We start from the raw sequence: 115343 nt of genomic DNA on the forward strand, positions 1-115343 counted from the left end.
TCGTTCGTTTACCTTTAGTGAAGCCGCGCCCCATCTTTTGGTGTCGGTCTCAGTTTTGCTATTATTCATTTTTTCCGCAGTTACCTTCGAAGCTACCCTCTGGATACAGTCGGTAGCAGGTGTGGTGGCTTTTCCGGTGCTCTTTCTATTGGCGTTCAGCCGTCAATCAAGATTGAGATTCCAAGTTGGTCGATCTCTTAAGATGCTTAGGTATGGAATAGTATTTGCGTTCAATCTCTTCGCAATCATGCTGTCATATCGTATCTCGATGTTTGTAATCGAGTACTTCGACGGATCCGATGCTGCAGGGCAGTACTTTGCAGCTATCCGTGTAAGTGAAATATTTCTTGAGATCGCCTCCGCGTTGGGAATGGTGCTTTTCTCAAATTCCGCACGAAATGGTTTGAACCAGAAGACTACAATAGTGGAGACTGCGCACGTAGCTGCTACTCTTTTTTGGTTGTTCGTGCTGGCGTCGATATCGCTCGCGCTATTTGCCCCGTTTTTGCTTCGGGTGGTAGTGGGCAGTCAATATTCAGAAGCGGTTCTGTTGCTACAGGTATTAGCCATCTCAATGCCAGCAACTGCGGCATGTAAGGTTATTTACCCCAGCCTAGCCGGAATGGGACGCGCGTCGTTCGGATCTGCACTTGTGGTCGCAGGTCTGATAGTTAACTGCATAGTGGCAGTCGTTTTGGTTCCGATTGTTGGTCCGGTAGGAGGCTGTGTCGGGCTGATCGTAGGTCAGTATTTACTCTTAGCGATGTACATTGCCAAGTGTCGGAAGGTCTACAAAACCTCGGTTCGTGACTTCTTGTGGCCATTTTCCATTGTTAAATGATTAGAATTTTAATTCGCTTCTAAGTGAATCCGAAGGATTGTATGTATTCGAAATCCGGTGATGATCCTAAGTTCTCATTTTTGGTTGATTCGCGGTAAGCATGCGCGTCGCAGATGAATTGTTTGGTTGTTTTGCGAATCTGCGTCGCAGGCCAAAGTACATGATGAATAGGATGACAGTTGCAAAGTGGTTGTACTCGAATACGACAAAAATGGCAAATCCTGCTACTGCAATTGATGAGGCTAATGTGAATGTCGCGCAGCCGGCACCTGAAGTGTCTTGTAATGCCCATTTGTAACTGAAGTAAAGAATGTACGACAGCATTACCACTAACAAAATAAGTCCGACTAGCCCCAGGTCGACCATGGTTTGAATGTACGATTGGTGGAAGTGCGGGACGTTGTAGTTTTGGAACGCGCTGATGTGCCGCAGGTATTGTGCGTAGTCTGAACTAAAGTATCCGTTAAAACCCCACCCTAGAATAGGGTGCTTCTGCCACTCATCTAAGCCGTATTGCCAAAGTGACGTTCGACCAGTTAAGGTGCTGTCGCGGCCCAATAAATCAAGAATCGAAGATTGATTTAAGTATACGGTGATGGACGTGACGCATGCCGCGGTGCCAAATAGCAGCGCGAACATACCGCTTCGAATTTTTCGCCGCACTGCGAAATTAACCACGAAATATATTAGCGTGGCGGTGCATCCCAGTATTAGTGCAGATGCGGACCCGGAAAGTACTACGAATAATGCATAGAGGGAAACTGCCGCTAGACGCAGGGGGCCTCGATAGAGCTTCAATGCGAGTATTGCGCCCATTACGGCGTAGAGTCCGCCTGTGATTTTGTGCGGGAATAGTCCACGGAGAGGCTGGATTCCGAGTAGATTTGCCCGTGATTGGTGGTCGAAGTAGAAGGTAAAGGATAGTCTTGCCGCGTATGCGGCCAGCCCGAGTACTGTCAGCACTAAAATGATTCGCGATATGTAGCGGATTATCTGGTCAATGCTGTATTCGGTGGTGATAGAATATGCAACAAGTATGTTTCCTGCGAACAGTGCGCCATAGGTCAAAGTTGACGACGGATTGACTGACCAGATTGCCGATGATGTTACGTAGGCGCACACCATGAATGCGAAGAAAAAGTTCGGGCCGAAGTGCTGGCGGATTGTTAGCAGTGTGACGACGGTAAGGCCGAGAAGGAAAACCCAGCTTGCTTGGAATATGGCGCCTCCCCCTGCGACCGCTCCGGATTGTGACCTCGGTATCAACAACACCGTGCTTAATCCGAGTGTGCAAGCAATGTAGACGTGGTAGAAGCACAGCCGGACGAACTTTAGGCCGTCGTGGGGTTCTGTATCGGCCTGTCGCTGTTGCGTTACAGCCATGCTTTGATTCTCGACTCTCGATCGCGGTGAGGCTGCACGTGCAGGGGTCATAAAGCGTCGGCAGCAATCTGTTTCCAAGTATGACGAAGTTGGCCTTGTTTCGCACCTGCGCCTTAGTGCCTGGCTGGGTGGCGCGGCCGGTGCCAGCACGAGCCAGGTCGTTATAAGGGGCCCAAGACTGTGTAGCATGGGTTTCTCTGTCATTGAAACTTGCAAGGTTGATGAAATCGGGTTCGGTGCGGGTTACTTCTAACAGACGGAACTGACTGAGGTTTTTTTTGGGGGGGTATGCAGCGGTCTGGTGGTCGAGTGTGGCCCTGATCAGGCGGATCGTCGAATGTGCGGGATGGGGTGACGTATTTACATCGCATTTAGTAGTCGAGGCAAGGTCCAGTAGAGGCGGATAAGTATACCCGTGCGGTTTGTTTCGGTCCGGTGCTTCGAGGGGTATAGCAGGACGCGTTTTGATTTTGACCAGTTCGCACCGACTGAGATCCTATTGGCTTATTTTGGATGTCACTGGTCCCTAAGAGGTTTCTCTCCGAGCACCAACACGCGTACTGGGTTCCATGCACCGAAGATTTTCTGGAAGATCACGGGTAGGCCAACGCCTGCGCCGAGGCACACGACGAAGATGATCACATCCTGTTGAACGCCTGCCTGTCCGAGCGCGATACGCGTGGCGGCAGCTCCGAAGACGTGCAGGAGGTAGATCCCAAACGAGAATGCGCCGAGCCACGCCAACGGTCGCTGTTCGATCACACGACGTGCTGAATAGATCAATGTGACGCCGAGGACCCCCACGGCGAGACTGGCCACACGTTGAACCAATTCGGGCAGCTCCCAACTACCAAGAATTGTCGTCAAACGCAGGGCGTATACGGCGGCGAACAGCCCGACGGCGGCCACAGCCTTCCAGCGGGTAACTGTGAACAGTCCAAATCGCTGCATGCCGTAGCCGATCAGGAAAAATGGTAGCAGGCGGATGTATCCATTGATCGAGAAGAAGTCGAGAGAGTCGGGCAGCCGGACGACAACGAAAGCTAGTAGTGCACAGGCGGTGCAAGCGGCCCAACCGTAGCGTGTGGATAGGACGGCGAAGTAGTCCAGTGCGGCGACAGTCAGAAAGATCAGGAACACCGCTTCGAGAAACCACAGGTGCTCTTCGCCGTACACCCAGACCTTCCAGGCCTCCGACGGGGCACGTTCGGAGTTTGCTGCGGGGACAGCCATCTGCAGCACAACGAGCAGGGCGCCAACTGTGAGGAGAGGAACAATGAGGCGACGGATCTTTCCTCGTACTAGCCCGCTGTAGTCGCCTCGCCGAGTAATCGGGCGCAGACCGTAAACGAGTCCTGACAGTACGGTGAACAATGGCATGCGTATGTCGGCTAATCCCAGGTAGAAGAGGCGCCAGACTGAGTCGTCGGCGACTTGCATTCCTCTGTTCGCGCCGGAACCGATGACATGGCCGGCAACCATGAGCACCACGGCAAGGCCACGAAGTGACTCGATTGCAGTGTCTTTAGGTGCGCTGCGCCGGGCCTGAGTTCGCGGAAAGTCGGTCATAGGTCGAATTCGCCGGTCATGACGAGGACTGCGAGGAGAATGGATGCGAGCGCACCCGCGAAGAGAGCAAACTTCAGGTCGGCCTGATTCATAGCAGAGAGTTTGCCGTACAGACCGGTGTTTTGCCGACTTGCTACGTCGCTCGGATGACCGTCACCGTGCATAAGACAATCTACATGCTGCTGCACTCTAGGCGCCAGACAACTTGTACGCGCAACACGCTCAGGCAGAACCCATGCGCGTGGTCCCCGTGCATATTCGGGCTTCTCTAGAGTGAGCGACCAGTCTGTGGGTGCATATTGGTAGGACTATGTTTTCGTTAGCCTACCTACAGTAACAGCAAGCCATGCATACACATTCGCGTTTTTCTGCTCGCCGTAGTTGGTTCATCAAAACCAGTCTTGCGAGCTGCTTCATCAGCCACATGGCGATTAGAGTGGTCGGAAAAATCGGATTAATCAAGATCGGAGTCGCTTTCCGGGTCCGAACGAGATCCGAATCACCCGATGAGCTCAGCCCACGACGGCGACTACCTGCTCTGCGATCTTGTGGTGGCCCGAGTCGTTGGGGTGCAAGCCGTCGGCCACCATGAAGTCCGGGTGACCGGACAGCGGTTCACCGATGTTCAGGTATTTCACCGACGCACCCTCGGCTGCTCGCCGGATGCTGTCGATGATTTCGGTGAACTCCACTGGAATGTCCGTCGCCTCCCAGATCGGGCTGACCACTACAAGCTCGGCATCTGGGAGTGCCGAGCGCAATTGCCCGTACAGCGCTGCGGCTGCCGTGCCGATCTCGGGCGGGCTGCTGGTGAGGTAATCGTTCCTACCCCCAGAGACCACGATGATGTCGGGTTGTGCCGCGCGGACCGACTCGACCTTGGTCGCGTAATCCGTCGGTTGTCCTAGATAAGAGGTCGTGTAACCGGTGCCACCGACGGCAAGGTTCATTTCCGACCATCCCAGGGCCGCCGACGCCAACGTCGTCCATCGCGTGCCGGCCGAGGATGCACCGATTCCCTGACTGTATGAATCGCCGATGAACGCCACCACGGGCACGGACGTGGGGACGTCCGGTACCCCGGCAGACGTGCCACGGTCCTGAGCCGGAGGTTCGGACATCGAACCGATCGACCAGCCGGCGATGCCGCTGACGACCAAGACGAGCACCGACGCCACCACGAGGGCGACGACGCTGGGTCGTCGCATGGTCCGGCGCTTCGGAAGATCTCCGCTGCTGTTCATATCCCCCCGGTTCGCGCGACGCTATTGGCTTGGCACCGTGATGTCGGAAGTCAGGCTGTCGGCGACCACCGATGCCCAGATGCGCTGGCCTTCCGTGTTCGCATAGCGGTCCACGCCGTCGTACAAGTCGGGTGCTTCGCTCAGGGCCGTCGCCACGTCGATGGTCTGAAACTCGTTCTTCCGGCTCGATATCTCCAGGTCCCGGGTGTTGGCGCGTTGCTGATCGCTCTGAGCTTCGGGCTGACCTGGTGCGGGCTGCAGGATCGAGACGACAGATGCCCCCGGATTCTGGTCTCGGAGGACACGCATCAGAGGTATCGACTCCTGGGCGAGCATGGCCGGTCCGATGTCGAGTCCGTTGTTCACCAGCACCAGGTCGATCTCGGCAGGTGGTCGCATCTGGGGCAGCACGTCGTTGATGAAGTCGATGTTGCGGGAGACCGAGGCGTTCCACAACGTGATGGGCTGCCCGGCGCCGTCGGCCACATGAATAGCGGGTTCGATGTATCCCTCGCCCGCCAGTACGTCCCATTCGCGGATATCGGCGGGACGCCCCGACGTCTGCGCGAGGGACTGAATCGTCAGGTAGACCCAGCCGCCCAGCGACGCGCCCGTACCGTCTCCCACGAGATAGATATCGAGCGGGGCGTCGGTTGCGGCGAGACGCGAGGCGAAGGTTTGCGTCGGTTCAGCGGTAGAAGTCGCTGCCGTCGTCGACTGATAATCGTCGGACGCAGTGCTGCATCCCGGTATCGCGGCGGCAGCAAGGAGGGCGACGCATGCTGCCGCCCAACGAACATTCCGGGTCACTGTGGAGACCTCCTTGCAAGGGAGCACGTGTTCACGACGGGACCAGCCTGTGCCGGCGACGGTGAGCACCGCGAGCAGATCGCTTCGGCTTTCGCAGAGGCACAGTTGTCCCCACGAGAGATGCATTGACGACGAGCGCTATGAGAGTCCAGGGAAATGCGAACCAGATGATGTTGGTGACCGACGTGCAGACGGCAAGTGCGACGAAGAGAGGAACTGCCCGCCACCTGTTCTTCACTGCCAGGAACAGGCTGGTGGCGAGGGTCAGGAAGAAGATGGTGCCAACGATTCCGACGTCGTAGAGAACGGCCAGCCACATCGAGCTCAGGTACGCCGCAGCGACAAAGGTGGGATCTACCGGATTGAACTGGGGGAACGAGTTCAATCCGGTTCCGAACAGCACGCCCCAATCTCGTGTCGCAATCTGAGTGAGCGCGTCGTTCCACAGCTGCACCCGGTAAGCGCCGGTTCCTGTCTGAATGTCCACGACATGGACCACTCGCCACAGGAACGTGTCCTGGTCGCCGACCGAGTAGTAGATTTCCTGCAGGTAGAAGGCAGCAAGCGCAGCCGCGAGCAATGAACTGATTACTGTGACAGGCTGTTTCGTCACGTTGCGCGCAGCCCAGAAAAGCAGGATGAATCCCAGGGCAACCCAGGCAGCACGGGTCGAGGTGAGGATCAGCGCGATCACGATCGGGACGGACATCGCAAAGACTTGCCGTGTGACCACCTTGGCGTCGTCTGCAAAGTAGTACAGCACTCCGATCCAGCCGACACACAGACTGCCCATGATGTTGTATTCGAAAGCCAGTCCGCTGACCCGGCGTGAGGGATCGACGAGGAAGTACAGGATGCTCGCGACGGAGATCGTGCAGAGAATGACGGAGCCCCACAAGATCGTCGTCCTGATATCGATGTTCACCGATGCCAGTGGAATCATGGCCAGTAGCGCAACGATCAACTGCACGCCCATCCGCAAGCTCGCGCCGGCCTCGGGGGCAACCAGCAGACTCGACAAGAGACCTGTTGCCACCAGGCCCGCCGCGCCTATGTACACGCCCCCGTGCACCGGACGGCGAGCCGCCGAGGTGCCGTCGCGTCGCGAGTGGGCGTACAGAGCGACAACGAAAATCGGTGCTGCGAAGTACTCTGGCCGCACTGTCAGGCCCGAAACCGTGGTTTGAACGCCGCTGGAGCAGATCGCCAAGAAGTACAGGGCCCATGCCCATCGGATATCGGACAGCGACACCGCGACGGCGACGCAGACCACGATGATGGATGCGACGGCAGTGACCAGCATCGTCTCGGCCAAAGTCGCGTAGGTGACGACGAAGGCGATCGCTACGAACGCAAACAGTTCCCGCAATGACCCTTCGACGGGCAAGGATCTCCAGCGCAGAGCCATGGGGCGGCGGGTCAACGAAGAGGCTTGCGCGCGGCGGCGGTCGGGACGGGCGCATCCTTGGGCGGCTGTGCCGGTTGCGGCGCGTCGTATCCGTACCGCGAGCCCGGACGGCTCGACGTCGGTATCACCGTCATCACGACCCCGAGCAACGCTGCGCCGACGGTCTCCAGAGTCGCGGCGGCACGGGAGACTTCATCCTTGGTCGTGTGCCCGTAGCGCGTCACGAGTATCGCGCCATCACACTGCGTTGCAAGCACGGTGGCATCGGTGACCGGTAGCACCGGCGGGGAATCCACGACGACATAGTCGAATGCCCGCTGCAGGTCTTTCAGCAGTGACTGCGCAGCTGAACTACCCAACAATTCACTGGGATTCGGCGGCGGTGGCCCTGCTGCGACGGCCCACACGTTCTCGTATCCCGACGCCTGAACGACCTCGTCGACCTTGGCGTCGTGGGAGATGACCGAGCTGACGCCGACCGCGGGCACGATGCCGAGATAATCGGCAATCCGTGGACGCCGAAGATCGGCGTCGACTATGACGACGCGATTGCCCATCTCGGCAAGCGACAATGCCAGATTCACCGCCGTGGTCGATTTCCCCTCTCCCGGAATAGCACTGGTGATGAGAAGCATCCGCGGGGGGTTGTCGACGGCGAGGAACTTGAGATTGATCCTCAGTTCCCGGTAGGCCTCTGCGACGGGCGCAGTGGACGTGCCGAAGTCGATCGGAGCATTGTCCTTGACCTGCTTGTCGTACGGAACGTTGCCGACCAGGACGCTGTCTGTCAGCTCCTGCAGAACGGCGGCGTCCTTGACGGTGTTGTCGAAACGGTCGCGGATCAGCGCGCCGATGACGCCGAGGAGAAAACCGACAGTGATCCCGAGCGCGACGTTGCGCACCTTCTTCGGTGAGATCGGCTGCGTCGGCAGCTCGGCCTGTTCGGCGACCGCGACCGTCGCGCTGGCAGTGCCTCCGTCCGATGGAGTTTCGAGTTCGCTCACCAGCGTAGGGAACTGTGCGCCGATGGAATTTGCGATGTCACGGGCGCGCTCGGGTGACGTGTCGTTGACAGCGGCATCCAGCAGCACCGAGTTCGGCTTGGACGTCGCCAGTATCTGCGCCGACAGTTCGTTCGGACTGACCCCGAGGCCGAGCTGTTCGATCACGCGCTCCGAAAGGGCGCGTCCGGACAGCAGATCGGTATAGGAGACAACACGCTGTTGTGATGCGAGGTTGCTCTGATAGACATCGCTTGCCGATATCGCAGCTGTGGATACGAAGAAGCGAGTCGAGGCCTGGTACACGGGCGTGGCCAGCAGCGAATACAGAAGGGCCGCGATAGCGCCGACGAGCGTGGTCGCCACGATCGTCAACCACCGGGATCGTAGGGCCAGCGCATACTCACGAACGCCCACTGGCTGTCTCCTCATCTTCTGCGATCACGCTCGACGGTGACCGAAACGAAAGAGCTGACGGCCCGCGTAATGTACACGCCGCCGCCGTACGTGTCCGAGACTGCTTGATCAATGTACTGGCGGCACAACGGAAACTTCTACACAAGCGAATATCGTCCTCTGCAGAACAATGGTTTGTGACGACAATTTCACGGGTGTTCAATACATTCGACGAATTGCGTCGATGCAAACCGGATAAGCGATCGGTTTCGGTCATTGTGCCACTCCGAAATCGCTCAGCGCGTCGACTCGGCTCGGTGACCGAGCGAGAAACGGGCGCGCGGCAATGCACGCGCCGATGGTCGACAGAACGGTCGCGACGAAGATGGCAGCGATGTTGGCGGCGTACCACTCCTCGAGTTGTGTCAGCACTTCAGGCTTGAGGGCGAAGGACACACGAGTCGGAAGAACCACGAACACGGCCGGTGCAGCGAGCCCGCAGGCAATCAGCAGCGTGCGACGGGTGCATTTTGACAGCACCACGGCAGTGATCGGGAGTGTGGCGGGCAGAGCGAACACCAGCAGTCGAGAAGTATCCGTCGCCAACGGCAACGAGGCGAGCGTGATCGCGACAACCGTCGCGAAGTACTGAGCTGTCCCACTCGAGCGTAGTTCCTTGACTGCTTTCGCATTGTGCGACGACCGAGCAATGTACAGGCCGAGAGAGCTGATACCTGCCAGGATCAGCACCCATCCGGCGCCGAAGCCGAACCAACCTTTGACGACGATGCCGAACCCTAGTTCGGGGAACAGGGCCGACCCGGACGGTGAACTGTGGATCCCGTACGCGAGGAGTGCGCACGACGCCACGGCGCCGATCGAGAACAAGGCCCACTGACGCCGAAAGAGGAGAAGCACTAGAAAGCCGATCACTACCTCCTTCACCGTGACGCCGATGAGGATCAGGGCAAGCATGGGCAGGTCTCGGTGCCGGAGGTAGCAGAAACCGATCAGCGCAATGACGAGCAATCCAGCCGAGTCCAAGAGATACGGGTTCTGAAAAAGCAGGGTGTAGGCGGCGCCGGTCGCAGTGAACAACCACGCTGCAGCCACCGCGCGGTACGAGCCGGACAGCTTGGCTGCGCTGTAGGTGATCAGAGTCGTTGCTGCGAAAGCGAACACGTAGTTGAGCACCCTGAGTGCCGTCGTCGCCGAATCTCCGAACAGGGAGGCAATCCACGGTATCGACCATCGCCCACCCCACGGGTACTCGACCTCGCCACCGTTCGCCATCGTGATGTACCGCAGCGCATCCGAGCTGTCCACTCCGAACCACGGATCCAACGCGCCGGCATGGCGAGCCGGGATCAACAGGAACGCAGCCACCAGTACGGCCGTCGCGACCACGGTTGCCGGCAGCGCGCGGGTGATCATGACGGGAGCAGTACTTCGGTCATGCGCGGGATCAAGTACCGCCCGTAGTTGGACGTGATATGGCCTGTGTCCCAACGTACGACGATGCCGGACACGAAAATCGGACACGACGATCGGAAGCAGAACCACGGCCTCGTGTCGACGAAAGTTGCTCCGGTGGCCTTGGCTGCGGCTTCGTCGGCGTTTCGTTTGGTCGTCCAGTTGGGTGAAATCGGGCTGACGCAGTCCGACGGCGATGACACTCGCGTCGCACATTCGGTGACGGCCTTGCCAAACGGATCCGGGGCAAGGATCACGATGCGGGCGCCGCTTTCCGCCACCTGATCGATCAGACCTGTCCGTGCCTTCATCCAAGCCTGGGGTGATCCTGGTTCGTCGACCAGTCGCTCGATGCCGTACTCCATGTCCGAGATGATCAACAGAGTTGGCCTGGCAGTGTTTATCTGCTCTACGACGGTGTCGCGGCTGTCGTTGCACCTCTGCGAGTACTCGGGATCTTCCTCGATGAGAATGTCCGCAGCGACGAACGGGCAGTTCGCCATTGCAAAACCGTGCACGCGGTAGCCGTTGGGTTCCAACGCACCGCGAATCGCGGGCATCCACGACATCGAGACCGAGTCTCCCACCACGAACGCGGACCGAGGCGCAGCAGGATCTCCGAAGTTGCACAGGTCCAAGCTGATGTCCGGTGAGTCGATACACTTCATGTCCGGATTCATCTCCTCGGGAATGCCGCTCTCGATGTCGTCCAACGGCGGACTCAACGATGGGAACTCCGTTGCGGACAGGGCATCTTTGATTGCCACCTGAAGCGGGTCCTCGGCCCGAGCGTCGGACGCGGCGACGGGTGCTAGGACCGGGGGTGCTGCGTCGCTCGATAGCACTCGAGTGGGCTGGTTGAAGACGGCAATGGACAACAAGACGAGGACAACCCCCAGGGCACCGACAACCACCACATGTGCATCGTGGTTCGAGCGAGAGCCTGCGCTCCGCCTACGGCCCCTGCCGTGCCGGACAGGCGCGAGGAAGGACGAACCCAGTATCGGCTTCTCCACGAGGTGGTAGGAGGCGACCGTCAGCACGGTCATCAAGGAAATGGCCGTTACGTAGTACACGAGTCCCGGCGCCAGAACCGACTCGAGAAGGACGATCACGGGCCAGTGCCAGAGGTACAGCGAATAAGAGATTGCCCCGACGTACACGAAGGGTCGGAGCGTCAAGATCCAATTCGAGCGGACCGAACTGACGCCGATGCCCGCGGCCAAGACCAGACACGTCGATACGATCGGCAGCGCACCCGTCGGTGCAGGAAACGTAGACGCGGGATCGATAGCGAAGGCGGATGCGACAATTCCGACAATTCCGAGTGCGCCCATGGCATTTCGAATGATGCCGGGGAGTCGGGTGAGAAGCGATGCTCCGGCAGCGACGAGAGCGCCTGCGCCGAGTTCCCATGCCCTGGTGAATGTGGAGAAGTATGCGACAGTCGGTGCGCTGATGCTCTGGCGGTACGCCAACGCGAACGAACACGCAACGATGGCCGCAGCGAATGCGCACGTCAGGACTGCCAGTGACACCCTCGGGACAATACGTTTGGTCGCCATCAACAATGCGCCGATCAGGAGCGGCCAGACAAGGTAGAACTGCTCCTCCACCGCCAGCGACCAATAATGTTGCAGTGGCGACGGGGGCAGAGCGGACTGGAAGTAATCGGTTCCGACCGCTTCGAAATGCCAGTTGACCATAAAGAAGAGCGACCACCAGGCGTCCCCGACGACGTCTTCGAAACGGCTGGTCAGGAGCAGCACGTACGAGGCGGTGACCGTGGTGCCGAGTACGAGCAACGACACGGGAAGAATGCGGCGGGCTCGACGACGATAGAAGTTGGAGATCGATACCCGACCGCTGCGGTTTCCCTCGCGAAGCAGGAGGCCGGTGATGAGGAAACCCGAAATGACGAAGAACACGTCGACACCGATGAAACCCCCATGGGGCCAGCCGAAAAGGTGATCGAGGACCACCAGGACAACGGCAATCATGCGCAGTCCCTGAATATCGGCACGGTATCCGAAAGGGCTCCCGGTGTGAACGTCTGGACTTCGAGTCGTCCCTGCTTCCGGACCCCCGCGCCCTGCAAGCAGTGTCATTCGGTTCCTCGTGGGTAATCGGGCGGTCTCTGACCTGACCGGACGGTATTCGCTGAACTCTAACCCCAATGCGCCTGCAATTCCTGCCAGTCGTGAGACTTGTTAGCAGCTCGAAATTCCATGCGCGCGGCTGCTTCTGGAATAAATCGACTGTTCATCGGGAGAAGGCAACAAATAACGGTCGGAAGGATGGAAACGTGAGCGTCGAACCTCCTAATCGTCGCTTCCATTGACACGCAGGAGATTTCCGATCCCACGCGAACTCCTATCGAGGTGACGTTTGTGCCCTTCGCAGTTACGGTATGGATCGGCGGCAATTGTTGTTCGTCTTCCGGATCGACGAGGGGGGACTGGTGGCGGGTCGCAACGCGGTGGTCGTGTCCGCCTTCGTCGTGCACCCGACGATGCCGAGCGAACCAGGCATCGGATGGCAATTCCTACTGGCAACGCTCGAACACGCGCAAGCCGTCGACGCGGTCGTCGTCCTGCTCACCAACCGTCGGTCCGAGATCGCCTGCCGCGGCCAGGTTCCGGCCCGATTCGCCAGCCGACTCGAGGTCGTCGCCATCGACATTCCCCGAGCGCCGTCGTTCTTCCGCTGGCACGAACCCCGCTTCACCCGCATCGAACACGAGATCTGGGTGAACCTCGCCGGCCGCCGCATGCCGTCACTGGCACGGCGCTACAACGTTGTCTATACGCACCACGTCGTCTTCGCTACCGAACTGTTGTCCACACCGATAACCCGACTACCCGCAGACGTGTTCAAGGTCTGGGGTCCGATCGGTGCTGGAGGAGTGGCCGCAGTGTTCCGCATCCGTCCACGGACCGCGACGTCGCTGCGGCAATTCTGTATGCAGGCGCTTCGGGACCTTCTGATCGCATTGCCGGCACGGCGCACAGCGAGTGGGTGTGACCTGGTGTTGGCTCAGAACGAGGCGGTCGTCGACGTGCTCGGATCGATAGGAACTCCGACGCGCATCTTCCCGAATGTCGTGGTTCCGCGCTCTGCCGAATCGAGCCGGAGCGTCGACCATCGAGCGGGCCTGGACATTCTGTGCGTGGGACACCTCATTGCGCGTAAGCGGATCGACATAGCAATCGACGCCCTTCTCGCGCCGGCGCTTGCATCAGCGACCCTGCACATCGTCGGACAGACGAGCACCCCACATGCTGCTGCCCTGCGTGCCCAGTGCGAGCGGACGGGCGTACTGGACCGCGTGGTATTCCACGGCGGTATCGAACACTCGGAGGTGCTGGCAATGATGGCAGGAATGAGCGTGCTCCTGCACCCCTCCGGACGAGAAGGTGCCAGCGGGGTCGTGGGCGAAGCAACGTCGCAAGGACTCCCCGTCGTGTGCTTCGCCGGCACCGGAGCGGCATCCGTCTTGCAGTACGCAGGAACCTCCGGGATCGCTCTGCCGGCTCGGGCGGGTACGAACCGCGAAGAAATCGCAGCGGCCGTCGTGGACGCTGCCGCGATGCCGCGGTGCGAGTCGGCGGTCTGGAGCACATCGCGTTTCGTCGACCTCGCCGCACAGCTGTGGGGCGAAGGAATCGAGCATCGGTCCACCCGTCGGGTCGGAGTGTCATGAGCAATCCGAGTGGAGGAGTGCCCGCACCGCCCTGGTACCGCAGGATCACCGTCCCGAGAGTTCCGATGCCGCGGACCAGACTGATGGCTCCGCGCGACGTGTCCTTCGTCAAATTGCAATCGCTGCGGATCTACGGCCCCTTCGACCTACCCGACCCGCAGACGGCCGATGCAAGGCTGGAGGCATTTCTTACTTCGCGGAACGGCCGTATGCTTCTGCGTCGAATCGACAGGAGCACAGCGAGTTTCCGGGCCCTCCGAGGAGACCGGACGGCGAACGCCCGTCTGGTGTATTCACGGAGCGACGCCAAGAGCATGGGTGACCTCTGCTACGAACTGCACGCTCGGCCAGCATGCGAGTTCCCGATGGATATCACGCTCACCGACAGCTACGTCGCCTTCCGGCCGCAGCATGTGTGGTTCGACGGGATATCAGGCAGCGCGTACATCGGCGACATCATTGCCGCCATCACCGGTACCGACGCCGTGCGCGAGACAGACAGACGCGCAGCGTTCCTCCCCTTGATCACGGCCGTGTTCAGGACCGGCCTGTACAGGCCGTCCATGCTGCGCCACGCGCTGACCTCACTCAAGGAACATCAGCCGAACCTCCCCCGTCCGGCCCCACTTCCCGAGGTTCCCTGGCGTGTGACCAGGTGCGAGGTGATCGATGCGCGCGAGGCTCGCCAGTTCGCGGACCGACTGGGTGAAGGCGGACGTCGCATCTCCATCAACGAGGGCATCACGGTCGCGATCATCCGTGCGGTTGCCGCGGAGGTCGACCCGTCTATCGATCTTGCCGTCAACATGTCCGTCGACAGCAGGCGTTATATCGGAACCGAGCGCTTCGTCAGCGGGAACTTCGCGCCCGCGTTGAGCATCGGTAGGCTTCGTGAAGAAGGCTGGTCCGGCCAACTCGTGAGTGATCGACTACGAGGCCTACTGGATTCCGCGGCGCCTCTCGGTTCGATCGTGCGCGGAGCGGTTCGTGATTTTCGGCCACCACCGTTCGTTCCGGACCGATCGAACAAGGGCCCCTTCACCCCTGGCCGTCAGGTCACGATCTCCCACGTCAAAGGAACGCCGGTCTTCGAACATCTGCCGTGGTCCAGCACACGAGTCCGGCACCTGTACTGTTCCGGTGTCTTCGACGACGGCCTCGGTCTCAACATCTATTCCGAGCGCTCGGAGAATGTCATCTGCCTTGCGGTGGTGGATGATTCGAATCTGGTGAACGTCGATTCGTTCTTCGAGCGAGTGTTCGCGGAAATGGGTGCCACTCTCACCGAAGACTGGTGGGCACATGACCCGCGCTGACGTGATGGCGACGAAGAGTGTCTTCGTGCTGCGCATGATCGACCAGGGCATGTGGTCGCTCGGATTCTTCGCACTCAATCTTGCAGCAGGCATCGCACTCCCCGTCGATCAATTCGCGTCCCTGTCCGTCGCTGCCGCAATCGGATTCATCGCCGTCGGCGCATCACGGGCATGGGGTGTGAACTCCGCGATGGTCGCGGCGGCGCGATTCGGTGTTTCACCGGAGACGTCGATCGACCGGTGGTCGGCGTGGCGAGGAGCATGCTTGTTCGCCACCGTCGCCGGGCTGATCGTGTTCGGCTGGGTCGGCCGCAGCGGTGACATCGGCCAAGCCGCAGTGCTGGGCGCGCTGGCCGCTCTGCTGGTGGTGTCCGACCTGCCGAGGCAGGTGCTCATCATTCGGGGCGGGTACGTCAGAGCCGCGATGTTGAGCGGAATCTACGTCGTGTTCGGCGTAGTCGGGTCGCTCGCGTTCGTGTTCGATCAAGGCTTTGCCTACCTGCTCACGACGTGGTGTGTGGGGTTGGTTCTGATCCTGACCGTGGGCATAGCGTTCTGCGGTGACGAAACCACTGACATCGGCTTCGAATCCCGCATCGCGTTCGCGTGGCGCATGACCGCGGAAGCCTTGTATCTGGGTGTGGGAAGTCAGATTGCAACGCTTCTGCTGTATCTCGCTCAGGACGACGAGGCCACCGCAGGAATCAGATTCGCGTACGCACTCGTCTTCGCGCCAGCCTTTGTCGTCATCCAAGGTCTTCAGCCCTTGATCTTCAAGCACGTGGCGCGGATCAGTGCGGTAGGTCCGCGAGCCGCCGCCGCCGCGTGCATGAAGTGGAACGTCGTCGTCGCAGTCGGCCTCGCGGTGTGCGGCGTAGTCGGCGGCGTAATCCTGTCGACGGTGTTCGCCGAACTCGGGCCGAACGCCGCAGTGCCCTACATCGTGCCTGTCGGCATTGCCATTCTGTCCGCCCAGATGTTCGACGCAGCATTGCTCGGGTGCCGATTCTTCATGACGCCCGTGGTGATCCACCGGGCTCGCCTCGTATCCGTTCTCGCCGACGTCGGCTTCCAGGGACTCGGTGTGGCGCTCGGAGGGGCGGGAGGGCTCATCGTGGCCTTGGTCGTGACGAGTGGAGTGAGGGTCATCATCTCCACCGGGATGCTGCTCGTCCTTCCTCGCGTCGGGCGAACCGTGGAACCATCCGCATTGCAGGAAGGCCAGGCATGAGAATCCTGTTCGACGCCTATCACTGGTTCGAAGGCCCGCCTGCCGGCATCACGATCATTCACGACCTGGTGGAGGCATGGGGCTCCGAGTTCCAGGACGACGAGTTGGTTATTGCGCTCGCGCGTGATCCGTCACCGGACGAGGTAGCCGAGTTGACCGCTGCAGGTCTGGGCTGGATCCGCACGCGACTGCCGACGCATCCTCTCAAGAACGGAGTCGAGCTCTCGCTCAGACGCGGTTTCGACTGTGTCGTGACCCAGAACTTCACCCCTCTGTTAGGTACGTCGGCCGTCTTCCTTCACGATGTTCTGTTCCAGTCCAATCCCGAATGGTTCTCGAGGCTCGAGCTGGCTTACCTGTCCATCTACCCCCGTAACGCACGCCTGGCGAACGTGCTGTTCACGTCATCGAGAACCGAAGCCGCCCGGATCGAGCACCACAACCCTGCGCTCAAAGGGGTCGTGCCCACCGGACTGGGTCTGTCGCAGGCGCTGGTGCGGGCAGACCCGTCGGCACCCGTCGATCTGAAGCTGCGGGAACAGGGCTTCCTGCTGTCCGTGGGCCGACTGAACGTGCGCAAGAACCTCGCGATGGCTCTTCGCAGCGCCCTCGCTGAGGGCATCGTGACCCCGGACTTCCCGTACGTCGTGGTCGGTGAGCGAAACGGAGCCGGTGACGTAGCCGACCCAGTCATATCCGCCGCTGTCTCGGACGGATCCATCGTCTACACAGGCTTCGTGGACGAGTCGCAGTTGTCCTGGCTCTACACCAACACAGCCTTGTTCGTGTATCTCTCGCTCGGAGAGGGGTACGGTCTGCCACCCCTGGAGGCACTGCACTTCGGCGCACCTGTCCTCGTCAGCGACATTCCGGTTTTTCGTGAGGTGCTCGCGGGGCACGTCGACTACGCGGATCCGTCGGATCAAAGTGCCATCGGTGCCCGCATGCGACGCATACTCGACGAACCACGACCCGAGGTGGCTCCGCACTTCGAGCCCGACAGTTGGGCCTCCGTCGTCACCACAATGCGGACCGCTGTCCAGACAACGAGGAGAAAATCCATGCTGCACAGCGTCATCGACAGGATCTATTGGCGTCTGCGACAACGACACTTACCCGAAGACCTTGCAGCCGGAACGTTGCTCGGCTTCGTCTGGAGCCGAGTGGTCCAGGCAGTCCGCGGGCAGGTATTCGGCATGCCCTACCTGAAAGGGCCCGCCGTGCACTTTCGAGGCCGCGGGGTTCGGGTGAAGAACGCGGCCAAACTTCAGGTGGGCAGCGGTGTCGTCTTCGGCGACGGCGTCTCCATCGACGCGCACTCCGCACACGGCATCATCTTCGGCGACTCTGTCACCGTCGGTCGGGGGTCGTCCATCAACGGGTCGGGAGTCATCTCGGAACCCGGTGTGGGAGTGAGCATCGGAAAGGGCACCGCGGTAGGGATGTACAACGTCATCTGGGGTCAAGGCGGGGTGACGATCGGCGAGAACGTGTTGATAGGGCCGCACGTCTCCATTTTCAGCGAGGATCATGGATCGGCGGATACGACCGTCGCGATGAACAGGCAGGGCTACCTGCGAGCCCCTACCGTGATCGGTGCCGACACCTGGCTCGGCGCGGGTTGCGTCGTGACGCGCGGAGTGACGATAGGTGAGGGCGCCATCATCGGCGCCGGCTCGGTGGTGACCAAGGACGTCGGGGCATACGAGATACACGGGGGTGTTCCCGCCAAGTTCATCAAGAGTAGGAAACCCGGATGACACAGCCTGACGTGTCGGCGGTGATCGTCACCTACAACAGCGCCCACGTCATCGAGGCATGTCTCGGTGCACTCGTGGTCGACAGTGGCACAGCGATCGAAACTGGCGCAGCGATCGACATCGAGGTGATCGTCTACGACAACGCGTCGAGCGACGAAACCGTAGCTGTTGTGTTGGAATGCTTTCCGACAGTACGCGTCATCCGAGGCGCGGAGAATCTGGGGTTCGCCAAGGCGGTCAACAAGGCGGCGTCAGCAGCCCGCGGTCACCACATCATGCTCCTCAACCCTGACGCGGTGATCGACTCCGTGTCCGTAGGGGTACTCCGAGACGCCGTACCGAGTACCCGCGGCGGGGTGGTGGCGCCGATGATCGAGCATTCCTCCGGACTGGTCAGGGTGGTGTCCGCCGGAAGGATGCCGACGTCGTGGCGCATGTTCACCCATTACTTCGGTCTGTCGAGGCTTGCCGAGGGACGTGAATGGCTGGGAGGGCACTACTACCTACCGTCCGAAGATCTCGAATCATCACCCTTCGAGGCTGATTGGGTGACTGGTGCCTGCTTGATGGTCGACTCAGAAACATGGCGTCGGATGGACGGCCTCTCCGAGAGGTGGTTCATGTACGCCGAGGACATCGAGTTCTGTTGGCGTGTAGGCAAGGCCGGAGGTAAAGTCCTGGTCCAACCTGCGGCGACCGCACAACATCTCGTGGGTAGCAGCAACAGTGAACAAGCGACACACACCAACTCGGCCTGGGTAATCAACCTCTACGATTTCTATGCAGCTGACCTTGCACGCAATCGAGCTCAGCGGGTGTGGTGGGGCATCGTCGTGTCCAGTGGCCTGTGCCTGCGCGCCTGCGTCTTTCTGATCCAATCTAGAGTGGATCGACGAAATACATTGACGCACAGAGCGTCCGCGAGGCAGTTTCTCGACCACTCCCGCGCGGTTGCTGAGCGAGCACTGAAGAACGTCAGAATCGCAGCGTGAATTATTCCTGAGAGTCTGCCATTCTTTCGGCCTCGAGGTGAGAACGAAGGGCGTCGTCGTAATCGCGGCACACGCGGTCCCAGGTATACAAGTCTTTCGCCCGCTCCACGGCGCTGGCGCTCAGTGATTGCTGCAGGTCCACGTCGCTGATCATCCTGTCGATGCAGTCAGCGATGCTTCTACCGTCCGGCCGGACGAACAGGGCGGTCTCACCGAGGACCTCGCGGTTGTACACGGTGTCGCGAGCGATGATCGGTGCGCCGCACGCCATCGCTTGTACCAGAGCAGGATTGGTGCCACCTACGCTGTGGCCGTGGAAGTAGGCACCCGCGTTCTCCCACAGCGAGAACAGCTTGGCGTCGTCGCTGAGGTGACCGTACCAGCGTACGTTTCGATTCCGCTCGACGATGTTCGCAACACGTCGTTCAATCTCACCGCCATACCCGGATGATCCGACTATCACTACATCCCAACGGGATCCGATGAGTTCGACCGCCTCCAAGAACTGGCCGATGCTGTTCTCCGGTACCAACCGTGCAACCATGAGCACGTACTTCCGCTTCGGCAAATCGTCTGGTGGATCATCCCCGCTGCGGGGATCGCCGCCATAAGGAATGAACACCCCCTCGCGACCGGACAGCTCCTGCCAGCGAACACCCAACTCGCGCGAATCGTAGATCAAGGTCGTCGCGAACTTGGCGGTGAGTCGACCCCCGACGAAGAAAATTGCTTTGGCCAGGCGCCCCCACTTCTCCCGTTCCCACTCCACGCCGTCGACGTTGACGAGGGTAGGAATTCCTCTGAATCTCAGCAACGGTAACCAGAACCCGTTTGCTACGTTCATCACCAAGGTGACATCCGGCTTCGTGGCCGAGGAATGAAGCACCGATGTGAAACCGTAGGTCAGCGTGCTCGCTGATTTGCTGTCGACCCCTGGAGTCACCACCGAGCGCACCCGAGGATCGTTGTGAGCCGGGTTGTGGTCGAGTGACCTTTCGCGTCCGTAGACAACGACATTCCAACCATGATCAACAAGGTAGGGTGCGAGATGGCGCACGAGTGTCTCGAATCCACCGTAGAAGCTCGGATAACCGCGGGTACCGATGATCGCTACCGTCGGACTCAAAGATGCCCCCACTCTTCGAATGAGCCTTGGTTGTTATCAGACAGACGTGGCCCGGTGGGCTTGTACGGCCGATGGTACGCAACAGCGATTGGATTTGCTGGACGTAAGCTACGAATCTTCCCGCAGGTTAGGGCATTTCGTGTGCAGTACGGGACTCGTGAGGGACAATGTCCGAATAAACAGGGAACGTGTCGTATTCGGTCGAATGCTTTGTACTGCGTGACCGATCCGGTGCGTTCAAGCGCATCTCCTCGAAGGTTCCGTGCCCTGGGCGTCGAATGGATCCGTCAGCTCGAGCCTTTACCGTCCGCCTTCGTCCAGCGATTCAACAGTACGCAGTCGACTCGGACAGTGAGGTCTGCAAGCAGGCGAAAGTGACACTGCCCGAGTGAGGCATTCAGTGGCGGACGTCCTCGTAGGCAGCTGGCCTGCCTCGGTCTACCGTCCCCCGCCGATGCTGGGGTTCTGGCCGGTGATGGACCGGGGAGTCAAGCGCTTCTGATCGGAACCGTCGAGGTTCATCGATGCCAGTTCGGCGCGATTGGACAGGCCGATATCGGTGACGAGTTCACCGGACTGCGTTGTCGCCCTGGTGTAGAAGATGCGGGAACCATCCGGGCTGAACTCGGGATGGACTGCGTACGTCGTGGTGAGCTGAGTGATCTCGCCGCCGCCGACGGGCATCGAATAGATCTCGGAACCGTTGTTTCCACCCCGATTGCTCGAGAAGACGAGGGTGGATCCGTCGGGCGAGTAGACCGCGTCCGCATTCCAGAACTGGTCTCGCAGGATCACCGTCGATTCGCCACCGGACGCCGGCACTTCCAGAATGTAGCCCGCGATGTCGAAGAGAATGCGGGAGCCGTCGGGCGAGAAGGAAGACCCGAATGCGGAGTCCTCCTGGGCGACCACCCGTACGTCGGACCCGTCGGCGTTCATGACGCTGATGCTGCCACCGCTGGTGAAGGCGATCATCGACCCGTCCGGAGAAAACGCAGGCTGGTACCCGCCCTCGTGCAGGGTTCTGGATTCGCCCGACGCGAGATCGACAGCCTCGAGCGTCCGTCCCGCGCGGGTGTAGACCAACTGTGTGCCGTCGGGGGACAGCGCCGTGTAATTGGCATACATGCCGTCGGACATGTCCTCTGCAACAGTCGGTGTGACCTGTCGCAGACCAGTCCCGTCGGCATTCATCACGAACACCTGGCCCCAGCCGTCGTCGAAGGAGACGACCACAGGCGCCGGTGGGGCCGGCGGATCCTCCGAACAGCCCACGAGCAACGCTGACGCAGCGAACAGGACCGCCATCGATCGGATGAGCCGCATCGGGTCATCCCTTGCAGACCGAGCGGTACGGGGCGCGATTACGGAGTGGCCGCGGGTTTCTACGACCGTCAGGAGTTCACACCGATATGGGCGAGGTCTCCGAACGTTTACCTCTGTCCGAGACACCCCAGACAGTTGTCCGCCAGAGTGCTTCGAGGATGACTGCGCGGCTCATCTTGCTCGTGCCGAGTTCTCGTTCACGGAAGGTGATGGGCACCTCGGTGATACCCAGCCCAGCCTGATGCACGAGCAACGCCATCTCCACCTGGAAGCTATAACCCTTCGACGTCACCGAATCCAGGTCCATCGACGTCAGGGCGTCGGCGGTGAAGACCCGGTAGCCCGCGGTCGCGTCGCGAACTCGCAGAGGCGTCAGCAGACGGACATAGCCGTTCCCGGCCCGAGAGAGGACCTTCCGGGTCCACGGCCAGCCCTCGGTACGCCCGCCGGCGACGTACCGAGAGCCGATGACCAAGCCGACACCCGCCTCGGCCGATGCCTGGACCATCGCCGGCAGATGCTCGGGCGCATGGCTGCCGTCGGCGTCCATCTCCACCAGACGAGTGAACCCCCGTTCGAGTCCGATGCGGAACGCATCGAGATACGCCGTCGCGAGGCCCGATTTCGCGGGCCTGTGCAGCACCGAGATGCACGGGTGTTCCGCGGCCAACGCGTCGGCGATATCTCCTGTTCCGTCCGGGCTCGAATCGTCGATCACCAGAATCGACGCACCGGGCACCGCACTCAGCGTCCGGTGGACCAGCGACTCGATGTTGCTGGACTCGTTGTAGGTGGGCACGCACACGAGCACGCCGGCGAAATCGTGCGTCACCGCTCCAACACCTTCGGGGTCCAGACGAGGTAGTAACCGGCGAACTCGTCGTATCGGGTGAAGGGGACTCGATTGGACAGACGGTATGGAGTCTCCGTCGTCGTGAGATATTCGTTGATCTGCTTGCCGTTCTCTGTATTGAGGTTAAGGTAGATCGTGCCGAAGTGGGACTGGTCGATCGCCTCGCGATACGCGGGCATCCCGGTCTTGTTGCCGTACCCGAGCGCAAAGGTGTCCGTCCACAGAATCGGCTCCACCTCACCGCGCAGGGCGTAACGCTGAGCCGAAGGTTCCTCACCCAGAATCGCTTTCCCCGGAGACGCGGCGATCTCGTCGCGCAGTGCCGCGACCATGGCGGTGTCGTCGACCCACGTCGTCAAGAACTGCTGAGACTGGGTGAACCCGAGTGCCGACTGCATCACCAGAACTGCACCGGCCACCGGTATGCCGACCCACTTGGCTCGAATGATCAACCACGCCAACAGGGCACCCGCCAGAGGCGCGGCGAAGACCAGACCGAAGGCGACGTGTTTGGACAGCGACGTCTCCTCACCGATACGAATCTGCTGGGCCGGCCCGATGACCGAGAAGGCCAGCATGACGAGCCCGATCGGCCACCGCCGGTACTGCGTCGCAGCGCCCACCAGCGCCAGGACGAGGATCGCGCCGACCCACGTCGCGACGTTCGTCGACAGCAGTGATGCCGACGCGGGGGAGATGGGCGTCCGGTTGGTCGTCGTCGACATGATTCCCGGAATGAGATCCTGAGCCCAGAAGATCAAGATGAAAAACGCCGTCGCCGTGCCCGACGCGAGCACGAGCAGCGCCTGGCGCGCCGCACCCCAGCGGATGCTCGGCCACGCCAGAATCATGCCGATCACCGCGACGCCGGGCGCATAGACCGCCGTCGCATACTTCGTCAGGAACGCGAGAGCGAGGACAGCGCCGATGACCGGGGCCCACAGCAGCGAATTCTGTTGCGCACTGCGAACAGTGAGCCACAGTGCGACGGCGACGAGGCTCATGGCCATCGCGTCGAACGTCGCCATGTGGGACAGGAAGATCACCGATCCCGACAAGGTGAATGCAGCCGCACCCAGCAATCCCGCCAGCTTGCCGAACAAGCGATTACCGATTCCGTAGACGGCGACGATGGCAACCCAGGTGAAGAACAAGCTCACCATCCGCGCTGCTTCCAGGCCGCCGACCGTATCGGCGAGCGCACCCAACACCGGGAACAACCCCGGCGCGCCCGACAGATAGCCGCCGGGGTACTCGGTGACGGTTGCACCGTCGGTGACGTGCTCGAGCATGCGATGACCGATGAATAAGTACAGTCCCTCGTCCTGGAACGCGGTGCTGTTGGAACCGGGCCGCAACGACAGAACCGCCGAGACAACCCCCATGACGAGCAGCCACGGCCAGGCAGCAGAGGCCTTCCACTCGATGCGGATCCTGCGTCGGCGCTCCGGCAACCTCTCCGACGAGGGTGGCTGGGTGAAAGTCATGACCTCCGAGCGAAAGAGCCTGCGGCGAAGGGTCATCGGATCCAGCAGAGCCGGGAACTGGGTCCGCCAGAACATCAAGGGATACACGACGATCAGGTTGAAGACAGCGAAGCCGATCATCGGGGCATAGTTGGACCAGCCGTATTCCGGCGCTCTCCAGAAGATTCCCGCCCACATCAGAACCTGTACCAGGACCAACCAGGTCGTCATGACGCGTTTGACGCGCCTCGCGGTGGTCGAGCGGGTCTTGATTCCGGTGGCCTGCCAGGCATCGGTGCGTCCGCGCATGACGTCGACGACCGCCAGGGAGTGGATGTACGAGTAGAAAGCCTGAACGCGATCGAGTCCGAGGGTGCTCTCGCGGCCCATGGTGATGACCGGTACCAGCGCGAAGCGCACCACCATGGCCAGAAACACGAACAGGTAGTTGTTGATCGACACATCGTCGGGCGCGAGGAACGCCATCAGAATCGGCGGCAGCGCAATGACATACACGTTCACCGCAGTGTCGATGTAGTAGAGGAACCCGGACCAGAAGCACAGACGCTGACGAAGCGTGAACGGCATCTTGTGGAAAGCGCGTGACTTCAGCAGGCTCATGGATCCGTTGGCCCAGCGGTACTGCTGGTTCGCGAACTGATCCAGAGTCTCCGGGCACAAGCCCTTGGACACCACGACCGGGACGTACCGCGTCCGGTAACCGACGCGCATGAGGTCGACGCCCGTGTAGACATCCTCGCTGTGCTCGATGGCCGAGAACCCACCGCCCAGCTCCAGGGCACTCCGACGGTAGATGGCGCAGGTGCCGACGCAGATGGACGCGTCGCTCTTGTCCCGTGCAGCCTGGATCCAGCGGTAGAACAGGACCTGCGTCGCGCCCGCGGCGTACTCCATCCAGTTCATGCGGTGTGTGGTGTCGAAGAACTGCGGACTTTGCACGATCGCCACGTCGTCCTCGGTGGTGTACGGCATGAGCTCGTGCAGGTAGTCCGGCCGGGGCACGAAATCCGCATCGAAGATGGTGATGAACTCTCCGTGGGACTCGTCGAAACCGAACCGGAGATTGCCTGCCTTCTTGAGAAATCCGCGGTCGGGGCGCACGCGATACTCGTAGCCGAAGGTCTCCGCCAGCTCGCGGACACTACTCCGATCCGAGTCGTCCAGCACGTACACGGTGATCTCGCCATACCAATCCAACCGGCTGACATGCCAGAACGTGTTGTGCAGCACAGCAATATCTTCGCCTGCACTGGGGAGGAACACGTCGACACTCGGATAGTGAATCGGCTGGTAGGAACGCACCCGAGCGATGTGGCCGGCCAGGGTGTCTCGACGCGGTTGCACGGACGTGAGGAGAGAGACAACCATCGCCGTCGTCGTGATGGCGAGGGGTATCAGCAGGGGAATAGCCCACATCTGGCCCTGGACGAGATACAGCAAGCTGACCGTCGTGAGAAAACCGCCGAAGGTGGAAGCCAAAGGAATCCAACGATTTTCGCTCTGAAGGTAGGAGTCGCGTTCGACGTCCGTCGGCGGCGAGGGCAAGCTGGGATCGGTAGGAGGGGCAACGAGCGCTGGGTCGACGGACCGGGATGCAAGCGCAATCCGGTCCTCGTATGTAGATGTCATGAAGGCCAATCGACTGTTGTAGTTTCGATCGCAGAGGGAAGAAAGATGGTCGACGCTGACCGAAGTGACACCCGACTAACTGAAACCTACCTCGAGTTTGGTTTGTCCGCCTTTTGAAACCTGTCCGCCGTTTGACCGACACATTGGATTCTTATGACCCGCTTCACACTCCTGTTCCTGGCTGTGGCCACGACAGTGGTGCTCGCGTCGGCCGGATGCGCGGCCACTGCGGAGGTTCCAGCGAGAACGTTCGGCCTGTCCTCGCAAGGTGAGAACTCAGGTGTCGATACGGCCTTTGCGACCGGCGACGATTTGAACCGGGCCCCCGAGGTGATCAACTACTTCGAGGCATGGGCCTGGGAGCGTCCGCTCGCGCTCGACACCCTGTACGACATTCACGATCGAGGTGCCATCCCCGCCGTCACGTGGGAGCCGTGGCATCCCGACGAAGGTGAGTACCAGGACAGATTTCGACCCGCACGGATCGCTGCCGGAGACTTCGACGAGTACATCACCGGGTGGGCGAGAAGCGCGGCCGAGTTCGACCAACCGATGCAGCTGAGGTTCGGGCACGAAATGAACGGCAACTGGTACCCGTGGTCGGTGGACGGCTCACGCTCGACCCCCGAGGACTACGTCGCCGCCTACCGCCGGGTGCACGACATATTTCTGCAGGCAGGGGCCAGCAAAGTGCAATGGGTGTGGTCCTACGACGCCAGCAGCGACCGCCCGGGTGGACTGGACATCGCCGCGCAGTCCTACCCCGGTGACCTCTACGTCGACCTCGTGGGAATCGACGGATACAACGGCGGGGGCGAAGGCACGTACTGGCAGACCCCGGACGACCTTTTCGCCGACGCCATCGCGACCGCGAACTCTGTGGCACCCTCCAAGCCCGTGTGGATCTACGAAACCGGCAGCGGAGATGCCCTGGGAGACAAAGCGCAATGGATCACCGACCTCTTCGCCTACCTCGCCACTACCCGCGTCTCCGGGTTGCTGTGGTTCGACTTCGATAAAGCAGGCGAAGCCAACTGGTTGCTCGAAAGTCCGCAATCCGCCCTGGAATCCGCGCGAGCAGCGCTGAGGGAATGGTGATGCGGGTCAGTCGCAGCAGTCGCAGTGATCGGCTCCGGCCGATGCCGGCGCAGACATCGGCGTCGCGCAGCAGGTGTCGCCCTTCCACGCGTTCAGACCTTCCTTGACGGCCAGGCCGGCGATCACCAGTGCCGCGATCGGATCTGCCCAGGACCACCCGAGGAGGCTGTTGAGCAGTAGGCCGACCAGCAGGACTGCCGACAGGTACGTGCACAACAATGTTTGTTTGGAGTCCGCGACCGCGCTCGCCGAACCCAGCTCACGACCTGCGCGGCGCTGAGCCCAGGACAATGCGGGCATGATGGCCAAACTCACTGCCGCAAGCGCAATTCCGATCGACGAGTGTTCAGCATCGGCCGCCCCGAAGAGAGTTCGCACGGCATCCACCGTGACGTACACGGCAAGGCCGAAGAACGAAAACGCGATGATGCGGAGCGCGACCTTCTCCCTCGACTCCGGATCCGCGGCCGAGAACTGCCACGCAACCGCGGCCGCGGACGAGACCTCGATGATCGAGTCCAAACCGAACCCGATCAATGCCGTCGAGGACACCCGTGCGCCCTCGGAAATGGCGATGATCGCCTCGACGACGTTGTACGCAATCGTCGCCGCCACGAACCACCGAATTCGTCTGGACAGCACCGCCCGTCGTCGCGCATTCGGAGCTGGAAGTCCGATGTCGGTGGCCATCAGCAGCAGTCCTCGGTGGTCGACGCCGGGCAACACGTGGGATCCACGGCGAGAACAACCTGCAGCAGATCGTCCAGAGCCCGCCCGATGTTGGCGTCGGCGAGCTCGTACCGCGTTCTCCGGCCATCCGGCACCGCGACGACCAGGCCGCAGCCACGCAAGCACGCGAGGTGATTCGACATCTTCTGACGGGTCACACCCAGCTCGGCCGCGAGCTCGGCGGGGTAGGCCGGCGCTTCCTTCAGTGCCAGCAGTACCCGAGTGCGGGTCTCATCCGACAGGGCATGGCCGAAGCGCGACAGCACGGATACACGGGTCAGGACGTCCATTCCGGTGACTGTACATCAGAATCTGTATTCAGGAAATACTGAACTATCGGTGGGCGTCGACCAAGTCCGCCGCTTCTTTCAGGCCGAGGCCGGGGTGGCGTTCACGCAGCAGTTTGACGGCCTTCACGCGTGACGGAGCGTCGGAGATCGCATCCGTCACGTCGTCGACCGGGATGGTGGCCGGGTCGACCCGCTGAGTGCTGGGATGGTGGGTTCGTCGACGAATCAGCTCCGTCACCTGGACGACGACGAGCAGCGCCCACACCAGCACGAGGAAGATCTTCCACGGCGACCGCTCGTCGAGCGCGCTGTCGATCACGCCGGGGCCGATCACAGCCAGCAGCACCAACATCAGAACTGGGCCCCACGTGTCGGCGAATGTGTTGTCGAACCATCTTCGCGTTCCCATGGGACCCAGCTTCACACGAGTGGCGCCGTCGATGCACGCGCCGAACCGCTGATCAAGCGAAGGGGCAGTTCACGGTGTACTCCCAGATGGTGTCCGCCGGCCCCGTCACCTTCACCAGAACGGACGTGTCGCCACCGGGCGGAAGAGCGACGACGGCGGAACCGGTGCCCTCGTTGATGTTGTCACCCACAGGACCGATGCTCTGAACCAGACCACCCTGGTAGAACACCTCGATGACGTCGGGAACGCTCTCCGTCTCGTAGTTGATGACGAACGACGCCGGGCCGGGCCGTCCCAGATCGTGATTGGTCTGGGTCACGCCGGGACCGCCGGACACCGTGCCCTGGTTGCACGGCTGGCGCGGAGCGAACGAGCCGGTCCCTGGAAGGCTGTTGAGGATCGAACTGCCGCCGTTGACGATGCCGGTGACTCCGTCGACGACGTTCCCGTTCAGAACGCTGCTACCACTGTCCAGAATTGCGCTACCGCCGCTGATGGCTCCGTCGGCGCTCCCGACCGACGGCTGCGCGGACACAGCGCCAGGCGCGAGGAGAAGAGCGGCACCGAGTGTCGCCGACACAGCGATGGAACTTCGGATCAGTCTATGGCTCAACATGTTTGCTCCGCACGACGTAGTTACGAACGACAGTGAATGTCATCGGTCGAAGCAATGCTTACAGGGGGCGGGCAGAACGGGTATCCGGCAATCGGATTACATGTGATCGAACGACACGGAAACCATGGGGGCAGTCAGGTTCGGTATCTGTTTGCTCGGGCAAGCAACGGTATCAATTGGTGAGCGCCAGTAGCTCTTCACGAGAACGTGATTCGGCCTCCATGGCTCGGCGTAGTACTTGCCACGCTCGCTCCAGTTCGAGGCGATCGGCCTCGGCCCGGCGGCGCGCTTCGGCCAGACGGAACAGATGCTGCCCGGCCAGATGCCGTGCTGTGTCCCACTGCTGAAGCATCAGAAAGAGTTCGGGTGGAAGAGGATTCATGGGTGAGTCCCTCGCTGGGGTGGGTTCATGGTCGATGGTTCATGGTCGATAGGGAAATCCGTGGGCGAACACCATGACGTGCTCGGTGTCGGCAGGGCTGGGTACGGCGTCGGTGCGTTCGTCGGAGTGCACACGCCACCTGTTGAACACGCTCTGCACCTCCTTCATCATGGCTTCGGTTTCTGCTGCCGTCAGCTTCATGACGAAGTCGCAGCTCAGAGCCGCGTGATTCCAGACGTCACCCCAGCTCTTGGCTGAGGCGTCGTATTCGCGTTGCCGGAAGAACTGATTGTCGACGAGCACCTGCTTGGCGGCCCGGCTGGCCGCCGCACCCTCCGGGGTATCGGCGAAGTCCGTTGGCGTCCAACTGAACCCTTCGGGTGGAACTGTCCACCAACGCTCCCGGCCGTCCGATCCTGCTCCGGCCGCTTCGACGACGAACCCACCGTCCGACAGCTTTCGGAGGTGGTAGCTCACGGACGCCGGCGACTCGTCGACCAGTTGCCCCAACCGACTCGCCGTCGCCTTCCCCTCGGCACGCAACGCGTACAGAATGCGCACCCGTAGAGGGTGCGTCAGTGCCTTCAGCTGAGACACCTCGGAGACCGGACGCGGTTCGTTCATGAACCGAGCGTAACTCCGAAAGGAATATTGCGCAATATTCGTTTCAGAGTTTTGCGCTGGGTGTTCAGGACCCCAAGGGGAGAAGGGGGGCGGGGTCAGCAGGTGGGGACGTCGACGGTGATGCTGGGGTCGTCGACGAGAGGCTGCGTGGGAACCACGGCTTCGCCCGGAACGGTGGGCTCCTCGACTTCCCATGTCACCGTGGAGGACTCACCTGGCGGAATGGTGACGTAGGCAGCCTGTACGGGGTGGCCGAGCTCGACGCCGCCCTGAACGGCGAAAGCACTGACTCCGTCGACCTTCGTGGAGAGGATCTTGGCGCCCTGGGTTGCGTACAGGTAGACGATTGACTCGTTGGTGCCGTACGGAACTCCCGGCTGGAAGGTGCTGGCGACGTACTGCGTCAGACCGTTCGGATCGACGGTGTTGGTCAATGTCGCTGTGACAGTCGACTTCCGGGTTGGACCGTTGCAGCTTTCGGCGGTGTAGGTGATGTCGCGGGCCAGGTAGTAATCCAGCTTGTTGCCGCCGGCGTTGTTGACGATGACGTTGGCGTAGGGGACAGGCTCGGTCGGTAGCGCATGGCCGATCTTGGTCGCAGCCAGAATGTCCTGCTCAGCCGGGTCCGCGCTCCACACCGAGATGCGGCCTTCGCTGCCGGCGCGGCCGACGGCGTCGAGCAGCTGGCGGGTCGGCGCCACGCCCGTCGTCATCTTGGCCACGACAGCAGCCGCGATCTCCTGCAGGTACGCCTTGCGCGCGATCTGATCGTCCCCGAAGCGCGCGTACGCGGTGGACAGCGTCACCTCGACGACGTTGTCTCCGGAAATCACCTCGCCGTCGGCCAGGGTGATAGGTCCCGTGGCGTCGAGGATGTAGCTCAGAGCAATCGGATCGGTCGCGATGGCGCCGTTCAACTGCTCACCGGTCTGCTCCGTCCACATCGACGACCAGATCTGTCCCGCGTACGGGAAGTTCGGGCTCGCATTGGAATTGCGGAAGTCGACGGTGGTGTTGCGCGGCGCCCAGAGCGCGTTGTACTCCGGCCCGAGATCGATCGGCTGCTCGGCGAAATCCAGATCGCTGTTGGCTCCCAGGGTATCGACGCGAGCGGTGCCGTTGTCCGCCCGAATGATGCCGAAACCGCCGAGAAGACCGCCGGTTCCGCGTGCCTCGGCATTGGTCTGGAACGCCATGAAGTACGAGCGCGGTCCGTCAGCGCCCATCATCGACGGAACCAAGCGGCTCGCGGTGTAGGTGTTGGTGAGCAGCCCGGCAAGATCGTGCGTCTGGTTCTCGAGCTGAACCCTGGCGTCCTGCACCACTCCGAGGAACGCCGGATCCTCGATCGCCTGAGCCTGGGCGTGCAGATCCTCCGCAGCGGCTGACGTCTCGGCCAGAATCGGCTGGGCATCCGTCAACGCCTGCAGGTTCACTCGCCCGCCGCCCTCGATGAGGCTGTTGGGCGAAATGCTCGCGCTCGCAGCGGACGCCGGTTCCAGCACGTCCACGGCGAGACCGTGCACAACGTCGGCGATATCGGACACCGTCGCGAGCGGGCTGCCCAAATAGGGGATTGCTCCCGCGATGGAGAACGGAATCGACGATGCGGCGTCCTGTGCCTTCTTCGCCGAGTCCGACGCCTCCGCCGCTGCGGCCTGCGCACCGGCGACATCACCGTCGAGCAGAGAATCCTTGGCCTTGTTGGCGGCGTCACGCGTCGTTTCGAGGTTGGACTTCGCTGTCACGGCCTCGTACGCCAGCCAGGCCACGAACGCGACGAGAAGCACGAGGACGATCACGACGGTCCACAGAATCGGGCGCTTCCTGCGTCCACGTGACGATGAGCGGGTCTCGGTACCGGTCGTCATGTCGCCAGAACTCCTGTGGGCTAGGTCGGTGAGCGTCACACCGTGAAAAATGTGACGATGCTCAGGGAAGAGTAGCGATTAATTCACGTGAATGACATTTCAAGCAATCGAAACAATGCGCGAAACCGAGGAAAGGCCAACGCGTTAGCGTGATCGTAACGTGATGGTGCTTACATACGACATTCGAGTCGAGTTTCGGCAGACGTACGAGTTGGGGTGAAAAATCGGTGCAGGGCGACCGACTGGGTCGAAGTGGCGGTGACCCGTCACATTCGAATGCGGGAGTTGTAGCGCTCGGTTCGTGGGATGCAACAACCAAGGAAGTGTTCGACAAGATCGTCGCCGCAGGCACTCTCGCGGTGCTCGCTCCGGTGTTCGTGTGCTGCTGGATCTACGCCAAGGTCACCGGTCCCTCGAAGGCCCCGGTGGCCACACTGCCCCGGCTCGGTCTCGGCGGTGAGGCGTTCGACCTGCTCAACTTCTCCGCACCGGCTGACCAGCGGAAGAACCGGCCGCTGGTCAAGTACGGTCTGATCCACTTGCCCGAGCTGTTCAACGTACTGCGCGGAGACATGAGCCTCGTCGGTCCACGTCCCCGGCTGGTACGACCTGCGCTGTCGGAGAGGCCGATCGAGGTTCGGCTACGCCCGGGCATGACCGGCCTCTGGATGCTCACTCCCCGGACCGAACTGACACCGCAAGACATTCACTCGCTCGACAGGACGTATGTGGAGTCCTGGTCGCTTTTCCGTGATATCCGCATCTTGATCCTGACGGCGAGCGCGGTTCGTTACGGCTGGAAAACGACCTGACCTCGTGTGATTTCCCGTCGAAAAACAAGCAAGTCGACCTTTTTCGAGGCCATTTCTGAGGGTTCGCCGAATCCCGAACATCGAAATGCCCCGACATTTCCCGGCAAGTAGAGCAATTGCCGCCCGTCCACTAGTTTGTAGAGGGGCCACGAGAGGTCGAGGTCGTTTTTGCGACCCTACAGAACGACCGTATGGGTAGCTGAGTTGTCTGCGAAGCCGTCCGCAGTGAGCCTGAGGAGGGGTAGCAGAAGTGTCTTCTGGAAGTGCGCCGTTGGAGGATGGCCTGTTTCCGCTTTCTGCTGCCCAGATGAACATCTACTTCGCGCAGAAGCTGGCACCGGACGTGCCGTTCACGATCGCGCAGTACGTCGAGATCCGCGGCCACATCGACCCGCCGACGCTCATCCGCGCCACCGATATCGCCTGTCGTGACCTGGAGTCACCGGGCGTTCGGCTGACCGAGATCGACGGCCGTCCCTACCAGTGGTTCGACTCGGGCGTGCCCTACGCGATGATCTACCGGGACTTCCGCGTCCAGCTCGACCCCGTCGCCTACGCCCACGAGTACATGAACGCGCAGTACCGCACACCTGTCGACCTGGTGCGGGATCAACTGATCGCGTCGGAGATCATCCAGGTCGGCGACGAGCACTACTACTGGTTCAGCCGCGCCCACCACATCGTCATGGACGGCCTCGGAGCCATCTCCGTCCAGGAACGCACCGCCGCCGTCTACACCGCTCTGCTCACCGGCACCGATGCGCCGAAGACCCGAGCCGTCGGCGTCCGCGAAATCTATGACTACGAGGCCGCCTACCCCGCGTCGTCCCGCTACGAGACCGACCGTCAGTACTGGCTCGGCCGGCTCGACGGACACAGTGACGCCCCGCGCCTCGCGCGGTCGTCCTCGGTGCCGAGCGGTATCTCGATCAGCGTCGGGGCGGAGCTCGAGCCCGAGATCGCCGACGCCATGGCCGAACTCGCGCGCCGCTACAACTCCTCCGACGTGCCCGTCGTACTCGCAGCGTTCTCGCTGTACCTCGCGAGGATGACCGACACCGAGGACGTCATGCTCAGCCTCCCCGTCTCCGGCCGCGCGACGACCAAGCTGCGCGATTCCTCCGGCATGATGTCCAACGTCGTACCCCTGCGCATCGGCGTCGAGGCCGGGGTCACCGTCGAAGAGCTTCTCCGACGCATTCAGGTCGAGCTCACCGGAGCACTCCGGCACCAGCGGTTCCGGTTGGACAGAAGATCGTTCGGCCCGTCGGTGAACATCATGATGTACAACAGCACAATTCGACTCGGCGACGTCGTCGGCGAGTATCGAGTGCTGTCGAGCGGTCCCATCGACGACATGATGGTCAACGTCTACCCGGGAGTAGCCGGGGCCACCACCCGCGTCGACTTCCTCGGAAACCCGGCCGTGTACACCACCGAGGAGCTCGGCTACCACCACGCACGGTTTCTCGACCTACTGCGGGCACTCGTGGGCGCTCCCGACGGCTTGTCGGTCTCGGAGCTCACCGTGCCCGGCGCGGAGGACAGCGCAGCGTGGGGTACCACCGAGCCGCAGCGGTTGACCTCGTTGGTACAGAAATCTGCCGTCGTTCGATACGACGGAATCGACTACACTGCTGTCGATTTCACTCGTAGCGCGGCTGGAGCGGCATCTCAGCTGCCGGCCGGTGCCGAGACGCGAATTGCCGTGGCGATCGGACGGTCGTATCACTCGCTTCTGGCGGCGTGGGCGGTATCGAAAGCCGGTGGGTCGTTCGTGCCCGTCGATCCGTTCGAGCCGGCCGATCGGCTGACGCAGATCCTCACCGACGCGTCCGTCGAGGTCGGCATCACCACCCGCGAGCTCGCGTCGTCGCTGCCCGGCTCGGTGCGGTGGCTGGCCATCGAGGATCTGCTCGACGCGCAGTCGTTCGAGATAGCTACTCCGACCACACGCGTCGACAACGAGGCCTACCTCGTACATACCTCGGGGAGTACCGGGCGTCCCAAAGCCGTCAGCGTCACTCATCGCGGGCTCGCGCAGTTGGCAACCGCTGTGGTGGAACGCTATTCGGTGACGCCGGAGTCTCGGGTGCTGCACCTCGCATCGCCGATCTTCGACGCGTCGATCCAGGAAATCCTCTCCGCGTTCGCAGCCGGCGCCACCCTGGTGATCGCACCCGCCGAGGTGTATGCGGGTAGGGCGCTGGCCGAGTTCATTGCCGCAGAACGCATCACCCACCTCGTGACCTCCCCGGCTGTCCTTTCGACACTCGAACCCGAGGACCTCGCGGGCATCGACGTGTTCGACGTCGGCGGTGAAGAATGCCCACCGGAACTGCGTGACAGATTCGCTGCAGCCTCCAATCACATGCCCGCCGGCGCGTTGTCCAGTCAGCAGATGCTCAACGCATACGGACCGACGGAAGCGACCGTCCTGGCCACGCTCTCCGAGCCCATGACGGTGGGCGAACGCGTCACGATCGGCTCCGCTCTTCCCGGCGTCCGCGCCGTTGTTCTCGACGCGCACCTGCGTCTCGCACCGCGCGGAGGCGTCGGCGAGCTGTATCTCGGGGGCGACGGCATCGCCCGCGGATACGACGGCCAACCCGGTCTCACCGCCGCGCGATTCGTCGCGGACGTCGGGGGCGCCCGGCTGTACCGCACCGGAGACGTCGTGCGGTGGGCTGTCGACGGCAGTGCGCTCGAGTACCTCGGCCGCAGCGATCGCCAGGTCCAACTGCAGGGGCGACGCGTGGAACTCGGCGAGATCGAGTCGGTTGCCGCCCGATTGCCCGGCGTCACGGCGGCAGTCGCGGCGGTGCATGATCAGCGAATCGCGCTGTACATCACTGGTTCCGCCGACAACCTGGACGCGCATCTGACCGCGCACCTGCCGCGGTGGATGGTGCCGGCCCACATCACAGTTCTCGATTCTTTCCCCATGACCGCGAGCGGCAAGATCGACCGACGTGCCCTGCCTGCGCCGGTCGTGGGCGAGGACACCGCGTACGTGGCGCCGCGGACCGAGACCGAAACGCTGGTCGCGACCGTCTTCGCCGACGTCCTCGGTGCCGGCGTTCTCGGTGCCGGGGTTCTCGCAGGACAGGCTGTCGGACGCGAACACTCGTTCTTCGACCTCGGCGGGGACTCTCTCAGCGCCACGCGCGTGCTGTCCAGGCTCGGCGGCGCGGTGACACTGCCGACGCTGTTCGACGCCCCCACCGTCGCCGGAGTCGCCGCCGCCCTCGACGCAGCCGCCGATCAGGGTTCGTCGCTGGATCTACTCGACACCCAGGCTCTGTTCGATATGCCGGTGCCGGCACGTATTCCACTGTCCTACTCGCAGCAGCGAATGTGGTTCCTCAACCAGTTCGACGCCAGCTCTCCGGCGTACAACATGCCGGTCGCGCTGCAGATCACCGATGCGACCGCGGGCGACGGATCGATCGTGGTGGCCGCACTGCGGGACGTGCTGGAACGGCACGAATCGCTACGCACGTACTTCCCCGCGGACGAGGACGGCCCACGCCAGGTGGTGAAGCCCACCGGCCAGGTGCTGGGCCACATCCCCACGTACGCGGTGAACTCCGACGATTTGGGCGCGCGCATCGCCGCACTGGCGTCGGCCGGCTTCGATGTTGCCGACAACGTACCGATCCGCGCTGCTGTTCTGCGCTCCGGTCAGAGCGTGACCGTCGTGATCGTGCTGCACCACATCGCAATCGACGGTTGGTCCATCGACCCGCTGGTCCGTGACTTCGCCGTCGCACACGCCGCTCGACTCGCCGGGCACGCACCTACGTGGTCGAGGCTCCCCGCGCAGTACAGCCAGTACGCGGTGTGGAACCGAGCTGTCGTCGACGCCGTCGCGGACAGTCAGCTCGCCTACTGGACAGCCGCGCTGGATATCGAAGGCCCGTTGGCCGAGCTACCCGCCGAGCTACCCGCCGACCGTCCACGCCCGCCGGTGCAGTCCCTGGTCACGGCCGACGTCCCGATCACCGTCGACGCGTCGGTGCACTCCGCCGTTCGCGATCTCGCGAAGGCCTCCAACGCAACGACATTCATGGTGGTGCACGCAGCACTCGCCGCCACTCTCAGCCGGTTCGGTGACGCCACCCGCACCGTCGTCGGCACACCGTCGGCCGGCCGCGGCCACGAGGCACTCGACGACATGGTGGGGATGTTCGTCGGAACCGTGCCCCTGGCGGTCGACGTCGACCCCTCGTCGACCTTCACGGAACTGCTTGCCGCCGTGCGGCACAACGACCTGGAGGCGTTCGCGCACACCGAGCTGCCGTTCGAGCGCATCGTCGACGCCCTCGCGACGGACCGATCGCTGGACCGGCACCCGATCTTCCAGGTCATGCTCGCGTTCGACAACGCGCAGCATCAACCGGTGGACGACCTCCCGATCACCGTCGTGCCGGTTCCGACGCACACCTCGGAGTTCGACCTCGGACTCGTGCTCACCGAGACCGCCGACGGCATCACCGGCCAGATCGAGTACGCCGCCGACCTGTACGAGCACCGGACGGTCCAGCACTTCGCGGACATCCTGCTCACCGTGCTCAGCACCGTCGCCCACACACCCGACGTGGTGGTGGGCGACATCGAACTGGGGCAGATCGAGCAGCCCGCCGTGGATGCACCCGTCGGCACTCTGCTGGACGTGTGGACCGACGGAGATATCGCTCTCGACGGAGCCGAGACGCTGACGTACGACGAGTTGGACCGTCGCTCCAACCGCATCGCGCGCCTGCTCATCGCCGAGGGAGTCGGGCCGGAATCACTGGTCGCACTGTCGCTGGAACGCTCGGCGGCCTACGTGCTGGCCTTGTGGGCCGTGGCGAAGGCAGGGGCCGCGTTCGTCCCCGTCGACCCGACCTACCCCGCAGTCCGACGCACAGCAATCCTCGACGGCATCCGAATCGGGTTCGGGGGCAACGAGACCGGAATCGACTGGGTCGACGAAGCCGCGGCCCTGCTGCTCAGCGACGCACCCGTCACCGACGCCGAGCGCACCTCGACGCTGCTGCCGGCGCACCCCGCCTACGTCATCCACACCTCCGGGTCCACGGGCACACCCAAACCGGTCGCCGTGACCCACGGAACCGTCCACGCCTTGGCGCAGCAGGTTGTTCCGCGCTATCGCGTCGACGCAGAATCCCGTGTACTGCACGGTTATTCGGTAAACTTCGACGCCGCGATGTTGGAGTTGATCCTGGCGTTCGGTGCGGGCGCTACACTCGTGACCGCCCCGACCGACCTGGTCGACGGCGACGCGATGGCCCAGTTCCTCACCGAACATGCCGTCACGCACTTCCTGTCCACACCCGCAGTCCTCGCCACGGTCCCGCCCGTGGACAGCGTGACGACGGTAGCCGTCGGCGGTGACGTCCTCGGAGCCGACGTCGTGACGCACTGGAGCCCGAACCGGCTGATGCTCAACGCATACGGCCCCTCCGAAGCCACCGTGGTGGCGACGCTGACCGACGGCCTGACGACCGACACTCCCGTCACCATCGGGCGCCCCCTCGCACACATCTCGGCGCACGTACTGGACACGCGGTTGCAGCCGGTGCCGCGCGGAGGCGTCGGCGAGTTGTATCTGGCGGGCGGTCTGGCCCGAGGTTACGGCTCGCGTGCAGCGTTGACGGCCGAGCGGTTCGTCGCAGGCCCGGACGGTACCCGCCTCTATCGGACCGGTGACCAGGTACGCATCGGCAAGGACGGCGAGCTCGACTTCCGCGGTCGCATCGATTCACAGGTCCAGATTCGCGGTGTGCGAGTGGAACTGGGTGATGTCGAAGCAGCGCTGCGTGCACACCCCGATGTCACTGCGGCCGTCGCCGACGTACGCGACGGCCGAATCGTGGCGTGGGTCGTCGGACTGGGAGAGCACGACGCCAAACTGTGGTTGCTGGAGAGATTACCGCTGACGCTGATGCCCACGGCGATCGTGCCCATCGATCGACTACCGCTGACCGCCAATGGAAAAGTCGATACTCGCTCGCTGGAATCGCCCGAAGCGCTCGCCGGTGACACGGTGGCGCGCACCCTCGCCGAGGACGTGATCCTCGGGATCTTCGCCGACATCCTCGGCGGTACTGCCGAGAATGTGGGCGTCGACGCCAATTTCTTCGTCCTCGGCGGCGACTCGTTGAGCGCGGCCCGAGCCGCCACCCGGATCGGTGCGGCGCTGGGAACCCATGTGCCCGTCCGCACGATCTTCGAATCGCCGACGGCAAAGCTCCTCGGCGCATCAGTGCAGAAGCTGTCCACTCGGTACATGCCGCCACCTGCGTTGATCCATCACGCCGAAGCACGCTCGTTCACGCACCTGGCCCCCGCCGAACGCCGGATCTGGCTGCAGAATCGGTACGCACCCGAGTCCGCGGCCTACAACATCGCGTTCGAACTCCCGCTGCCCGACGACGTGGACGTCGAGGTACTACGAGCAGCCATCACCGACGTCGTCGAGCGCCACCTGCCGCTGCGCACGGTGTACCCGTCGACGCCGGACGGCCCCACGACCACGCTGCTCGACGCAGACACCGTCGTCTCCTCTCTCGACGAACGGCACGCCGACGCATCGGCCGCACCCATCGAGGGCTTCGATCTGACAATCGAACCACCGGTGAGACTCTCCCTGCAGGAGCGGAGCCTGCAGGAGCGACCCGGAGACACAGTCAACGTTTTGACGGTGGTTGCGCATCATATTGCTGTGGACGGGTTGTCTCTCGGCCCGCTGGCGCGGGATGTCGAGACTGCACTGACAGCGCGCGGTGCAGGTTCGGCACCCGAGTTCGAGCCGCTGGCAGTCGATTACGCCGACTATCGGCTGTGGCAGCAGGACGTCCTCGCCAGCGTTGCCGCACCCCAGCTCGACTACTGGCGCACCGCGCTGGCAGGACTACCCGATTACCTCGATCTGCCGACCGGCACGCCCGACGTCGACGCTGCGTACGTTCCCGGCGAATTCCGAATCGACGCAGAGACTCTCGGTGACCTCCGCGGGTTGGCGCATCGCCTGGGGGCGACGGTGTTCGTCGTCGTTCACGCAGCCCTCGCGGCCGTGTTGGCCGAGGCCAGCGGCTCATCGGACATCGCCATCGGTACCCCGGTCTCCGGCCGGACGGACCCCGCGCTGGACGATTTGGTGGGCATGTTCGTCGGCACCGTCGTACTGCGGACGGACGTGCAGCCGTCGACGACGTTCGAGGAATTCGTGATCGACGTGCGCAACCGCGACCTCGATGCCTTCGCCAACTCCGACGTTCCGTTCGAGTGGGTGGTCGACGCCGTGGCGCCCACCCGCACACTCGACACGCACCCGCTGTTCCAGGTGTTGCTCGCGATGGGTGAACTCGATTCGCCGACAATCGAATTCGGATCCGCCTCCGTGATGCCCCGGCGCATCGACATCGAGAGCACACAGTTCGACCTGGAAGTGGTCGTCGAAGAGACAGTCGACGGGTTGACCGGGCGCCTCGCTTATTCGCCGTCACGCTTCGGGCCGTCGGTGCCCGCTGCGCTGGCGGACAGGTTGGCGGCAGTGCTCGCCCTCGTCGCGCGCGACCCGAGCGTCCGGTTGGGCAGTGCCGATTTCGCCGCAGCAGACCCCTCGACAGTCGTCAGCACCGACGGCTCTGCCGAGCAGTACACGCTGGCCACCGTGTTCACCGAGGCGGCGCGTCGGTGGCCGGACAACACCGCCGTCGTCGACGGTGATGCGCAGCTGACGTACCGCGAGCTCGACGAGCGCTCGAATGCCCTGGCTCAGAGCCTGGTTCGGAGCGGTGTGGAGCCGGGGTCGCTCGTTGCTGTGGCCCTGCCACGGTCGGCCGAGTCCGTCATCGCGCTCTGGGCGGTCGCCAAATCCGGAGCCGGATATCTTCCGATCGACACGACGCTGCCGGCCCACCGGATCCGTGAGATCCTGTCCGACGCCGCACCGATCACCGGTATCGCAGCCATCGATTCCGGCCTCGCCCAGCCGACATGGCTGACGGTGGGCCCGGAGTCGGGCGAGAACTTCGCTGCTCGGCCCGTTCCCGTCGACAGCACCGCGTACGTCATCTACACCTCCGGCTCCACCGGAACGCCCAAGGGTGTGCGCGTCACGCACCGAGGGATCGCGGACCTCGTCGAAAGCCAGCGTGCACTGTTCGACGTGACGCCCGGCTCACGCGTGCTCCAGTTCGCATCGCTCGGCTTCGACGCATCCGTCTTCGAACTGCTGCTCGCGTTCGGCGCCGGCGGAACTGTCGTGGTGGGCCCGCCCGACGTGTACGCCGGACGCGCACTGGAAACCCTGATCGCGCAGCACCAGGTGACCCACGTGTGCCTGACGCCGACGGTCCTGCAGATCACCGATCCGCACGCGACCCCATCGGTCGAGGTCGTCATCATGGCCGGTGAAGCTGCCAATACCGCGCTGCTGCAACGATGGTCGACGGGTCGCCGCGTGTTCAACGCCTACGGACCCACCGAAGGCACCGTCATGAGCACGTGCACGGACGCTGCGCCCTCGGCCGGCCCGGTTACCATCGGCCGACCGACCCGCGGATTCACCACCGTCGTCCTCGACGCCCGGCTGCGACCGGTGGGGGAGGGCATCGTCGGCGAGCTCTATCTGGCCGGTGACGGTCTCGCCGAGGGATACCTGCGTAAGCCGGGATGGACGTCGAGCAGCTTCGTGGCCAACCCGTTCGGAACCGGACGTCTGTATCGCACAGGTGATCTGGTGAGATGGTTCGGAGACTCACTCGACTACTCGCTCGAATACCTGGGCCGCGCCGATTCCCAGATCAAGATCCGTGGTCACCGAGTGGAACTCAGCGAAGTCGAGTCCACGCTCCTGCAGCACCCGGGAGTGGAACAGGCGTCGGCGATCGGACGCAGCGGAGCCGACGGCAGTGGCTCCAACGGCAGCGGATCGCTTGCCGCCTATATCGTCGGATCAGCGCGGCCGCGCTCGGTGCGCGAGTTCCTCGCCCGCACCCTGCCCGCCTACATGGTTCCGAGCACGGTCACCCGCGTCGACACCCTCCCGATGACGCGGTCCGGCAAAGTCGACGTGGCACGCCTGCCGGAGCCGGCGCCGGCGTCGGATCCGAAGCTCTCGCCGACGACACCGCTCGAGCGAGCAGTCCACGAGGTGTTTTCCGGCGTGCTGGATCTGCCGGCCGACACATTCGGCGTCGGCGACAATTTCTTCGATCTCGGCGGTCATTCGCTGTCGGTGGTGCAAGTGGTCGACGCTCTCGGAGATCGCCTGGGGCTGACGATCCCGGTGACGGCCATGCTGACTCACCCCACCGTGGCCGGCGTCGCCGCGCAGCTCCAGACCGGCGCCCGTGACCACGGCGGCGCGTTCGACGTGCTGCTTCCGATCCGCACCGACGGCCCCGGGGAGCCGCTGTTCTGCATCCACCCGGCCATCGGGATCGCGTGGAGTTACCTCGCGTTGCTGAGCGAGACCGACAGGCCACTCTTCGGACTGCAGGTTCCCGGCATCGCAAGCGGGGAGGATGCGCCGTCGACCATCGAGGATTTCGCCGCGCGCTACGTCGCCGAGATCCGCGCCGTCCAGCCCGAGGGCCCGTACCACCTGCTCGGATGGTCGCTCGGCGGCGTGATCGCCCACGCTGCCGCCGTCCAGCTCCAATCCATGGGCGAGGAAGTGGCGCAGTTGACGCTGATCGACGCGACCCTGACCGCGCCCACCGACAGCGCACCGTTCAGTATCGCCGACCTCGCCGAACAGCTCGGCGTGGAAGGCGAATCGTTCGACGAGATCCGAGACGGACTGGTCCACGGCCGCGGCGAACTCGCCTTCCTGACCGTCGACAACCTGCGTCGCATGTACGCACCCGTCGCCGACGCGCCGCAGTGGGTCGCCGCGTACCGGCCGCAGGTGTTCAAGGGGGACGTTCTCTACTTCGCAGCACGCGGATCGAGCGGCGCGGAGCAGTGGCACGAGTTCGTCGACGGCCTGGTCTCGGTAGTGCGGGTCGACGTCGAACACGAGAACATGCTGGGTGAAGCAGGCGCCCACGCACTCGGCCGAGAACTCGGCCTACTTCTGCCGAAGGAAGGTGTGGCGTGATGACCACCAATCTGCAGCCCTATGTGGACAACGTCCAAGCACACTACGATCTCTCGGACGAATTCTTCGCCCTGTTCCTCGATACGAGCATGACCTACAGCTGCGCGTACTTCGAACGCGAGGACATGACGCTCGAGGAAGCCCAGACCGCCAAGATCGACCTGGCACTCGGAAAGTTGGATCTGCAACCCGGAATGACGTTGCTGGACATCGGATGCGGATGGGGTGCACTCGCCAAGCGCGCCGCCGAGAAGTACGGCGTCGACGTCATCGGACTGACACTGAGCCGCAACCAATTCGACCGCGCCAGTGCCGTCGTCGCACACCTCGACGGCGTCGAGATCCGTCTGCAGGGATGGGAGGAGTTCAGCCCACCCGCCGGTCGAACCATCGACCGCATCGTCAGCGTCGGGGCGTTCGAGCACTTCCGGCGCCAGCGCTACTCCGCATTCTTCGACAAGTGCCGAGCCCTGCTGCCTCCCGATGGCCGAATGTTGTTGCACACCATTGTCATGAGGCCTATCGCGGAAGTGCTGGCCAGCGGCGTCGTGTTCACCCGCGAGGACGCACACTTCGTACGCTTCATCATGCGGGAGATATTCCCCGGCGGACAGCTCGCACAATCCGACATGGTGGTCGCCAAAGCGTCCGAAGCGGGCTTACGGCTCGAACGTGAGCACGCACTCGGGCCGCACTACGCGAGAACGCTCGACGAATGGACCGATCGCTTGGTTGCGAGACGAGACGACGCAATTGCGTTGTCTTCGAGCGAAGTTTACGAGCGATACATCCATTACCTGACCGGATGTTCGTCCAGATTCAAGGACGGCCGCATAGATGTCGTGCAGTTCACCCTGACGCCGGGCGAGTGCTGATGAACTAGCGCGCGAGAAGACCGACAAGCATGAAAACATGAACACGAGCGTTGCTGGAAAAGATGAGGGAGCCCCAAGTGGAAATCCAGGACTACCTACAGATACTGCGAACGAGATGGATGGTCATCGTGGTCACCGTGGCCGTCGCAGTGCTGGGTGCACTTGCGGTGTCACTGCTGACCACACCGACCTACCAGTCGTCGAGCCGCGTGTTCGTCTCGACATCGGGAGGATCGACCGTCAGCGAGACCTACCAGGGCAACCTGTTCTCGCAGCAGCGCGTCGCGTCGTACTCCGAGCTCGTCACCGGTGAGACACTCGCCGCACGGACGATCGACGAACTGGGCCTGAACATGACGCCGGCCCAGCTCGCCTCGAAGGTCACGGCCACGTCCACCCCGGACACCGTTCTGCTCGACATCGTCGTCGTCGACACCTCACCGGGCCTGGCACGCGACATCGCCAACTCCCTCGCAACGCAGCTCACCACCTTGGTCCGTGAACTCGAGACGCCGGAAGACGGCGGAACACCCGCTGCCGGAGTGCGACTGGTGGAGCAAGCACAGGAATCGTCGGCGCCCGTCAGCCCCAAGACCACCCGCAACCTCGCCCTCGGTGCCGCCGTCGGCCTGCTGCTCGGCATCGCACTCGCAGTACTGCGCGACCGACTCGACAACACCATCAAGACCCGTACCAAGCTCGAAGCAGCGTCCAAGACACCCCTCGTCGGAAGCCTGCCGTTCGACAAGAACCTCAAGGAGAACGCCGTCGTCGAATTCGGCGCGGCACACTCGCCGAGCGCCGAGTCCTACCGCGAACTGCGCACCAACCTGCAGTTCCTCGAAGTCGACCACCCGCCGCGCGTCATCGTCGTCACCAGTGCCGTTCCGGCCGAAGGAAAGACGACCGTCGCCGTCAACCTCGCCCTCGCCCTTGCGGAGGCCGGCCACCACGTCGCACTCGTCGAAGGTGACCTGCGGCGTCCGCGCGTCTCCAAGTACCTCGGACTGATCGGATCCGTCGGTCTGTCCACCGTCCTGGCCAACCAGGCCGACCTGTCCGACGTCATGCAGCCCACCAAGTACGAAGGCCTGGAAGTACTTGCCTCCGGACCGCTGCCGCCCAACCCGTCGGAGCTCCTCGGCTCCGAAGCATCCAGGCGCGTCATCGACGAACTCCGCGGCCGATTCGACTACATCATCGTCGACGGTGCCCCGCTGCTCCCGGTCACCGACTCCGCACTGCTGACCACCCACAGCGACGGCGCCTTGGTCGTCGCCCGCTACGGCCACACCACCGAGAACGAGGTCGCCCGTGCCGTCGGCAACCTCGAAACCATCGGTGCGCACATCCTGGGCGCCGTGTTCACGATGATGCCCGCCGGACGCAAGGGCGGCGACAACTACTCGTACTACTACGAGACGGACTCGTCGATTCCTCGTCAGACCCCCAATCCAGTGACACCGGGATCGAGCGCCACAGCATGGGACGGCAGCCAGGCTGGCTCACCGCAGGCTTCCTCACCGCAGGCTTCCTCACCGCACGCCTCCTCACCGCAGGCCGCGCCGCCTCAAGCGTCACCACCGGTTGCGCCTCCCGCAGCACAGCCCCCGGTGACCCCGCCTCCGGCCACGCCACCCGCATCCCCGTACGGAACGGGACAGCCGCCGGCTGCACCGTCGTCCTACGAGGCCGGGCCGCCTCGCACGTCGACACCGCGTCCGCCGACGGCAACGCCTCCCGGAACGCCACCGGGGACCCCACGGCCACCGGCGACCTCCGTGCGCAAGCCGGGAGCACTCGACAACGGCGTTGCACCGTCGAGGCGATACAAGGAATGAGAGCGAAGCAGCTCGGCGCAGCCGCCGTGTTCTCGTTCGTCGCGAGCGTTGCGGTGGCATCGCCGGCCCTCGCTGCCCCCGCTGTCCCCGCTGCTCTCGTCGGGCCGGGCACGGGATACATCACGACCGGAGGCATCGAAGACCTCACGGCGTGCTCGTTCGCTGCTGTCGGATACGACGCGGGCGGACGACTCGTCGGACTGACCGCCGGGCACTGTGTGCTGTCCCCGGGCCTGCCGGTCACCCTCGTCGAGAACCCCGGTGCCGGACCGGTCGGCGTCACGGTTTCGGGTCACTGGGGGCCGGATTACGGTGTCGTCGAACTGGACCCGGCCAAGGTGGTGCCCGTGTCCTCGCGCGGCGGGATCACCGTTACCGACATCGGACCCACATTCCCCGGCCAGCCTGTCTGCAAGATCGGCGCCGCCACCGCCACGACATGCGGCACGGTCCTGGACGTCCGACCGGACACCGACATCGTCACCGGAACACCCACGTTGTGGGCCGACTCGGGCGGAGCTCTGGTCAGCGGAACCACACTCGTCGGCATCGCCAGCCACGCCGACACCGTCCCCGTCCTGAGCCCGACCGTCTACGCATCCGCGGCCGAATCTCTGGCCCGGTTGAACACACGCGGCGGCACAGGAGCAGGATTTCGGCCGATCGGAAGTTGAATCGATGCCCAGGGGGGGCCAGATGGACGTTGATCCAGCAGTACTCGCGGCCGCGGCAGGTCGCACCCGCGCACTCGCCGACGACGCGAACAGCAGGCTGAAAACAACCGAAGCCGACGCATCGGGATCCGTGCGCGGGTGGTCGGTGACCTCGAAACCACAGTTCGACGCCTTCGTCGAGCAGATGTCGACTGCGCGCACCGCCGTGGTGCGGAACCTCGACGACCTCGAACAAGGTCTGAGATTCTCGGCCGACGGATACGCACACGCGGACGCGACCACGGCATCGGCCGTCTCCTCGCACCGGACGCCGCTCCTGAACCTCGACTGAGTTCGCGGCGCTGTCGTCTATCCTTGGCCACGCCTGTGGGGACAGGCAGAACCGGGGGCGGAATGAATCTGGGGGACATCGATCGGTGGGACATCGGCGCGCTCGATGCGCTGGAAGAAACGCTCACGACGCGGATCGCGGTCCTGGCAGACGTGGAGAACGAGCTCGCGGCCATCGAAAGTCTCCCGGGATGGACCGGCGACGCGTCTGCCGCGGCACGGAACGCCTCCGGGCTGACGAGAGCCGACGTCAACCACGACGCAGTCGGGATCGGTGCCGTGCGGGCACTGACCCAGCAGACGCGGGTAGCCGTCGCACACCTGCAGTCGCAACTGGGCGGCCTGCGTGAGACGGCGACGGCCAACTCGATGCTGATCACCGAAGCCGGAGGTGTTCTCGACACGGCGTTCGCCGTACCGCCCACGGACCCATCGGCGCGTGCCGTTCGAGAGAAAATTCGCGCCGACCTGCACGACTCCGCGCATGCGCTGATCATGCAGGCCGTCGACATCGACGCCGACGCCGCGCAGGTGCTGGCCAGAGCAGGCGACGGCACCCTCGTTGGCGACGGTGCCGTCGATCTCGCGTCGAGCCTGACCACGGGAGCCGGTCAGGGCGAGCTGAGCGCACCGTTCCCTCCTCGCGACGCCACCGCATCGCAGGTGGACGCCTACTGGGATGCGTTGCCCGAGGAGCAACGAGCACAGATGATCTCGGAACATCCACAGCTCATCGGCAACCTCGACGGTATTCCGGCGTCGGCGAGGAGCGAAGCCAACATCTCCCAGATCGCCGGAGACCGCGAGCGACTCGAACAGGAGGCGACCGCCCTGCGGGCGAAGCTCGACGACAACACCTTCGGCGGATTCTTCTCCGACGACGACGCCGCGCTCGGACATGTCCAGAACAAACTCGCGGACCTCGAGTCCATCGAGCGATCCCTGAAGGACAACCCAGGCGCGCTGCTGACCGTCTACGACATGACGAGCCACGAGCGTGGACTCGCCGCCATCGCCGTCGGAAACCCGGACAGCGCCGATCACGTCACGGTCACCACACCGGGGCTCGGCACGAACATCGGCGACTCGCTGGAATCAATGGTCCGAGAGGCGAAGAACATCAACGGCGAGATGATGGATCAGCTCGAACTCGCCGGACGTTCGGACGAGACCGTCGCCAACGTCGCGTGGATCGGTTACCAGCCACCGGAACTCGGCGGTGTCAGCTGGTGGGACAGCATCAGCGGAGCCGGCGACGTAGCATCGGACGAGATCGCGAAGGACGGGGGAGCATCGCTGGCGTCCTACTTCCACGGGCTCGATGCTGCGTCCACCAACCCCGACCCGAACATCAGCGCATTCGGCCACTCCTACGGTTCCCTCACCACGTCGGAAGCGCTGCAGCACGGCGGATCCGAGGTGGTGGACAACGCAGTGTTCTACGGTTCACCCGGACTCAATGCAGTCGGGACCTCGGACATGGGCATGGACTACGAGGACGTGTGGGTCATGGATGCCGAAGGCGATTACGTGACGAGCCTCGGCCGACTCGGCCCGTTCTCGCCGTTCGAAGCAGGCCCGTACAACAACAACTACCAAGAGATCTCGACGGCACCCGGAACGACACCCGACGGTATTGCACGCGACGGCGTCGACGATCACTCCGGCTACCCGAGGCTCGGAAGCAACGGTGAACTACGGACGTCGGGATACAACCTCGCCGTCATCGGGATCGGCCGACCGGACCTGGTGATGAAATGAAACGTGCCCTCGCAACAATTCTCGCGATCTTCGCACTGACCACAGGGGGATGCTCGACGGTGAACGAACCACAGCAGCAACCGGACCTCGAATCCGAACTCGCCGCGAAAGGGTCTTTTCTCGACGAAGCTGCGCGGCTCGACCCCGTCGTCGAGGAGATGGCCGACGCAGTGTCCGCGGTCGTTCCTGGCCTGACGTGGCGACGGGTGCGCGAAGGAATGACGATGCCGTGCGAAGCGGTCCCCGGCGACCCGACGAGCGCGACGGCGTACAAACTGCCCAACGTCGCGTTCGACGGCATCATCCCCGACGAGCTGTGGGTGACCGCGCTCGAGCGTGTGCAGGCGATCGCTGCCGGCGTCGGTGCGACACAGTTGGTCGTCCGCGTCGACGAGCCGGGACATCACGACGTGAAGTTGCTCGCCGAGGACAAGACAGAGTTCGGGCTCGGCACACGTGAGGCTGCAGCGCTGTTCTCGCAGACCGGATGCTTCCTGAATGCGTCGGACGAACAAACTCCCGGATCGTGACATCCCCGTCGAACAAGTAGCAGGTATGACCAAGCTCATGCATTCAACCGAAGTATTTTTTTGTTCTCGAAACCAATCCAGGAGCATGTTCCTGCACAATCGTCCTCATGCCATCACGTACGGCGCCCCCTCGCCCACCCGGTAAGAATCGTCCCCTCCACGTTGCCGCGGTCGTCGGCCTGTGGACTGCAGTGCTGATAGCTCTCGCTGCCGCGGCCATGACAGGCAAGTTGTAGCTTCATCTCGGAAATCGAGGGAACCGTTTCACTCCCTGCTGCGTCGAACAGGAATAGAAGGCGTTTGATGCGGATGGCGGCCTGAGGCACGGTCGCCGAACCGAGGGGGTACGGATGCTTCAGGTCGATCCCGACTCGTTGCGTGCGCTGTCGTCGTCACTGACGAGGACAGCCGACGCTGTGGCATCGCTCGACCCGTCGCCGCCGCTACGGGTAGGGGCCGAGGCCATGCCTCACTCGGCGTTCGGGGCTGTCGCGGGCAACTCCGCCGAAACAGTCCTCGCCGCCTACCGCACGGCCGCCGAACGTATCCGTCAGATCGCCGAGGCCGCCGGATCGAGTGCGACGAGCTACGACCGAACCGAGGCTGCCTTCCGCGAGCAACTGCACAAGTTCCTCGGTGAGCAGGCATGACCGTGACCGTCTCGCAACTGCGAGCCTGGAATCCCGCCGCTCTCACCTGCGTCGGGGCCGACATCGCACAGATCAACCGCATGTTCGACGAGTCCCTCCGCAGCGTCACCCGCGCTGCACGCGACACCCTCGAGCGCTGGGAAGGCGACGCCGCCGAAACCGCCCGGGTTCTCGTCGACCAGGTCGCCGACACCCGCATCGTCGACGCCGTCGACGCCTACACCGCGGTGTTCGACGCCGCCGCTCGCGAGATCGCCGCCGTCCGACAGTCCGTTCTCGCGGTCGTCGACACCGCGCTCGCCGGTGGATTCGACGTCCTCGACGACGGCAGCGTGCGCGTCGCCGACCCCGATCTGCAGCAGCGCGCGCAGGGGATCGAAACCCAACTGCAATCCATGCTCAGCAGTGCAGTGGACACCGATTACACCTACGCCACCAAACTGCAGCGCGCAGTCGACGTAGTCCTCGGCCTCCAACCCGTCGCCGAGCCGCAGCCGTACATCCCGGAGATCCGATCGATCCTCCCCGACGAACCCCACGACCTGGCCGAGCTGTGGAGCAGGCTCACCCCGTACGAGCGCGACGGCCTGGCAGTGTGGGACCCGACCATCGGCAACCGCGACGGACTGCCTGCCGACGACAAGTCCCGATACAACACCGTCCTCCTGCGCACCCTCGTGTCCGACGCACGAGACCATGTGGCCGAAGTCGAAGCGCGCCATACCGATTGGCTGCACGACCGCAACCTCCCCAGCGAGAACCACGACGACGCAGCAGCCCTGCGCGACTACGCCCGATGGCTCGACGACCGCGACGCCGCCGAGACAGCCCTCGCCGGATACGACACCGTCCAAGCCGAGCTCAGCCGAGCCGGCGCGCCCACCTACCTGTTGAACATCGACGAACACGGCCGGGGCGCACTGGCATTGAACAACCCCGACACCGCGCACAACGTCGCCACCTACGTGCCGGGAGCATCCACGGTGCTCGCCTCCATCGGACGAGACCTCTCACGCGCGGAGAACCTGCTCGACTCCGCCAACATGGTCAGCGGCGCACGCAACTCGGTCATCGCGTGGCTGGGATACAACGCCCCTCCCACACTGCTCGACGCCACCTCGGACAGCTTCGCCGACGCCGGCGCCCCGCGGCTGGAACGGTTCCAGGAAGGTCTGCGTGCGGCCCACCAAGGCGACGCCGCGCACCACACCGTCCTCGGTCACGGGTACGGCAGCGTCGTCGTCGAACGGGCTTCGTTGGGCGACGGAGACGTCGTCGTGGCCGCAGCCGACACGTCGCTTCCCGGATCGCTCGACGCCACCAGCCCGGTCGAGGGCACCGCGCGTTTCGACGGAAGCAACTACTTCGACCGCGGAAACCCCGCCCTCGACACCATCGGCCGAATCATCGCAGGCAAGGGTGCTGCATGACCCCGATATCCGGCACCGACGCACGAGACAGCGCACTGGACGCACTCGAGAAGTCTCGACGCGCACTGCCGTCGAACGTGCAGTTGAACCGTAGGCACCCCAGCTTCCCGGAATCACAGCTCGCCCCCGGCAAGTTCGAGCCCGCCTACGACGACAACACCACCATCGATGGGCCACATCGCTTCTCGGCCGCGTACTGGGTACTCGGATGCAACGGGCGGGATGCGCTGTCCGTCCTCGCACACGCCTGGGCCGACTGGGGATGGAGCGTCGACGACCGATCTGCCGGCGACCTCGGGTCCGTCCGTGCAACTTCACCCGACGGCTACCGACTGATCGGCAGACTCACCGACGACGAGCGTCTCAGCCTCGCAGTGTCCTCGCCGTCGTTTCCCTACGAGGGGCTGACGCAGGCGGAAACCTGACACCCCTTTTACCGACTCCGCACGCCTGTTCGCCTCAGATCAGGCGTGCGGAGTCGGCAGTAGGGGTGCTAAGTCCCGATAGCATGCTCCACCCTCGACGCTCCGCGAAGTGCACGCGTAAGCGCGAGTTGTCCACACCCCAGACGCTGTTCACCTGCGTGATTTCATGGCGGACTTGTGCCCTAGATTCGGGTCGCGGGCCAGGCGTTCGTACTCGGCTGTGCCCACTCCGTAGAGCGCGACGCGTCCCTCACCGTCGTGGTGCGTGCCCCACCCGTAGCGCTTGCCGAGCGGGGAGGCACGCAGGCACGCCTGATCCTTGGCGAAGAACGCCGCCCGTGCTGCGTCCATCTCGCTCGGCGGAACGCTGGTTCTCGCGGCGTGAACGGCGAACAGCACGTCGTCCGAGCTCATCTCGTACGGGGCCTGCGAGAGCAGTTCGTACTGCAGCCTCGCAATCGTGGGATTTCCGCGCCCGGCAGGCGGCTCCTCGCCCTCGGTGGCCGGGCAGTCCGGGGCTGCCTCGATGAAGACATTGCGATAATCGGTGCTCATGGCGACATCGTCACCCACAGGCGGCGACTGCGTATTGCACAATTGCGACATGGTTCGACACCCGGTGGATCGACCGATCGACGTGACCGAACGATCCGGCGTGCTCGCTCCGGCCAACCTGCCCTTGTTCGACGCGCAGTGGTTCACGCCTGCGCAGTCCGTGCGCGACGTCGTCGACACGTACTGGAGCGTCGAGTGGAACCTCCCGGACGGAACGGACATCGATCAGCAGGTGCTCGAATTCCCGGCCGTCACGCTGAGCATCGAATCCGGCTCGGTTCCCGCACCGTTCGTCCTGACCAACGTCCAACGCCGGGCATGGTCGAGAACGATCCGCGGAACAGGCAGGGTCTTCGGAATCCGTTTGCGCCCCGCAGGACTGGGAGTGCTGTCCGACCTCGACCCGTCGAGCGTGGAACAGGAGCAACCCGTCACCGCCGATCTGGACACCGTCCTCACCCGACATCTGACGACGATCGCAGCCGAAACGTCCCCCTCGGATCGCGCCGAACGAGCAGACCGTCTGATCGAGGATCTGCTGCAGAAGCACCCGATCTCCGAGTCCCGGCTCCTCGCGAACGCTGTGGTGACCGACCTGGCAGAGAACGTTCGATCGAGAACCGGACCCGCCCTCGCACACCGGCTCGGCGTCAGCGAACGCGCAATACAGCGTGCGCTGAAGGAGACACTGGGCATGGGCCCCAAGGCAGTGGCCCGACGCATCCGCCTGCAGGAAGTCGTACGCAGACTGTCACTTCCCGACGCCGACGTCAGCGCCATCGCCGCAGCCCTCGACTATACCGACCAGGCACATCTCATCCGCGACTTCAAAGGCGTCGCAGGAACAACACCGGGGCAGTACATCCGGGCAATGCATTCTGCCGGCGGGTCTTCCGGTTGAGCGGTCTACGGCACCGGCAGCGGGCTCAGGGCATGACTGTAGGCGGCACATGTCAAGCTCTGTGCCGCTGTGGGTCTGCTCCGGAGCTGCCCTATTCTCGGGCGGCCCCTGGGTTGTCGGGTTCTGGGTCGTTGGTTTCGGGGTCGTTGGTTTCAGTATCGGTGGAGTCGAGGGGACCGAACAGGGGGAGTTCCGGGATGGGTCGGATGTACTCGTCGGGGTGGTGATAGTGATTGAGTAGCCCACGTCGAAGTGGATCGAGCGTTGTCGGGGAATGCCATAGCGTGCGACCTGGATAGGGGTGGTCGGGGCCGGCCTTGGTCGTGGCCCAGTCGGTGTCCTTCGGGCCGACCAGGGGATGATGCCGATCGCATCCGAAAGTGAGGTCCTCGATATCGGTGTTTCCACCGGCCGCCCACTCTTCGATGTGGTGGACCTGGCTCCACGTTGCAGGACGGGTGCAGCCAGGGAAGCTGCATCCACGATCGGCTGCTATCAACACGATTCGTTGGTCCGGTGACGCCAATCGCTTGGCGCGCCGAAGTTGCAGCGGGCGTTCGTCGTTGTCGAAGATGACCAAGCACTGATAGGCGTGCGACGCCATCCGAATGGCATCCCGCATCCCCACCAGAGACCCGGTTGCGGTCACCGCATGGCCCGAAGCGGCTTCGAGATCCTTGACGCTCATCGTCAACACGGCTGTCACCGGAAGTCCCCTGTGCATCCCTAACTTCCCGGATGCGAGCATCTGCCGGAACACCATCTTCATCGCGTCGTGCTGCCGTCGCCCTTTGCCCCGATGATCTCGACGCGCCCGCGCTGCCGCCTCTTCATTGACCGGTTCGCCCTCGGCGCGCTGGCTGTCGTCCGTGACGTCTGTCGGGACGCTCGACTGATCAGGTCGATCGTCACCACTATCCGCGTCATCAGGTGGGTCGACGACCGGTGGGGGATCTGCGGGATTGGCCTGTCCGGGTTTCGCCCATTTGTCGAATACAGCCTCGATGTATGCACGCAGTTCAGAGTCGACGACCATCTTTCCGCGGGACAAGCCGTCAGCTCCCTGTTCGTCGAACTGGACGTAGCATCGATCCGCGACCCGCGCGGGGTCTTCGTCATCTCCGTCGGGGTCGATCAGGTCGTACAAGCGCGAGGCAGCTGCCTTCAGGTGGTCCGGGCTGAGCTGGCGTGCCAGTTCTGCCAGCTGTGCCTCTGCTTTCTCCCTCGTCTCGATGTCGACCTTCGATCCCAGACGCCAGAAGAACTTTCTGATGATCTGTTGATGCTCCTCGTTGATCAGCCCGTCCTCTGCGCCGCGAAGAGTGTTCGGTGACAACGGTTCCAAACGCTCACCCGTGATGGATGTGCGCTCACCGAACTCCATGGCCAAGCGGATACGTTGCCCTGCGCGCGATCCGGAGGATCGCAACAACACCGACAGTGCTTCAGGGACCGATCCGTAGATGTCGTCCAAGCCGCGCTGGTCGACGAGATCTGCGATCCAGGTGTGGCTGTACGCGAACAGTTTGTGCCGAACCACTTCCATGCGCACCAGCAGAGCGCGTCGGTCCGCATTGTCCAGCCCGGCTGTCTGCATGCGACCGACTTCCTCGACGCCTCTTTCGATCATCTCGACGACCTCGCGCAGGGACGAGGGACCGACGACAGGAACACCGTCACCGGATGCTCGCCAATGTGACTGTGTATCAGTGACAATCGTGGACTGGGCCACTGCTTCTGAATCTCCCCCTGAAAGCATGTGAGAAGACTATCCGGTGCCACCGACAAGTTTTCGAACATCAGTGCGAAAGCCGCCACGATCCTTGTGGGCGCGATGCGTTCTGCCGGTAAAGCTTCCGACTAGTCGTCGTGTGATCGGCGCTTCCTGAGCGCGTATACGACGGCACCCGCTGCGAGCACGCCTGCGCCCACTGCCACCGATGACACAGGTAACGAGAACGCCAGCACGAGGCAACCCACGAGGCCGATCACAGGAACGACGCGCGCTGGGCGGCCCTCGGCGCGAGACATGGTCAACGCCGACGCATTGGTCACCGCGTAATAAGCGAGCACTGCGAACGACGAGAAGCCGATCGCGGCACGAATGTCGACGGTGGCTGCCGTGGCGGCGACGACCACGCCGACCATCAACTCTGCTCGATGAGGTACGTCGAACCGCGGGTGCACCGCCGCCAGAACATGCGGAAGGTTCCGGTCACGGGCCATTGCGAAAGTGGTTCGTGAGACGCCGAGTACAAGCGCGAGCAACGATCCCAGCGCTGCCACTGCAGCGGTCGCACTCACCACAGGAACCAACCAGGATCGACCGGTGGCGCGGGCCGCGTCGGAAATCGGTGCGCTTGCGTGCGCGAGCCCCGACGGGCCGAGCACCCACAGCAGCGCAGTGGCGACCGAGGTGTACAGGGCCAAGGTCAGGGCGAGCGCGATCGGTATCGCTCGGGGGATGGTACGAGCCGGATCGTGGACCTCCTCACCCAACGTCGCGATGCGCGCATAGCCGGCGAAGGCGAAGAACAACAGGCCCGCACCCTGCAGCACACCTGCGGTGGTGACATCGGTCGCCGACACTCCCACCGAATGCCCGGGCGAGTACGACAGCGATACCACCACGACCACAACGAGTACCGTGACGACCACGGCGACGATGATTCGCGCCAACCACGCGGACTTCTGTATTCCGACGTAGTTGACAGCGGTCAGCCCGAGCACCGCCGCCGCAGCCACTGCATGCGCGTGTTCGGGCCATGCGTACATACCGACCGTCAATGCCATTGCGGCACAGGACGCACTCTTGCCCACGACGAATCCCCACCCGGCGATGTAACCCCAGAACTCGCCGAGACGCTCACGGCCGTATACGTACGTTCCTCCCGACGAGGGATACAACGCGGCAAGCCGTGCCGACGACGTCGCATTGCAATAGGCGACCACGGCGGCGACGGCCAATGCAACGAGCACACCCGATCCCGCAGCCCGAGCGGCGGGAGCCAGCGCCGCGAAGATTCCAGCGCCGATCATGGCGCCCAATCCGACGGTCACTGCATCGACAAGCCCGAGTCGACGACGGAGTTCACCGCCAGGAACAGTCACAATTCAACCGAAAGACTCTCGGTGCTCGGCCTGACACGGCCGGCCGAGGAACGAGCAGGTGAGGTCCAACCCGATGCCGTTCTGAGCGACATGAAAGGCACTTCCGGAGTGATCACTTGCCTGATCCTGCCTGAGGGCGGAACGAACTGCGAGAAGGAAAAATCAGTGGCGGGGCCTGCGAGGATGAACTGGTGATCGAGAACCCGTCCATTCTGCAGTTCCGCCGCCTCGCGCAGTCGTCGCCGTGGCTGTGGACGAGCGTCGAACTCACCCGTTCGCCAGATCGATTCGATACCGGTGTCCACGCGTGGATCCGTCGGCCAGGGGCAATGCGGGTGGAAGAGAACGGCGGTCGCGTCGTCGTGCACAAAGCGCGCAGACCGTTCGACGGTGCCATGGCGACGAGGAACGACGGGCGCTTACTGCCGGTGCAGGGTCGCTGGCCGTCCACAGTGGTTCCGATATATGACGCCGACGGTCTCGTCGAGAGCGTGCCGCCCGAGACTCACGGCCCGTCGGTGGAGTGGGACGACCCGATGTTCGACGACTACCTCTGGGTCGCGATGCTCAACCCCGTCGAACTGGCCAGATCCGCCCACGACACGACTTCCGGTCCGACGGTCGATCTGGCGAACGTGGCCGTGGTGACTCACCACGGCCGCGCGGCCTGGGAAGCGGTCGCCACCCCGACCGCCGCGTACGACCCACGGTGCGACTGCTGCCCGATGCTCGCGGGAGAGTTCGTCGACGACGAATGGATACCCGGATCACCGTCGACCGTGCGACTGGACGTCCGTACAGGGATTTGCGTTTACCTCGAAACCGAAGGATCTGCGCGGGACCTCGACATCCTGAACGTCGACACCGCAATGCCGGACGCACTGTTCGAGAAGTAGATCAGCGAAAAGTCCAGCCACGCCTGATCAAGAAGCTGCCCACGAACCAGCCGACGAGCGCGCACGCGGCCGGAACGCCGATCACGAACAGCATCGGCGTTTCGGTCGCACTCTCGACAAATGTTGTTCGACTGCCGGATTCGACGAACACGTAGTCGGACCGGTACGGACCGGTGGGCAACGCGGACAGTGCCACCACTACGAGCAGGCCGACGGCAGCATCGAAGAGGGCGAGCAACCGCCGCAGATCACGCATGGTTCAAGCCTAGGTCCTCGACTCGATCAGGAGCGTGGGTCGAGGGTCACCTTCACCGAGACGGAAGACCCGTCCTTGCGGGTGACGGCGTGGCCGGTGCGGGTGGCGCCGTCGAGGTCGATGGAGATGGGACCGCCGTCGGGGTAGAAGTTCCGCCACCAGTTCTTCTTGTCCGGCATCGCGACGCCGATGATCACGTCGTCGCCGCGACGGCGGTAGCCCACCAGGACGCTGAACTTCTTGCCGGACTTGCGGCCCGTGTAGGTGACCTCGGTGATTGTGCCCGAAACGAGTTTGCCGATGATCGGGGCGTTCAACAGCGGACGTACGAGCGCATTGAACCGAGCGGCGACGCGCTGGAATGTGTTCATAGCCGTGATCCTGCCTGGGAACCGACGGCCGTGCACCCACGCGGACCCGCTCGATTCCACCTCCGAGGTGGTCCAGCCTGCCACGAGAAGCCGTCGGGCATCGGTGTCGATCGGCGCGAGGCCCGCTGAGACGGACGGACACGATCGGGTCAAGAATTTCATCTGATTCGACCCAGTAACGAACAGCGGGCCCAAGAAGACATAAAGTGTCGAGGGACACGAAGGCCGCATGCGTGCGGGGGACGAACTAACACGGCTCAGGACCGGCCGGGAACTGGAATCGACTTCGAGATGAAGCTTTCTTCACTACGCGCCGCTGCACTCATCGCGGCAGGCACACTGGCAATGACCGCTCTCGGCGGCGTCGCGACGGCCGAGCCCGCGAAGGCGCCTGCAGTCTCGTCGATCGACAAGGACGGGCGGAACTGGAACCTTCAGGTCTACTCCGCCGCGATGAACAAGGACATCACCGTCGAGGTTCAGCGCCCTCTGGACGAGTCCACGCCTGCTCCCAACGCGTACCTGCTCAGCGGCCTCGATGCAGGCGAAGGATCGGCAAGCTGGCAGCAGCAGACCGACGCGCTCGAATTCTTCTCCGACAAGCACGTCAACCTCGTCCTCCCCATCGGTGGCAAGGGCAGCTACTACGCCGATTGGAAGCAGGAAGACCCGGTCCTCGGCGTCAACAAGTGGCAGACGTTCCTCACCGAGGAACTGCCTCCGCTGCTCGACGAAACTCTGGGCTCCACCGGCAAGAACTCGATCGCCGGTGTCTCCACCTCCGGTACCTCGGTTCTGCAGCTCGCCGAAGCCAAGCCCGGCCTGTACGGCGCGGTCGCGGCATACAGCGGATGCGCACAGATCGCCGATCCCATCGGCCGCCAGTTCGTGAAGTTCTCGGTCGAGACATGGAAGGGTGGCAACACCATCAACATGTACGGCCCGGACAACGACCCCGCATGGGTCGAGAACGACCCGGTCGTCAACGCCGAGAAGCTCCGCGGCACCGAGCTGTACATCTCCAGCGGTAACGGTAACCCGCAGCCCGAGGACATTCGGTACTACACCGAGGGCAACGGACCCCAGGGCGTCATCAACCTCGGTCTCGGCATCGTCATCGAAGGCGCCACCAACTTCTGCTCGCACAACCTGAAGAACAAGCTGGACTCCGTCGGCATCCCGGCGACGTACCAGTTCCCGCCGGTCGGCACGCACTACTGGCCGTACTGGGAGCAGGCACTGAAGGACTCGTGGCCGGTGCTCGCTAAGGGCATGGGAATCTGATTCCCATCCACCTCTCTACTGCCCCCGACCCGTCATGGGTCGGGGGCAATTTTGTGCTCGAATGCGGCAAGGTGAAGGTGTGAAGAAGTTCGTCACCGCAGCGGTACTGCTGATGCTCGGCGCCGCAGGGCTGTTCAACGGCATCGCCCTGGTCTCCGATCCCGACGGCGGCACCCTGGGCCTGAGCGTCGACATGCTCCCCGAATGGCACACCTGGGACTACCGCTACGCAGGCGCCTTCGTGCTCGTAGCCCTCGGAATCGCGCCCCTGGTGTGCGCGGCGGGCGTGATCGTCGACACCCCCGGCGCACGTGTCGTCGCCGGCGTGGTCGGCGTCATCGCTGTCGGGTGGACACTGTGGCAGTACCTCGTGCTCGACATCTGGGCGCCCCGTGCGTACACGGGACTGACGCTCATCGGTTTGTTGCTTGCCGTCGGAGGCATCGAGGCGCTGTTCACGGGGAGGCGTCGGATCGAACGATAAGACCTCACATAAGGGTGAGGGGTTGTGGAAACCGGAGTGCTGATGTACTTTGGCGATAGTTCTCCGCCGACCTGATCTGGTCCGCGTCGAGGACCATCCCGCGGAAAATTCTGAGCTTCCGCCTACCTTGCGCATCGGCGCAATCCTCGAAAGTAGATTCTCATGACCACAGCACACGCCACACCTGTATCGAATGCCGCGTCCGAGTCGGAACTACGTCCTGTCTCCGGCATCGTCGACATACACGGAAACGCCGCATTCCTGCGGACCACCGGCTACCTGCCGGGGCCGATCGACGTGCAGATATCGTCGAACATCCTGCGGCAGAACGGATTACGAAAGGGTGACCTCGTCACCGGCACCGCACGTCCACCGGACAAGTCACGATCTAAGCTCGACTCACTTGTCCGAGTCGACGACATCAACGGCCGAGACGCCAGGGAGAAGCGCCCGAAGTTCGACGCATTGACCCCGCTGTACCCCAATCAGCGTCTACGGCTCGAAACCACTCCCGACCGCCTGTCCACCCGCATCGTCGACCTCGTGATGCCCATCGGCAAAGGTCAACGCGCGCTTGTCCAATCGCCGCCCAAGGCCGGTAAGACCACGATGGTCAAGGACATCGCCGCCGCCATCGCAACCAACCATCCCGAATGCCATCTCATGGTGGTCCTCGTCGACGAACGCCCGGAAGAAGTGACCGACATGATGCGATCGGTGAAGGGTGAAGTGATCGCATCGACATTCGACAGGCCGCCGACGGACCACACGGCCGTGGCGGAGCTGGCGATCGAGCGCGCCAAGCGTCTCGTCGAGAACGGCGAAGACGTTGTGGTGCTTCTGGATTCCATCACCCGGCTCGGTCGGGCGTACAACAACTCGTCACCCGCGTCGGGCCGGATTCTCTCCGGAGGAATCGACTCGACAGCGCTCTATCCGCCGAAACGTTTCCTGGGTGCCGCTCGCAACATCGAGAACGGTGGATCGCTCACCATCATCGCAACAGCCCTCGTCGAAACCGGATCTCAAGGTGACACAGTCATTTTCGAGGAGTTCAAAGGCACCGGCAATGCCGACCTCAAACTCGATCGCAAGATCGCCGAACGGCGAATCTTCCCAGCCATCGACGTCAACCCGTCGGGAACGAGGAAAGACGAACTGCTGATGTCGGCCGAGGAGTACTCGGCCGTGCAGAAAGTCCGACACCTGCTCAGCGGCCTCGACTCGCAGCAAGCAATCGAACTACTCGTGACGCAACTCGCGAAAACCCGGTCCAATCACGAATTCCTCACGCGCGCAGTCACTGCTCGCTAGTTCGGGGCCGGTCGCTGCGTAGAACGGCAAAGACGAGAGTGTCGGTCCACTCGTCTTTACTCCGCCAGTCCTCGCGGAAATGCGCTTCGCGACGCATGCCCACGCGCTCGGCCAATCGCGCCGACGCGGTGTTGCGGCCGTCCATCTGAGCGGTCGCCCGGTGCACACGATCCAACGCGAACACCTCATTCAACAGGGCCTCTACCGCTTCGCTGGCGTACCCCCGGCCGGAGTAGCTGGGCGAGAATACCCACCCGAGTTCTACGGTGTGATCGGTGTCGTTGACGAACCACGCCGCTACGTTACCGATGACGTGTTCGTCCAGTTCCACGACAAGATTCAGAGCGCCATCGGCCAGGGCCTTTCGATCTTGCCGCTCTCGAACGGCCTTGGCTGCGTCATCCGCCGTCCATGGTCCGTGTAGCAGGTACCGACACACGTCGTCGTCGGAGTAGAACTCGAGCAGCTGAGCCTCATCGCCGGAACGGTATGGGCGCAGCCTCAATCTTTCGGTGCGAACGATCACTTCTGAGTCGGAGAGTTCTTCGCTTCGAGGAACATCTGCAGAAACGATGTTCCCGGCGTCGTAGTCGGCTGTTCGTCGCGCTCCTCAGGCCCGGCGTCGTCGCCCGTCATCGCGGCGACCCCTGCGGATCCAGGGTGTCGACGATCAGGTGACCGGCACCGAGGACGTCGAGGATCATGCGTACGGGCCTGGTCGGCGCGAAGATGCGAACCTCGGCGGTGGTGGCCATGACCGCGTCGACGATGACGCTGGCGGCTCCGGAGTAGATGAACGTGACAGCCGACAGGTCGACGCGTACATCCGAGTGCTCGGAGGTGAGCGCCTCGATGCTGTCCATCAAAGGCAAGCGCGCGGTCATGTCCAACTCGCCGGTGGCCCGAAGCACCGCGAAGTCGGAGGAGTAGGACTCGGTGTCGATCGTGAACCGAGGAGCGTGCTCCTGTGGGTCGGAAGCAAGGTCGACGGACAGTGGATGTGCTGCAGTGATCATGTTCTCTGCCTTCGCGTCGTGAGTTCGTCGAGGACAACTCTCGCAGTCGAAGGTCTCGCCACCATAAATCGTTGCATCACGGTGCGATAACCGAGTTATCACAGAAAGGTAACGAGCCGCCGAGCGGTCAGATGGGCCGGTATCTCAAGGCCCGAAACCACAGTGCATACAGCGGCCGACGACCTGCCCCGAGAACCGTGCGCGGCTTCGACCGGGCCGTGGCCGACCTACCGATCACCGACGGGCTCGCCGCCCACGACCAACCGCGTCCGGTCGGCGCCAACTGTACGGCCAGCTTTGCGACCACGGTATCGGCGGTCGAGTACTCCGGCAACGGGCCGGTGAACGCTCCGAACGCCGCCGACATCGACGTGCACAACTCCATCGAAGTATTCGAGGGTGGAGGCAGGATGAAATGCAGGTGTGCTCGCGAATGCGTCCGGCACAGTGCCTCGAATACCTCCCCGGCCCACCCGTCGGACTCCCCGCCGGCGGACAACAACACAGCCGTGATCGACTGCGCGCTCTCCACATCAGGGAGCGTCGACATGCCGTGGTCCGGGTTCATGGCGTCAATAGTGGACTATCGAGACGATTCGGGTGAGCTATTCGCTCGACGCGATTCTCATGCGCAGACCGGCGGCGTCGGCCACCTGATCCGCCATGATCCTGGCTGAGTCGGCCGTTGGATGGATTCCGTCGAACGTCGCGCCCGGTCGTTTCAACGTCGACGCGAAATCGACCAGTGGGATCCCCCGTTGAGCCGCAAGGGTTCTGATCGCAGTGTCGAGCCGATCGTCCGTCGCCGATCGCGACCGCGGCACCGTCGTCAGAACAACGGTCTCGATGTCCCGCGCCCTGTCCAGGATGAAACGGAGATTGTCCATTGTCTGCTCGAGCGGCACTCCGCGGGCCTGATCGTTCGTACCACCGCCCACGACCAGCACCTGGGGATTCGAGTCCAGGACTTCGTCGATACGGGCCCGGATCTGGGCGGTCGTCTGCCCTCGTCGACCTGCATTGATTCCATCGGCGCCCCGAGCGTCCGCCCCGCACACAAGATGGGAATACCACGAGGTGTCACCGTGAATTCCCCACCCGACGGCCGAATTTCCCTCCGCGATGGAATCTCCCAGTGCGGCGATGCGAGTGCCACCACCGGAGGTACTCCAGCCGAAGCATTCGGCATTCCATACATACAGCGCAGGCTTCCGGAGGGGGCCGAGGAGTAGTCCCGCGACGATCACCAGCAGAACTCCCCCGGCGAGGAGGAGGCGATATCGTCGCGTCTTCAGCACGCCCGAATTGTGCCGTACGCGCTCAGCGAGGTGACGTCGGAGTCCCGCCCGAGCTGCCCGTCGACGGCAACTGATCCGGAACGATCTGCAGGCCCGGAGGCGGACAGTACGTGTGATCGCACAGGTCGAAGCCCCGGTCGCTCAAGTTGGGGACCGCTTCGGGATTGACGAAGATCAGACCGTCGGGCGAGGTGCAGGACACCGGACCGCACGTCGTGCCCAGCGGAAATCCCCGCGAATCGATCGGGTTCGGAGGCGGCATCACAGGCTCGGGCGGATCGAACGAGGCGACCGGCGGCGGATCGTAGGTGACATCCTGCGGTCGCGTCGTCGGGTCGTACGGCGGTGGATCGTACGGTGGCTCGTCGGGCGGGGGCTCGTACGGCGGCGGCTCGGACGCCGAGGCAATGACACTCGGTGGGACCAGCAGGGGCGTCGTCGCCTCGGCAGCAGGTGCGGGCGCCGGAACCGAACTGGTGGATGTGCTGTCGGAGGCCGTGGTCGCGGTGGGTGCCGCGGAGCTCACCGGCGTCGGAGCCTCGGCGTCGGCAGTACACCCGGCCACCAGCATCGCCGCGGCCCCCACCGAGACAGCCGCGCTCACCAGGACAGCAGCGTGCCGGGGTGCTCGGCTGCGATTCGGCATGTCCCTCCTGGCTCGGAATGTGTCTGGTTCATCGGAAGTAGGCGAGATTTCATTACCGAACTTCCCGGTCCGATAACGGTACCCGAGGCATTGCCCCAGCGTGGGGCCCCTGTTGACCGCGCGTGTCCGCAAACCGTCGCGCTGCCCGCGATCCGCGCCCGATCCCGTCGGGTCGCACGATTCACTCGACGAACCCGACCGCTCGGCAGTCCGGAAACTGCGAGAGTGGGTAGTTCGGCTCGAGCTGATTTTAAGTGCGACCGGCGTTCCGCGAAGCGTCCCCGAGGTTGGAATCCCTGCAGGTGAACGGGCCACGATCCCGTTTTCGCGACGCACCGACCCCACACCCGCGGGAGAAGTAAAACCCCGCGAAGGCGGGGAAATGCCGGTAACGTCCCCGAACTGAAACCGGCAGCACTGTGTTCGGTGAAATACGCGGCTGCAAAAGGGGAGATACGCGTGGATTTGTGGAACTATCTTCAGGGACGGGGGCAGTTCCTCTCGTTTCTGACGTATCAGCATGCGTCACTGGCGTTTCAAACAGTTCTCGTCGGCAGCGCCGTCGCCATCGTCATCGCGGTTGCGGTACACCGCCTGCCGCTGTTCTCGGCACTGACTTTGACGAGCAGTCGAGTGGCGCTGACCATTCCGTCGCTCGCGTTGCTGGCCCTGCTCATCGTCCCGTTCGGGCTCGGCGTTGTCCCGTCGTTCATCATGCTCGCGTTCTTCGCCGCAATGCCCGTGATTGGAAACGCCATCGTCGGACTGCGATCGGTGCCCGACGCGACCATCGAATCCGCCCGCGGAATCGGACTGTCCCGCTGGCGAATTCTCCTGTCGGTATCGCTGCCGATCGCGTGGCCCGTGATTCTCACCGGCATCCGCGTGTCCACCCAGATGGTCGTCGGTGTCGCCGCGATCGTCGCCTACGTCCTCGGACCCGGCCTCGGATCGCTCATCTTCAACGGACTGTCCAGGCTCGGCGGAACCAACTCCGTCGAAATGGCGGTCACCGGAACCGTTCTCATCGTCGTCATCGCATTGGTGTTCGACGCCCTGCTCGTCCTCCTCGGGCGCCTCACCATCTCGAAGGGATTGTCATGACCGACACCGACCGCACCGTCTCGGGTGCATCGATTCGGCTCGACGGCGTCGTCAAGCAGTATCGAGGCCAGACCAAGCCTGCTGTCCAGAAGATCGACCTCGAGATCGAAGCCGGACACATCGTCGCCTTCGTCGGGCCCTCCGGCTGCGGTAAGACGACAACCCTCAAGATGATCAACCGGCTGATCGAGCCCACCGAGGGCAGGCTCTTCATCGGCGACCGCGACGTCACCGGCGAGGACCCCGACAAGCTTCGTCAGTCCATCGGATACGTCATCCAGGCCGGCGGGCTCTTCCCACACTGGTCGGTGCAGAAGAACATCGGCGCCATCCCCCGAGTACTGGGCTGGGACAAGAAACGCATCGCCGAGCGCACCGAATACCTGCTCGATCTCGTCGGCCTCGACGCGGACACCTTCCGAGACCGACTCCCCAAGGACATGTCCGGCGGGCAGCAACAGCGCGTCGGCGTCGCACGTGCACTCGCAGCTGACCCACCGGTCCTGCTGATGGACGAGCCCTTCAGCGCCGTCGACCCCATCACCCGAGTCCGCCTGCAGGACAGCCTCATCGCGATCCAACACGAAGTCGCCAAGACCATCGTGATCGTCACCCACGACTTCGAGGAAGCCACCAAACTCGGAGACAAGGTGCTCATCCTCTCCGAAGGCGGAAAGATCGAGCAGTACGCCACCCCCGAAGAGATCCTCGCCAAGCCCGCCAACGCATTCGTCGAAGAGTTCATCGGCTCGGGTGCAACGCTTGCCCACCTGACGCTGTCGAGGGTCAAGGACGTCGAACACGAGCCCGTCGTCACCGCACGCGTCGGCGACTCGTCGCAGGAAGTCATCGGCCGCGCACGCGCCGCAGGCGTGACCTGGATCGTCGTCGTCGACGAGCACGGCAAACCCCGGTCCTGGCCATCGCTCGACGAAGTCGCCACCAAGGACACGGTGTCCGACTACATCGACCCACGCCTACCCGTCGTCGCACCGTCGTCGACGCTCAACGACGCACTCGACGTCATGCTCGCCGCCAGCCAGGGCGGAGTCGTCGTCACCGACGGCCGTGGCGTCGTCACCGGGTCGCTGACCATCAAGACCGTCATGTCGGTCGTCCGTGGCCAGCTCGACGAAGCCCGCGAGGGCGACGGCCACGTCTCCTACACCCAGCACGCGGAGGGGTCGGCCACATGAATCGACTGCGCCGCACACCGATAGACGTGTGGTTCGAGCCGCTGCTCATCATCGTTCTGGGCGTCGGATACTTCCTGTGGTACCGATCGACGACGCTCACTCCGACCGAGGAAGCATCGCTCGGCTGGTCGACCCTGAAAACCACGATTCTCGACCACATCCAATTGACCTTGACGGCAACCGTGTTCGTCGTCGTCATCGCGATCCCGCTCGGAATCCTACTGACCCGCGAGAAGGTCAAGCCGTTCAAACCGTTCGCGATCAACTTCGCCAACATCGGCCAGGCCGCACCCGCCGTCGGACTCATCGTGTTGCTGACGATGTGGCTCGGCACCGGCTTCAGAACCGCCGTCGTCGGCCTCGTCGTCTACGCCATCCTGCCGATCCTCCAGAACACCATCGTCGGCATCGACCAGGTGGACAAGCGAACCATCGAGGCCGCCCGAGGCATCGGGTACTCCGGTATCCGTACACTCGTCCAGGTCGAACTGCCGTTGGCCGTTCCCGTCATTCTCAACGGCGTGCGGACCGCCCTGGTCATCCTGGTCGGCACCGCGACGCTGAGCACGTTCATCGGCGCCACCAGCCTCGGCACCCTCATCACGACCGGCGTGACCCTGTTCCTCCCGAAACTGCTCATCTCCGGAGCCATCCTGGTCGCGCTGCTGGCGCTGACGATCGACTGGCTGGGACGCCTCGTCGAACTGTTCGCAACCCCACGAGGAGTGGCATGATTCGGCATTCTCTACGGGTCGGAGCTCTCGCGCTCATCGCGAGCGTCGCCGCGGGCTGCGGACTCGTCAGCTCGTCCGGAACCTTTCAGTCCACCGACCTGGTCGACGGTGAAAAGCCCTTGGACGGAGCATCTCTCGTCGTCACCTCGAAGAGCTTCACCGAAGGTGTACTGCTCGGAAAGATCACCGCGACGTACCTCGCGGCAGCCGGTGCCAACGTCAGCGATCTGACAGGTGCACCGGGTTCGGCCTCGTCGCGCCAGGCCCAACTCAACGGAGACGCGGACATCCTCTGGGAGTACACGGGTACAGGGTGGGTCAACTACCACGGTGAAACCGAGACGATCGCCGATCCCGACGAGCTGTGGCAACGCGTGCACGACCTCGAGCTCAGCTCCAACAACCTGGAATGGCTGCCGCCGGCCAACTTCAACGACACCTACGCGTTCGCTGCATCCGCAGGCACCGCGGAGAGGCTCGGCGTGAAAACCCTGTCCGACGTCGCCGCGCTGCCCACGAACGAACGCACCTTCTGCGTCGACGACGAATTCTTCTCCCGCGCCGATGGATTCGGTCCGATGCTCGACACCTACGACATTCCCCTCGACGGACCGAACGGCGTACCCGGTGGGAACGTCACCAGAATGGACGCAGGCGTCGTGTACACCTCCACTGCGCAGAGCTCGCCCTGCAACTTCGGCATGGTCTACACCACCGACGGCCGCATCAAGAACCTCGACCTCGCCGTGCTCGAAGACGACCGAAAGTTCTTCCTGCCGTACAGCGGTACCGCCGTCGTCCGCGCACCCGTCCTCGAAGCACACCCGGAAATAGCCGACCTCGTCGCCGTGATCTCCGAGCGCCTCACCGACGACCTGATGCAGGAACTCAACGGCAAGGTCGACATCGAAGGCGAAGACCCCGCCGACGTCGCCTACGAATGGCTGCGGAGCGAGGGTCTCGTCACGTGAGCCGGAGCTGGGCCAAGCGTTCGGCGACTGACGGAACTTCGGAGAAGCGGGCCGCTGCTCGGCGTGCCGAGGAACGGTAGGAGGGATCGGTCAGGACATCGTGGATCGCCCGACGCAACCGCGGAGCATCCTCGACGGTCAGACCGGCGGCGGGCGAGTTGGGCGCGACGGTGATTCCCGCGCCCAGGCTCTCGACCATCGTTGCGTTGGTCGGCTGATCCGCGATTATCGGAACGGTCACCAACGGAATACCTGCGGCCAGCGCTGCCAGCGTCGTACCCGAACCGCCGTGACACACGACGGCACTCGCACGACACAGTATGTCCTGGAGCTCGATCCAGTCGACGACCTCCATGCGATCGGAGCCGCGCAGGGTCGATCCACCGCGGCCGGTACTGGCCAAGACGCGCACATCGAGGTCGGCCAGCGCGGTCACCGCAGCATCCCACGTGCCACGAATGTGCTCGAGCTGCGTGTTGACCGTGCCCATCGTCAGCCACACCAACGGCGGGTTCTGCTCCGTGCGCACATCCAGGTCTATCGTGAACCCGTACCGGCGCGTATCCGAATACCCCGTCGGATCGTCACCCGGGAAACGCGTCAGATACGGCGCGGCCTCCAGCGTCGTGGTCACACCCGGTGCGTAGTCCTCGATGACCCGGCTCGCCATCCGCAAACCGGAAATATCGGCAAGTCCAGGCGAAATGCCCACCGTGGCTACAGGTACCGCGCTCCGCACCGCGGCGATTGCACTCGCGTAATCGCAGGGCTCCCTCACAATCAAGTCGGGCTCGAAATCGGCCACCGCAGCGACGGTCTTCTCCAACGCCGCCGCCGTGTTGATGCGGCCGAACAACTCGACCTCGGCGGCACGTACCCGCACCTCCCTGTCACTCGACGCCAACGCTCGCCGCACCCTTGCCACCTCGTCGGCGGGCGGTGCATCGACGACGCGTACATCGGCACCCGTCGACCGCGCAGTGGCCACCTGCCCCGGTGGCACGACGAGAGTGACGTCGTCACCTGCCTCGGCCGCAGCATCGACGAAGGGAAGCAGCGGACCGAGATGGCCTTCACCACCACTGGCAGCAACAAGAATTCGCATCCGTCGGACGCTACCGGCTCGGCCTGCACATCGGTTGTAGGTGCCGTGGCCTGTCGGTATTGTCCAGATCACTCGATACCAGGAGGCCAGATGACGCTCGACAGTGTGGTTGCGATTCTCCCGGTGGAGGACTTCGCCGAAGCGCGTGCCTGGTACACCACCCTTTTCGGCCGCGAGCCGGATATCGAACCCATCGAAGACACCGCCGAATGGCAGATTGCCGAGAACGCCTGGGTGCAGGTCTGCGTCGACATCGCCTCGGCGGGCAGAACCTCCGTCGTCATCGGTGTGCGCGACATCGACGCCCACGCGACGGCACTGACGGCCGCGGGTATCACCGTCGGCGAAATTCAGGAATACCCCGGAGTCGTCAAAACCGTCGCAGCCCCGGACCCAGCAGGCAACACTGTCACCTTCGTACAGGAATTGACGCAGGGCTAGGCGGTCGGCACTCGTAATGGCCTATCGTTGCCCCTCGTAACGAACCTGTCGGTACGAACGACATTGCCGTCGTACTGACATCGAGTAGGCAGCGAGCATCATGAGCGAAAGATCGGCGAGAGTGCGGTGGACCGACGGCCTCGTCGTCGTCGGTATCGTCGCGGTCGGGATCCTCGTGGCCGGAGCCCTGCAGGGTCCTGTCGAGCCCGAATCGACCATGGCAGCAACGACTCCCACCGTCGAACCCGAGGCGCTCGCCCCTGAAGAATACGTGCGCGTGAGCGAGCCGGTGGATACCTCCGCGCCCATCCCCGGATGCGACACCGTCGTGGAAGCGGAGGAGGAAAGATTCAGCATGAGCTTCGTCGGGGAGCGGTCCTACGACAACCCCAGGTTCCCATGGTTCAACGGACCCAAAGCAACTGCCATGTCCGACGCCGTCGCCTCGGCGCTTCCCGACGATGTCGAACTCGCCTTCGCCGCGCCGCAACAATCGCTGCAGTTCGGCCCGATATTCGACTTCGGCGACGACGACGAACCCCCCTACAGTGGATCGACCGACGCCTGGGGCGCCGTCAGCCGCGGCGACGCGTCGGGCTCGGTCCAGGTCAGTGTGCAACAAGCGCCACAAACGGTGCCGGACTGCGTCGCGGGTTCGCTCGACGAACGTAAGACCTTGCCCGACGGCACGGTCGTGGATCTGCTCGACACATGGGCCGAGATCAACGGCATCCGCACCATCAGCCGCAGCGTGCAGGCGTACACAAGCGACGGAACCTGGATTCACGTGAGCGCCGACGACAGAGCCAACACACCGGAGCCGTCGAACAGCGGAGAAATCCCGTTGACGCTCCCCGAATTGGAGCTGATCGCAACAGAACCCGCACTACGAGTGAGCACGCCGGTTCCGCCCGGCACACCCCCGCCGAGCGGCGGATGCAGCGGCTACACCGAGAACGGGGGACCCGATCTCACACGTGAAGACCAGCAACGACTGAACTCCGCACTCGCATCGGTCGACCTGGGAGCGGTGGGTCTCGATCGAAAGCTCGACACACTCCAACCGTCGGACATGGGTTCGGACACGCTGTGCATGGCGTCCAACGTCGTCGGCGCCGACGAAACACTGCAGCTGAGCATCGCCGGGGGCCAGAACGTACCCGTCGAGGACGAGGTCCGGCCGGACCCGTACTCGGGTACGCAGAACACGTTCCGCTCCCTCGCCGACGGGACCGTCGTGCAGACGTCGGCCGGTTACTACGGCGTCACGGGCGAAGGCGGCGACGGTGACTACCAGCAGCGGTCCTCCAATACTGTCACCGTGACGCGGCCGGGCGGAACCCGCGTGCAGATCTCGGCCAGTTCAGCCGGGTCTCCATTGCTTTCGCTCGAACTCCTGGAATCGATTGCCCTGACGCCTGGTCTGGAGGTCTCCTGATGGCCGATCGAAGTAGGTGACACTCTTGTCCCCGCAGCTGGGGTGAACAGGGACGGTCATACGTAGAGCACCCCGTCGACGGCGAGGGAGGGATCCGGGTAGGCCAGGGTGTCTGCCTGTTCCATCAATTCGACGGGGGCATAACGGGTCACGTCGTCGAGTCGCTTGCCTTCCTCGTCGTAGAGGTTCAGAGTGGACACGAGGGTGATGCCCTCGTAGTTGTCATGAGTGAAGCTGACCTGCAGCTTGCCGTCAGGCCAGTCGCCGACGAAGCGGACATCGACATCGTGCATGCGCGAGGAGAACTGCCTGCCGTGAAGTCGACGAATGCAGTATGCGACGTAGGACGCGTGATCCGGTGGCCACGGTGCGACCGGACGGCAGTGCTCGGAAATGTCGAGTTCTTCAGTGCTGGTTATCGTTCGGGGTTCGGAAAGCGTAGAGATGTGTAGGAGGCTCCGCTGGGAGGTGATCAGATACAGGTCCTCCCCAGTGGCCGCGCCTTCGACCCCCCGCGTGCCGGCGAAAGTCCGGCGATGCACCACTCGGTCGCCGCGAACAGCTTGAACCATCATCGTTTTCCACGACGTGTCCTGACCCCAATGCCATCTGATTCCGTTACCGACGGCACGCTTGCGTCGGTGTGATTCGTTGTACGTGACGTCGGCGTACTCGCTGGTGTGCCAGTCTCCGTCGAGGGGGCGACGCGGGTAGTCGGCCGGATCGATGCTCGTGGCCACAGTATCGAGAGGAACATCGACCCAGGACTGCGTCCAGGTCAGTGCGTATCCGTCGGGCTCGGAGTGGGTGCGTGACCACGGTTCGTGCTCGACGCCCAGGTGAAGTGACTTCTCGTCGAAGTCGGCCGTGATCAGATGGCCGCGGAGGGTGACAGCCACCGTTCCGCCGTCCGGTTTCGCCAGCAGCAGCTGCGGGCCTGCGTAAGAACGCCGCAGCGGCGGAGTATCCGGACTCCGCGCGACGTCCCGCCGGGCCCGCCCCGGTCGAAAACACCATGCTCCGATGCTGCCCGAAGTGAGAAGTGCTGCTCCTCCGATGTATTCAGCATGACGGAGACCATCGGGAGTGACGCGGGCCAAAGCGTCGGCGCCCCGGTAGTGGAGCCAAAGACCGCCTTCGTCACTCGAAATGTCGAGGGTTCTGGAGGTCGCGGGAAGTTCCGGCCACGAGACAAGGCGATCGAGAGAGCCGGTCGCGGGATCCAGGAGGGCTGCCACGGGCTGGGTTTCATCGATGACCCATACGTACCCGGCAGCGACATGAATATGGCGGGGCCGCAACAACCTACGGCGAGGCTGCCCGTCCGAAAAAAGCGGGGCGCTCATGCGCCTTTCTGCAGTGTCATGAAAACTAAGGTACTCGTCTGTGAGTGGAAATGTAGGCCCTGGCCTACATTTCCACTCACATAGGGGTTAGCCGCCGGGCTGAGCGGGGACTTCCTCGAGCTGCGGCTGCGGCTGCTGTGGTTGTTGTTGTTGCTGCTGCTGCTGCTCTTGCATCTGCTTCGCGAACTCGCAGTTGGACTGCGCGTAGGTATCGATGCGAGCGCTGGCGTCACGCGCGGCGGTGAAGCTGTCCACGTCGATGGTCGCTTCCGTCTTCTGCTGGTACTCCTCGAACGTCGACGCCTCGGTCACCAGATTCGTCACCTGAGCGCTCGCGTCCCTGACCGTCGTCAGATCAGCCGCGATGTCCGGATCGGCGGCGGCGATGGCCGGGTCGTAGTGCTCGGACAGTCCATCCCCGTACTCCTGGAGCACTGCCTGCATACCCGGCCAGTCAGCCGGATCGATCTGCGCCGAAGTCTGCGAATTCATCTCGAACGTGGAGATGTCCTCGAGCTGAGCGCAGAGGTCGCCGCCCGACGCCTCGGCGTTGTCGTCGGTCCCCTCGTCGGAACTGCAACCGGCGAGGCCCAGGCTCAGGGCGGCTGCGAGGACTACGATCGAGCGGCACGACGGCTTCATGCGGTTACTTCTCCAAACTTCTCGACGGTTTCTGCGTCCCCCACAGTCACAGTTCCGGGCTGCGATGTCGAATCTCGCATTACGGGCCGTTGTGACGAACGACAATCGGCGCGGTCACAGCGCGCGCCTGCCTGCGGCAGAGGCGAAGCCCAGCCATGTGTGCCTGTTGCCCGCCCAGCACCACCCGACCTTGGGCGCATTGCGGTTGCCCACCCCGTCGCGGCCGGTGCCGTTGCTGATCCACACCGCGGGTGTACGGGTGTCGAGAGCGCCGTTGGGCTTGCGTAGACGCGAACCGATCGTCATGAAGCAGTGGCCTCGTTCCAGGACCTCGGGTACCTGCAGTAGCCAGTGAATACCCTCGAGGAGTGTGAGGGGGCTGCGGCCGGCCGCCGTGATCGACGGCAGAGCCTCGTCCGGGTTCCAGTTCTCCATCTCGTCACCACGCTCGGGGGCATCGACGAGATACGCCGGCCCCAGCGGCATCGACAACGACTCGATCGGTTCGAAACGGTCGACGTCGTCCATGTCGGACACCACGAACCCGGACTTACCTTTCCGCTGCACCAGCGGAGCGAGCTGCGACGGTTGAGCACGGCTCAGGATCAGGAGGGCGTCGCCGTCGGTGTTGTTGGAGACGACGGAGGCGACGTCATTCTCGGTCATACCCGCGACGGTGTGAACACCCAGTTCGATCAGCCTGTCTGCTTGCTCGTTCAGTGACGGAAGTACGAATGTCATGGCGCGCCCTTTCTCCGCCGTACAGTGTACGTCAGTGCTGGATTGAGTCGATCTTGTTTCGAACATATGATCGAACGATGCGAGTGAACGGTTCCAGCGGCGGAGTGGATCCGCACCGACGGCCGTTCAAGGTTCTGACGCCTGCAGTCAAGGTCCTCATCGACCTGTCCGTCCTGTACCCGCAACCCCCGCACCACAGTGGAACCTTCACCGCCGACGGTTTCGACGTCCGACGAGTCGTGCCGGGGGACCTGACCGAATGGTCGATGACCGTCGACGGCGACTGGATCGGCCGCGTCACCTACCAGCTCATGTCCAAGGATCGGTGCGAGACAGTCACGCACTGGGTGCCCAGTCGAGTGCTCAAACCGCTGACGAGGGGAACTAACCGAGGACAGTGACGATCAGCGCCGGGGGATCGGATTCGGTGGTGACGGTGAAATCCGGACGTTCGGACCCCGTCCCGACGAACGCCTGAACGACCCCGGCTGTCGCGCTCGACGTCAGCAACGACCGAATGCCGCCGTCGGCCGCTACCTCGACGTCGTTCCCCGGATCGGCCGACGGCGACGAGATCAGGTCGACCTGCAGAATCGACGTCCCCGGCACATCGAGGTCGCCTCCCGCGTAGGTGGCGGCAGAGTCGACGTAACGCCCCACGTAATTGATCACGCCCTCGCCGGCGAACGTGAACACCGCCCGTGCGTCGACGACCTGCACGTCCGCGATCCCGAAATCTCCGTACTCGTCACCGGGAGCGGTGGGAGTCGAGTCCGACGGCAGCCCGTGGAACGGCGGTGGAGTTTCCAGAACAGGACTGCCCACGGTGAAGGAACCCGACACCAACCGCAGATCCGCGGCAGTCACTTCCGTGGTCGACTCCGTCTCGGACTGCACTTCGTTACTGCTGCAGGAGGCAAGAAACAGGCTCGCCGCCGCCAGCAGCGCCACCCCAGCTCGCATGGACATGACACTATACGGCCGAGCAGTGAGAGGATGCATCGGTGAAAACCGGTGAACAGATCGTCCAGGAACTCCCGTGGAAGTGGGGCGTGCAAGGCCGCATCTTCGTCATCGGTGGTCTCGGCTTCATGTTCGACGCCTGGGACGTGGCACTCAACGGCTTTCTGACGCCACTCCTCGGGTCCTACTGGGACCTGTCGCAGGCCGAGCGAGGCCTGGTCGCCACCGGCAACCTCATCGGAATGGCTGTCGGCGCCGTGGTCTGGGGCACCATTGCGGACCGTCTCGGCCGCAAGAAGGCCTTCGCGATCACTCTGTTGATCTTCGCGTTGTTCTCGGTGCTCGGGGCTCTGTCGCCCAACTTCGAGACCTTCGTACTACTGCGGTTCCTCGCGGGCTTCGGCCTCGGTGGCTGCATCCCCGTCGACTATGCCCTCGTCGGTGAATTCTCGCCGCGGCGGATTCGTGGAAAAGTGTTGTCCGCCATGGACGGTTGGTGGCCCATCGGCGCCACCATCTGCGGCGTCGTCGCCACCCTGTTGGTGCCGATCGACGGAGACGTGCGCTGGCGAATCATGCTGCTGTTCATGATTCTGCCTGCGCTGCTTCTGTTCTGGGTCAGACGCGGGATTCCCGAATCACCGATCTACCTCGCCAAGGTGGGCCGTGAAGCAGAGGCGCGAGCGATCATCGACGACATGGTCACCCGCACAGGCGCTACGCCGCAGGATTATTCGATCGTCGCGCAGACCTCCCCGAAACGAGGCCTCGCCGCGGTCTGGCGCTACAGCCCACGGATCACCTCGGCGTCGTGGCTGCTGTTCGTGTCGATCATGCTGCTCTACTACGCCGCACTCAGCTGGATGCCGTCGATCCTGCGCAGAGAGGGCTACGACGATTTCGCGGCCTTCGCCGGAACGACGCTGATGACCGCCGTCGGCATCGTCGGCGTCGCCGTGTCCGCATACCTCGTCGAGGTCGTCGGCAGGAAATGGGTCATCGGCATCTCCGGGCCGCTGGCAGGCGCGGCGCTGGTGCTGTTCGCGGTGATGCTCGACGTCGGATCCGGCGTGCTGGTGTGGCTCGCAGTGTTCGGGTTCGTGATCCAGATCGCCATCCCGGTCCTGTACTGCTACGTCTCCGAGCTCTACCCGACGGAGCTCCGCGCCTCGGGATTCGGTTACGCCTCCTCGGTCAGCCGTATCGCGACCGGCTTCGCGCCCCTGCTGTTCGGGTCGGTGATGTGGCCGATCCTCGGACTGCCACTGACCTTCGCCATCGTCACCGCGTTCGTCGTCTTCGCGGTGCTGTGGATGGCCTACGCCGCTCCGGAGACCAAGGGAAGGGAGCTCGACACGTTGGCAGTGACGCCCGGTCACAGTCAACTCTCAGGCTCACCGTGATCGCAACTGGTGACAATGCGCTCTCGATATTGAAAGTTTGATCGGTCGGACTGCACACGATCGAAAGGGCTTTTGCATGACATCCACAGTCGAGTCGGTCGGGGTCGTCGAGCCGGGCTCGCCGGAGTATCGAGAACTGCTCGCCTCCATCGCCGAAGGCGCGAGCGCCCGCGACCTCGCCGACGAGAATCCACACCAGCAGATCGACGCACTCCGCCGAGCCGGATTCGGAGCCCTGCGACTGCCCAAGGACATCGGGGGAGCGGGACTGACAGTCCGCGAAACCTTCGGCGTCATCATCGATCTGGCAGAGGCAGACCCCATCGTCGCGCACATCCTGCGCACACACTACTGGTTCGTCGAAGAACGACTGCGCGAAGCAACCGCCGTCGACTACGCCGGGTACGACAACGACCGATGGATCCAACTGATCCTGCAGGGCAGAATCTTCGGCAACGCCAGCAGCGAACGAGGTTCGCAGGCCGTCGGAAACTTCAAATACGGAACCCACCTCACCCCACACGCAGACGGATACCTACTCGACGGCCAGAAGTTCTACTCCACCGGCACACTGTTCTCCGATTACGTCAGCATCTGGGCCGACGTCGACGGCACCGCCGTGGCCTCCGTCGTCGTCCCCACCGACCGCGACGGCGTCACGATCGTCGACGACTGGGACGGTATCGGCCAGCGCCGCACCGGAACCGGAACGACACGATTCGAGAAGGTGCACGTCACCGACGACGACATCGTCTCGCGCATCCCACTCGACGCAGCACCGGACCCGTCGTACCAATTCGCCTTCCTGCAGCTCTACCTGCACGGACTGGTCAGCGGAATCCTCCGTAACGTCGTCAGCGACGCCAAGAACCTGATCCAGAGCCGCACCCGCGGATTCGCACACGGACCCACCGAAGAACTCCACCGAGATCCACTGTTGCTGAGCGCACTGGGAACCCTCGCCAGCACGGCATTCGCCGCCGAGGCCACCACCCTCGCAGCCGCCGACGCCATCGACACCGCCCACACCTCACTGAACAATGGGGTTCCCGACCCTGCCCTTGCAGCGAACGCCTCCCTTCGCGCCTCCGAAGCCAAGGTTCACATCGACGAGATCGCCACCCGCGCAGCAACAGTGCTGTTCGAAGTCGGCGGTGCATCCGCAGCATCACGCGCCAAGAACCTCGACCGACACTGGCGAAACATCCGCACCATCACACTGCACAACCCAGCCGCCTACAAAGCGTCGGCGATCGGGAACCACGTACTCAACGGCGAGCCGTTGCCGTTCAACGGATACTTCTGAGAAGGGCTTCCACATGTCTCGTGAACTTCACCTCGCTGGATTTCTCATCGCATCCCACGTCACCCACTCGCACGCCGCCTGGCGGCATCCGGCGTCGGAAACCGATTACCTCGGCCCCGACTACTACGAGCGGGTCGCGAAGATCCTCGAACGCGGCAAGTTCGACTTCCTGTTCTTCGCCGACCTCCTGGCGACACCCGTGCGCTACGGCAACGACATCACGGTGCCGATCAGCAGCGGCACTCAGGCGTCGGCGACGATCGATCCTTCCCTCGTCGCCGCGACACTCGCCGGCGTCACCGAGAAGATCGGTCTGGCAATCACCAAGTCCACCACCTACTTCCACCCGTACGAGGTCGCGCGCATCTTCAGCACGCTCGATCACCTCAGCCGTGGCCGCGCGGGCTGGAACGTGGTCACCTCCCTCAACCAGGCCGAGGCCCAGAACTTCGGGATCGACAACCACCTGCCACACGACGAGCGATACGACCGCGCGCACGAATTCCTCGAGGTCGCCTACGACCTGTGGGGCAGCTGGGATCGCGATGCGCTGGTGCAGGACAAGGTCTCCGGAGTGTTCGCCGACCCGGACAAGGTACGCACCATCGACCACGACGGAACGTACTTCAAGTCCCGCGGCCCCCTGACATCACCGCACTCGCCGCAGAGCCGACCCGTCATCTTCCAGGCAGGCTCGTCGCCGACCGGCCGCGACTTCGCCGCCCGCTGGGCCGACGCGATCTTCGAGATCGACCCGACGAAAGAAGGTCGCAAGGCCTACTACGACGACGTGAAGTCGCGGGCGTCGAACTTCGGCCGCAACCCCGACGACATCAAGATCTTCCCGTCGTTCGTCCCCTTCGTCGGCGAGACCGAAGCCATCGCGCGGGAAAAGCAGGCATTCCACAACGAACTGGCCGACCCGATTTCCGGGCTGATCACACTGTCGGTCCACACCGACCACGACTTCTCGCAGTACGACCTGGACTCACCCGTCACCGACGTCGCCGTTCCCGGAAGCCAAGGCCTGTTCGATCTGGCCCGACGCCTCAGCGACAAGGATGCGCTGACCCTGCGCGACATCGGCAAGCTGTACGCCCAGGGGGTTCTGTTGCCACAGTTCGTCGGCACCGCCTCGCAGATCGCAGACCAGATCGAAGAGGGCTTCCACGGCGGGGAGGCCGACGGTTACATCCTGTCCGCAGCCCAGGCGCCGGGCACCTTCGTCGACTTCGTCGAATACGTGGTGCCCGAGCTGCAGCGACGCGGACTGTTCCGCACCGACTACACCGGCACGACGCTGCGCGATCACCTCGGCCTGTCCGACGCCTCACTCACCCCGGCTCCGAGGGCGCAGGCAGTACGTGCCTGACAGGAATACCTGGGGTGATGGACCTACCACCCTTTGTGCGGACCTGGCACACCTACGTTGAAGCGACAAGGCGTGTCGACTCGGTAAAAAGGGTGTCAGGTTCCGACCCGTGACCGTGTAGTCGACGGTTAGCATGCCGGAATTCGGGTACTCGCCCGATTCGCGGTAGCCGAGACACGGCTACGGGTAGGGGAAAATCATGCGCTTCGTCACTCTGATCGTCGTAGTCTGGCTCGTCATCGGCGCTTTCGCCGTTTTCCAACGTGGATACTTCGACAGTGCGCCCGAGAACTGCGCAGGCGTCGGAACCATCGCGCTAACCGTCGTCGCAGGCCCGCTCAACTACGCAGGCGTGAACCCCAAGGTCACCGACTGCAACCTTCCCGAGCCGAGTCAGTAGACCCAGCTCACCGAACAACGGCGCAGGTCAGCCTTCGCCGTTGTTCGGGTGGGTGCACACCGCGCACACGCCGGCGAGAACGTGATGTCCATCGCCGACCGGGCGCGTTGGGGATCACCCTGCATACCCTTGACGAGTGAACCGTCGGAATCTCTTCGTGGTGCTGGCCGTGGTCCTGCCGGTTCTCGTGGTGTCCGTCGTCGGTGTCGGCGGTTATCTGACGTTCACCAAAGCCCGCATCGACCCGATCACGAAAGCCGACGCCATCATCGTTCTCGGTGGCGAGCACGACGGCCGTGAGGCGTACGGGGTGTCGCTGGCGGAGCAAGGAGTGGCGGACACCGTCGTGCTCTCCGACCCCTATGGGCCGTCGGACCCCTACATGAAGAAGTACTGCGGCGTGACGACCGAGAAGTACAGCGTTCTGTGCGAGGAACCGATCCCGAGCACGACTCGGGGGGAAGCGATCTTCACGCAGCGCCTCGCGGAGGAGCGCGGCTGGGACCACGTCATCGTCGTCAGCTGGCGCTACCACCTGCCCAGGGCCAAGCACATCTTCGGACAGTGCTTCGACGGCGACGTCACCATGCAGGCCGTCCCTCGGACCTACAACTTCTCCCTCGTCTACTGGGAGTACACGTACCTCTACCAGCTGGCAGGCTTCGCGAAGGCCGTAGTGCAGGGCGACTGTCAGAACTTGCGGTAGAGCGTCAACCCCGAGCTGTACAGCAGGAAACCCAACATGGCGCACGCGATACCGCCGACCACCGTCGCCGCGAGAACCACGACCGCCCGCCTGTACCGTCGCGCCCTGACCTGCGTGACGAAGACCAGTGCCACGGAACTCATCGGCGCGAGTGCGGCAAGGAATCCGAAACTCGCGACGCCGACCAACCACTCGGGCGGTGCAGCAGCCGTCACGAATCCCAGAACCCCGCAGGTGATCAGTGTGAGCATCACGACGCGTTCGGGATCGGTGACACCCGCAGTGACGTGATAGTGCACCAACGCACCCAACGCCCCACCCACCGCGATGAGCAACAACAGAGTCATCGCGGCGCAGGCCTCGTCACGAGGGCTCCAGCGGCAAGAGCGAGCACCGCGACCACCGGCGTCGCGACGATGTACAGAACCGACTTCCACGCCCCGTCGTGAGTGATGCCCTGCAGCGCGTAGAAACTGAACGTCGTGAAACCGCAGGCAAGCCCCGTAGCGGCCGCACGCGTCAGCGTCGCGTTCCGTCCCGACAGGTAACCCAGCGTCGCACCGAGCAGCAGACACCCGACGACGTTGATGCCGAAAGTATTGATCAACAGCCACTTCGGCGAATCCCGCCAATGCCAGATCTCGTACCGGACCACCGCGCCGACCGCCCCGCCGAAAGCCACCGTCGCGCTCACTGCGGGGCGGGTGGGCATCACACAACGAGACCTTATCGGCCGCCGAGTCGGTCGGCACTGTCCACGGAGGGAGATCACAGGACGGACTCGGGTATGTTGGCTGCTGTGACGCTAGACGAGGCAGGGCCAGGCCCCCAGCATTTCGATGTGGCTGTGGAGTGGCGCGACGGCGCCGTGATCGTGACAGTGTCGGGGGAACTCGACCTCGTCACCTCCCCACAATTGTCCGAGTCGGTGGAATTGGTCCTGGAGAAGGGCCCTTCGGCGGTGGTGATCGATCTGTCCGACGTGTCGTTCCTTGCGTCGGCAGGCATGTCCCTCCTGGCATCCACCCACCAGAAGTTGGGTGGCGCGGCGGGCTTCGCCGTCGTGGCCGACGGCCCCTCCACCGGTCGTCCCCTGACCCTGGTCGGCCTGCACGAGGTGTTCGGTATCTACGCGACCGTCGAGGAAGCGCTTGCTGCGCTACGGACGGGTAATTCCTGAACTTCTGGGTATGACGGGATCATGATGGCAATTGCATTCGGTGGAGAAGACGCCGTGGTCGCTGCTGCCAAGCCGCCTTCCGCACAAGTTCCAGGGGACGTCATGCGCCTTGAATTCGACGGAGAGTCGGCGGTTGCGGAGCGTGCGTCCGCGCTACGCGTTGCACTCGGTGAATGGTTGACGAGCTTGCAGGTTGCGCCGGAACGTGTCTACGACGTAGTGCTGGCGACGTACGAAGCCCTGGCCAACTCGGTGGAGCACGCGTATTCAGGTACATCGGGCACGCTCGACATGCACGCTCTGTGGACTCCCAACTCAGGGCGCATCGAAGTGACGGTGCGCGATCACGGTGCTTGGGCGGTACACGCCCCCGACGCGACGCGCGGCCGTGGAGTGCCGTTGATGCACGCACTGGCCGACTCGACGGCCGTCACCTCCGACCACGACGGCACAACCGTTCACATGGTCTGGGATCCCGCCACGTAAGTCGCGTGGTCAAAACCCGGACAACGCCATTTGTGACGGAGCACAATAGCCGTCTAGTGCGGCTCCTCCATTCAGGTGTAGGTCCGAGAGTGGACCCCGAGCACCGGCCCGGGTTACAGCGCCGCACACGGAGGCGCCCATGGTTCCGTCACCCGTTCCCGGGGCAGTGATAGCACAACGCTATCGGCTACTGACCAGGCAGGATTCCGCACCGTGGCTGACGCGCTGGACAGCCGACGACCTCTCGACCGGCAGACACGCCATCCTGACACTGGCACATGTCGACTCGATCCAATCGAGGGATCCCTCACCCGGTGCGGTGCGCAGATTCTGTGAATCGGCACGAACGAGCAGTGTCGGACGAGTCCGCGTGGTCGACCCGGCAACGACGGCACCGTATGTCGCCGTGGTCGGAGACTACCCAGCGTTGCCGACGCACGATGCCGAGGTCGGTCGAGAAAAGCCGAGTGCAGCACAGGTATTGGGGACCACCGCCCTTGCTGCCGCGTTCCTGGCCGTCCTCGGCGGCGGCGGATGGCTGCTGATGACGAGCATCGCAGGCGGAGACTACGGCGACGTGCGCGGAGCCGTGACCGCTCCCACCCTGCCCACCGCGCAGGTCCAACCAGTGATCGCAGCACCCGTCGACACCCCGATCCTGCCGTCCGGCGCCGAAATATGGTCGGCCGTCCGAGCACCCGACAACGCTGCCGACGCCACCCGCGCCGTCGACGCCGACCCGTCGACCTCGTGGTCCACCGACCTCTATCGCGCGCCTTTCGGAGACACCGACAACGGGATCGGGGTCGTCGTGTCGTTCGCCGACGCTGTCGACCTGGCGAAAGTCTGGGTCGCGACGCCCCAGCCCGGAGCCGTCGTCGAAATACGAACCCCACCGGAACAGGACGGAACCCTCGCGTCGACGCAAGTCCTCGGAGCCGGGACACTCGGCACAGGTGCCACCGACATCACCGTCGACGCACCCACCGGATTACGTGCGGTACTGATCTGGGTGGCCGAGCTGGCACCGTCGGGCATGCAGTACGTGGCGGATCTGGCCGAGATCGGATTCACCGGACGCTGATGACGCGACGGCGGATCACGAGGCCGATTGCTTGACCCGCGAGAAGGCCGGGCCGGCGAGAAACCAGATGCCCAGAACCAAGCCGAGTGGACGAATGCTGGACAACAACGTTGCCGCCTGTTCGTCGGATGCAACCGTGTACGCCAGGGCCACCAGGACTGCCGCCGCGATCGCGCAGGCCTTGACCGCGCGGAACCAGTCCTCCCACAGGTAACGGCGGTAGGCCTCCGAATCCTTGTCCAGCTTCACCGGCGGCGGGCCACCGGCGAAGCGATGCGCGATGCGCACATCCAGCCACGCGATCATCGCTGGACCGAACCCGACACTGAACCCCAGATAGTAGGCAGCAAGGTGGTGGATCGAACCGACCGGCGTGCCGCGACCGAGATCGAACGCGACCGCGACGATCAAGACGACATCCAACACCGGAACCGAAGCCAGGATCCACGTTGCGATTCGACGCTTCCCCAGCACGTAACGGACCAGAAGCCCGCTCAGAATCAACGCCCAGAACCCGATCTCGCAGACGACGATGACGGCGGCGATCATCGTCCGAACCTCATGACTGTCATGGAAGAAAGCCTCGCGCAGAACAGCACGTCACCGCGTCGGCCGTCGGAGCGAGATTCACGTCCTCCGAAAGTACGACCTACCGCGTCGTCGTACCTACCGCGTCGTCGTGGTGTCTTCCGAATCCGAATCGGTCTCGGTCGTCGTACCACGATTACGCGGAGACCTGCTCGTCGTCTCGGACCCCGGCGTCCGAGACTGCGTGGTCGTCGTAGGCCTGGTCGTCGTCGGTTCGGTCGTCGTCGGCTTGGGCGTCGTGGGAACAGCGACCTGCCATGTCGGAGACGGCGGAACCGTGATCACCGACGAACTCGTCGCACTGACCACGGTGCTCAGATCCGAACGAAGTGCAGGCGGTTGGACGCTGTCGCTGGTGTCGTCGAACGCCCCACCCAGTGCACCGATCGACAGACCGACCACGACGGCAACTCCGGCGATCGCCACCGCCGAGATCGCGATGACTTTGTCGCGCATGTTCGATAAGCCTTGTCCGCTCGGACCGCCACATCGACCTGTGGCAGTGCTGCGAGAACGCTACCGCAGGGCATCGCAGGTGCGCTCGGCGTGGGAATCCGTGCGCGGTCAGAGCAGGCGCAGTACCGCAGGCAGAACATCGGCGATCTGCTGACCGACCGCCTCGTACACCTCGTGCTCACGGCGGTACGGATCGTCGATGTCCGCAGCGTCCACACGGTGCCGCGCCCGCGCCTCGGCGATAGCATCGACCGTCCGCGCCCCCGACGCCTCCGCCAGAGCAGCCGCCTCGAGAAGCGTGAACGTCCGCCGAAGCTTCCGCGGAGCAATCGCCAGCACTTCGTCCCGGTGCCGCGTCGTCATCGTCAGGATCACATCCGCCTCGTCGGCGATCCGCGGTGAAATCCGACGAGCCACGAACCCCTCCGACTCACCGCCCAGCTGACGCAACACCGTCGCCGCCGTCTCGTCCATCGCATGCCCCGACAGCCCATGCGTCCCCGCACTGGACGTCGTCAGCTCCTGGCCGCTCTCCTGCGCATACGCCGCAGCCAGCCTCTCCGCCGTGGGAGATCGACAGATATTGCCGGTACAAACGAAAAGGACATGCACGCGGGCCACCTTAGACCCCGGCCGTTCCGCAGGCTCCCCAGTAATCGCAATCCGGAAGGTCTCGCGCTACAGTGATGGCCGAGCGGGGGTTCGAGACTGGATCGTTACAAATCTTGTCGGCGAGTCCCCTGCAGTCCAAGTGAGGCAGGTCATGACTGAGGTTCTCGGTGTGTCGGTGGGGGCTAGTGCTGTACGCATGGCCCGGCCCGACCTTCGCCTGCGTGGCTCCGGCGCCCGCGAACTCGACTTCCGGAATGACACGGTCGACGCGCACTGGGACCGAGCCGAGGAAGTCGCTGCCGAAACCATCGGAGTGATGCTCGCGCAGAACCACGGTGACCGCTACGTCGAAGCAACGGGCGTCGCCTACCGCGACCAGCAGCAGTTCGGCGACATCCAGCAGGCAATGTCCGACCAGCAGCTCTACAACTATCGGCTCGTACCCGAGGCGCGGGCCGCGCTTGCCTACCTGGAGGCATCCGGCGAGATCGGCGACTTCGGCACCATCGCGCTCTACGACCTGGGCAGTTCCGGCCTCACCATCAGCGTCGTCGATCGCGCCTCCGGCGAGGTGCTTCTCGCCGAGCGCACCACCGACATCAGCGGCTCGGACTTCGACCGACTCATCTGCGACAACCAGCTCGCCAAGCAAGGCGTCGACCTGAACGACTCGGTCGGTCTGGACGAGTTCGTCACGCGATGCCGCATCGCCAAAGAGCAACTCTCCACATCCGGCGCCGTGTGCCTGCCGGGAGAGAGCGGCGTGATCCTCATTTCTCGTGAATCGTTCGAGGCGCTCGTGACCGTCCCGATCGAGTACTCCGCGAGACTGGTGCGCGACGTCATCTCGCGATCCCCACAACACGTCGACGCGCTGTTCCTCGTCGGCGGCGGTGCACGCATCCCGCTGGTCGAGGCAATCCTCCGGTCGTGGACCGGACTCCACGTCGTCACGCCTGTCGAACCGGAATCCGTTGCCGCCAAGGGCGCGGCGCTCCTCGCCACCCCCGTCGGAGATGCCCCTGCAGCCGGTCCGTCCTCGACGCCTCTCTACGACTCGGCGCCCGCCGCATACGGCGACCGAAACGGTGCTGGGGGCCGGAACGGTGCCGGTAACCAGCACAGCACGGGAACGCAACACAGCACGGGAACGCAACACGGCACGGGAACGCAGCACGGTGCCACCGAGCTGAGCGGCGCGCCGGACTGGCTCAGTCCGGATCCGACGGATCGCTCGGCTACCTCCAAGCGCAAGATCCGCGGCGCAGCCCTCGTGGCGGGTGGACTCGCCGTCGTCGCAGCGCTCGGCCTGACACTCGGATACGGCGGCTCCGAGGACTCCACCAGCGCTCCTGCCGACAACGAAAAGCCGTTGACCTCGGCTCCGTCGTCGGCACCGAGTACCACCACCGCGCCCACGACAACAACAATCCCGCCGACGACGACCGTCGAACCTGCCCCGGCCGCTCCGGCCCCCGTCGAGACCTACCAGGAGCCCGAGTACCAGGCGCCTGCACCTGCTCCGGCACCCCCGCCTCCACCCCCGCTGATCCCCGGACTCCCGGAGTTCCAGCTACCGCAGATTCAGCTTCCGCCACCGCCGGTCATCGAACTGCCGCGATTCTGATCGACGCTCGTGGACGGTAGATCCTCGGCTGCAGGCAACCGGAGGTGTGCTACTACGCCCAGGTGATCGGAGTCGGGGATGTGCACCGGGTTCACCTCGAGCGCGTCGACACCGTCACTGGTCACCACGTGGTCCAGTCGCGCCAGCGGTCGTGAAGCAGGGAAGGTGCGGAACAAGCCGGCCCCGGCGGCGTCCGCTGCATCCTGAAATCCGTCGGACGCGAGCGAGCGGAACTGGCGGTGATCACCCGTGGCGTTGAAATCGCCCGCCACGACGACGACACCCGGATAACCGTTCATAAGGTCACGCATGCGAGCGAGATCTCGGTCCCACTGCTCGGTGTGGCGGGGAGTCGCAGGCGACATCGCGTGGAACGACACGAGCGTCAGTCCGACACCGTCGACGATGGTCCGGGCGCGAACGGGCACGAAGCCGAAGTCCGGCAGTTCCTCGCCATCGGTGAGGGGCGTCCTGCTCCACAGACCCGTTCCGTCGGCGACGGGTCGGGGCGCGGTGACGCTGTGAGGAAGTACCTCTTCGAGGCCGGCCGCGACGAGGCGGCTCACTTCCTCGTCGGTCAGTTCCTGTACAGCGAGGACGTCGGCATCCGTCGACCTCACCTGGGCGACGATGGCCGCGGCGTCCGCTTCGCCATGGGCCGCGTTGATCGTGAGCACAGTCAGTTCGGTTCCGGCGGCCGTGTGGTCCTCGGCGACGAAACTCGGAACCTGGACTGCTGCGAAGACCGCAACCGCGGTCAGCGAGACCGCGACGCCCACCTTGGACCTGGCGAGAGCGAACAGGCCACCCGAGACCGCCGCGGGAATGGCGGCGAACGGCATTCCGACGAGAAAAGCGACAACTGTGATTTGCGTCACACCGACTTCGCGTGCGACCAGCATTCCCGTCGAAAAGGCAAGGATTCCGCTAGCGATGACGACGGCCGATGTGCGTAGAACGCGGCGCATCCGCTCGCCTCCGTTTCTTCCAGGCCGCAAGCGGCAATCGGTCGATCTCGGGTTGACTAGACTCCGTATGTGCCCAGCTCAGACCCCGTATGCAAGTGTGGCCATGTGCGTACCGCGCATCAGCATTACAGGCGCGGAAGCGACTGTTCCCTGTGCGAATGCGATCGTTTCAGGCGGCCCATCCTGGCATTCATCACCGGAGCGGTCGATCGTTAGCTCAGCACCGCATTTACGATCATACGGACCAAAAAGAAGCGGTAAACAAACCGATTGGTTAGAATGAGCGATTGAATCAGGCAATACGGGCATTTCGGCTTGGGGACCGTGAGCTTGTGATCCGGCAGGAGGCACCAGGCATGTCGAACTACACACTTCCGACCAGCGAAACCATCGTCCCAGACGACTTTCAGTCCGTCGAAGTGCTCCCGGCGACGGCGCACCGAGCATTGGCACTTCGTCCGCAGTCCTACCTCACCCATTCGATCCATGCACACGACCGCGTGTGGACGGAAACCAACTGCTATGTGGACCTGTGGATCGAACTTCTACACTCTCTCGGCGCAGATCCGATTCCCGCCCTGGCGTTCGTATTGAGCGCCGACTGTGACGGTCGGCAGTGGGATTTCGTGAAGATGCAGTCGGAAGACCTGCGCACCCTCTACGGCCTCGAGGTCGGAGAGATGAACGTATGGCGATCCGTGATCGAGCACGTGCGCGAGGGCCTTGCAGACGGCGTTCTGCTCACGGTCGAGGTCGACGGGTTCTACCTACCGGACACCGCGGGAACGAGCTACCGGAATCAGCACACCAAAACGACGATCGTCCCCAACATGCTGGACGAGACCGAGAAAGTGCTCGGCTACTTCCACAACCGCGGGTACTTCGAGCTGTCCGGCGCGGACTTCGACGGCGTGTTCAATCTGGCTCCCACACCGCATCCCGAGGTCCTCCTGCCGTACGTGGAGCAGGTTCGACTGCGGAAGAACACGATCGCAGACGGCGTAGGGGACCGCGACTTCGCCGTCGCACGTGCACACCTTGCTCGGCGTGCGGACGGCAATCCGGTCGAACGCCTTGCAGAAAGAATCACCGCCGACATCCCTCTCGTGCAGACGGCGGGCCCGGATGCCTTCCATCTGTGGTCGTTCGGGCTGCTTCGGCAGTGCGGAGCCACCGCGGAACTGGCAGCGGACCTCGTCGGCTACCTCGACGCTCGCGGCGCCACGGGGATCGCCGACGCCGTCCCACACTTCCTCCAAGTCGCCCAAGGCGCCAAAGCAGTGCAATTTCGCATGGCGCGGGCCTCGCGTGGGCGTACCGTGACGCTCGACGAACCACTTGCCGAGATGGCGTCCAACTGGTCGTCGGCGATGGACATCGTCTCGGCTGTACTCTGACGCAGCCGAGAAGGAAGAATCCATCGCTTGTGACCCCGAACCTTCTTCCCGACGCGCACATCAGCGAACTGCAGTGGAGAGTCGCCGCAGTGGCGCCGGGTTCGGTGGCTCACCCGGACGAGCTCGAGGAAGATCTCGTCTGGACTCGTGCTCGGGTGCCCGGAAGTGTGGCCGCGTCGACCACCGTCGCGCCCCCGGATTCCGTCGACTGGTGGTTCACCACGACCGTGACCGCACCGGGAGGAGGCGCGTCGGTCCTGACCTTCGACGGTATCGCGACACACGCCACCGTCTGGATCGACGGAATCGAATCGGCCGGTACGAGGTCGATGTTCGCTCCCGTGTCCGTGGACATCCCGCCTCGAAGCGGAGACGTGCAGGTCGCCGTCCGCGTCGATTCGATGGATGCGCGTCTGAAACAGCGCAAGCCACGTGGACGCTGGCGGTCGTCGCTGGTGGATCGACAAGGTCTGCGACACGAGCGAACCAGCCTTCTCGGACGAGCGCCGGTGTACGGGCAGGTGCCGCCCGTAGTCGGACTGTGGCGAGCGGTGACGCTCCGCGAGCGCGGGACCGCCGAAGACATCCGCGTGCACGCCGAGCTGTCCGGCGCCGACGGGACCGTCCGAGTGCGCGCTCGCCTGACGTCTCCGGCGGCCTCGGTGTATCTGCGCGTCGGCGACCACTCCTTCGACCTTCCGGGCAGCGAGGGCGAGTTGGACGTCACCGTGACCGTCCCCGACGTGTCACGGTGGTGGCCGCACACACACGGCGATCCGGCGTTGTACACATGGGAGCTCGAGGTCGGCGGTCGCGTCGAAGGACGCGGCAGTCTGGGATTTCGGCAGGTCGAGCTCGAGCGGGCGGGTGCCTCCGTGGCGTTCACGGTCAACGGAACTCGCGTGTTCGCCCGGGGCGGATGTTGGGTTCCCCTCGATCCGGTTCGAATGTGGGTCGAGGCCGACGCTCTACGGGAAGAACTGACGAGTATCCGTGACGCAGGATTGAACATGGTTCGAGTCGTCGGCACGATGGTCTACGAACAACCCGAATTCTGGTCTCTGTGCGCGGAACTCGGAATTCTCGTGTGGCAGGACGTGATGTTCGCGACTACCGATCCGCCCACCGGCGGCGAGTTTCTCGACGCAGTCCACCGTGAGCTGGACGCAGTGTCCGCAATCGTCGGTGGCAATCCTGCCCTGGCCGTCGTCAGTGGCGGCAGCGAAACTCAGCAACAACCGACCATGCTCGGCGTCCCGCTGGAGGATCAGCGGATGGAGTTGCTGGAGAGCGTGATTCCCGAGTTCGTCGCGCATCGACTTCCTGGAACCCCGTACGTGACGTCCAGTCCGTCGTCCATCTCCGGTGAACTGCACACACATGTCGGCGACGGTATCGGCCATTACTTCGGCGTCGGCGGCTACTTGCGACCGCTGTCCGACATCCGCACCGCGCGTGTGCGATTCGCAGCCGAGTGTCTCGCGTTCGCGGTTCCGCCCGAGCGGCGAGCGGTCGACGCGATGTTCGGGACAGCGAATGTCGCAGGCCATCATCCCGATTGGAAATCTGCGATACCGAGGGATCGCGGTTCGTCGTGGGACTTCGAGGATGTCCGCGATCATTACGTGCGGGAGATCTTCGGCGTCGACCCTCACCTCACCCGACGTGACGATGCCGAGCTGTACCTGGATTACGGCCGCGCGGCTGTGTGCGAGGCGGTGCACGCGGCGTACTCGCATTGGCGTCGGGCAGATTCGGAATGTGCAGGTGCTCTGGTGCTGACGCTACGTGACCTCGTACCCGGCGCAGGCTGGGGTTTGCGAGACTCGGCAGGAACGCCGAAAGCACCGTGGTACAGCCTGGCTCGGCTGAGTACACCGATCTGCGTGTTCATCGTGGACGACGGCCTGGACGGACTTGCGATCCAGGCCGCCAACGACACCGGCAACTCGATATCGGGGTATCTCAGAGCCGTGCTGTTCGGTCCGTCGGGCCCGATGGGCGAGCCCGCCGAGGCGCGCATCGCACTCGGGGCGCACACCACCGACAGTGTGTCGCTCGATCGTCTTCTGGGATCCTTCACCGACGCCAATCACGCCTACAGGTTCGGAGGACAGACGTACTCCGCCGTGGTCGTCGAACTGGTCGGCGCGGACGGATCGGTACTGGATCAGGCAACTCATCTGATCGGTGACCGGCATCCTCGACAGAACGATGTCGGTCTGAGCGCCACCGCGGAGAACATAGGACCGGACAAGTGGTCGCTGACGGTGTCGACTCGGTGGGCAGCGCACTACGTGTGCGTGGACATCGACGGCATGAAAGTCAGCGACTCGTGGTTTCACCTGGCGCCAGGGGCGGCGCGGGTACTGACCCTGACAGGGGCGAAGACCACGGTGTCCGGCCACGTGCGCGCGCTCAACTCGATCAAGCGCGCGCAGATCAGCTAGCGGCAATACGGCTGAGACGGCCTCGGACGTAACCGAAACCGGCGGCGCCGACACTGGCCACCACAGCCATCGCTCCCCAGGCACGAACAGGGTTTCCACGGGCCGCAGCAGAAGCTTCACGCCCGACGGCGCGGGGCAGAATCTTTGCCGTGTATGCACGCTCGGACGACAATGCATCCTCGGAACCGATCAACCGTGCAATCGCAGCCTTGGACACGCCTTCGGCGTAACTGCGAGACAACAAGTACCTCGGACGGGTCCTGTCCGCGCTGACCGTGTGGTCCACCACGATCGACGGGTCGAAGACGATCTCTGCCTCCGGATGAGTCTGTCGAAGCCGGATGCACAGCTCGGTTTCCTCGCACCCGAGCGGAATGCGGCCGATGCGGCCGATTCCCGACACGAACCCACCGAGAGCAACGACGGGCTCACGTCTGAAGGACATGTTGGCGCCCATCAGATTGCGCACTGCCGAAGTGGTCGTGGGCTGCCCCCTGTACGTACAGCCCACGATCCAATCCAGCTCGCCCGGTTGACCCGCAACAGCGGTGGGGAGAAAAGGGGGACGCGACGTCGGCCACACAGGGTGGGCAGATCCGCCGACCGCGTAGACCGACGGGTCCGAGTAATGGCCCAGAATCGACGCAAGCCACTCCGACGACCGCGGAGTTGCGTCATCGTCGAGGAAGACGACTACGTCGCCGGTTGCGATGTCCAACGACGTGTTTCGAGCACCGGACAGCCCGCGGGGATGCGCGTTCGCCACCACCGTGACGGTCTCACCACGCGGAAGGAACTGCTCGCGCGCGCGGGCCAGCAGACGATCGTTGTGGTCGATGACGACCAGAAGTTCGGACGCGGGACTCGACTGTGCGAGAACTGCATCGACCGCTGCACTCAGGTCGTCCCAGCGGTCGAGCGTGTACGCGCAGATGACCACCGAGCAACTGGGGGCCGTCGAATCAGGTGCCCCGAGAACAGGTGCCCCGAGAACAGGTGTTGTGGACTGCGCCGCCGTGTTCGCCCCCGATGACCCGTCGGTCACGCCGACTTTTCTTGATACGGAAGTTCTTCGTACACCTCGAAGGCTTCGAACTCGAGGTCCATGTCGGTACGTGCGACATTGGTACGACGGTCGGGACGCGGGATGGAGTTCTTCGCCAGCTTGCGGGCGCGCAGACGCTCGGTGAAGAGCGTGCGCAGGACGCGGAAACCGTCGGAGAACGTGCGTAGGTTGCTCTGCCCGTAGATACGAGCCAGCTCGACGCTGGGTACTTCTTGGATCCGGACATCCGCCTCGGCGAACCGGCAGTTGATGATGGTCTCGATTTCGAAACCGTCGCCCCAGAGCATCTCGCCCGGCACGACATCGTCCTGATCGACCAGTGGAAGATCGAGCACCGGCACCAAGTCACGCCAGAATGCGTTGTAGCCGTAGCACAAGTCCGAGAACTTCGTTCCGAACAGCGTGTTGGCGACGAGGTGCAATCCGCCGTTTCCGGCGCGGCGCAGCGGGGTGATGTCGTGGCTGCCGCCCCCGGCGGTGAACCGGCTGCCCTTGGCGAAATCGGCGCCGGCGAGGAGAGCGTCGACGAAGCGCGGGATCTCGTCTGCGTCGGCAGAGCCGTCCGCGTCGAACATCACGATGATGTCACCGGTAGCAGCTTCGAAACCGCAGGCGAGCGCATTGCCTTTGCCCTTGCGGGTCTGCTTGATGATGCGGATGTCTCCGCGAATCTCGCGCGCGGCATCGATGGTGCCGTCGACGCTGCCCCCGTCCACCAGGACCAGTTCGTAGTCGTGGGACAGAAGGGGCAGTACGTGGCGCAGATTTGCGGCCTCGTTGAGGGTTGGGATGACAACGCTGATGCGAGGGTTCTGGGAGTTCGACATATCCTTTTCCAGACGGGTTGAGTGCAGTGTTTCCGACTGATCTCAGAAGATCTGTGACGCGACCCCCGGCGGATCCACAGAGACGTTTACCTGCGCCCCGCTAAGGGTCAGGATCCCGTTTTCGTTGACTGAGTACAACCTTAAAAGAAGCTACGGGTTTGTCAAGCTACGAATAAACAAACCGTATGGCGGTTTCGAGAGATACCTCATACCGGAGGGAGGTTTAACTGTTCCGTCTCTCGAAGACCATGGTGTCGGTGTCCTGGTAGTGCAACGACCAGGCAGGGTTGGACCGCAACCAGCGCTCGAAGGCCTCAGGAGCGCCGTTCTTCATGAACCCGTAGTAGTTCATGGCCTCCAACGATTGCCGCGTCAGAATGACGTAGGAGGGCGCATCCTGCTGTGACGCCTCCCACTCGAACGCCTCGAGTTGGTCCGGAGTCGGGAATTCCAGCATGTACTCGGGTCCGTAGTAATTCAGCGGAGCGTCGAACATCTCGTTGGCTTCGGCCTGCTCGACGTACTTGGCCGTGGACCGAATGGGATAGCCGGCCGGGTACAGCATCGTGAACTTCGAGCCCGCCGGAGAATTCGCGACCAGAGCCTGCGTGTTCTCGACCTGAGATTTGTTCTCGATGACCAACGGCCACAGGCCGAAATACCCCTGCAGTCCGAACGTTGCTGCGCCGATCGTTCCGGCGAAAGCACCCGCGACCGCCACGCGCGTCGACACCATGCGCACCGTGCTGCGTGCACCCGCGACGTCGGAATCCAGTGCAGCGAGAAGCATCGGCGCGATCAAGAGCACGCAACCGGGGATCGCGTAGAGGTAGACACGGAAGATCGCCTCGCCGCCGTAACTCTGGCCCGCGAGAAGCCCGATGGAACCGAACGCCATCACCATCGGCGCCCAGAACTGCTTCTTCGTTCGCCATGCGTAGACGATCGAGATCATGGCGAGACCGAACACGCCCGCGGACAATGCCCGACAGATGAGTGAGGTCACCTGCTTGCCCAGGATCCCAGGCGTCTGCACGTTGCTGGCTGCATTCTCGACCGGATCGAAACCGGACAGCAGACCGTACGGAGCGACGATGTCCAGACGCGGGATCAGATATCCGATCAAGATCAAAGCCAGCGGGAACATCAACCACCACGGTTTCGCGCGGCGCGTGACGAGCAGGACTCCCGCCACAGCGAACAGCCAATACGGCGTCAACTGGTGAGTCGGCACCAACGCAGCGAACGGGATGAGCGCAAGGAAACCCGCTACACGAAGCTGCGTCGAAGCCATGAACAGGACCAGAAACCCGATGGCGAGAACGAAGCCGAGCGACTGCGGTGCGTAGTAATCCTGCCCCACCCAGTTGACCAGCTCCGCGAGCATCGCAGCGGTCACCGCTGTCCGAGGCCTCAACTTCAGTACACGAGCCAGGGCATAGACGAAGAACGCGATCAACACGTGCATCAGCGGCGCGAAGACATGGGCCAACGACATGATGCCGTACCCGGTCACGTCGCTGAACCACGCCGTGACTACGAAGAAGCTCGGCCACTGAGCGTAGATGTCGATACCGTTCGGTGGCAGTGAACCGAACGACAATATGTACTCGGTGACGGCAACGTGCTTGTACGTCCACTCGTACACAGGCGCATCGGTGACGAGGGTGACGGTGAGACGCTGCACGACGATGGCCGCGGCGATCGAGGCGACCGCCAATCGGAACTGGTTACGTTTGACCGCCACCAGAAATGCCCCGACGACCAACGCCATGCACACCACCAGCACGGGGCCGGTGCCTGCAGTCAGCAAACCGAACTGGGAGTAACCGGCCTTCTCCAGACCCGGTAACGACGGAAGCCAGAGTACGAGGGCTAGCGCGAGCATCAAGCCGGCCACATTGCGTCGTAGAAATTCTCGATTCCACACAGTGCTCGACAGCGTCGCCGCGTGTTCGCCGAGCTGGCGTCGATCGACCAGGCGTCGCAGCCACGTCGACCACCCGGTGGCGTCGGGCCACGCCTTGTGCCTGCGGTACCACAGCAGAGACGAGCCGATCTGGACCAGAGCAACGAGTGCGGTGATCCACCGGGGGTTCCACTGATAACCCCACATGGCAGCGGTTGTCACCAGAGTGAGGACCGCCAAGCTCAGAACCGGAACCGCCGCGACACGAGCACGCGGCGGCACGTAGATCCAGGTCAGAATCGTCGAGCCCGGGCCGGTGAAGATCAGGACCGCCAGGAGGACAGCTCGCACGACAGCAGGAGCGGGAAGCATCGCCAGCCCGGCACACACCGAAGCGACGACGGCTACATCGGCGAATCGGATCTCGGGCCGGGGTGCAGGCAGTGGCGTGACAGCGATCGACGCGCGCCGATCGACCGAAAACTGCCGATCGACCGATGACTGCCGATCGACCGATGACTGCCGATCAACCGATGACTGGGGCACGGTTCACCTCCAACAACGGCTGACGCTTACGCCCTTCCTTACGGCTGCGCCGCAGCGCACCAGGGCCCTTCGCGATGGACAGTAGTTCCATTCTGCCGATGCCGTCGGGTAGATCGCTCGCGAGATCCTCGGGAGGAGAAGCGACCTTGGACATCCTCGCGGACAGCACGACAGTGCTGCCCAGCCGACGGAACGCGACCTTCGCCGCCAGCAATGCCGAGCGCCGGTTCGTCGCCACCGTCGTCAACCATGCACCCAAACCGAGTCCGTACCCCCTGGCCTGGACGGCCAACGCGTCGGAATCCGCACGGTGCCGGTGCCATACGATCGCGGCAGGCTCGTACACCAACTTGTCCCCGGCCATCAGGACGCGGAAGAACATGTCCAGATCCTCGCCGCCGTTCGTCGGCGACCCGACGCCCAGAGCCTCGTCGAAACCGCCGAGGTCGAACATCCGGTCTCGACGCACCGCGAAATTCGCACCGGTCCCGTAGATGCCGACCTGAAACGGGAACAGAGGAACATCCGCAGGCGGATCCGCGAGCGAGAAGATACGGGGCGTGACCGAGCTAGCCCAGCCGACACGTCGATCGAAGTAGGCCTGGGCCTGAGTGCGGATCTCACCGCTCGGAACGATCCCCGAGACACACGCGACGCGGGAGTTCCGTGCAAAACCTCGAGCTATCGAAGACAACCACCGTGCGTCGACCACGACATCGTCGTCGGTGAACGCGACGATCGAGTGCCGTGCCGCGCGCAACCCCGTGTTGCGTGCGCGGGACAGACCGGCAACCGGTTCCGACACGACGCGCACACGGGGGTCACCGAGTTCGGTGACGTAGCGCGTGGTCGCGTCGGTTGCGGACGCATTGTCCACGACGACGACCTCGAAGCTCGGGTAGTCGACCTCCAGAACCGACGCCAGCGCACCACGGAGATGATCGATCCGGTCCCTGGTACAGATCACGACCGTGATGTCCGGCTCGGTGCCGTCACCTTCCGGAAGCGATTCTCCGCCGTGAACGTCGAGCCTGCGGACGGCCTCGACGAGTTCATGAGTGTCGACGCCACCCGAGGTGATCGGGAGATCGACGAAACCGAGCGGGTCGGCAGCTCGACGGACGAGGAGCCGCGCCCGGAAGTAACCCTTCGCGCCGTCGAGGGCGAGACGATCGGGCAGCTCGGCCTCTATGTCGACGTCTCCGATCCACACTGCGCCGTCCCACTCGGGCGGCTGCGCGCTGACGAGAGCCGGTTGGAGAACGGATGGTTTCGGCACGGGGTAGATCCTTTCGGTACTGCACGGGGGTGCTCGTCGAGCAGGGCACTCAGTCGGTTCGGTATCGGACCCAGTCGACGGACATCGTCGCGGGAAATTCGGTGTCGGCGTCGGTCGGGCCGGGCCAGTCGCCTGCAACTGCGACGTTGAACAACAGGTAGAACGGCTTGTCGAACACCCAGTATTCGGAGCCGCCGTCGAGATCTGCCGGAGTGACCGTCTGCAGGACCTGATCGTCCATTCCGATCACTATCTTCTGCGGCGATTTCTCGACCCAGTAGACGTGGTATTCGTCGGCCAGGTTGTTGGCGGGATAACCGGCCAGCTGGACTTTCTGGCTGTTCAAACTCTCTGCCTGCGGGGCGTGCACGCCGATGTGATAGTTGTCCGCCTCGTTCAGCGTCTCGATCACGTCGATCTCGCCGGAAATCGGCCATCCGACATCGTCGATGTCGGTCCCGAGCATCCAGAACGCAGGATGTAGTCCCGCACCTGCCGGCATCTTGATGCGCGCTTCCACACGGCCGTAGGTGAACTCGAACTTGTCCTTGGTCGTCACTCGCGCCGAGGTGTAACCGTCCGGTGTGCGCAGCGCCGATATCGACATGTTGCCGGATCCGTCCTGATACGCATTGCCGACCGAGTCGGTGTAGTTCTGCTTCTCGTTGTTGCCCCAGCCCGTCTGGCCGGTGTCGTAACTCCAACTGCTGGAGTCGATCCTCGATCCGGACGGCCCGTCGAACTGGTCGTAGACCGTGAAACCGTTCACTGCTTCACCGTCCGAGGCCTGCGAACCGGTGGCGTCGGACTGCGGCCACAACTCACGGTAGGCAACGACACCCGCCCCGACGAGCAGCAGCACGACCACAGCCAGGACTGCGAACGACGGCCACAGTCGACGCGGGGGACGCGAGGGACGCGGGGGAGTCCCGGCGGACGGAAGTCGTGATACCTCGACCGTCGGCGGATCATAGCGATGGGTCATCGGCGCCATTCGGCATTCGTGCTGCCGTAGATCGGACGCTCGTCGGTAGCACTGGCAGCAGCGGAGTCCGTCACCACACTGCCCCTCGCCTCACTGCCCGTCACCACGGTGTCCAGGATTTTCAGCCGGCGCGCAGTCCTGTGGTGCGCGACCGCGAGAACGACCGTCGCGACGAGAATCGCGTACACGACGACGCGTTCGATGGTGCCGATGCCCAATCCGAAGTTGTGTCCACCGATGAAGAACAACGATGCGGCCAATCCGATCCACCCGAGGGTCGTGACCGTGATCCGGACCGTACGGTGCAGGGAGCGATGCCCACCCGCCACGATCAGTCCGAGCGAGCCGACGACGAACATCAACGTCGCGCCGAACGAGTGCACGCTGTAGTTCAGACCCTGATTGATCGACCCGGCGACGACGGCGCCCAGTCCGGCGACGGCAAGGAGGACGCCGCCGCGGACGTCGAGCACCCCGGTGACCATCCACGCCACGGCCGCCACGACGAGGGCGACGCCGACCAGCGCGATCGAGACGTCGGCCAGAACGTACAGCTTGCTGCACGGCCAGTTGCCTGTCGGGCCGCAGAACGGAACGCCGAGCTCACTGATGAAGTTGGTCCGGTAGCTGTAGAGACCTCGCCACGTGGCCGCGACGACGAACTCGAACACGAACAGTTGAACTACCGACAAACCTGCCCAGTAGCCGATGCGTGCCCACAGGGACGCGTCCGGTCCGGTGGTCGGTTTGCCGCGCAGAGCCCTACGGGCCTGCTGCATTTGAATGCTCATCGGGACACTTCCTGCGCAGTGAGTAGAGCAGTGGGATCGGACATCGCCAAGTTCAACGCGGACTGTACTGCGTCACGGTCGAAGAAATTGTCGTGGAACGACGCGGTCACGTGAAACACGTCGCGAATGTGCATCGCGGTGATGACGATGGACTCCGGAAGGCTCGGCTCGCTGAGCGGAGCGAAGACACTCGCTTCCGGATCTGCCGTCCACGCGATGCCGTCGAGCTGTGGAATGCGCCCGACGTCGGAGAACGTCAGCCGCGCATCGGCAGTCGCGGGAGCCGTGCTGGTCGCGATGGCCGGAAGAGCGGATCGGGTGCGCAGGTAGGTCATCGTGCTGAGGGCACCGGCAGCGAGCGGGCGGCCCTTGTCGATGGCGTGCGCAACGGATTCGTGCAGTGCGGTGGCGTTCGTCGGGTCGATCCCCTCGAAGTCGATTCCGACTGCGAAGTTGCCGAGCACGATGCCGTCGGTCCGCAGATAACGCCTGCAGTCGAACAGAAACCCAGCCGAAAAGGACGTCGAGATACCGCGTGCGGACAGGGCAGTTGCGATTGCCGCGCACAGAATGGACGTGACGGACACTTCTGGGAGATTCTCCCGCCGCCACGCGCGGATCGCCGCGGGCGCACCGGCAGACGACGTTGCCGTCGCCACGGCAGGCGAGCGTTCCCACGGCACCCGTGCCTGTTCCATCGGCGCCAACGCAGGTGCCACGAGTTCGGCCGGGGGGTTCCCGAACTTGCCGTAGACGACGTCGACGACCTTCCCGGGGTTACGCGCCATCCAACCGGCCAGTGCACGTGGAAGCGGGTTGCGAAGTGTACGTGCCTTCGCCCAAATCGGAAGGTCAGGAACCGCAACAGGATCCGCGAGAAAGGCGAACAGCTCGATCGGCAGAACAGCATCGCTGAATCCGTGCGACAGATCCAACAGCAAGTACTCCCCGGCGAGAACAACGCGGATCGGTACATCGGTCGACACCGACGCAGAAAGCTGCTCCAGCTGACCGACCACGTCGGCGGGGCCGATCGGGGCCGCTTCCGTGACGTGGTCACAGACCGATTCCGGTCGGTAGGACCACCTGCGCGAGGCGGGGTCGACCCGCAACCCGAGACGGCTGGATCGTCCAGAGGACGCGAGCCGTCGCAGCCGTTCCCCGACACGGTCGATCCCACCGAAGTCCGCCGGTCCGAGAGCACAGACGATCCGGCCCTCCGAACGCAACATGTCCATCGCGCTGGCCTTGTATTTCGCTGGGCTCACGGTGCGCCCCTTCCGGGTGCAGGTTTTCGATAAGGAGTATGTAGCGGGTCCACGGTTCGGAGGTGATGAGCACCGGCCGAACTGAATTCGCGATCCTGGGTGCGGTGCGTCGGTCGACCGAAATCACGAGGTGAGTCGTCGCGTGCAGGTGGTGGTGGGTACGGGCCGCTGGGCGGGAACGGGTCCTCGGGCGGCTCTTCGCCGCGCGAGGACAATTCACGGATCCACTTGATCAACGGAACTATCAACACGAGCGCGCCGAACGCTTCCGCGGCGAGGTACGCCCACCCGACGGCAGCGATCCCGAGCGTGGACGACAGAGTCAGTGAGCCGACGATGATGATCGTCGTGGCAACCACTTGAACGACGACGGCGAGCCGCATGCGGCGCTGCACACGTGCCAGGCCGTCGTACAGCGAGCCGATGACCGACAGCGGAATCGTCACTGCCGCCAGCTGGACGATGATGGTGCCGTTCTCGCGGTACTGCTCGCCGACGATGCCCAGACCGAACGGTGCGATGACGGCGAGGAAGAAGGAACCGCCGATGGCCACGATGCACACCATCGTCATGAATCGCTTGGTGAGTCGGTTGAACTGCTCGGGGTTGGCCGCGACTTCGGCGACGAACGGACCGACGAGCACGCTGATGAGAATGTAGAGCGCGCTCACGATCGACCATGTCAACGAGAAGTACGCGTTGTCCTCGGCCCCCAGGGTGGCCACCACGATCATCGGGACGAGCAACGGAGCGAGCGAGCCCAGCGCAGTGATGCCGTAAGCGGAACCGAAGTAGGACCACAGTTCACGCCTCGGAGGAAGATCCGGCTCCGACTTGTAGCGCGGCTCGTTCCTGAGGTTCTTCAGAATCGCTCGGAAGACGACGACCGATGCGATGACCGCGGGGACTGCCCACGCCGCGATGATCGAGGTGCTGCGCGCGGTCGAGAACAGAGCAAGCAGGAGAGCGAACTTCACGACAGCGTGAAAAACGTTCTTTCCGGCAGCCCACCGCGCGACTCCCAGCCCGGACGACGTCTGGTCCTGCAGCGCGAAGACAGCGAGAACCGCGACGAAAGGTGGGAACGACACGATCTCGGCCGTGGTCGTGAACATCTTGTCCACCGGTGCGACGAGGAGAAATCCGCAGCCCAGCAGGAACGCGAACGCCGTGACAGTGATGTACCCCCGCACGACGAAGGACTTGGCGAGCCTGCCGGAAACCGGAAGGAAGCGTTCGTACATCGACCCGAGGCTCAAGTTGGACAGGGTCGAGAGCATCACCGCAGACGTGATCACGGCTGACGCGCTGCCGACCTCCGCGACCGGGTAGAGGCGTCCGGCTGCGGCCCAGAACAACAGACCGAGACCGCCGGTCACGACGGTGGAGAGCATCATCGCCAACGAGTTCAGCGCAAGATTGCGGTCGGAGCTCTTGGTGTCGGTGCCCGACGTGCTCTGCTCGGACGTGTCCAGGTTCGCGGACTGCAGCAGCGGGGTGCCGTGCAGATGAGGCTCGGGTGCCTGCACTTTCTGGATCGGCATGGTGTGAGCCATGAGACCCATGTCCCAGCGAACCGGTTCGAGCGGATACCACTCGAGCCGTTGCAGATTGTCGTGCCGGGGCGGAGCAATTTTCGGAGCGCGGTGCTTCACAGCCGATTCCACCCGATCGGCACGGGAGGCGATGCAGAGACGATGTCGATGTCGAAGGACTCGGCGGCAGCCTGGAGCAACTCGGCGCGCACGGTCTCTCGCAGGTCTCGGCCGTACAGCGAGTGGTCACCACTGTCGAAGGACTTCACGACAGCCGGCCGCGCCGCCCCGCCGTGTCGACGCCTCGTCGCACGCTTACCGCGCAGCCGTTCCATCCCTTCGGGACCGCGGTTGTCGACGAACCACGCAGTGTCGGTGGGTGAGAGAAGCACGGTGGTGCGCACGTTGCCGGCTTCGAGCAGACGCAGGGAGATCTCCGGCACCTGAATCAGCCCGCGGTTTCCAAGCCAGAACCACAGTGGGTACGGCATAGCCGACTGCGCGCGGTTCTTCACTGTGACTCCGATGTCGTGGAGTGCGTCGAGAGCTTTGCCGCGCAGACCTGTGTCCTCGGTGTGCATCGAGGATCGTTTGACGAATTCCAGGCGCTTCGTCGTCCAGTCGAGTGTGTTGAGCAAGACAGCGGAGCCGACGCCCAACTCGCGTGCGGCGTAGCTGGAGTACCACGAGCCCGAGCACATGCCGGCAACCATGACGTTCCGCGGCGCAGTTCCTGCTGCTCGGACGGCAGCGAGAGCGTCCTCGTTGCCCGCGTCGCTGTAGAGTCGGGTGATCTCGTCGTCGAGGACCTCGCCGCTTTCGCCGGTACCACGGCGGTCGAAACGCAGTGTCGATACGCCCTGTGCAGCAAGCACTCTCGACAACTCGACCCAACTTCGGACCGGGCCGACGCGGTGCTCGTTCGCCGTCGGATAGAACACGACCGTCGGTCCGCCGGGAATGCACTCCGACGAGTACGTGCGAATGCCGAACAGTGCGTCGGGACCGAGAGATTCGATCTCCTCACGGACCGTGCCGAGGTTCGAGACGGCGCGCAACGGTACGGACACCTCGCCGGCGTCGGCGCCGAACTTGTCGGCAATCCACTCCGCGATGTACACGATGTCCGACGTCGGAAGCTCGACCTCGAAATCGCTCGGTTCGAGAAACGCGTCGTGGCGGGACAATGTGTGTTCGTCGGCGTTCTGGTTCGCGACGACGGTGCGAATCGGCTTGGAGTCGGCCCGCTCGGATCTGGTCGCAACCAGGACGGGTGCCGTGAGCGACGGCAGCGCGGTGGTGTCCAGGCGTCCGAGCGCTTTCGCGGCATCGGGGTGCAGTACGGCGCCGATGATCGACACTCTGGGGTCGACGTCCGAGTCCTGGGTCACGCTGACCGAGTACAGGGCCTTCTGCTCGTGGACGTAGGACCGGCCGCGCACCACAGGATCCCACAGGGTGATCGCAGTGAGAGGTCCGACGTCCGACGCAACGGACGCGGCAAGCAGTGCACCCGCACGCAGCCCTACCAATGCGACGTCGGTGACGCCGCATCCGCGCACGTAATCGACGGCCGTCGCGATGCTGCGCTGCCACAGTGCGACGTTGTCCGGTGCATCCTGTGCTCCGTACGAGTCACCGGTACCGGCATAATCGAATCGAAGGACCAGAAGCCCTCGTGCGCACAGTTTCTGCGCCAGAAGTGTCATGCCGCGATAGGAGTCGACCTGCTCCTTACCGAGAGGCGGGCAGAGGACGACTGCGCCCCGCGCGAGGCCACCGGCGGGAACGTGAACCGTCCCGAAGAGGCCGGCGTCCTCGGGCCCGAACCACGTCGAATACTTCCCCTCGGCAGTCGGATCGGCCGCGCGGGCCACGTCGGCGTTGTGCAGGGCAGTACTTCGACCGTTCACTTCGGCGTCCTTCCTATCGGGTCGAGGGGGGAGACGAGCTGAGAGATGCCCGGCCGTGAGGGTCAGGACAGGGCGGCGGGCCACTTGCTGCGGTCGAGACCATGCGTGCGCAACATCGCCAACGCGATGCGCTCCATGCCGAATCCGACGCACGCACTGTGCGCGGGCTCGCCGTCGACGGTGTGAATCCCGAAAGTGTGCCCGAAGTGGTCACGGTGGCAGTTGCACGAGACGACCGCGGTGCCGTCGTCGAGGTCTCCGTAGAGCTTGACGACGAGCTCGGTCTTGAGATTCTCGTTTCTCTGGTTCGCGGCCAGCATGCGGCCAGCGCGACCGAAGAAGGGATCGTTGGCGATGACTGCCTCTGCCTCCAACCCGAGATCGGCGAGGACCTCCAGTCCTCGGTCGACCCACCGCTCTCGGTGAGCGATGGCGTCGTCGGGCGTACCGACACGCACGTACTCGTGCATCCGGAAGGCCTGCATCCGCGCGGGATCGACGGCAGGCTCGTGGCGGAAGCAGTAGCCGTATATGTCGAGCAGGCGACCGTTCTCCGGCAACGTTCCGGTCATCATCGAGTACGAGGGATGGCATGCGGCCGATACCAGCATGGTGCCCGCGGATTCGAGGTGGTGATCCCAGTCCTTGCCTTCCGAACGGTCGGCGAGGAGTGCGGCGTGAGCCTTGTTGTCCCCGTCGAACGTGTTGATCGCGCCGGTGAGGTTGGGGAACGACGCGATGTAGTCGGTGCGCTCGAAGGCTTCACGCGGAAAGACCGGGGGGAAGCGGAATCTCGGTGCGGCGTAACCGTGCTCGGATGCACCCGCAGCCTTCACTCGCTCGTCGATGGTCTCGATGATGTCCTCGAATTCGCCGGATCGGCCGTACAGGCCTTCGACGGAACTGGGGACCAGCAGACCGGCCTCGACGAGTTCGTTGCGGAACAGTGCGCGCGCGGTGTCCAGTTCGGTGGCGTCGTGGGTGACAGTCATCTATTTCCCCTTGTACACGAGTGCGAGCTGCGAATTGTGGCCGAGGATGCGCTCGTTGCTGACCATGATGGCCGACCCGTGCGCATCGCGGAGGTGGCGACCGATACTGAGCTCGCCGTCCTGTCGATAACCGGAGATACCGCAGATCTGCAACGCTTTTCCGACGATGTCTATGACGAGCGTCGACGCAGTCACCTTGACGTTGTTGATCTTCACGGCGAACCCGATCGCCCCCAGGTCTGCGGGGGAATCCGAGATCGCTTCGAACTTGCCCGCGGCTCCGAACACCGTGTCCACCAACTGCTCGTGCACCACGTAGAGCTCGGCGAGGCGTAGTGCCGCGGGCGGTGTGACACCAGGCGTGCGACTGGCTGCTTTACGAACCGACTTGCGCGCCTTGGCAACTGCGGCGTCGGCGATACCGAGCCACGCTGCACCCCACAGGACGTGGGCTGCGGGGAGCATCGTCTGCGCCGAGATGTCTCCGTAATTGTCGCCCAGAATGTTCGACGACGTCGTCGACGCCTCCAGCTGGAATCCGGGACTGCATGTTCCGCGGAATCCCAACGTGTTCCACTCGCCGGTCCTGGTGAGCACCACGTCCGGCTTCTCGCAGACGACGAGCACCTGATCGCTCGGAGGGCTGTCCACCGAGCGGCGCGCCGTCGCGAGCACGAACTGTGCGTACTCACCGTAGGAGATCACCGGTGCGGTCTTGGAGAGCGTGATGTTCTCCCCGTTGTACTCCACGGCGCAGCCGCTGGTGCGGACGTCGCCACCGATGTTGATCTCGGTGGTAGCCGATGCGACGAGAGGCTGCTCCTCGGCGAGACGCTGCAGCAGCGCGATCATCGCGTCGGATTTGCCGTGGCGAACGATGGACAGCACCTGAGACTGGTGCATCACGAAGATCATCGCCGAGGACGCGCACTCCGCTCCGAGGGAGCGGGCAATGTGCGCGAGATCGGTCAGGGACTGCCCACCGCCGCCGAACTCCGTGGGAATGCCCGCAGCGAGCAGCCCTGCTCCGCGCATGGCTTCGACGGATTCCGCCGGGAAGCGTGCGTCGTGGTCGACCGAGTCGGCGTGCTCGCGCAACACGGCGAGAACATCGGACAGCGTCGGGGCGTCGGTCTGGTAGACGGTGGACACCGGCGATCAGTCCGTCAGCTGCGCGAGCGCGGTGGCGATGGCGTCGATGCTGCCGAACGTGGACTTCTGCAGCATCGTGTCCGGGAACTCCACGTCGAACTCGTCTTCGAGTGCGATCATGACGTTGACGCTCGCGTGCGAGGTCAGACCGTTGTCGTACAAATCCGCGTCCGTCTCGATGTCCGCCGCGGACACCGGCATCTTTCCGAACTTGTCCAGAACATCCCGAACGCGAGCAACGTCACCAGAATTGAGCGTCTCCACCCGAGTACCTCCACCGAATCTCGTTGATGTCCGAGACCGGACGGCCTCGACTTTCGACCGTGGGTAGGAAGTGGCATTGCTGTTCCAACCCAGAAGTCTCCCCAGACCCACCCAAACAATATCTTAGATTGTTTTGAAGCGTTACCAAGTCGGGGTAGTTTGCTCTCGGATTCGTTTTCCGGCTCCGTGCCACCTGGCGGAAACCTACCTGCGGTGTGGTAGATGTCGCATCTGTCGGAGTTCGATCGACGGCCACGGCCGTTGACGCAAAGTACAGTGGTCATGGGGTCGGGACCTAAAAAATTCGAAGGAAACACGTACCGATGGGTGGAGTCTGCGGCGTGGCCGTGGAGTCCGATGCCGTCCGCATCTCATATTTCCGAGACGGACGACGCATCGAGGACTCGATAGATGCCGAGGGAGCCAAGTGGCTCCTGAACGGCAAACTGGCCGACTGCGGACCATTCGACGACGTCGTCCTCACCGGTCGCGACTCGGACGCCGTCGGAACTCTGCTGGCCTCGATCGACGCCGGCGACAGCTCGACGATCCGGATGGTCGACGAGTCCGCCGCCCTTCTCGCCTACGCGCGGTCCGTCGACGAACTCGCGAACGCACGGGCGCTCCTCGTGCTCGACCTGGGGCGGTACGGCACTTCCGCGTTCACGCTCGACGTCGCCGCCGGTCAAGTCACTCGGACGTCGCGGCGCGCTGCGTTCTCCGGCGAAGTACTCGATGACATCGTCGAGCGTCTCGTCATGGCCAAGGGCATCCTTCCGCCCGCCCACGGGGGAGAGGCCGAGCGGGAGTACCGCGCGTTCTTCCGCGAATTGAAAGAGTTGATCACCGAGTCGGCCGGCGTACGGGCGCCGGGTAACGGACCCATGCTGCTCACCCGCGAAGAGTTCGAGGAAGCAATTGCCTCTTCTCTGTTGCAGACTCTCGCATGGGCGTCCCCGGAAGACCCCGACGCAGTCCTGCTCGTCGGCGGGCAAGCTCGGATTCCGCTGGTCAGAACCCTCGTCGAGCAAGAATGGGACTGCCCTCTGGTCGTCCCGGAGTCACCCGTATCGGTTTTCGTGGAGGGGGCAGCACTCGAAGCCCTCCCGGCCGAGCCGGAAGTAGACCTCGACGAGGTTCTGGAGGAGCAGTACCCGGGGTTGTTCGACGAGTCCGACGCCGCCGAGTGGAACGACGACGGCACGGACGTCCTGGAAGTCCAGACGCTCGACGACACCGAAGCACCCACCACACCCCTTCGCATCGTCGCGCCCGGGCCTGCGGAGCCTGTTCACAGCCGGGAAGCCGCCTCGCACCCCGGGCCCCGTACGCAGACCGAAACCGACAAGTCTTCGACCGAGGCAGCAGCCCCGAAGCCTCGTCGGCGTCTGCGGTGGTCCGTTCGAGACGCAACCGGAATGGCCGCCGTCGCGGCAGTCGTGGTGCTGGTGTGGGCAGTCGTCTTCGTCCGTGGTGACACGCCCCCACCTCCGGGAATCGGAATCGATCCCGTCGACAGCCCGACGAGTCAGGTTTCCGTCGCCGAAGGGGTCCCCGCCGCCGCTCCTCTCGATCCGGCTTCTCTCGATCCGGTTGCTCCCGATCCGGGTGCTCCCGACCCCGTGGTGCCCGATCCCGGAGTGCCCGATCCCGGAGTGCCCGGTGCGCTGCCGGACGGGACGGAGATCGTCGACCAGAACGAAACCGTCGACCCGGAGTTCGGGGACGAGCAGTATGCCGAAGTCGGTTTCGGGTCCGGTACCGGGCTCGACGTCGTCAACTGAGCACGCAGCGCCTCGGGCCAGAGCCGCACCGGCTCTTCGCAACCGGTAGCGTGGCGCTTCGAGGACGATCCCTTCTCGTCCGACCGTGCATTTCGAAACGAGGCAGTCGATGACCGTGTTGCTGGGGGTGTCCATGGGCGCCCATGCCGTCCGTATGGCCCTGCCCCGGAACGGCACAGCCGTCCTGCCGCCCCGCGTTCTCGAAGCTCCGCAGCAACTGTTCTTCCGCAACCAGGTGATCGACACCGTCGACGACGACGTCGAATACCTTGCTGCCGAGTCCATCAGTGCTGTCGCCGCGGAGTCCGAACCGTCGATGTCCACCGGTGTCGCCTACCGCGACGAGCATCAGGCCGACACGTTGGTACGCGCTCTCGACAATCAGCACCTGCACAACTACCGCCTGGTGCACGAGGTGGAAGCAGTCGTCGAATACCTGGTGGCCAGTGGCGAGGCAGCCGGATTCTCCTCGGTGGCGCTGTACGACCTCGGAAGTTCGGGACTGAACGTCAGTGTCGTGGACCTGGACTCTCGTCGCGTCGTCACGACACGTCGCACCACCGAGTTCAGTGGAGACCGATTCGACGAGATTCTCCGGGACAACCAACTGCAGCGGCTTCACAAGCCGCTTGATGCACCGGACATCGACCTGTTCACCCGACGCTGCCGCGTCGCGAAGGAACGCCTGTCCGGCAACGACGCCGTGTGCCTGCCGGACGAGAGCGGAATGATCCTGCTCTCACGGGACAGCTACGAGACTCTGATCACCGACGAGGTCGATCGATCCATCGAGTTCGCGCGCGACGTGCTCATCGCCGCGCACGTACCCATCGACGCCGTGGTTCTGGTCGGCGGCGGGTCTCGTATCCCGCTCGTTCGGAAGCGGGTGGGCCCGTCGCTCGATCTTCCCGCGCTCACACCCAACGAGCCGGAATCGGTCGCCGCCCGCGGCGCAGCGCTCTCGGCAAGGCCTGCGGAGGGTCAGGGTGCGAAGGGTCAGAGTGCGCAGGGACAGGGTGCGAAGGGGCACGTTGCAGCGCCCTCGCGTCCCAGTGCCTCCGGCGCGCCGAACGGTCGCCCGGTACCCGCGCGTCCTGCAGCGTTCGCCGCACCCGCCGCGCCCCGCCCGACCGACGCAACCCCGACGATCTCGATTTCCCGCGACGACCTTCCCGCCGACCTGCCGCCTCTGGTGAGCGCAGCGGCCCTGTCCGCTGCCTCGGCTCCCAGCCGTGCGACGCCCCCGCCACCGCCTTTCACGCCCCCGCCTCTCACGCCCCCGCCTCTCACGCCCCCGCCGTTCACGACACCGCCGGTACCTCCCATCGAACCGGCGCCGCCCACGGGACCGGAACCGGAAGAGCCGTCGAGTTCGGTATCCGAGCGTCCGGTGTCCGAGCGTCCGGTATCCGAGCAGCCAGCGTCCGAGCAGCCGGTGGCCCATTTCGCGTTGAAGAACGTCTACTGGCTCGATGCAGCCTACGAGGACGACGATGGCGAGGACGAGTCCGAGCGGACCCGTCGTCGAGTCCGCTCCTGGTCCGTCGTCGGGGTCGCCGCGGCAGCGGTGATTGCCCTGTCCGGGTTTCTTCTGACCAGGCCGAGCAGTGAGCCGGCTGTGGTCGACACTGCGGTGACTCAGGCGCCCAGTGCTGCGGCGACGACACCGCCGTCGGCGGCCCCGAGCACACCCGTCGCGCCGGTCGCCCCACCGCCGCCGGTCACGACCACCACGGAAGCGCCTGCGCCGACCGAGGCCACCGTCGCCCCGCAGCAGCCGCAGAGCGTCGAAACTCAGGTGACGGAGACCCAGCAAGAGCCGCCGCCTGCTCCGACGCAGCAGGTTCCCGAACCTGCGCCCGCCCCGCCGCCGCTGATTCCCGGGTTGCCGGACTTCACGTTGCCGACCATTCCGCCGCTGTTCCCGCCTGCGCCCTAGTTCAGCGGGACGGGCTGTTGCGGGGCCTGACGTGTTCGAAGATCAGAATCGTCTCCGTCGCGGCGACGGCCGGGTGCGCGCTGAGGTTGTCGACGACGAAATCGCGTAGTGCAGCGGTGTCCACCGTGGCGATCTGAACGAGGAAGTCGTCCGCTCCTGCGATGAAGTAGATGTTGAGCACCTCTTCCAGCGCCGCGATCTGGCTCCCGAACTGGCTGATTCGCTTGCGTGCATCGGCCTGCAGTCGCACCGAGATCATCGCCTGAATGCCCTGCCCCAATGCCTCGGGGTCGATCTCGGCGTGAAACCCGCGGATGACCCCGCGTTCGACGAGCGACCTCACTCGGCTGAGTGCGGTCGACGGGGCGATCCCGGCGGCCGCAGCCAGGGCGTTGTTGGGGATGCGGGCGTCACGGCGCAGTTCGTCGATCAGGATGTGGTCGATGTCGTCGAGTCGGACGTGCCGAACATCGTTCGATGGGCGACCCTTCGTGGGGCGTCCTGCGGAATTTTCCGAAGACATGATGCGACTGTACAGAATTATGTTCACATCGGTTGTGGCTTCACCGCTGATAATTCAGTGTTGGCGTACCAGCTCATCCATCCGGCATAGGAGCACGTCATGAAAATCGGAATTCCACGCGAGATCAAGAACCACGAGTACCGGGTGGCCATCACTCCGGCCGGCGTTCACGAATTGGTCTCGCGCGGACACGAAGTCATCATCGAAACCGAAGCCGGAGCAGGATCGTCGCTGCGCGACACCGACTTCAAAGCGGCGGGCGCTCAGATCTTCACTTCCGCGGACGAGGTCTGGGACGCTGCGGATCTACTGCTGAAGGTAAAAGAGCCGATCGCCGAGGAGTATCACCGGCTGCGCTCGGGCCAGGTGCTGTTCACGTACCTCCACCTCGCGGCGTCGAAGGAGTGCACGGACGCGTTGCTGGCGTCGGGAACCACGTCGATCGCCTACGAGACCGTCACCGCTCCGGACGGAACGCTGCCCCTGCTCGCGCCGATGAGCGAGGTCGCCGGTCGACTCGCACCGCAGGCCGGGGCATATCACATGATGGCCAGCGGAGGTGGGCGCGGAGTTCTGATGGGCGGAGTCCCCGGAGTGCGCCCCGCCAACGTCGTCGTGATCGGAGCCGGTGTGTCCGGCCGTAACGCAGTGGCCGTCGCTCACGGCATGCACGCCGACGTCACCGTGCTGGACCTGAACGTCAAGGCGCTCAGAGCAATCGACGACCACTACAAGGGCGCCGTGAAAACGGTGGTGTCCAACGCACTCGAGCTCGAGCACGCTGTTCTCGATGCGGACATGGTGATCGGCGCCGTGCTGGTTCCCGGCGCGAAGGCTCCGAAGCTCGTCTCCAACAGTCTGGTACAGCGCATGAAGCCGGGCTCGGTTCTCGTCGACATCGCAATCGATCAGGGAGGCTGCTTCGCGGACTCGCGTCCCACGACGCACGCCGATCCGACGTATCGTGTTCACGAATCGGTGTTCTACTGCGTCGCGAACATGCCGGGCGCCGTCCCGCGCACCTCCACCTACGCGTTGACGAACGCGACTCTGCCGTACGTGATCTCACTGGCGGACAAGGGATGGGAAGCCGCCGTAGCCCAGGATTCCGGACTGAAAGCAGGGTTGAGCACCCACGCAGGCGAACTGCTGTCCGAGACCGTCGCCGCAGCATTTGCCTGACACTCAGCGTGAATGGCGACCGGACTTCTTCGGGCCCGCCCGCTTCGGTCCGGACACTCCGCCCGGGCGAGCGAGCAGTGCGGCGATGCCCGTCGTCAACGGAACGGACAGGGCAAGGGCGACGCCACCGACGGACGACCGCACGATCTCGATCGCCACGGCGTCACCCGTCAGCACGTCCTGGATGGACCGGCCCGCCACGCTGAACAACAACAGCAACGGCAGCGCTCCACCGGCGTACGCGAGCACGAGGGTGTACACCGTGCTCGCGATGTGGTCGCGGCCGACACGCATCGCCGAGGAGAAGATCTGCCGTCGGGTGGCGGTGGCGTCGGCGGACGCGATCTCGAACGCCGCCGACGCCTGCGTGATGGTCACGTCGTTCAGCACACCGAGCGATCCGATGATGAAGCCGGCGAGCAGCAGTCCGGTGATGCTCACCTGCTGGATGTAGGCCTGGACGTCGGTGTTCTGTTCCTCCGACAGACCCGTCAGATGAGTCATTCGGATCGCGACGTAGGACAACACCGCAGCGAGTGCCATCGACGTCAATGTCCCGAGCAGCGCAGAGCTCGTGCGTAGGTTCACTCCGTGCGCCAGATACAGCACCGCGTACAGGATGATCGACCCCGCCACCAGTGCAACAGGAATCGCCGGGGCGCCGTCGAGCAACGCAGGCAACATGAAACCGACGAGAACGGCGAAGGCGATGATCAAGCCGATCAACGCACGGAAACCGCGCCACCGGGCCACGACGCAGATGACGACCGCGAAGACGCCGACGATGATCGACAGCGGCAGCCCGCGCGCGAAATCGTTGAACGAATACTGCGTCGTTCCGTTCGGATCGGTCTGCCGCACCAGTCGCACGCTCTCACCGGTACGGATGTCGGGTTGGCCTGGACCGGGCACGATCTCGATGAGAGTTCGTGTGCCCGCGTTCGGCCCGGAATCGATCGTCACGATGCTGCGCTGGCATTCGTAGCCGGCACCGATCGGTGGCGTCGGATTACCGGTGAAGACGCGTCCGGCGGAACCGCTGCCGCAGGCGCCGATGTCCTGGGACACGACCGTCCCGGCCTCGGTGTTCACGGCCCCGCCACCGGAGGTCTGGAACGGAAGCGGGATCTCGACACTCTGTTTGCTCGGCCAGAGCAGCACTGCTCCGGCAACGACAGCGAGACCGATGGCCAACAGCAGGCCGATCACTATCCGGGCGGCGACGGGTCCGAGCGGAGCCGGCTCGTTGCTGTGACCGTGACCGTGTCCGTGCCCGTGTGAATCCACGGTGCAAGGCTAGTGCGTGACGGCGCGTCGGACCCAGCGCGACGCGGGGGTCGGGAGGTTTGGGAGCTCGGTGGCGGGGAGCAGGGGGGGGCGTCCCCCGCCACCTTCCTGATCGCCCCGGGGGGGGTGGGGTACGACCAGTGCTCGGGCACACTAGGTGCCGACCGCCAATCTACAGAAACTTGTGTCCGTGTGTAGAGCAGCGGGGATGTTTTTTGCGTCACTTTTCAATCACTTTCCCTACTTTCCCGTCAGGTGACGGGGCGGGTCGAAGTGAAAAAGCGAGACAACCGCTCTACTGCTTGTACGACGCCAGGAAGTTCCCGAACCTCTCGATGGCGACGGACAGGTCGCGAGCCCACGGCAACGTCACGATGCGGAGATGGTCGTGCCCGGGCCAGTTGAAGCCGGTGCCCTGGACGACGAGGATCTTCTCCTGCAGCAACAGATCCTGCACGAGCTTCTCGTCGTCGTGGATCTCGTGCACCTCGGGGTCGAGACGCGGGAACGCATACAGCGCGCCGCGGGGCTTCACACACGAGACGCCGTCGATGGCGTTGAGTTTCTCCCACGCGACATCGCGCTGTTCGAGCAAGCGGCCACCGGGCAGGATCAGATCCTCGATGCTCTGATGGCCACCCAGCGCTACCTGAATTGCGTGCTGCGCAGGCACGTTCGGGCACAGGCGAGTCGACGCCAGCAGGTCGATGCCCTCGATGAAGCCGGCTGCGTGTTCCTTCGGACCGGTGATCGCGAGCCAACCGGAGCGGTAGCCCGCGACGCGATACGCCTTGGACAACCCGTTGTAGGTCAGGCAGAGCAGGTCGGGAGCCAGGCTCGCCAACGAGGTGTGCTCGGCATCGTCGTACAGGATCCGGTCGTAGATCTCGTCGGCCAGCAACAGCAGTTGGTACTTGCGGGCGAGGTCGACGATGCCCTTCAGGACTTCCTTCGAGTAGACCGCGCCCGTCGGGTTGTTGGGGTTGATCACCAACAGTGCGACGGTCTTCGGGGTGATCTTCGATTCGATGTCCGCGAGGTCGGGGTTCCACCCGTTCTCCTCGTCGCACAGATAGTGCACGGCCTTGCCGCCCGACAGCGTGGTCATCGCCGTCCACAGTGGGTAGTCCGGCGCCGGAATCAGCACCTCGTCCCCGTCGTCGAGCAGGGCCTGCATCGTCATGGTGATCAGCTCGGACACGCCGTTGCCCAGATAGATGTCGTCGACGTCGACCTCGGGGAAGCCTGGCTCCAGCTCGTACCGGGTGACGATGGCACGGCGAGCGGACAGGATGCCCTTCGATTCCGAGTAACCCTGGGCGTAGGGGAGCGCGGCAATCATGTCGCGAACGATCACGTCGGGCGCCTCGAAACCGAACGGCGCGGGGTTGCCGATGTTCAGCTTGAGGATGCGGTGCCCTTCCGCTTCCAGCCGCGCCGCGTGGGCGTGTACCGGCCCACGGATCTCGTACAGCACGTTCTGCAGCTTCGTGGACTGTTGCAGTGTGCGATGGCGCGTCGGGTGGATCGTCTGCGGATGGCTCACGCCCCTTATCGTGCCAGGTGAGGTTCTCTCACCGCGAGCGGATTACTTGTCGGTAATCGGTGCGACAATCGATGGCATGTGTGGACGGTATGCCAGCACCCAGAGCGACAGCGATCTCCGTGCGGTGTTCGACATCGCAGAATCGGTGGGCGAGGAGCTTCCCCCGTCCTACAACGTCGCGCCGACGCAGACCGTGCGTACGGTGCTGGAACGCATCCCCAAGGACGAGCCGGAGTCCGACGCCGTACGTCAGCTCCGGTCGGTGCGGTGGGGCCTGATTCCGTCGTGGTCCAAGGACGCCAAGATCGGCAGCCGGATGATCAACGCGCGCTCGGAGACCATCACCGAGAAGCCGTCGTTCAAGAAAGCTGCGTCGAAGCGTCGGTGCATCGTCCCTGCCGACGGTTACTACGAGTGGGAGAAGCGCGACGGAGCGAAGGTGCCGTACTTCCTGCATGCCGAAGGTGTCCTGGCCATGGCCGGTCTGTACGAGCTGTGGCGTGACCCCACGAAGGCCGACGACGACGAGGATCGCTGGGTATGGTCCGTCACCGTGCTGACGGCGCCTGCAGCCGATGCGCTCGGGCACATCCACGATCGTTCGCCGGTGGTCATCCCGGAGAACCTTCGTGACGACTGGCTCAACCCGTCCATCACGAAGTTGGAATCGGTGCAGGACATGCTGGCCACTATTCCCGAGCCCCGGTTGCTCCCCTACGAGGTAGGAACGGCAGTCAACAGTGTGCGCAACAACAGCCCCGAGCTGTTGAATCCGGTCGCTTAACGTAGCCGCCGTGCGCAGACGGCTCGCATCCTCTCGCGGGTCTCGTCGTCCACGGTCTTGCCTGCCGGTCCGTCGAGCAGAGCGCTGAGGCGGGTGAAGTAGGACTGCGCTGCTAGGCCGAAGTGGACATAGATGTCCTCGTCGCTGCCTCCGCCGTAGCCGTACCAGGATCGGCCGAATGCCAGGATTGCGTCGTCGACGCTGTTCGATGTCGTGTTGCGCACGGTTCCCCCTTAGGTCGAGACTTCATTCTGTCCAGCGCATTTATCCGGGGGATGAACGCAACGTAACGACCGCAGCTCGCACGTGGCTTGTCCGCTTGCCTACGCTGGTTCGCATGACTGCGACCTCGTTGCCCTTCGGTTCCTGGCCGTCTCCGATTTCCGCTGCGGATCTGTCCGCGAGCGGCCATCCGGTAGAGGGCGGACGCTTCGTCGGCGACGAGATCCGGTGGGCCGAGATGCGGCCGACGGAGGGTGGCAGGACGACGGTGTGTCGGCACCTGAACGGGCAAGTCGAGACCTTGATACCGGAGCCGTACAACGTGCGTACCCGTGTCCACGAATACGGGGGCGGAGCATGGACCACCGTGCCCGACGGGCGAATCGTGTTCTCCGAGTTCTCCGATCAGCGCGTCTACGTCACCCGTCCCGGCGAGACTCCGGTTCCGCTGACGCCGAAGCCCGAGACCCCGTCGTCGGTGCGCTACGGCGAACTGACGGTGGTCGGCGACGAGGTCATCGCTGTCCGTGAGGTGCACGACGGTACGGCAGTCGCCCGCGACATCTGCGCAATTCGGCTCGACGGAACGGGCGTCCGGTCTTTGGTGTCCGGATCTCACTTCCTCGCGTTCCCTCGCTTGTCTCCCGGTGGAAGCAAGTTGGCGTGGATCGCGTGGGATCACCCTCGGATGCCCTGGGATGGAACCGAGTTGCGGGTTCTCGACCTGTCCACCGGTGAGATCACCGTGGTGCTCGGAGGCAAAGAAGAGTCCGTTCTGCAGCCCGAGTGGATCGACGAGGACACCCTGTACGTCGTCAGCGACCGAACCGGCTGGTGGAACATCTACCGGGCCGACCTGACCGGTAATGCCACTGCACTGCATGTCGCGGAAGCCGATTTCGGAGCCCCACTGTGGCAGCTCGGAGCTCGGTGGTACTCGGTGTTGGACGACGGAAAGCTGCTGACCGTCCGTACTTTCGGGACGGACACCCTTGCCGTGCTCGACCCCGCGACGGGCAGCCTGCAGGACATCGATCTGCCGGGGCTCACGTCGGTGACGCTCGGCGCGCGCAACGGAACATCGGTCTTGCTCAAAGCCGGTGGCGCCCACAGCCCGAGCGGGCTGCGACTGCTCGACCTCGAATCCGGCGACACGACGCTGGTGCGTTCCGGACTCGAAACCGTCCCCGACGCCGACTACCTCCCCCACGGTGAGCCGGTCACGTTCCAGGGGCCCGAACGCGAAGTTCACGCCATCGCCTACGCGCCACGCAATCCGGACTACACCGGGCTGGACGGCGAATTGCCACCCTATGTGGCATTCGTCCACGGTGGCCCGACAGCGCACGTCGCGCCTGCGTTGAATCCGGTGTTCGCGTACTTCACCAGCCGGGGCATCGGAGTCGTCGACGTCAACTACGGCGGATCGAGCGGATACGGCCGCGAATACCGGAACAGACTGCGAGGCCAGTGGGGAATCGTCGACGTCGAGGACACCGTCGCCGCTGTCCGCGGCCTCGCCGATACAGGCCTGGCCGATCCGGCGCGTCTGGCCATCGAGGGTGGTTCGGCCGGCGGCTGGACCGTGCTCGCTGCGCTGACGTCGTCGGATGTCTTTGCCTGTGGTGCATCGTATTACGGCGTCGCCGAGCTGGAGATGTTCGTCGCCGAGACTCACGATTTCGAGTC

At 63.9% G+C, this 115343-nt stretch carries 102 protein-coding genes and 1 pseudogene (2 of these 103 cut by a window edge); 47 read left to right on the top strand and 56 right to left on the bottom strand.

Annotated elements, in window-relative coordinates:
- On the top strand, positions 1-841 hold the 3' portion of the coding sequence (locus ACFULT_RS04420; protein WP_378480736.1) for an oligosaccharide flippase family protein. Its footprint begins 416 nt before the window's first position; only the last 841 of its 1257 coding nucleotides appear in the window; its start codon lies beyond the left edge, outside the window; the stop codon is at positions 839-841.
- 66 nt (positions 842-907) lie between these two features.
- On the opposite strand, the gene ACFULT_RS04425 is transcribed toward ACFULT_RS04420, so the two are convergent.
- The 8 genes from ACFULT_RS04425 to ACFULT_RS04460 form a co-directional block, all read right to left on the bottom strand.
- Complete coding sequence (locus ACFULT_RS04425) at positions 908-2224, bottom strand: O-antigen ligase family protein (RefSeq protein WP_378480737.1); 1317 nt, start codon at positions 2222-2224, stop codon at positions 908-910.
- 516 nt (positions 2225-2740) lie between these two features.
- Positions 2741-3793 (bottom strand): acyltransferase family protein, encoded by a 1053-nt coding sequence (locus ACFULT_RS04430; RefSeq protein ID WP_378480738.1) that lies wholly within the window; start codon positions 3791-3793, stop codon positions 2741-2743.
- A 512-nt stretch (positions 3794-4305) separates the two neighbouring features.
- Positions 4306-5001: an SGNH/GDSL hydrolase family protein gene (locus ACFULT_RS04435; protein ID WP_378480739.1), complete on the bottom strand. Its 696-nt coding sequence runs from the start codon at positions 4999-5001 to the stop codon at positions 4306-4308.
- A gap of 57 nt (positions 5002-5058) precedes the next feature.
- Positions 5059-5847 carry a hypothetical protein gene (locus ACFULT_RS04440; protein WP_378480740.1) on the bottom strand — a complete coding sequence of 263 codons (789 nt, stop codon included), beginning with the start codon at positions 5845-5847 and terminating at the stop codon, positions 5059-5061.
- Between the two features lie 31 nt (positions 5848-5878).
- On the bottom strand, positions 5879-7255 hold the full coding sequence (locus tag ACFULT_RS04445) for an O-antigen ligase family protein (RefSeq protein ID WP_378480741.1): 1377 nt from the start codon (positions 7253-7255) through the stop codon (positions 5879-5881).
- Positions 7256-7266: 11 nt separating this feature from the next.
- On the bottom strand, positions 7267-8673 hold the full coding sequence (locus ACFULT_RS04450; RefSeq protein WP_378480742.1) for a polysaccharide biosynthesis tyrosine autokinase: 1407 nt from the start codon (positions 8671-8673) through the stop codon (positions 7267-7269).
- Between the two features lie 252 nt (positions 8674-8925).
- On the bottom strand, positions 8926-10086 hold the full coding sequence (locus tag ACFULT_RS04455) for a hypothetical protein (protein WP_378480743.1): 1161 nt from the start codon (positions 10084-10086) through the stop codon (positions 8926-8928).
- Positions 10083-12233 carry an acyltransferase family protein gene (locus ACFULT_RS04460; protein WP_378480744.1) on the bottom strand — a complete coding sequence of 717 codons (2151 nt, stop codon included), beginning with the start codon at positions 12231-12233 and terminating at the stop codon, positions 10083-10085. Before ACFULT_RS04460 ends, ACFULT_RS04455 begins: the two co-directional genes overlap by 4 nt.
- 302 nt (positions 12234-12535) lie before the next feature.
- Here ACFULT_RS04460 and ACFULT_RS04465 point away from each other — a divergent pair, with 302 nt between their 5' ends.
- Genes ACFULT_RS04465 through ACFULT_RS04485 form a run of 5 tightly spaced genes read left to right on the top strand, consistent with a single transcriptional unit; the run spans position 12536 to position 19127 of the window.
- Positions 12536-13828, top strand: coding sequence for a glycosyltransferase (locus ACFULT_RS04465; protein ID WP_378480745.1), 1293 nt, complete (start codon positions 12536-12538; stop codon positions 13826-13828).
- Entirely contained in the window at positions 13825-15144 is a 1320-nt protein-coding gene (locus ACFULT_RS04470) for a hypothetical protein (protein ID WP_378480746.1), read from the top strand. The genes ACFULT_RS04465 and ACFULT_RS04470 overlap by 4 nt, the downstream gene beginning before the upstream one ends.
- Positions 15131-16375 carry a hypothetical protein gene (locus ACFULT_RS04475; protein ID WP_378480747.1) on the top strand — a complete coding sequence of 415 codons (1245 nt, stop codon included), beginning with the start codon at positions 15131-15133 and terminating at the stop codon, positions 16373-16375. Before ACFULT_RS04470 ends, ACFULT_RS04475 begins: the two co-directional genes overlap by 14 nt.
- Complete coding sequence (locus ACFULT_RS04480; protein ID WP_378480748.1) at positions 16372-18135, top strand: glycosyltransferase; 1764 nt, start codon at positions 16372-16374, stop codon at positions 18133-18135. Before ACFULT_RS04475 ends, ACFULT_RS04480 begins: the two co-directional genes overlap by 4 nt.
- Complete coding sequence (locus ACFULT_RS04485; protein ID WP_378480749.1) at positions 18132-19127, top strand: glycosyltransferase family 2 protein; 996 nt, start codon at positions 18132-18134, stop codon at positions 19125-19127. The genes ACFULT_RS04480 and ACFULT_RS04485 overlap by 4 nt, the downstream gene beginning before the upstream one ends.
- A 1-nt stretch (position 19128) precedes the next feature.
- Here ACFULT_RS04485 and ACFULT_RS04490 read toward each other — a convergent pair whose 3' ends face one another.
- From ACFULT_RS04490 to ACFULT_RS04505, 4 genes are all read right to left on the bottom strand, one after another.
- A complete protein-coding gene (locus tag ACFULT_RS04490) occupies positions 19129-20253 on the bottom strand; it encodes a glycosyltransferase (RefSeq protein ID WP_378480750.1) in 1125 nt (374 codons plus the stop codon).
- Positions 20254-20691: 438 nt separating this feature from the next.
- Entirely contained in the window at positions 20692-21579 is an 888-nt protein-coding gene (locus ACFULT_RS04495) for a TolB family protein (RefSeq protein WP_378480751.1), read from the bottom strand.
- Positions 21580-21655: 76 nt separating this feature from the next.
- Positions 21656-22411, bottom strand: a complete 756-nt coding sequence (locus ACFULT_RS04500; RefSeq protein ID WP_378480752.1) for a polyprenol monophosphomannose synthase — start codon at positions 22409-22411, stop codon at positions 21656-21658.
- Positions 22408-25548, bottom strand: a complete 3141-nt coding sequence (locus ACFULT_RS04505; RefSeq protein WP_378480753.1) for a glycosyltransferase family 2 protein — start codon at positions 25546-25548, stop codon at positions 22408-22410. The genes ACFULT_RS04500 and ACFULT_RS04505 overlap by 4 nt, the downstream gene beginning before the upstream one ends.
- Positions 25549-25701: 153 nt before the next feature.
- On the opposite strand from ACFULT_RS04505, the gene ACFULT_RS04510 reads away from it, so the two are divergent.
- Positions 25702-26646 (top strand): glycoside hydrolase family 26 protein, encoded by a 945-nt coding sequence (locus tag ACFULT_RS04510; RefSeq protein WP_378480754.1) that lies wholly within the window; start codon positions 25702-25704, stop codon positions 26644-26646.
- 6 nt (positions 26647-26652) lie between these two features.
- On the opposite strand, the gene ACFULT_RS04515 is transcribed toward ACFULT_RS04510, so the two are convergent.
- From ACFULT_RS04515 to ACFULT_RS04545, 7 genes are all read right to left on the bottom strand, one after another.
- A complete protein-coding gene (locus tag ACFULT_RS04515; protein ID WP_378480755.1) occupies positions 26653-27336 on the bottom strand; it encodes a cation transporter in 684 nt (227 codons plus the stop codon).
- Positions 27336-27665: a helix-turn-helix transcriptional regulator gene (locus tag ACFULT_RS04520; RefSeq protein WP_037107160.1), complete on the bottom strand. Its 330-nt coding sequence runs from the start codon at positions 27663-27665 to the stop codon at positions 27336-27338. Before ACFULT_RS04520 ends, ACFULT_RS04515 begins: the two co-directional genes overlap by 1 nt.
- A gap of 43 nt (positions 27666-27708) precedes the next feature.
- A complete protein-coding gene (locus tag ACFULT_RS04525; protein WP_378480756.1) occupies positions 27709-28074 on the bottom strand; it encodes a hypothetical protein in 366 nt (121 codons plus the stop codon).
- 52 nt (positions 28075-28126) lie between these two features.
- A complete protein-coding gene (locus ACFULT_RS04530) occupies positions 28127-28690 on the bottom strand; it encodes a hypothetical protein (RefSeq protein ID WP_378480757.1) in 564 nt (187 codons plus the stop codon).
- A 172-nt stretch (positions 28691-28862) separates the two neighbouring features.
- Positions 28863-29072, bottom strand: a complete 210-nt coding sequence (locus tag ACFULT_RS04535; protein ID WP_378480758.1) for a hypothetical protein — start codon at positions 29070-29072, stop codon at positions 28863-28865.
- 39 nt (positions 29073-29111) lie between these two features.
- Positions 29112-29696: an ArsR/SmtB family transcription factor gene (locus ACFULT_RS04540; RefSeq protein WP_378480759.1), complete on the bottom strand. Its 585-nt coding sequence runs from the start codon at positions 29694-29696 to the stop codon at positions 29112-29114.
- 95 nt (positions 29697-29791) lie between these two features.
- The gene (locus ACFULT_RS04545) at positions 29792-31567 is read right to left on the bottom strand and encodes a DUF4012 domain-containing protein (protein ID WP_378480760.1); all 1776 of its coding nucleotides are present in this window, start codon (positions 31565-31567) and stop codon (positions 29792-29794) included.
- 227 nt (positions 31568-31794) lie between these two features.
- Between ACFULT_RS04545 and ACFULT_RS04550 the strand changes: the two genes are divergently transcribed.
- The 12 genes from ACFULT_RS04550 to ACFULT_RS04605 all read left to right on the top strand — a co-directional run bounded on the left by ACFULT_RS04550 (position 31795) and on the right by ACFULT_RS04605 (position 51012).
- Entirely contained in the window at positions 31795-32379 is a 585-nt protein-coding gene (locus ACFULT_RS04550) for a sugar transferase (RefSeq protein ID WP_378480761.1), read from the top strand.
- Positions 32380-32629: 250 nt separating this feature from the next.
- Positions 32630-42496, top strand: coding sequence for an amino acid adenylation domain-containing protein (locus tag ACFULT_RS04555; RefSeq protein WP_378480762.1), 9867 nt, complete (start codon positions 32630-32632; stop codon positions 42494-42496).
- Positions 42496-43371, top strand: a complete 876-nt coding sequence (locus ACFULT_RS04560) for a cyclopropane mycolic acid synthase family methyltransferase (RefSeq protein WP_037107189.1) — start codon at positions 42496-42498, stop codon at positions 43369-43371. Before ACFULT_RS04555 ends, ACFULT_RS04560 begins: the two co-directional genes overlap by 1 nt.
- Positions 43372-43448: 77 nt before the next feature.
- A complete protein-coding gene (locus ACFULT_RS04565; RefSeq protein ID WP_378480763.1) occupies positions 43449-45212 on the top strand; it encodes a polysaccharide biosynthesis tyrosine autokinase in 1764 nt (587 codons plus the stop codon).
- Complete coding sequence (locus ACFULT_RS04570; RefSeq protein WP_378480764.1) at positions 45209-45886, top strand: hypothetical protein; 678 nt, start codon at positions 45209-45211, stop codon at positions 45884-45886. The genes ACFULT_RS04565 and ACFULT_RS04570 overlap by 4 nt, the downstream gene beginning before the upstream one ends.
- A 22-nt stretch (positions 45887-45908) precedes the next feature.
- The gene (locus ACFULT_RS04575; RefSeq protein WP_037107192.1) at positions 45909-46217 is read left to right on the top strand and encodes a WXG100 family type VII secretion target; all 309 of its coding nucleotides are present in this window, start codon (positions 45909-45911) and stop codon (positions 46215-46217) included.
- Between the two features lie 62 nt (positions 46218-46279).
- Positions 46280-47977, top strand: coding sequence for an alpha/beta hydrolase (locus ACFULT_RS04580; protein WP_378480765.1), 1698 nt, complete (start codon positions 46280-46282; stop codon positions 47975-47977).
- Positions 47974-48507 carry an LppA family lipoprotein gene (locus tag ACFULT_RS04585; protein ID WP_378480766.1) on the top strand — a complete coding sequence of 178 codons (534 nt, stop codon included), beginning with the start codon at positions 47974-47976 and terminating at the stop codon, positions 48505-48507. Before ACFULT_RS04580 ends, ACFULT_RS04585 begins: the two co-directional genes overlap by 4 nt.
- A 107-nt stretch (positions 48508-48614) precedes the next feature.
- Complete coding sequence (locus ACFULT_RS04590) at positions 48615-48743, top strand: hypothetical protein (RefSeq protein WP_254924982.1); 129 nt, start codon at positions 48615-48617, stop codon at positions 48741-48743.
- 114 nt (positions 48744-48857) lie between these two features.
- Positions 48858-49157: a type VII secretion target gene (locus tag ACFULT_RS04595; protein WP_094719748.1), complete on the top strand. Its 300-nt coding sequence runs from the start codon at positions 48858-48860 to the stop codon at positions 49155-49157.
- The gene (locus tag ACFULT_RS04600) at positions 49154-50587 is read left to right on the top strand and encodes an alpha/beta hydrolase (RefSeq protein ID WP_378480767.1); all 1434 of its coding nucleotides are present in this window, start codon (positions 49154-49156) and stop codon (positions 50585-50587) included. The genes ACFULT_RS04595 and ACFULT_RS04600 overlap by 4 nt, the downstream gene beginning before the upstream one ends.
- The gene (locus tag ACFULT_RS04605; RefSeq protein WP_378480768.1) at positions 50584-51012 is read left to right on the top strand and encodes a hypothetical protein; all 429 of its coding nucleotides are present in this window, start codon (positions 50584-50586) and stop codon (positions 51010-51012) included. The genes ACFULT_RS04600 and ACFULT_RS04605 overlap by 4 nt, the downstream gene beginning before the upstream one ends.
- A 150-nt stretch (positions 51013-51162) precedes the next feature.
- On the opposite strand, the gene ACFULT_RS04610 is transcribed toward ACFULT_RS04605, so the two are convergent.
- Positions 51163-51567: a DUF6157 family protein gene (locus tag ACFULT_RS04610; protein WP_255122725.1), complete on the bottom strand. Its 405-nt coding sequence runs from the start codon at positions 51565-51567 to the stop codon at positions 51163-51165.
- A 49-nt stretch (positions 51568-51616) separates the two neighbouring features.
- On the opposite strand from ACFULT_RS04610, the gene ACFULT_RS04615 reads away from it, so the two are divergent.
- Positions 51617-52468 carry a helix-turn-helix domain-containing protein gene (locus tag ACFULT_RS04615; RefSeq protein ID WP_378480769.1) on the top strand — a complete coding sequence of 284 codons (852 nt, stop codon included), beginning with the start codon at positions 51617-51619 and terminating at the stop codon, positions 52466-52468.
- A 91-nt stretch (positions 52469-52559) separates the two neighbouring features.
- On the opposite strand, the gene ACFULT_RS04620 is transcribed toward ACFULT_RS04615, so the two are convergent.
- Positions 52560-54098 carry a DUF222 domain-containing protein gene (locus tag ACFULT_RS04620; protein WP_378480770.1) on the bottom strand — a complete coding sequence of 513 codons (1539 nt, stop codon included), beginning with the start codon at positions 54096-54098 and terminating at the stop codon, positions 52560-52562.
- A 230-nt stretch (positions 54099-54328) separates the two neighbouring features.
- Positions 54329-55582, bottom strand: a complete 1254-nt coding sequence (locus ACFULT_RS04625; RefSeq protein WP_094719743.1) for an APC family permease — start codon at positions 55580-55582, stop codon at positions 54329-54331.
- A gap of 188 nt (positions 55583-55770) precedes the next feature.
- On the opposite strand from ACFULT_RS04625, the gene ACFULT_RS04630 reads away from it, so the two are divergent.
- A complete protein-coding gene (locus tag ACFULT_RS04630; protein WP_378480771.1) occupies positions 55771-56475 on the top strand; it encodes a hypothetical protein in 705 nt (234 codons plus the stop codon).
- A 1-nt stretch (position 56476) separates the two neighbouring features.
- Here the strand turns inward: ACFULT_RS04630 and ACFULT_RS04635 are convergent, their stop codons facing one another.
- Both ACFULT_RS04635 and ACFULT_RS04640 read right to left on the bottom strand, forming a co-directional pair.
- Positions 56477-56731, bottom strand: a complete 255-nt coding sequence (locus ACFULT_RS04635; RefSeq protein ID WP_378480772.1) for a hypothetical protein — start codon at positions 56729-56731, stop codon at positions 56477-56479.
- Positions 56732-56757: 26 nt separating this feature from the next.
- Entirely contained in the window at positions 56758-57102 is a 345-nt protein-coding gene (locus ACFULT_RS04640; protein WP_037107322.1) for a hypothetical protein, read from the bottom strand.
- Positions 57103-57393: 291 nt separating this feature from the next.
- On the opposite strand from ACFULT_RS04640, the gene ACFULT_RS04645 reads away from it, so the two are divergent.
- The 3 genes and pseudogenes from ACFULT_RS04645 to rho form a co-directional block, all read left to right on the top strand.
- The gene (locus tag ACFULT_RS04645; RefSeq protein WP_037107223.1) at positions 57394-58386 is read left to right on the top strand and encodes an alpha/beta hydrolase family protein; all 993 of its coding nucleotides are present in this window, start codon (positions 57394-57396) and stop codon (positions 58384-58386) included.
- A 79-nt stretch (positions 58387-58465) separates the two neighbouring features.
- Positions 58466-58870, top strand: coding sequence for a hypothetical protein (locus ACFULT_RS04650; RefSeq protein ID WP_378480773.1), 405 nt, complete (start codon positions 58466-58468; stop codon positions 58868-58870).
- Between the two features lie 213 nt (positions 58871-59083).
- A pseudogene (gene rho / locus ACFULT_RS04655) lies at positions 59084-60184 on the top strand (transcription termination factor Rho); the annotation flags it as partial.
- Here rho and ACFULT_RS04660 read toward each other — a convergent pair.
- The 5 genes from ACFULT_RS04660 to ACFULT_RS04680 form a co-directional block, all read right to left on the bottom strand.
- The gene (locus ACFULT_RS04660; RefSeq protein WP_378480774.1) at positions 60171-60710 is read right to left on the bottom strand and encodes a GNAT family N-acetyltransferase; all 540 of its coding nucleotides are present in this window, start codon (positions 60708-60710) and stop codon (positions 60171-60173) included. The pseudogene rho and the gene ACFULT_RS04660 overlap by 14 nt on opposite strands.
- A 106-nt stretch (positions 60711-60816) precedes the next feature.
- On the bottom strand, positions 60817-61200 hold the full coding sequence (locus ACFULT_RS04665) for an STAS domain-containing protein (protein ID WP_378480775.1): 384 nt from the start codon (positions 61198-61200) through the stop codon (positions 60817-60819).
- Positions 61201-61327: 127 nt separating this feature from the next.
- Positions 61328-61768, bottom strand: a complete 441-nt coding sequence (locus ACFULT_RS04670; RefSeq protein ID WP_378480776.1) for a hypothetical protein — start codon at positions 61766-61768, stop codon at positions 61328-61330.
- A 37-nt stretch (positions 61769-61805) separates the two neighbouring features.
- Positions 61806-62498 (bottom strand): SGNH/GDSL hydrolase family protein, encoded by a 693-nt coding sequence (locus ACFULT_RS04675; protein ID WP_378480777.1) that lies wholly within the window; start codon positions 62496-62498, stop codon positions 61806-61808.
- A 22-nt stretch (positions 62499-62520) separates the two neighbouring features.
- The gene (locus tag ACFULT_RS04680) at positions 62521-63144 is read right to left on the bottom strand and encodes a hypothetical protein (RefSeq protein WP_378480778.1); all 624 of its coding nucleotides are present in this window, start codon (positions 63142-63144) and stop codon (positions 62521-62523) included.
- A gap of 459 nt (positions 63145-63603) precedes the next feature.
- On the opposite strand from ACFULT_RS04680, the gene ACFULT_RS04685 reads away from it, so the two are divergent.
- Genes ACFULT_RS04685 through ACFULT_RS04700 form a run of 4 tightly spaced genes read left to right on the top strand, consistent with a single transcriptional unit; the run spans position 63604 to position 67149 of the window.
- Positions 63604-64248: an ABC transporter permease gene (locus ACFULT_RS04685; RefSeq protein ID WP_037107241.1), complete on the top strand. Its 645-nt coding sequence runs from the start codon at positions 63604-63606 to the stop codon at positions 64246-64248.
- Positions 64245-65444, top strand: coding sequence for an ATP-binding cassette domain-containing protein (locus ACFULT_RS04690; RefSeq protein ID WP_019663895.1), 1200 nt, complete (start codon positions 64245-64247; stop codon positions 65442-65444). The genes ACFULT_RS04685 and ACFULT_RS04690 overlap by 4 nt, the downstream gene beginning before the upstream one ends.
- Complete coding sequence (locus ACFULT_RS04695) at positions 65441-66178, top strand: ABC transporter permease (RefSeq protein WP_026347574.1); 738 nt, start codon at positions 65441-65443, stop codon at positions 66176-66178. Before ACFULT_RS04690 ends, ACFULT_RS04695 begins: the two co-directional genes overlap by 4 nt.
- Positions 66175-67149 carry a glycine betaine ABC transporter substrate-binding protein gene (locus ACFULT_RS04700; RefSeq protein ID WP_094719732.1) on the top strand — a complete coding sequence of 325 codons (975 nt, stop codon included), beginning with the start codon at positions 66175-66177 and terminating at the stop codon, positions 67147-67149. The genes ACFULT_RS04695 and ACFULT_RS04700 overlap by 4 nt, the downstream gene beginning before the upstream one ends.
- Here the strand turns inward: ACFULT_RS04700 and ACFULT_RS04705 are convergent.
- Complete coding sequence (locus ACFULT_RS04705; protein WP_378480779.1) at positions 67142-68254, bottom strand: glycosyltransferase; 1113 nt, start codon at positions 68252-68254, stop codon at positions 67142-67144. The genes ACFULT_RS04700 and ACFULT_RS04705 overlap by 8 nt on opposite strands.
- 90 nt (positions 68255-68344) lie before the next feature.
- On the opposite strand from ACFULT_RS04705, the gene ACFULT_RS04710 reads away from it, so the two are divergent.
- Together ACFULT_RS04710 and ACFULT_RS04715 are read left to right on the top strand one after the other, a co-directional pair.
- On the top strand, positions 68345-68695 hold the full coding sequence (locus ACFULT_RS04710; RefSeq protein ID WP_378480780.1) for a VOC family protein: 351 nt from the start codon (positions 68345-68347) through the stop codon (positions 68693-68695).
- A gap of 100 nt (positions 68696-68795) precedes the next feature.
- Complete coding sequence (locus ACFULT_RS04715) at positions 68796-70133, top strand: hypothetical protein (RefSeq protein ID WP_378480781.1); 1338 nt, start codon at positions 68796-68798, stop codon at positions 70131-70133.
- 56 nt (positions 70134-70189) lie between these two features.
- On the opposite strand, the gene ACFULT_RS04720 is transcribed toward ACFULT_RS04715, so the two are convergent.
- From ACFULT_RS04720 to ACFULT_RS04730, 3 genes are all read right to left on the bottom strand, one after another.
- A complete protein-coding gene (locus ACFULT_RS04720) occupies positions 70190-71479 on the bottom strand; it encodes a hypothetical protein (RefSeq protein ID WP_378480782.1) in 1290 nt (429 codons plus the stop codon).
- An 87-nt stretch (positions 71480-71566) separates the two neighbouring features.
- A complete protein-coding gene (locus ACFULT_RS04725; RefSeq protein WP_378480783.1) occupies positions 71567-72121 on the bottom strand; it encodes a hypothetical protein in 555 nt (184 codons plus the stop codon).
- Between the two features lie 114 nt (positions 72122-72235).
- Positions 72236-72862, bottom strand: a complete 627-nt coding sequence (locus ACFULT_RS04730) for a DUF5701 family protein (RefSeq protein WP_378480784.1) — start codon at positions 72860-72862, stop codon at positions 72236-72238.
- A 77-nt stretch (positions 72863-72939) separates the two neighbouring features.
- On the opposite strand from ACFULT_RS04730, the gene ACFULT_RS04735 reads away from it, so the two are divergent.
- A complete protein-coding gene (locus ACFULT_RS04735) occupies positions 72940-73263 on the top strand; it encodes a hypothetical protein (RefSeq protein WP_037107261.1) in 324 nt (107 codons plus the stop codon).
- Here the strand turns inward: ACFULT_RS04735 and ACFULT_RS04740 are convergent.
- The gene (locus ACFULT_RS04740) at positions 73247-73825 is read right to left on the bottom strand and encodes a hypothetical protein (RefSeq protein ID WP_378480785.1); all 579 of its coding nucleotides are present in this window, start codon (positions 73823-73825) and stop codon (positions 73247-73249) included. The two genes, ACFULT_RS04735 and ACFULT_RS04740, sit on opposite strands and share 17 nt — an antisense overlap.
- A 41-nt stretch (positions 73826-73866) precedes the next feature.
- Here ACFULT_RS04740 and ACFULT_RS04745 point away from each other — a divergent pair, with 41 nt between their 5' ends.
- The 5 genes from ACFULT_RS04745 to ACFULT_RS04765 all read left to right on the top strand — a co-directional run bounded on the left by ACFULT_RS04745 (position 73867) and on the right by ACFULT_RS04765 (position 79012).
- Complete coding sequence (locus ACFULT_RS04745) at positions 73867-75228, top strand: MFS transporter (protein WP_378480786.1); 1362 nt, start codon at positions 73867-73869, stop codon at positions 75226-75228.
- Positions 75229-75304: 76 nt separating this feature from the next.
- Positions 75305-76534: an acyl-CoA dehydrogenase gene (locus ACFULT_RS04750; protein ID WP_037107267.1), complete on the top strand. Its 1230-nt coding sequence runs from the start codon at positions 75305-75307 to the stop codon at positions 76532-76534.
- A 13-nt stretch (positions 76535-76547) separates the two neighbouring features.
- Positions 76548-77906, top strand: coding sequence for an LLM class flavin-dependent oxidoreductase (locus tag ACFULT_RS04755; RefSeq protein ID WP_094719726.1), 1359 nt, complete (start codon positions 76548-76550; stop codon positions 77904-77906).
- 199 nt (positions 77907-78105) lie between these two features.
- The gene (locus tag ACFULT_RS04760; protein WP_019663878.1) at positions 78106-78306 is read left to right on the top strand and encodes a hypothetical protein; all 201 of its coding nucleotides are present in this window, start codon (positions 78106-78108) and stop codon (positions 78304-78306) included.
- 136 nt (positions 78307-78442) lie between these two features.
- Positions 78443-79012, top strand: a complete 570-nt coding sequence (locus ACFULT_RS04765) for a YdcF family protein (protein WP_378480787.1) — start codon at positions 78443-78445, stop codon at positions 79010-79012.
- Here ACFULT_RS04765 and ACFULT_RS04770 read toward each other — a convergent pair.
- Both ACFULT_RS04770 and ACFULT_RS04775 read right to left on the bottom strand, forming a co-directional pair.
- The gene (locus ACFULT_RS04770; RefSeq protein WP_037107277.1) at positions 78997-79359 is read right to left on the bottom strand and encodes a CrcB family protein; all 363 of its coding nucleotides are present in this window, start codon (positions 79357-79359) and stop codon (positions 78997-78999) included. The genes ACFULT_RS04765 and ACFULT_RS04770 overlap by 16 nt on opposite strands.
- Positions 79356-79724, bottom strand: a complete 369-nt coding sequence (locus ACFULT_RS04775; RefSeq protein WP_378480788.1) for a fluoride efflux transporter FluC — start codon at positions 79722-79724, stop codon at positions 79356-79358. The genes ACFULT_RS04770 and ACFULT_RS04775 overlap by 4 nt, the downstream gene beginning before the upstream one ends.
- 75 nt (positions 79725-79799) lie before the next feature.
- Between ACFULT_RS04775 and ACFULT_RS04780 the strand changes: the two genes are divergently transcribed.
- From ACFULT_RS04780 to ACFULT_RS04790, 3 genes are all read left to right on the top strand, one after another.
- On the top strand, positions 79800-80192 hold the full coding sequence (locus tag ACFULT_RS04780; RefSeq protein WP_176459931.1) for an STAS domain-containing protein: 393 nt from the start codon (positions 79800-79802) through the stop codon (positions 80190-80192).
- A gap of 21 nt (positions 80193-80213) precedes the next feature.
- Complete coding sequence (locus tag ACFULT_RS04785; RefSeq protein WP_241483678.1) at positions 80214-80678, top strand: ATP-binding protein; 465 nt, start codon at positions 80214-80216, stop codon at positions 80676-80678.
- A 139-nt stretch (positions 80679-80817) separates the two neighbouring features.
- Positions 80818-81762: a hypothetical protein gene (locus ACFULT_RS04790; protein ID WP_094719723.1), complete on the top strand. Its 945-nt coding sequence runs from the start codon at positions 80818-80820 to the stop codon at positions 81760-81762.
- Between the two features lie 15 nt (positions 81763-81777).
- Here ACFULT_RS04790 and ACFULT_RS04795 read toward each other — a convergent pair whose 3' ends face one another.
- The 3 genes from ACFULT_RS04795 to ACFULT_RS04805 all read right to left on the bottom strand — a co-directional run bounded on the left by ACFULT_RS04795 (position 81778) and on the right by ACFULT_RS04805 (position 83427).
- Positions 81778-82311: a hypothetical protein gene (locus ACFULT_RS04795; RefSeq protein WP_378480789.1), complete on the bottom strand. Its 534-nt coding sequence runs from the start codon at positions 82309-82311 to the stop codon at positions 81778-81780.
- A 117-nt stretch (positions 82312-82428) separates the two neighbouring features.
- Positions 82429-82806 (bottom strand): hypothetical protein, encoded by a 378-nt coding sequence (locus ACFULT_RS04800; protein ID WP_378480790.1) that lies wholly within the window; start codon positions 82804-82806, stop codon positions 82429-82431.
- A 108-nt stretch (positions 82807-82914) separates the two neighbouring features.
- Positions 82915-83427, bottom strand: a complete 513-nt coding sequence (locus ACFULT_RS04805) for a low molecular weight phosphatase family protein (RefSeq protein WP_378480791.1) — start codon at positions 83425-83427, stop codon at positions 82915-82917.
- A 142-nt stretch (positions 83428-83569) separates the two neighbouring features.
- On the opposite strand from ACFULT_RS04805, the gene ACFULT_RS04810 reads away from it, so the two are divergent.
- Positions 83570-85045, top strand: coding sequence for an Hsp70 family protein (locus ACFULT_RS04810; RefSeq protein ID WP_378480792.1), 1476 nt, complete (start codon positions 83570-83572; stop codon positions 85043-85045).
- Here the strand turns inward: ACFULT_RS04810 and ACFULT_RS04815 are convergent.
- Positions 85003-86013 (bottom strand): endonuclease/exonuclease/phosphatase family protein, encoded by a 1011-nt coding sequence (locus tag ACFULT_RS04815; RefSeq protein ID WP_037104310.1) that lies wholly within the window; start codon positions 86011-86013, stop codon positions 85003-85005. The genes ACFULT_RS04810 and ACFULT_RS04815 overlap by 43 nt on opposite strands.
- 356 nt (positions 86014-86369) lie before the next feature.
- On the opposite strand from ACFULT_RS04815, the gene ACFULT_RS04820 reads away from it, so the two are divergent.
- Positions 86370-87410: a DUF1839 family protein gene (locus ACFULT_RS04820; RefSeq protein WP_241483588.1), complete on the top strand. Its 1041-nt coding sequence runs from the start codon at positions 86370-86372 to the stop codon at positions 87408-87410.
- Between the two features lie 29 nt (positions 87411-87439).
- Positions 87440-89860: a beta-mannosidase gene (locus tag ACFULT_RS04825; protein ID WP_378480793.1), complete on the top strand. Its 2421-nt coding sequence runs from the start codon at positions 87440-87442 to the stop codon at positions 89858-89860.
- Here ACFULT_RS04825 and ACFULT_RS04830 read toward each other — a convergent pair.
- The 12 genes from ACFULT_RS04830 to ACFULT_RS04885 form a co-directional block, all read right to left on the bottom strand.
- A complete protein-coding gene (locus tag ACFULT_RS04830) occupies positions 89853-90905 on the bottom strand; it encodes a glycosyltransferase family 2 protein (RefSeq protein WP_378480794.1) in 1053 nt (350 codons plus the stop codon). The genes ACFULT_RS04825 and ACFULT_RS04830 overlap by 8 nt on opposite strands.
- Positions 90902-91753 carry a glycosyltransferase family 2 protein gene (locus tag ACFULT_RS04835; RefSeq protein WP_378480795.1) on the bottom strand — a complete coding sequence of 284 codons (852 nt, stop codon included), beginning with the start codon at positions 91751-91753 and terminating at the stop codon, positions 90902-90904. Before ACFULT_RS04835 ends, ACFULT_RS04830 begins: the two co-directional genes overlap by 4 nt.
- A gap of 223 nt (positions 91754-91976) precedes the next feature.
- Entirely contained in the window at positions 91977-94208 is a 2232-nt protein-coding gene (locus ACFULT_RS04840; RefSeq protein ID WP_378480796.1) for a hypothetical protein, read from the bottom strand.
- On the bottom strand, positions 94189-95487 hold the full coding sequence (locus ACFULT_RS04845; RefSeq protein ID WP_378480797.1) for a glycosyltransferase family 2 protein: 1299 nt from the start codon (positions 95485-95487) through the stop codon (positions 94189-94191). Before ACFULT_RS04845 ends, ACFULT_RS04840 begins: the two co-directional genes overlap by 20 nt.
- Positions 95488-95536: 49 nt before the next feature.
- Positions 95537-96472: a glycoside hydrolase family 16 protein gene (locus ACFULT_RS04850; protein ID WP_255122719.1), complete on the bottom strand. Its 936-nt coding sequence runs from the start codon at positions 96470-96472 to the stop codon at positions 95537-95539.
- Positions 96469-97263 carry a DUF998 domain-containing protein gene (locus ACFULT_RS04855; protein WP_378480798.1) on the bottom strand — a complete coding sequence of 265 codons (795 nt, stop codon included), beginning with the start codon at positions 97261-97263 and terminating at the stop codon, positions 96469-96471. Before ACFULT_RS04855 ends, ACFULT_RS04850 begins: the two co-directional genes overlap by 4 nt.
- Positions 97260-98531, bottom strand: a complete 1272-nt coding sequence (locus ACFULT_RS04860) for a hypothetical protein (protein WP_378480799.1) — start codon at positions 98529-98531, stop codon at positions 97260-97262. Before ACFULT_RS04860 ends, ACFULT_RS04855 begins: the two co-directional genes overlap by 4 nt.
- Positions 98528-100186, bottom strand: coding sequence for a lipopolysaccharide biosynthesis protein (locus tag ACFULT_RS04865; RefSeq protein ID WP_378480800.1), 1659 nt, complete (start codon positions 100184-100186; stop codon positions 98528-98530). Before ACFULT_RS04865 ends, ACFULT_RS04860 begins: the two co-directional genes overlap by 4 nt.
- Positions 100183-101979: a hypothetical protein gene (locus tag ACFULT_RS04870; protein WP_378480801.1), complete on the bottom strand. Its 1797-nt coding sequence runs from the start codon at positions 101977-101979 to the stop codon at positions 100183-100185. The genes ACFULT_RS04865 and ACFULT_RS04870 overlap by 4 nt, the downstream gene beginning before the upstream one ends.
- A 62-nt stretch (positions 101980-102041) precedes the next feature.
- A complete protein-coding gene (locus ACFULT_RS04875) occupies positions 102042-102971 on the bottom strand; it encodes an amino acid--[acyl-carrier-protein] ligase (RefSeq protein WP_037104326.1) in 930 nt (309 codons plus the stop codon).
- Positions 102972-104123 (bottom strand): acyl-CoA dehydrogenase family protein, encoded by a 1152-nt coding sequence (locus ACFULT_RS04880; protein WP_378480802.1) that lies wholly within the window; start codon positions 104121-104123, stop codon positions 102972-102974.
- Positions 104124-104129: 6 nt separating this feature from the next.
- Positions 104130-104387, bottom strand: coding sequence for an acyl carrier protein (locus ACFULT_RS04885; RefSeq protein WP_037104332.1), 258 nt, complete (start codon positions 104385-104387; stop codon positions 104130-104132).
- A gap of 323 nt (positions 104388-104710) precedes the next feature.
- On the opposite strand from ACFULT_RS04885, the gene ACFULT_RS04890 reads away from it, so the two are divergent.
- Positions 104711-106171, top strand: coding sequence for a hypothetical protein (locus ACFULT_RS04890; protein WP_378480803.1), 1461 nt, complete (start codon positions 104711-104713; stop codon positions 106169-106171).
- A gap of 109 nt (positions 106172-106280) precedes the next feature.
- Complete coding sequence (locus ACFULT_RS04895) at positions 106281-108110, top strand: Hsp70 family protein (RefSeq protein WP_378480804.1); 1830 nt, start codon at positions 106281-106283, stop codon at positions 108108-108110.
- Position 108111: 1 nt separating this feature from the next.
- On the opposite strand, the gene ACFULT_RS04900 is transcribed toward ACFULT_RS04895, so the two are convergent.
- Complete coding sequence (locus tag ACFULT_RS04900) at positions 108112-108633, bottom strand: Lrp/AsnC family transcriptional regulator (RefSeq protein ID WP_037104341.1); 522 nt, start codon at positions 108631-108633, stop codon at positions 108112-108114.
- Positions 108634-108732: 99 nt separating this feature from the next.
- Between ACFULT_RS04900 and ald the strand changes: the two genes are divergently transcribed.
- The gene (ald, locus tag ACFULT_RS04905; RefSeq protein WP_378480805.1) at positions 108733-109815 is read left to right on the top strand and encodes an alanine dehydrogenase; all 1083 of its coding nucleotides are present in this window, start codon (positions 108733-108735) and stop codon (positions 109813-109815) included.
- Positions 109816-109818: 3 nt separating this feature from the next.
- Here ald and ACFULT_RS04910 read toward each other — a convergent pair whose 3' ends face one another.
- Together ACFULT_RS04910 and ACFULT_RS04915 are read right to left on the bottom strand one after the other, a co-directional pair.
- Positions 109819-111102, bottom strand: coding sequence for a YibE/F family protein (locus tag ACFULT_RS04910; RefSeq protein ID WP_378480806.1), 1284 nt, complete (start codon positions 111100-111102; stop codon positions 109819-109821).
- A gap of 295 nt (positions 111103-111397) precedes the next feature.
- Positions 111398-112648 (bottom strand): pyridoxal phosphate-dependent aminotransferase, encoded by a 1251-nt coding sequence (locus tag ACFULT_RS04915; protein ID WP_037104350.1) that lies wholly within the window; start codon positions 112646-112648, stop codon positions 111398-111400.
- A 76-nt stretch (positions 112649-112724) separates the two neighbouring features.
- Here ACFULT_RS04915 and ACFULT_RS04920 point away from each other — a divergent pair, with 76 nt between their 5' ends.
- Positions 112725-113432 carry an SOS response-associated peptidase gene (locus ACFULT_RS04920; protein WP_378480807.1) on the top strand — a complete coding sequence of 236 codons (708 nt, stop codon included), beginning with the start codon at positions 112725-112727 and terminating at the stop codon, positions 113430-113432.
- Here ACFULT_RS04920 and ACFULT_RS04925 read toward each other — a convergent pair.
- Positions 113429-113656, bottom strand: coding sequence for a DUF3263 domain-containing protein (locus tag ACFULT_RS04925; RefSeq protein ID WP_037104356.1), 228 nt, complete (start codon positions 113654-113656; stop codon positions 113429-113431). The two genes, ACFULT_RS04920 and ACFULT_RS04925, sit on opposite strands and share 4 nt — an antisense overlap.
- Before the next feature lie 113 nt (positions 113657-113769).
- Here ACFULT_RS04925 and ACFULT_RS04930 point away from each other — a divergent pair, with 113 nt between their 5' ends.
- Positions 113770-115343 carry the 5' portion of a prolyl oligopeptidase family serine peptidase gene (locus tag ACFULT_RS04930; RefSeq protein ID WP_378480808.1) on the top strand. 337 nt of this gene lie beyond the right edge of the window, so only the first 1574 of its 1911 coding nucleotides appear in the window; the start codon lies at positions 113770-113772; its stop codon lies beyond the right edge, outside the window.

The organism is Rhodococcus sp. NPDC057297 (assembly GCF_042667435.1).
Classification (GTDB): domain Bacteria; phylum Actinomycetota; class Actinomycetes; order Mycobacteriales; family Mycobacteriaceae; genus Rhodococcoides.

Excerpts from the sequence above, each read along its gene's own strand:
- ACFULT_RS04890 (WP_378480803.1), top strand. The coding sequence starts at position 104,711 with ATGGGTGGAGTCTGCGGCGTGGCCGTGGAGTCCGATGCCGTCCGCATC.
- ACFULT_RS04895 (WP_378480804.1), top strand. The coding sequence starts at position 106,281 with ATGACCGTGTTGCTGGGGGTGTCCATGGGCGCCCATGCCGTCCGTATG.
- ACFULT_RS04920 (WP_378480807.1), top strand. The coding sequence starts at position 112,725 with ATGTGTGGACGGTATGCCAGCACCCAGAGCGACAGCGATCTCCGTGCG.
- ACFULT_RS04735 (WP_037107261.1), top strand. The coding sequence starts at position 72,940 with ATGCGAGTGAACGGTTCCAGCGGCGGAGTGGATCCGCACCGACGGCCG.
- ACFULT_RS04770 (WP_037107277.1), bottom strand. The coding sequence starts at position 79,359 with ATGACTCTGTTGTTGCTCATCGCGGTGGGTGGGGCGTTGGGTGCGTTG.
- ACFULT_RS04695 (WP_026347574.1), top strand. The coding sequence starts at position 65,441 with ATGAATCGACTGCGCCGCACACCGATAGACGTGTGGTTCGAGCCGCTG.
- ACFULT_RS04540 (WP_378480759.1), bottom strand. The coding sequence starts at position 29,696 with ATGAACGAACCGCGTCCGGTCTCCGAGGTGTCTCAGCTGAAGGCACTG.
- ACFULT_RS04640 (WP_037107322.1), bottom strand. The coding sequence starts at position 57,102 with ATGAACACATTCCAGCGCGTCGCCGCTCGGTTCAATGCGCTCGTACGT.
- ACFULT_RS04725 (WP_378480783.1), bottom strand. The coding sequence starts at position 72,121 with ATGAAGCCGTCGTGCCGCTCGATCGTAGTCCTCGCAGCCGCCCTGAGC.
- ACFULT_RS04585 (WP_378480766.1), top strand. The coding sequence starts at position 47,974 with ATGAAACGTGCCCTCGCAACAATTCTCGCGATCTTCGCACTGACCACA.
- ACFULT_RS04835 (WP_378480795.1), bottom strand. The coding sequence starts at position 91,753 with ATGTCGAACTCCCAGAACCCTCGCATCAGCGTTGTCATCCCAACCCTC.
- ACFULT_RS04665 (WP_378480775.1), bottom strand. The coding sequence starts at position 61,200 with ATGATCACTGCAGCACATCCACTGTCCGTCGACCTTGCTTCCGACCCA.
- ACFULT_RS04430 (WP_378480738.1), bottom strand. The coding sequence starts at position 3,793 with ATGACCGACTTTCCGCGAACTCAGGCCCGGCGCAGCGCACCTAAAGAC.
- ACFULT_RS04720 (WP_378480782.1), bottom strand. The coding sequence starts at position 71,479 with ATGAGCGCCCCGCTTTTTTCGGACGGGCAGCCTCGCCGTAGGTTGTTG.
- ACFULT_RS04730 (WP_378480784.1), bottom strand. The coding sequence starts at position 72,862 with ATGACATTCGTACTTCCGTCACTGAACGAGCAAGCAGACAGGCTGATC.
- ACFULT_RS04690 (WP_019663895.1), top strand. The coding sequence starts at position 64,245 with ATGACCGACACCGACCGCACCGTCTCGGGTGCATCGATTCGGCTCGAC.
- ACFULT_RS04750 (WP_037107267.1), top strand. The coding sequence starts at position 75,305 with ATGACATCCACAGTCGAGTCGGTCGGGGTCGTCGAGCCGGGCTCGCCG.
- ACFULT_RS04525 (WP_378480756.1), bottom strand. The coding sequence starts at position 28,074 with ATGGGAACGCGAAGATGGTTCGACAACACATTCGCCGACACGTGGGGC.
- ACFULT_RS04520 (WP_037107160.1), bottom strand. The coding sequence starts at position 27,665 with ATGGACGTCCTGACCCGTGTATCCGTGCTGTCGCGCTTCGGCCATGCC.
- ACFULT_RS04645 (WP_037107223.1), top strand. The coding sequence starts at position 57,394 with ATGAAGCTTTCTTCACTACGCGCCGCTGCACTCATCGCGGCAGGCACA.
- ACFULT_RS04635 (WP_378480772.1), bottom strand. The coding sequence starts at position 56,731 with ATGCGTGATCTGCGGCGGTTGCTCGCCCTCTTCGATGCTGCCGTCGGC.
- ald (WP_378480805.1), top strand. The coding sequence starts at position 108,733 with ATGAAAATCGGAATTCCACGCGAGATCAAGAACCACGAGTACCGGGTG.
- ACFULT_RS04800 (WP_378480790.1), bottom strand. The coding sequence starts at position 82,806 with ATGCGCGACAAAGTCATCGCGATCTCGGCGGTGGCGATCGCCGGAGTT.
- ACFULT_RS04875 (WP_037104326.1), bottom strand. The coding sequence starts at position 102,971 with ATGACTGTCACCCACGACGCCACCGAACTGGACACCGCGCGCGCACTG.
- ACFULT_RS04590 (WP_254924982.1), top strand. The coding sequence starts at position 48,615 with ATGCCATCACGTACGGCGCCCCCTCGCCCACCCGGTAAGAATCGTCCC.
- ACFULT_RS04470 (WP_378480746.1), top strand. The coding sequence starts at position 13,825 with ATGAGCAATCCGAGTGGAGGAGTGCCCGCACCGCCCTGGTACCGCAGG.
- ACFULT_RS04610 (WP_255122725.1), bottom strand. The coding sequence starts at position 51,567 with ATGAGCACCGATTATCGCAATGTCTTCATCGAGGCAGCCCCGGACTGC.
- ACFULT_RS04465 (WP_378480745.1), top strand. The coding sequence starts at position 12,536 with ATGGATCGGCGGCAATTGTTGTTCGTCTTCCGGATCGACGAGGGGGGA.
- ACFULT_RS04480 (WP_378480748.1), top strand. The coding sequence starts at position 16,372 with ATGAGAATCCTGTTCGACGCCTATCACTGGTTCGAAGGCCCGCCTGCC.
- ACFULT_RS04595 (WP_094719748.1), top strand. The coding sequence starts at position 48,858 with ATGCTTCAGGTCGATCCCGACTCGTTGCGTGCGCTGTCGTCGTCACTG.
- ACFULT_RS04460 (WP_378480744.1), bottom strand. The coding sequence starts at position 12,233 with ATGACACTGCTTGCAGGGCGCGGGGGTCCGGAAGCAGGGACGACTCGA.
- ACFULT_RS04505 (WP_378480753.1), bottom strand. The coding sequence starts at position 25,548 with ATGACATCTACATACGAGGACCGGATTGCGCTTGCATCCCGGTCCGTC.
- ACFULT_RS04850 (WP_255122719.1), bottom strand. The coding sequence starts at position 96,472 with ATGACCCATCGCTATGATCCGCCGACGGTCGAGGTATCACGACTTCCG.
- ACFULT_RS04705 (WP_378480779.1), bottom strand. The coding sequence starts at position 68,254 with ATGCGAATTCTTGTTGCTGCCAGTGGTGGTGAAGGCCATCTCGGTCCG.
- ACFULT_RS04570 (WP_378480764.1), top strand. The coding sequence starts at position 45,209 with ATGAGAGCGAAGCAGCTCGGCGCAGCCGCCGTGTTCTCGTTCGTCGCG.
- ACFULT_RS04775 (WP_378480788.1), bottom strand. The coding sequence starts at position 79,724 with ATGCCCACCCGCCCCGCAGTGAGCGCGACGGTGGCTTTCGGCGGGGCG.
- ACFULT_RS04615 (WP_378480769.1), top strand. The coding sequence starts at position 51,617 with ATGGTTCGACACCCGGTGGATCGACCGATCGACGTGACCGAACGATCC.
- ACFULT_RS04515 (WP_378480755.1), bottom strand. The coding sequence starts at position 27,336 with ATGGCCACCGACATCGGACTTCCAGCTCCGAATGCGCGACGACGGGCG.
- ACFULT_RS04445 (WP_378480741.1), bottom strand. The coding sequence starts at position 7,255 with ATGGCTCTGCGCTGGAGATCCTTGCCCGTCGAAGGGTCATTGCGGGAA.
- ACFULT_RS04485 (WP_378480749.1), top strand. The coding sequence starts at position 18,132 with ATGACACAGCCTGACGTGTCGGCGGTGATCGTCACCTACAACAGCGCC.
- ACFULT_RS04575 (WP_037107192.1), top strand. The coding sequence starts at position 45,909 with ATGGACGTTGATCCAGCAGTACTCGCGGCCGCGGCAGGTCGCACCCGC.
- ACFULT_RS04785 (WP_241483678.1), top strand. The coding sequence starts at position 80,214 with ATGATGGCAATTGCATTCGGTGGAGAAGACGCCGTGGTCGCTGCTGCC.
- ACFULT_RS04755 (WP_094719726.1), top strand. The coding sequence starts at position 76,548 with ATGTCTCGTGAACTTCACCTCGCTGGATTTCTCATCGCATCCCACGTC.
- ACFULT_RS04780 (WP_176459931.1), top strand. The coding sequence starts at position 79,800 with ATGTTGGCTGCTGTGACGCTAGACGAGGCAGGGCCAGGCCCCCAGCAT.
- ACFULT_RS04790 (WP_094719723.1), top strand. The coding sequence starts at position 80,818 with ATGGTTCCGTCACCCGTTCCCGGGGCAGTGATAGCACAACGCTATCGG.
- ACFULT_RS04820 (WP_241483588.1), top strand. The coding sequence starts at position 86,370 with ATGTCGAACTACACACTTCCGACCAGCGAAACCATCGTCCCAGACGAC.
- ACFULT_RS04605 (WP_378480768.1), top strand. The coding sequence starts at position 50,584 with ATGACCCCGATATCCGGCACCGACGCACGAGACAGCGCACTGGACGCA.
- ACFULT_RS04580 (WP_378480765.1), top strand. The coding sequence starts at position 46,280 with ATGAATCTGGGGGACATCGATCGGTGGGACATCGGCGCGCTCGATGCG.
- ACFULT_RS04560 (WP_037107189.1), top strand. The coding sequence starts at position 42,496 with ATGACCACCAATCTGCAGCCCTATGTGGACAACGTCCAAGCACACTAC.
- ACFULT_RS04670 (WP_378480776.1), bottom strand. The coding sequence starts at position 61,768 with ATGAACCCGGACCACGGCATGTCGACGCTCCCTGATGTGGAGAGCGCG.
- ACFULT_RS04810 (WP_378480792.1), top strand. The coding sequence starts at position 83,570 with ATGACTGAGGTTCTCGGTGTGTCGGTGGGGGCTAGTGCTGTACGCATG.
- ACFULT_RS04535 (WP_378480758.1), bottom strand. The coding sequence starts at position 29,072 with ATGAATCCTCTTCCACCCGAACTCTTTCTGATGCTTCAGCAGTGGGAC.
- ACFULT_RS04700 (WP_094719732.1), top strand. The coding sequence starts at position 66,175 with ATGATTCGGCATTCTCTACGGGTCGGAGCTCTCGCGCTCATCGCGAGC.
- ACFULT_RS04435 (WP_378480739.1), bottom strand. The coding sequence starts at position 5,001 with ATGCGACGACCCAGCGTCGTCGCCCTCGTGGTGGCGTCGGTGCTCGTC.
- ACFULT_RS04510 (WP_378480754.1), top strand. The coding sequence starts at position 25,702 with ATGACCCGCTTCACACTCCTGTTCCTGGCTGTGGCCACGACAGTGGTG.
- ACFULT_RS04600 (WP_378480767.1), top strand. The coding sequence starts at position 49,154 with ATGACCGTGACCGTCTCGCAACTGCGAGCCTGGAATCCCGCCGCTCTC.
- ACFULT_RS04530 (WP_378480757.1), bottom strand. The coding sequence starts at position 28,690 with ATGTTGAGCCATAGACTGATCCGAAGTTCCATCGCTGTGTCGGCGACA.
- ACFULT_RS04545 (WP_378480760.1), bottom strand. The coding sequence starts at position 31,567 with ATGACGACCGGTACCGAGACCCGCTCATCGTCACGTGGACGCAGGAAG.
- ACFULT_RS04495 (WP_378480751.1), bottom strand. The coding sequence starts at position 21,579 with ATGCGGCTCATCCGATCGATGGCGGTCCTGTTCGCTGCGTCAGCGTTG.
- ACFULT_RS04900 (WP_037104341.1), bottom strand. The coding sequence starts at position 108,633 with ATGTCTTCGGAAAATTCCGCAGGACGCCCCACGAAGGGTCGCCCATCG.
- ACFULT_RS04710 (WP_378480780.1), top strand. The coding sequence starts at position 68,345 with ATGACGCTCGACAGTGTGGTTGCGATTCTCCCGGTGGAGGACTTCGCC.
- ACFULT_RS04815 (WP_037104310.1), bottom strand. The coding sequence starts at position 86,013 with ATGCGCCGCGTTCTACGCACATCGGCCGTCGTCATCGCTAGCGGAATC.
- ACFULT_RS04715 (WP_378480781.1), top strand. The coding sequence starts at position 68,796 with ATGAGCGAAAGATCGGCGAGAGTGCGGTGGACCGACGGCCTCGTCGTC.
- ACFULT_RS04680 (WP_378480778.1), bottom strand. The coding sequence starts at position 63,144 with ATGCCGAATCGCAGCCGAGCACCCCGGCACGCTGCTGTCCTGGTGAGC.
- ACFULT_RS04455 (WP_378480743.1), bottom strand. The coding sequence starts at position 10,086 with ATGATCACCCGCGCGCTGCCGGCAACCGTGGTCGCGACGGCCGTACTG.
- ACFULT_RS04795 (WP_378480789.1), bottom strand. The coding sequence starts at position 82,311 with ATGATCGCCGCCGTCATCGTCGTCTGCGAGATCGGGTTCTGGGCGTTG.
- ACFULT_RS04425 (WP_378480737.1), bottom strand. The coding sequence starts at position 2,224 with ATGGCTGTAACGCAACAGCGACAGGCCGATACAGAACCCCACGACGGC.
- ACFULT_RS04855 (WP_378480798.1), bottom strand. The coding sequence starts at position 97,263 with ATGAGCATTCAAATGCAGCAGGCCCGTAGGGCTCTGCGCGGCAAACCG.
- ACFULT_RS04760 (WP_019663878.1), top strand. The coding sequence starts at position 78,106 with ATGCGCTTCGTCACTCTGATCGTCGTAGTCTGGCTCGTCATCGGCGCT.
- ACFULT_RS04475 (WP_378480747.1), top strand. The coding sequence starts at position 15,131 with ATGACCCGCGCTGACGTGATGGCGACGAAGAGTGTCTTCGTGCTGCGC.
- ACFULT_RS04740 (WP_378480785.1), bottom strand. The coding sequence starts at position 73,825 with ATGCGAGCTGGGGTGGCGCTGCTGGCGGCGGCGAGCCTGTTTCTTGCC.
- ACFULT_RS04620 (WP_378480770.1), bottom strand. The coding sequence starts at position 54,098 with ATGATCGAAAGAGGCGTCGAGGAAGTCGGTCGCATGCAGACAGCCGGG.